The organism is Nostoc sp. (genome assembly GCF_036919675.1).
Lineage (GTDB): Bacteria > Cyanobacteriota > Cyanobacteriia > Cyanobacteriales > Nostocaceae > Nostoc.
Map to the genome: position 1 here is coordinate 115,343 of NZ_JBALCP010000134.1, position 115,343 is coordinate 230,685.

The window sequence follows — 115,343 nt, forward strand, 5'->3', positions numbered from 1 at the left end:
AAATGGATGAAAGCGAGTTAGAATCAACCATGCTCACCTTTAGTAATGGCGATGCAGACATCCTCGTTTGTACGACAATTATTGAATCTGGATTAGATATTCCGCGAGTAAACACCATTTTGATTGAAGATGCTCATCGTTTTGGATTGGCACAGTTGTATCAATTACGCGGTCGTGTGGGACGTGCAGGTATCCAAGCTCATGCTTGGTTATTTTATCCGAAGCAGCGGACATTATCTGATGCAGCCCGGCAACGTTTACGAGCAATTCAGGAATTTACTCAGCTAGGTTCTGGGTATCAACTGGCGATGCGCGATATGGAAATCAGAGGTGTAGGTAATTTGTTAGGTGCAGAACAATCCGGTCAAATGGATGCCATCGGCTTTGATTTATATATGGAAATGCTGGAAGAAGCAATTCGGGAAATCCGAGGCCAAGAAATTCCGAAAGTGGAGGATACCCAGATTGATCTCAACCTCACAGCATTTATCCCAGCAGATTACATTACTGATTTGGATCAAAAGATGAGTGCATACCGCGCAGTGGCGACAGCAAAATCTAAATCAGAATTAAAGCAGATTGCTGCCGAGTGGAGCGATCGCTATGGTAATTTACCAGTATCGGCGAATCAACTTTTGCGAGTCATGGAACTCAAACAGCTAGCGAAAAAACTTGGATTTAGCCGGATTAAACCAGAAAACAAGCAGCACGTCGTTTTAGAAACGCCGATGGAGGAACCAGCTTGGAATTTATTGGCGGCGAATTTACCAGAAAATCTCAAAACGCGCTTTGTGTATTCTCCTGGTAAAGTGACGGTGCGCGGTTTAGGAGTTTTTAAAGCAGATCAACAATTGCAGAATTTGATTGATGCTTTCGGGAGAATGCAGGGTGCGATTCCAGAGGCGGCCGTTGTTTGATTGCTAGTTTCACCTTATACCTCTTGTGACATTATTTAGTACAGTATGTATTACGTTGTTACTACAGTCGAAGGTTTACACCTAACGTGCGATTTTGTTGTTTACTCGGCTGCTTTGTATGCCTGTCAGCCAGATTACACACCTAGTCCCACAGGACTGCATGAAGTGTATCGTCAGCCATATGAATATCTTGGCATGATTCCATTCAAAGATTACGCTTTATTTAGCCCTATTTCAGCAATGGATAATTTGACTCTAGAGGCTATGGACAGTCTGAAAACTAAGAGACTTAAGGATTTCACTTGCATTGCTTTTGAAGCAAATTTTAATGATCAAGATTTAGCTTCAATCGGAAGTATAAAGAATAACGAAAAAATTTTACAGCAATTACTGGAACAGGGGGAAAGAATTATCGATGTAATTAGATTATTCCTCTTTAAACCTGGAAATAACACAAGTATCGGGCGTGTCGGGGCTGTTGGAAATGGGATTTCTGGCATGTGGATTGGTGATGATGGTCAACACGCAAAATTTATTGCTAGACAAGTTTCCCCTTATCAATTTGTTCAAAAACCAATGCGGGTAACACTTACAGATGTGCGAAAAATATATAACGACCCTGTATTCAAAGAGCTTTGTTCTGCTGCCTGCAATACTCTTGATAACTTTGATCCTTTGCTTAAACGAATTTTTCAGGGATTATTTGCATTTCGAGAAAGTCGAGAAATTCAAAATCAAGAGGCAAGATTTTTGAGGTTGGCTTCTCTGGCAGAACATCTAGCAAAAAAAGATGTAACTGAGCGTCTCCAGGGACTCGAATTACGAAATCGTATTGCTCAGATAGCACAATCAGGTTGGGACGAGAAAAGTGATGTATTTAATGTAGTGAAGGATTTGTGGAAGCACGTCAGAAATCCACTTACTCATTCAGTTGAGACATTCACTTCGATTGCTCGTGATCCAAAGCAAGACATACCAAACATGGAGAGGATTGTAATAGATATGCTGCAAGCAGTTGTTATTGCATGGCGTGATGAGCAATTTGGCACTGACGCATATACATCGCTGCTATCAGAGTAAAGTATGCTTCAGTAGCAAGCTCAAACTAAGTAAACTGCGGCACAAGAATGCATTGATTCTGACAGTTATAGGTTGGATTGACACCAGCAAACCCAACACTTCTATTCACACCCTACTACTTCTGCTATTGAGAGCGATCGCTATGGTACTTTACCAGTGCCTGCAAATCAACTTTTGCGAGTCATGGAACTCAAACAGCTAGCGAAAAAACTCAGATTTAGCCGGATTAAACCAGAAAACAAGCAGCACGTTATTTTAGAGACATCGATGCAGAAACCAGCTTAGAATTTGTTAGCGGCGAATTTACTAGAAAATCTCAAGACGCGCTTTGTCTATTATCCTGGTAAAGTTATGGTGCGCGGTTTAGGCAACAATTGCAGAATTTGATTGATACTTTTGGGAGAATGCAGGGTGCGATTCCAGAGGCAGGTATTGTTTAATCGGTGATGAGCAATAATTAGACCTCTAAATCCCAGTGGGGATATTATTGAAAGGTTAATGCTAAGGTGTGATCACTCAAGTAGCTGACACTTATTGACTATTCTGTAGTTGGAAAAGTGTTTTATAAGTGTGATTGCCCAAGTCACTGCAAGTTTTAGGCTAAGGCATGATCGCTAAAGGAATACGGCAATGAAAATTAAAGTCAAAAATCTTGGTGCTTTAAAGCAAGCCGAATTCACACTTGGCGACCTGACGATCATTTGTGGCTGCAATAATACGGGCAAGACTTACGCGACTTATGCGTTGTTTGGCTTTTTATATCATTGGCGACAAATGTTTACGATCCAAATCAAGACCGATAAGATCAGGCAGCTCCTTGCAGACGGCGTAATTCGTCTTGATATAGAAGAATATATTCAACAGTTTGAGCAGATTGTGAAGACAGGTTGTCAGGCATATATCCAGGAATTACCAAAGATTTTTGCTTCCCGTGCAGAACGATTTAAAACAACAGACTTTCAGGTAAGCCTGGACATCGAAAATATTAGTTTAGCTTTTGGTTTTAGTCAGGAAATTACCTCCGGCGAGGCATCACTTTTCTCTATTAGCAAAACTGAAAAAAGCACAGAATTAGTTGTAACTTTGCTTGTTGAGAAAAAGAAGGTAAAAATCTCTAACGACATCCTTAAACGCACAATTGCGGACGCACTAAAAGATATCATTTTTGAGCAGTTTCTTCCTAACCCTTTCATCGCTAGTGCAGAACGAACCGGTGCTGCCATTTTTCGCAAAGAGTTGAATTTTGCCCGCAATCGCTTGCTCAAACAAATGGCTCAGGCTGATAAAAACATCAATCCAAGAGAGCTTCTATCTAACGTATACCAGGCTTATGCGCTCCCAGTAGAAAAAAATGTAGATTTTATGGGGGAACTGGAGACAATTTTCCTAGAAAGCAGTTTCATTGCTGAGAACCATTCCGATGTGTTGACTGATTTCGCCGACATCATTGGTGGTAAATACACAGTCACCCGTAATGATCAACTTTATTATGAGCCGCATAGTAAACGGATCAAGCTTTCTATGGATGAAAGTTCTAGCGCCGTGCGTTCTCTACTAAATATAGGCTTTTACCTGAGACACAAAGCCCAGGTTGGTGATTTACTGATGGTGGATGAACCTGAGATGAACCTACACCCTGAAAACCAGCGCCGCATCGCACGGCTTTTTGCCCAACTAGTGAACCTTGGTATTAAGGTTTTCATCACCACCGAAAGTGATTACATTATCAAAGAACTGAATACGCTGATCATGCTCAACCACGATAAACCCCATCTGAAGCGAATTGCCCAAGTTGAAGGTTATCGACAAGAGGAACTGATCTCTTCTGAAAAAATCAAAGTCTATATCGCAGAAAAAGCATCTATAATACTAGACGGCAAAACAAAAAAAACTAAATGCCAGACCCTGACACCAGCCAACATCAGCCCAGAACTGGGTATTGAAGCCCGCAGCTTTGATACAACCATCGAAACGATGAACCGGATTCAGGAAGCGATCGTCTGGAGTGAGGAGTAATGTCTGATGGATTAATTGATATTACTATTCTCAAAGAGATGATCAATAAAACCGCTACAGTTTTATTGGAAGATGATGGCTACGGCAAAAATAAGGTCATACTCAGAGAGCCGCCACCCGCCAACTACGATGTAACTATTTATGGGATGCCCGATGATGATGAGGTCATCATCATCAATGCAGATAAATTTAAGTCACCGGATACAGTTTTTAAAGGAAACCGTGGTGAATGCAAACGTGCGGATTTTGTCATCGTTGCTGATACTGGCAAGAAAAAGGTCATCCTCTGCATTGAGATGAAAGCAAAGGCTAGCACAAGCACAGAATGGGAAATCATTCAGCAACTTAAGGGCGCACAGTGTTTTATCGCCTATTGCCAACAAATTGGTAAAAAGTATTGGGGACAAAAGAATTTCCTTGATACTTGTGTCTATCGCTTTGTCACCATCAGAAATATCAACATTCATAAGAAACCAACACGGGAGAAAATAACTGATGATCATGACAGTCCAGAGCGGATGCTAAAAATCAGTTCTCCACATTATCTTCAATTCAATCGTTTGATCGGAGGGAAAAAATAATGGCACTGCATAAAAACTTCCCCAACTTGCCCCACGCTATCCTCGATCCAACAAATCGCTGGTTTTCGGCAGTGCGATCGCACTTTGCTCTCATCCCAAGCGATCGCACCCTAACAACCCCAACAGAGTACAAGCAGGGATAATTTATAGTATGACTTTCGTAACGATTAACAGCTATGACTGAGCTACTTGAACAAGCGATCGCCAAACTGAAAAATTTGCCTGCCAATGAACAAGATGCATCGGGCTAGTTCCTTTGTCCAAGCGTAAAAATCAGTTTCGTAGAGGCTTGGTGAAGGCATTGGTATCTTTGGGTTTGTTTCAGTTACAGGCATTAGGTTAGTTCAACCTCAACGTCTTTGCTTTTATTGTAAAACTGTCTCAAATCGAGGTGATCAATAAGACGACAAAGGTGTTTGCACAAGCGGGATCTAAGATTTCAGTTGGAGCGATCGCGATTATGTGAGTATTATCTATAGGTGAGCGCTATGGTACTTTACCAGTGTCGGCGAATCAACTTTTGCGAGTCATCGAACTCAAACAGCTAGTACCGCAAGGCGGAAGTCAAAAGTCAAAAGTATTATGGAATGGGCTTTTTAGGGATTTTAAATGGTTGCTCTATTTACGCCGTGGCGTACTAGTGAAAAAACTTGGATTTCGCGCATTCAACCAGAAAACAAGCAGCACGTCGTTTTAGAAACGCCGAAACAAAAACCCGCTTGGAATTTATTGGCGGCTAATTTACCAGAGAATTTCAAGACGCGCTTTGTGTATTCTCCCGGTAAAGTGACGGTGCGTGGGTTAGGAGTTTTTAAAGCAGATCAACAATTGCAGAATTTGATTGATGCTTTCGGGAGAATGCAGGGTGCGATTCCAGAGGCAGCTATTGTTTGATCAGTTTTGCTCAAGTTTCTATAATAGTACCCTCAAGGGTACTATTAGATACATTTTTTAGTTGATATCGTAGCTTTTAAGTACAGCGATGGAGGCAATCTTTCCTCTAGCTGGCATTAAAAATTACAGGTTCAACAAAAAATGATTATGAATTCACTCAAAAAGTCCATGCGCTTGACCAAGATTTTAGCATTTGCTCTATCATTTCTGGTTTTCTGTTTCTCTACAGAGGCGATCGCAGCGCCAAGCACCCTTCCTACCTTAATGATCATGGAAACAGCGCCAATTACTGAAGGAAAGTTCAGTATCGACACAAAAACACCAACTCCTTTGCCAGATAAAACAGTCATTCGCTCTGCTAAACTTTTTTTAGAGCCTGGTGAAACTGGAACAATTAATAAGATTAAAATTACTGGCCCAAATGGACTTGAATTTGGTTGTCAAGATATTAAAGTGAAGAACGGTGTTGATTTAATTAAAGCCTGTGGTGGGCCTGCTGTTTTAGAAGCTGGAGGAGCGATTACTTATGTAGCTGAAGGAAGTGGTTTTGCACCAAGACTTAACACCAAAATAAAAGTGGTTTTATCAGATGATTTTTAGACACTACTTTTAACTGGAATTACAACCACAAGTTTAGTGAATAAGTCGCTCTAACTTTTATTCCAAGCACAAATTAGCCTTGTCGGCTTATGCAGTCAGTATTTGTGCTTGGAATACATTCTGCTATGTGAATACATTACTTATGTCAATAATCTATCCAGTAATACATTTCAGTCTTGCCTTGCTCGAATGGGTGTTAATAAGCTGGGCAATTCGTTTGTGGCAGCAATCAACCAGCCTCGCAATGATTGTGTTGCCTATAGTGCTAGTGAGCATTAGCTATGACAATCTCATTCTTTCAATAGGAAGTCTGATTGGTGAAGGAGAGCTTTTGAAAACTTTCAGTATGCTGCGCTTTCTATTACATTATTTGGTTGTACCGCTATTCATTGTGATTGGTGTTGAACTCGCTCACCGCGCCGGAGCTAGTTGGGCTAATAGAGTAGTACGGGTTTTATCTTGGCTAATTGCATTGGGACTTACAGCGATAGATGTTGCCACCCACTATTTAGGGTTGGAACTAGTTTCAATAGAGTTTGCGGGAATCCTGCGCTATCATGTTGCCAACTTGAGCGGCCCGCCAATTATCACGATTGTAGTTAATCTATTTGTTCTACTAATTGGCATTGGTATTTGGTTCCGACTGAAATGGCCGTGGTTATTTTTGGGAACATTGGTTTCCCTTGTTGGTAATGCTTTGCCCTCCTTAGCAGTAGGTACACTTGCTGGTAGTGCATCTGAATTTGTCATGGCTGTAAGTTTGCTCTTAACTGAGGAGTTTTCCCAAAGAACGAGACAAAGTATAATACCAATTCACAATTCGCAATTCGTAATTCGCAATTAAAAAACTTAGAGATACTTGCCTTTTAGGGTTTACATCTGCTTCATAATTTTAGTGAATTGGTATAAGCATTTATTCGTGAAATAGACGCGATCGCCCCACCCATTCAAGCGAACGCATTGAGCGTCTAGTAGAGAGGAAACCAAGCGATCGCCCCTCAATCAAGAGAGGAAAAATTAAGGATGCGTAGTTTACCACCATAGGCATCGCTTATCAAAGTTTACCAATCATGTGCAAGCCTAAAAATAAGCAATTTAACCAAGATAAGGATATTGTGGTGGTTTAATTTTCAATAATTCAGCCCAGTATTTTATAGCGTTATGTTTGGCGGTTTCTCTGTCACGCGATTTGTGAACTCTACCTATCTCGATTAGAAAAGATGTAAGTTTAATAGCAGTAAGTAAGTTAATCAATCCCACTGCTTTAACATTTTGTAAAAATAAATGTAGCAAAACTTGTAGTTTCTGTCTGTGACGAAAATATATCCACCATTTCATTTGATGTATGGCGATGCTGGTTTGATAACCTAATATGGTTTCTACTTGGGTTAATTTATCTTTAACCTGATGATAAAACTGTATTTCTTTATCAAAATTACCTGCTTCTTGGGCTAAAATAGCATCATCAGATAATTGATAAGCTTCACTAATTAATTTCCCTGCCGTTTCTGCCTGCTGTTGAGTATAACCAAGTTTCATATATATGGTAGCTGCCGCTGATGCCAATTGGGTAAACTTTTGGGCATCATGTAACCAATATATTTGTGCTTGTAATTCCCCTAATGTGGCTGCTAAACTTTCATTCATGTTAAATCTAATCTTTTCTCTAAGGTATTGACCACAGCAGTATTTTAGATGTTAAGCGATGCCTACGGTGGTCACTGACTGTTAAGCGATGCCTACGGTGGTCACTGACTTGTACTGAGCGGCTTGCCTTGAGCGTACCCCTACGGGGAAGCAAGCTACGCGTAGCGTCTCTAAGAGTTGCCGAAAGGAGTCGAAGTAGCCTGTGTTGCCCTGAGCGGCTGGTGAGCGCAGTCGAACCATGCCGTTGGCGCAGCCTCTCCAAGAGTTGGGCCGAAGTGCGGCAAGCTACGCTGATCATCAAAGCTTTCGCGTTGAGCGGATCGTAGAGAGAAAATATATCAGTGCGATCGCGTACCCGCCTGCCATAGGCATCGCCCGATCCGATTCAAAGAGGAAACCCCAAGCGATGCCTGCCGAAGGTGGGCGGGTACACGATCGCAGATTTACTATATGTTTTCTAGTAGATTATTAGCCAGTTGTGACGAAGCGATGACCGAGCGCTTTTTGTTGCCTGAGAAGTTATTCTATAGCGTTGGGTCAACAACTGGCGATTTGTGGCTGTTGCGTTCTGTTGATATCTCATTTAAGCTGCAAAACAGAAATTTGTTATGCCAAATTGCCAGAACCTTTGAACAGCGATAAAAGCTATGAGCGATCGCTGATCATTCAAGTCAGGAAGCAATAACTGAATTGCTTTATCTCACCGTACCCGTACACCCAGTTTTGTATCCCAGTGGAGGGGTTTATCTGCTTTTTGCAGGGGAGATTCCGGTATTTTACCTATAGAAACGCCGTATTTCCAGTTTGGCGGACAGATGGCAATGTAACGTGCATAACCTCCTAAACCACCTTTGAATTTAGGATATCCAATAGAGATCAAAGCGCCTGTTTCTGGCACCTGATCTAGATTTGCAATACCCTCTGCTTGGGTATATCCATTTTTCAACAGCCAAGCTTCTCCTTCATACGTTGGGGTGCTGTCTGTATCAAGGGGTTCGTGTCCGTGGAAAAGAATTTGACGCTGAAGGTGGAGAAACTGCAAAGCTTCTAGCTTCACCCCAGGAAACTTAGTTCTTGTAGCTAATTCGGGGTTTGGCCATGATGAAGACCAATCAGAGCGAACAAACACAACTGAGCCTTTTGGAATCCTGCCATGTTTGCGTTCCCAATCCTGAATATCTTTGATACTCAGGTAATAATTGGGGTCTAGAGCAACTTGATCTTGAATCGGAATTACTACTAGAGGGCGAACGGCAAAAGTAGCTGGCAATTCATCAATAGCTGGATAGTCAGGGTTCCAGTGAGCAGGGGGATCTAGTTGGGTTCCTAGCTGATCGGTGGATAAATCGTAATCAGTTGCTTCAAACCCATCTTTTTGATAGGTGTATGACTCACCTGTTTTTGGGTTGATGGCAGGCGCAAACTTGGATGAACCAAAACCTGACCATACAGGAATTAAAGGAGCGATTGCATGAGTCAAGTCAACATATTTTGCTGATTTGAGTGAGTGCTGATAAACTTGCCACAGAGAAGGCTTACGTAATGGCTGTACAGCGTTTGCAGACATAAAACCAGCACTAAACAGAACTATTAAACAAACAATTCCCCAAAAAGTTTTTTGAAATATTTGACGCCAAAATCTATCTAGTTTCTGCTTCAAATATGAATGGTTTGTCATTTTTTATTACTTTTGAAGGCTCTAATTGTTTTACCACAAATTGCTACATTGTTTATGCTGGAGATATTTCAGGGTATTTTGTCGTATTTGCAAGGCTGCTATCTCATAAGACTAATGTTCTAATAGTCATTCCTGTTGTATTGATTCCCTTAACCCTTAGATGTACCCAAATACGTATATTCGGGAGGATGAAAACCACCGACTTGATCGCCCCCATTCCCCTCGACACCCCAGATGATAGATTAAAGACAAACCACCGGAATACCGCCCTTCATTCAAACTTTCGCGTTGAGCGTCTCGTAGAAAGGAAAATGGGAGAGCGTCGCACCCACCCCAACCCCCCATGAGTACTAGACTATATCTCTAGATTATATCTGTAGTTAGAGTTTTACTAGTTATAATTGAGCAATTATTCAACCATTTGTATGAGGTAAACAGTAAGTGAATAGATGTACTTTGTTATTCATAACAGCATGAAAAACAAAATACTTATACTTTTACCAAATTTTATTTACCGTGAATGTTAATCTAAGTTTTCGGCTCTTGAAGCGAGTATTTACTTGTTTTACCCTAATTAGTTTAATAACAGCTTGCGAATCAATTCAAGCACAGCAAATAACTGACCAGCAATCCAAAGTTATTTTTGGTGCTAGTAATGGCGAAATAACCGAGCAAGGTTCTGTACGTACTTACTATATTTATACACCCAAGTCTTATTCTTATAGTCGTCCTATGCCATTAGTTTTAGTATTTCATGGGGACGATGGTAGCGGGCGCTCAATTAGTAATGTCTCTCGATTTAATGAATTAGCAGAACAAAAAGGGTTTATTGTAGTTTATCCTGATGGCATTGACCATAAATGGAGCTTGAGAAAGAATGGCAAAAGGAATATTGATGATATCTCTTTTGTCAAGAATTTACTTAATCATTTACAGCAAGTTAGAAATATTGATACCCGTAGAATCTACGCTACTGGCTTTTCTAGGGGTGGAATATTAACTCAGGCTTTGACTTGTCAACTATCTGATAAAATAGCAGCTTTTGCTTCTGTTGCTGGTTCTTTGCCAATGCGAGTTGAACAAACATGCCAACCGCTTCTTCCTGTATCAATGTTGATGATTAACGGCACAAACGACCAATCTGTACATTATCAGGGTGATGAAAAAACTCAAAAAGGAGCGCTCGTTTCGATTCCGGAAGTAGTAAATTTTTGGCGCGATCATAACCAATGTCCCACGTATGCTGCAAACGATGTAGCATTTGCCCTTGACAATTCTGGCAGTAGCGATAGAGTTAAAAGCTATTCCTACTCCGGTTGTAGTGCTGGTTCCGAGGTTTTAGAATTGGCTGTAGTTAATGGGGGACATCTTTGGTACGGTGGTACTTCTAATGATAAAGATATTAACAAGTTCAATAAAAACCTGGGTTTGGACTCAACTCAAGTGATTTGGAATTTCTTTGAGCGTCATACTCTACCTCCAGTTCCAAGCAAAAGCATCTCGTAGAGAGGAAAACCCAAGAGCGATGCTTTCGCGTTGAGCGTCTCTAAGAGTTGGCGGGCAGATACGCCATCGCTCCCTCACAGACAATTACTACAAAATAAAGAGCTTGGTCATCTCATAACCAAGCTCTTAGCTATCTCAATCAATTATTGTCGGTAGAATCGTCTCATCAGAAGCTATTAGGCAGCAGGTTGCTCTAGATTAACCTTGACAACTTTGTTCTTTTCTTGCTCGGACTTGGGCAGTGTCAAATTCAAGATCCCGTCTTTATAATCTGCGGTGACATTGGTATTTTGAATCCGAGCAGATAGAGGAATTACACGTTGGAATTTACCATAGTAGAATTCGCTCTTGGTAGTGCCATTGTTTTCGGTTTTAGTTTCAGACTTGCGCTCACCGCTAATGTGAACAGCATCTTCGGTGACTTGAATATCTAGGTCTTTAGCTTCTAGTCCTGGCAGTTCTAACTTGAGATGAATCGCATCATCAGTTTCGTGCAACTCAGCAGCCGGAACTCTGATAAAGCCTTTTTCAACCCGTGCAGAGGGGATTCTGGTATCTCCAAATAAGCCGTTGATGTGACGTTCTAAAGTGTTCAATTCTTGCCAGGGGTTGTAACGAACTAGCATATTAATTTCTCCCTTGTAACAGTAATAGTTTTTGGCTCAATTAACTGAGGATTTAATTCCTTGCTTTGATTCCCATAGTATTCAAAAATAACAAGCTGATGAATTCGGTTCTTTCACCTAATAAATAATGATTACCGCACAAAATTCGGCTGTAATAAAGATTACGGTTTACTCGAATTTATCGGTTCGGCAAACCCGAATAATAACTATGAATATCAATACAAGAGTTTAGATTAAGCCATGAGAAAATGACTCAGCAGCACTGAATTAGCAAGCTACACAGCTAAAAATATAAAAACTAAAAGTTCAAGCTGACTTAGCTGGTTCTTTCTTCTGCTTGACAGTACTTTTTTAATAATTAAGTAGCTAATTATAATAATTCATGATTCTCCAGTAGTCTAGCCAGGAGACTTTCTACGGGGTTTGGGTTTAGCAATTGATTGGCTGTCCACCAAGTTCCGCTATCGTTCAGCTTGAATCCCTACCAGCAAATCCGCTTGCAGCGTTGCACACGCAAAGGCTTCTTTCAATATGTCCTCAGCCTCACCAAGTATTTGCTATTTGGCAGTTGGCAGCATTTAATTAACTTCATGCTTAAGGACTCAGTACTCTCTCCAGCGACTGACTCCTCTTAAACTTTTGAATTTAGAATTGCTATATCATACAAGAGACAAAAATTAGCCTAAACCCCGAAAGCCATGCTTTGTCGACTCTGCCGTTATGATCACATTTTGTCCTTCATTAAGATGCGTTTGTCCTACCTTTCGTTTTGCGTATTGGGTGCAGGACTTCTGGGCATTCCCAATTCTCAAATAAGCGCTCAGAACCAGATCGCTGTGCCAGCTTTCGACTTCCAAGGCCAGTACCTCGTTATGGCTTCGGACACGGACATGCTCCCTTCTGCGTATATCGACGGGAAACTCGGTCCCATGGCCGGTCCCGACGAGCTCTCGGTAATACGGCTTGATCGGTCCCCTGCTGCTATGAAACCCATTCCGGTGGAGGTCACAAATTCAGTCATCGGTCCCCCTTCTTCGATCGCCCTCACACCGGATGGCAGGTACGCCATCGTGATCGAAACGCAAGGTCCACGTCCCAGCGAACTGCCGGATGCCAAGCTGAGTGACCTTCCTCTTGGCCGCACAATCACGGTCGTCGATCTTTCCGACCCGGATCACCCGAAAGTCGTTCAGAAGATCAAAGGGTTCGATAGTCCCCTCTCTGTGTCGGTCAACGCAGACGGCACACTCGTAGCCGTCGTCTTCAAGAAAACGCCTCAACGGAAGCAGCCGCTTCTGGCCATGTATCGTCTTCAACAAGGGAAACTCTCTAAGCCTTTCCTTCCAAGCATTCCTGGTCCTGAGGCTGGTGATGCCCTTGTGAGTGCGGAGTTCCATCCAAAGAAAAATGTCCTTGGGTTGGTCTACAGCGAGCATCCAAGGCTGTCCTTAGTTCAGGTAGACGCGACCTCAAAGGCCGTAGTTCTCTCAAGCTGGGGCGATCCCGTCAACCTCGACATTGCTCCTTTCCTTGTGCGTTTTACCCCTGATGGTCGGTTTGCCATCGTAAACGCAATGCTGCTCGGTACTGATATTCGTGGAACCGTTTCCAGTATTCGGCTTGAACAAAGCACAGCTGCGGATGGTACCCCGCACCATCTTCTCGTTTCGAGGGCAGACACTGGCGTGATGCCAGAGGGTTTGGCCATAAGCCCCAATCAGCACTGGATCGCTACGACGAATCTGGAACGCAGCGCGCAACCATTGGATGACCCCAAGCAAGGCTTCTTCTCCTCCGTCTCTCTGCTCCGGCTGGACCTGCAGACCGGGAGCATTGATCGCGTGGGAGAGTTTCCCTTCGACGGCATGTTACCCGAGTCCGCTGTCTTTGACAACACGAGTCGCTTTCTGGCCGTGGTGTGTTTTGCACATTTTGACCGCTCAAAGCCGAACGGATCAGTCGATTTCTGGAGACTGACAGGTGATTTCGCTGACCCCAAGCGTACAGAGCTGGTGAAGACTGACTTCTCGATCACAGTTGCACGAGGTCCACAGTCGATGGTGATAGCGCGGTAATTTAAAGGATTCGCTATGTTCGCTAACCTTCCTTCTGTTCTGTTGATCTGTACGAGCAAAGCTGAAATGTCACCCCTTTGCATAGGGCGAACGCACCTACATTCAGTAAATCGCAAACTTTGTCATATTTATCTGAATTAAACAATCTGCTTGGGAAGCAAACACTGCACCTGAGTCTGGGTGATCGCTGCTCAAACTCATTTTTTTCAGAAATACTCAGTGATTGTTTTTCGGGGATAATTCTTTTCCATAATTTCAAATCTAGATTTTTCTAGTATCGGTCTAATTATTCAATTAGAGGTTTACAACAGTTATTCTGAAGTAGTAGTTTGAGTAGAGCCGCCACTAACCAAAAGTGCTTGTTGTTTTGCCAGCACTTGTTCGCGTAATAAGAGTAATTGTCTATCTTTAATGCCTTCTGCGATTAATCCATCGACAGTTCTGATGAGATAATCAGCGCAGTCACCTAATTTTCCAGATGCGGTGGCAATACTATCAACAGTGGTTGTGAATGGTATATGATCAGCGTACCTGGGATGTTGACGATTGGCAACGAAGGCGATCGCTTTGAATTCCTGCGTACCATCAAACATCCTTACCCAACGAGCAACGTAGACACCAGCTAACATCTCGCGTCGCCAAATCAGCAGTAATTCGGATGGTACATCGGCAGCAGCAATTCGATAAACAATACCCCGACAACTACCGCCCCGATCAAGTCCTAAGAGTAATCCGGGATTCTCTGGAGTCCCGTAACCGAGGATCATCCATGTACAGAAGCGCCGATGCCAACCATAAATGATCCCAGCACGGCGCTCGACATATGTAATTAGGGGATTCCAAATCAGCGAACCGTAGGCAAATATCCAGATATCAGAATTTGGTGGTTGCTGTTGTAGTGTTTCATCGAGCGATCGCTGTAACTCGTCTTCACTCAGGGTAGTTAGCTTTATTCCAGAGTGTGATGCTTCTAATAGTCTCGCCTGTTCATTTCCAGCTTCGAGGTTGCTACGACTGAGTGACATAATGTAAATTTTCAGTAATTTCACTATAACTTTAAGATAAATTATCGGTTGTGATCAGGTTCGTAGTGGGTTGCTTAAAGTAGTATTTAAAGGCTGGCCAGCTTTCTGATAAGGGTCGCTTGATGCCTTTGCAGAGATAAATCGGTAATGTGCTTCTGAGTCCAACAATTTTCTCGTGAGTCACGATCGCGACGGTTTCAACGCTGTTAAAGGTTTGACGTAGGAAGGTGAGATTGCCACCAAGACTCAGGACGACGTTGCCAGAATAGTCCCGTGGTCCCCAAAAGTAGTAGCCTGTATGGCCACTGATGGCTTTTGGCAAGTGGTAGGCTGGCCCAAAAAAGTCGATTGCGCCTGCGTTGCCGTAGCTCCAAGCCAATATGGCGCATTCAGCCCGATCTCGTGGTAAAAGTTTCTGATAAGCCTGGGCGACTTGGGCAACTGTGTCTTCCCAACCCAGCATTAACCGAAAATGCCAAGGGGCTTGGGCAGAGTTCTCCTGAGCAAATTTAGAGAGGGTGGGAGGTCGGTAGATGGTATTGGAGTAGCGGATCAAGGATTTGATCGGGAGGATGGGTAGTGCGATCGGTAACAGCACCAGTCCACTGGCAATCAGGGCAATTAGGGTGGTGTATTTCCAGGCTGGGTAGTGCTGCAATCTTCGTTCTAGGAAGACGGCTCCGGCAGCGAGTAACATGGGATAGATCGGCAGTAAATAGTAGAATCGACCTTCAAATAAGAGGAACCAGCCCAGAATGATAATATAAGACCAGCCCAGGGCGCGATAGGGTTTTCCGGAACGGGTGAACAGGTAGTAGTAGAGGCCGCATCCCCAAAGGGGAACCGCACCGGGGTTGGTCAGGATGATTTGTTGCAGAATTAAGTCGATCGCGGATTGGAGCAGTCCTTTCTTCTCGTAGAGACTGGATTCACGCTGGTGTTCGAGGAAGGGCCAGTGGTGGTTGATTTGCCACAGGATAGTGGGGGTACAAATGCTGATCGCCAGGATGCTACCGATAATGATCCAGCGATTGAACAAGAGTCTGCGGGCGGGCGTGATCAAAATCCCAAGCACTAGGCTGACGATGAAGAAAAATATGGAGAATTTGTTCATCAACCCAATGCCAGTCACCACGCCTGCGATAGACCAGAGAGAGATGCGTTCGGTTTTAAGGATGTGGATGGTGAGATAGGCGCATAATGCCCAAAGCAATGGCTCAAAGGCATTCATTGTCAAGACGGTCTGGAGAAACAGGTATCCCGGTGCCAGGATAACGGCGAGCGCGGCGATGACTTGGGCGAAGCGGCCTCCACCCAGATCACGGGCGATCAGTCCAGTGAGAATAACGGTGCAAGCTCCGGCGATGGCAGGAAAGAGACGAATGGCAAAGAGGGAGTCTCCCAGCATCCACCGACTGAAATTGGCGATCGCGGGGGTGAGGGGAGGGCCTTCGGCAAAGCCCCAGTCGAGGTGTTCGCCAGCAGCCATGTAGTAGAGTTCGTCTCCGAAGTAGCCGTATTGCTGATTGGTGCAGAAATGGAGCAAGAGTTTGAACAGACCAAAGTAGCAAAGGATGGCGATGTCGTTGCTAAACCATTGTTGCTTTGCCGATTGGGGTGTTGAGGGGGCTGAAACCATATTCGTAAAACTCTAGATGGGTTAAGGATAGCGAAGCTACAACAAAGTGCGACGCGACAGCTAGAATCTTTGTAGGTAGTGTAATGGTTTTAGATACAACAAACAAGCATTTAACCAAAGAGTGCAAGGACTTTTTGCTGGGTGTGCGATAAAAAGTCTGCTTCGACATTTTATCTAAGTTTTCTGTGCCTATACTTTTATTCTTTGGCATCAGATGACTGGGGGCTTGAGACGAAGATGGGCCTCGAAACCTTTGAACACTTTTACAGAAGCAATAGATGCCTTTAGAACGGCTATGACAAGATCGATTTTTTGATTGGTTGACTCATAATCGTGACGTATTTGCTGCTTATAAAGCTAGTTTGGGCTTAATTTTTGTTTAAGTCTCATTAACCCAAGCGTATTGTTTTACCCTCCAGCTATGTTTTTCGTTACACTACCTATCTAAAAAAGGGCACGCCTGTTAAGCCTGCCCTTTAGCTTTAATTTTCTTGTCCCGTTGGTCGGATGAGGATTTCGTTGACATTAACGCGCGATGGCTGGGTGACGGCGTAAACGATCGCAGCTGCAATGTCTTCGCTTTGCAGAGGTGTAATTGCCTTGCGTCGTTCTTCGATCCGTTGTTTGGCAACGGGATCGGTAATTTGGTTATCAATTTCCGTATCCACCAAACCTGGTTCGATGATGGTGACACGGATATTGTCCTTGTGGACTTCTTGGCGCAATGCTTCGGAGAGGGCATTCACACCCCATTTGGTAGCATTATAAACACCGACGCCCGCCCGCGCTGTCCGACCAGCCACTGAGGAAATATTGACTATATGCCCCGATTTTTGCGCCTTCAACAGAGGCAAAACAGCATGAGTAGCATATAGCAGTCCTAGTACATTGAGGTCGAACGATCGCCGCCAGTCTGAGCTATTTCCAGCTTCAATAGTGCCGAGTAAGGCAATCCCTGCATTGTTGACGAGGATATCGACCCTTCCCAATTCTGCATTTGCCTTTGCCACCAAGTTATTTACCTGGGTTTCATCAGTCACATCGGTGACAATAGGCAATGCCTTGCCACCACTAGCTTCGATGCGTTTTGTCAATGCCTGAATGCGATCGCCACGCCTAGCAGCGAGTACTACTGTTGCTCCAACTGAAGCCAAGGCGATCGCAGTTGCTTCTCCAATTCCCGCTGAAGCTCCAGTGATAATTGCTACTTTCCCCTCTAATTTACCTATCATTTATCTAACTCCTTATTGATAATTGAATATTGGACATTGGGCACTTGTACTGAGCATCTCGACTTCTCTACGAGACGCTACGCGAACGCTCGATGGAGCCGGCGTCGAAGTAGCGAAGCCGAGGTAAGCCGTTGGCGCAGCCTCTCGTAGAGAAGTATGTATTGGGCATTGAGCATTAATTATTCCTCCCATGCTCCCCCTGCTCCCCCTGCTCCCCCTGCTTCCCCTGCTCCTCCTCCCCCCTGCCTCTTACTGCTCCTCAAAACGGATGCAACTGCTGCCCCACAAAGTATTAGGGCTGCGAAGCGAAAAGTTCCTTGGAACCCCGCAACGATCGCCTCAGGAGGGGCAACAGAGACATCTGCACCCGCAGACATGCTAGCAATTAGCGCTCCAAATACTGCCCCGATTAGAGAAACTCCTACTGTGTTCCCTAAGGTACGTGACAAAGACAGCAGCCCAGAAGCAATCCCTAGCCGCTCCCTCGGTGCTGCTCCCATGACAGTGCTGTTGTTGGGCGATAGGAATAAACCCAGTCCAATGCCGTAAATAAAATAGCGCGACACATAGCCTAACTCAGTAATTTGAGCATCAAAGGTGCTGATCCCCAGACAGCCGCCAATCATCAACCCCAGACCAATGGAACTGATCACTCGACCGCCGAAGCGGTCTGAAAGTGTTCCAGCTAGTGGGGCAATTAACCCACTAAGTACAGGCGACACGGCTAATAGCAGCCCCACTTTTATCGTCGGATAATGCTTGACGCCCTCTAGAAAGAAAGGGACGATCAGCAGTGAACCGCCAATAACAGTGAATGCTAGCCAGCCACTTAGCAAACCCATACTCAACTGAAGATTGCGAAATAGGTTTAGCTCTAGTAGTGGCTGCTCTACGATCGCTTCAACTACCAAAAAAGTCATAAAACTCACGGCGGCGATCGCTAATAATATCAATGCATTGCTACTGCTAAAGCCCTGGCTTTGCCCTAGCGTCATACCCAGGCCAAAACTACCCAGAGTCAATAAAGCCAATATGGCTCCAAAAAAGTCAAATTTCTGTTTGCCCTGAATGCGTACAGAAGGTGGCACCACCCTAGCTATTAAGAAACTAGCTATGATCCCCAGCGGTACATTGATGAAGAATATACTATGCCAGCCTGACAAGCTGAGGAGCAGTCCGCCAGCAGAAGGGCCAAAAGCAATTCCCAGTGACACTACACTACCGATGATGCCAACAGCCCGCCCTCGTTCAGAAGAGGGAAAAACTTCTGTGATGATTGCCAAACCAAGCCCAGAAATGAACACAGCACCTAGTCCTTGAAGGGCCCGAAAGCTGATCAACCACTCAATACCAGGTGCAAAACCACACAATAGCGAACTGAAAGTAAACAGAACAAGTCCCCCCTGATACAAGGACTTCTTGCCCCACATATCTCCCAGGCGCGTTGCCCCCAAAACTAAACTGGAACTGACCAACTGATAACTCAATACAGCCCATTGGGTCGTTAGGAAACTGGTATCAAAGGCTTGCACCAATGTGGGCAAAGCAACATTGATGATGCCGATATCTAGGGTAGACATGAATACCCCAAGTCCGACACCGAGTAAGACCCAATTTTTTTGAGAGCCTGACAAAGCCAGAGGTTGTGTTTGCAATTGTGCCAACGTTTAGCCTCCACCTTTGACTTTACGGTTATGAATAGTTTGCATACGTGTATTCATTGTAGGGTGCTATCCTGACTACCAAGTTCAGGAAACTAAAGATCAGCTGCCCAAGCTTTATGAAAGTATCAAGTCAATAGCCAGGATGCCTGCTATCTATAGTGGGATTTATTTTGAATTTTGAATTGCTTAAGCTGCCTGTGCTTGTTTTGATAACTGCACCTTAGGGACAACCTCTTGGGCGAATAGCTTCATTGTTTGCCTTACATGCTCATTCGCCAGTCCTGGCAGATGAATCTTGATCCCCAAGCGGTCTATCTGAGTGGCTGCAACATACTCGTTAAGTTGTGCAGCAACAGTTGCGGGGGAACCTACAATGTAATTGATGCGCTTCAACATATCTGCTAAGTCTTTCGGCGGCCCTACGGGGATGCGTCCTTGACGTTGTGCTTCTATGTATGCTGGTAACTTTTCTCTAACGCTGAAGAATATTTCGGCAGATGAGGCAACTGTCTTTTGAGCTTCGGCATCAGTTTGGGCAACGTACACCAGCCTAAACCCTCGTAATGCTCCAGTACCACCTGCTTGTCGATAGATATCGCTATAGGTGTTTTGAGCAGATGCTCCTTCCCCTTGTCCGACTAGTAGATTAAGACCAAGTTTAGCAGCTAAGACTATGGTTTCGCGATCGCGTACCCCTAACCAGAACAATTTTCCCAACCCTTGGCGGGGTACTGGTGTAATTTGGGAGCCTTGTCGCTGGGGTGAAAGGTAGTCTAGTACTTCCAGAAGTTGCTGACGGAAGATTTGATGTTTTTCCTCTTGGCTGAACCCAGTATGTTCCATATCAGCAGGACTTCCATGACCTAGCCCAAACATCACCCTACCATCAGTTAGTAAATCCAATAAAGATACGGATTCTGCAAAACGTAGTGGACTTTCTAAGGTGAGAATTTTAATTGCTGTGCCAAGTTTAATTCGGGTTGTTTCTCCTGCTAGCCTAGCGATGAACACTTTCGGAACTGGTAATCGGCCATAAAAGGGCCGCTCTCTGATAAAATGATGTTCTCCAAAAGAGCAGGATTCAAAACCCAGTGTTTCAGCCAATTGCACATCGGCGATCGTCTGAGCAAAAAATTCCCGGTCTTCAATATTAGGAGTAGCCCACATTTGGTGGAACAGTCCAATCTACATATGATTACCCTCTGCAAATACTTGGGTTTACCGTACTTTTGTGCTTAATACCAGACGTGCAATACAGTTTTACAAGAGACAACGCCTGTTGAGCATTTATAGTGCTAAATTAGCGGCTTCCATCCCAGACTATTTATGTATTTCATCCCTAGCGTTGGCGATTTTGTTTACAGCGATCGCACCAGGCGTTTCGTTGATCACAAATGCTCTGGATGAATTGAAAAATTCAGATTTTATCCCAGGCATCGACTTCTCAATCACTGGGAATCTCTTTCCTGCTTGTCATATATTTAATAGAGTACCTAGATACTCTTAACTCCAGACTCCTTCAACTAGATCAACGATAGTGTTCAATAAAATCCGGTAACTTGATAGGGTTACTGTATTTTATGCTAGTTAGCAAACTATCATAGACAACTCTAAGAAGCAAGCTCTAGAGTCGTTAAAAACTCAACTACTCCTCTCCCTCACTTGCTTGGAGCAAGCATTAGTTAAGGGATGTTTCGTTTTTAGCCCTCAATCATGAGGCAGCATTGAAGACAGGTTTCTGTTTCCTTTATCTGGTGACTGGCGTCCGGTGCCGACTTGAAGCGACTGCCGTCTCGCCGCCAAATCAAAGATTATGGGGATAGCCTTCACTGGGAACCAGGTAAAGTTATTGCTCAGACATTCCTGGCTCAATCCGCGCCCCAAGCTGAAGAACTCGTCCGAGATCATCAGCGTTTCGCCAGGTTTCAATTATCTTGCCATCAACAATCCAATGAATGAACATAGCCGTGAACGTCTGCTCTCGACCATGACTAGATATTCCAAAGAAACTTTCCTGAGCGCAGGTGTTGGTTGCACGCACCACAACTTTGTCGCCTTCAGCAATTACGTCTTCAATTGTCCATTTCTGCTCGATAGCCCCAAATGAACCAAAGAGTTTACGTACCCCATCTGTCCCTGGGGGAAGCCCAGGTAAACCACCGTGCATCTTCCAAGTTGGGGCAGTCATCTCGCAGATATCTTCAATCCGATGCTCACTAATGAGTTCAATCCATCGGCGAGCAATTATTTTTTTGTCTTCAATGTCAGACATTCCTGTTCCTTTTATACTTAAATTAAAAATATTGTTTATTTATCAGTGAATAACTGTGGGCTGATGCAAGTTCAGAAATAAATTTTTGCTCTGTGCATTATTGCTAATTTGTTGAGAGACAACCACTACTGCTTTAGGCAACCCCAAATATTATCGCATTCTAGACAGCATCTAAGACACTCTCATTACTGGTACACTGCCATGTACTTTAATTGAATGCCCTTAGGCATAGGGCATTTTACGGGTTTTGCCAATGCAGACAAACAACGGGTAATGTTTAGTATCATCCAAACTAACCAAAATCACTTCCTCATTGGCCTCAGCATAAAATCTAAAGATGTGTATATTATTAATTATTTGGGAATAATAGCTTAGAAAGTAACGATAATATTATTTGCGTTACTCAGTAACTTCAAGATAAAAAGGATTTATCAAAATGGATAATTTCGGTATTTACACCCTTGCTAATGACGTGGTGTTTGACCAACTAGTAGCTTTGCTAAACAGTATTGAGGCAAATGTTAGCGCAGATATTCCGATTTGTATTATTCCCTATGATGAGCGACTAGACCTAGTTAGACAAGAAGTTAATTCTCGAAAGAATGTAATCCTGTTTGATAATTGGGACCTAATTCAACGCTGGGAAGAATTTGTTCACCAGGTTTGGGCGGCTCACCCCAGGGAAAAAGAGACAAAATTATCACGCTCTAGTTGGTACAAAAGTCATTTACAAAGAAGATTTGTTGCTTTTGAGGGTATTTTTGATAAATTTGTATTTTATGACGCTGATAGCTTGGCAATGAAGCCACTAAATAATGTAATTGACAAGCTAGAAACATCCGATTTTGTTTTTGATGATTGGGAACACCTTAAGGATAGACCTGTTGCAGCATTAAATATTTCAGTTATAGAACAAACTGGACTGTATACAGAAGCAGATATACGTTCTAATATGCATTGTTCTAGCTTTTTTGGCTCTAAACGAGGGTTATTTACTGTTAAAGAAATTGAAATAATAAAAGAGCGATTAATTACCGATAGGGAAGTTGAATGGATTAATGGATATGGATGGTGGGATGATTCTTTTTTGTTTAGTTATATGACTTTGCGCTGCGATCGCCCACTGTTTAACTTTACACTTAGCCCCAATAGTCAAGATAGAACAGGCAACTGCGCTAATGCAGATCCCTTCGTCAATATTAACAATGTTCTTTACAATCAAGATGGCTTAAAACCAATTCACCGCATTCATTATATGAGCTATTCTTCTCGTGACTTTGCCCGTTTATGTCAAGGAGAAGATATCAATATCTGTTATAGAGATGAGTTCTTATACTATCGCTTTCTCAAACAGCCAGAACAAAAACCAAAACAACTAATACCACCTAGTATGATTACAAAAACTAGTATTGTTTTCAACAAAATAATGCAGAAAGTTCAAATAAGTATACGCTAAAATAATTTTAGTATAGAGTATGCCCAAAATTAGTGTTTGTATTCCTACTTTTAATCGTCTTCATCTCCTTCCTTATGCAATTGACAGTGTACTCAATCAGTCTGAGCAAGACTTTGAGCTAATTGTTTGTGATGACGGTTCTAGCGATCGCACACCTGAGTTAATATCACAGTACACAGACCACCGGATTAAATATATCCGTCATCTGCAAAATATTGGTAAAAGTAATAATATGCGCTCTGGCTTTGATGCTGCCAGTGGTGAATATTTTATTAAATTTGATGATGATGATCGGCTAACACCCGATTTTCTTGGAAGTACCGCAGCAATTCTCACTCAAGACTCTAGCATTGATTTTGTTGGTACAGACCATTGGATAATTGATATTAACAATATTCGGGATGAGGCAAAAACTCAAGACAATTCTCATCGCTGGGGTAGGAAGAATTTAGCAGCAGGTGTTGTAGATAATTTGTTGGAAGTTGTATTTATTCAACAAAGCTTTCAAATTGGGGCAACATTATTTCGCCGTAAAACCTTGCAAGAATTAGGATATATGCAGCCAAATCTGCAAAATTGCGAGGATAATGATTTATTTGTGCGTCTGGCATTGGCTGGGAAAAATGGCTATTACTTACCAGAATTATTGATGGAATATCGCTCTCATGCAGAGCAGCAAGGTATCAATCGAGCCATTCCTTATTTATTTGATAAAATCCGGTATTTAGAAAGTTATAAATTTGAGTCTGAAAAAGTAGAGATAATTAGGAAAAATCGTTTAACTGAAACGCAATTATTATTAGGTTTGCGTTTAATTGAAAAGGGTGAAACGCAAAAAGGTAGAGAGCTAGTTTTGGCGGGACAGTCTTTTTCAACTCCTAAAGCTTGGACTGGTTTAGGATTATCGCTGTTACCAGTTGGGTTGCGAGGTAAGGCGTTTAATGCATTGCGACAGGTGCGTGGTTAAGCTATAGAAATGCGTTGACGCAGCCCGCCGCAGGTAGCATCGCCTTTTTTCTATCAAGTACCTGGTATAAGTGGGTAATGGCTCACCCAGAGGTGCAGATAAAGACCGCAAATAGTAGGCAATAACCTACTCACAAAATAGGTAAGAATCAAATACTTTAAGTATTGTTTGAGTAATTCCTTTTACCTCCATCAGTTCTGTGAGTGATTGAAGTTTACCTTTACGTTTGCGTAGTCTAACAATTGCTTCCGCTCTTTTGGGTCCTATTTGTGGTACTTTGTATTTTTCTAATTCTTTCGCCGTTTTAATAGTGTTAAGGTTAATCTTATCTGGTGTAATTAACCTTCCTCGGTCAACTTCAGGTAACTTGTTTATAAAAGTTTCAATCTTTTTGACAGATTGAGCAAGTTGTTCAAGTTGCTTAGTAATACTTTCAGTTTCGTCAGGTTTTTTAACGTATGTAGCAGGTTCTTCAAATTTTTGAGTAAGAATTTCTACTTTTTGAGTAAGAATTTCTATTTTGCTATAAATATCTGTTTCATCAGTATTATGGACTTCTATTTTTTTTACGGACACAGCCACTTGCTCAATCTTTTGGTTTAGCGTTGCTGCTAATTTTTGAAAAAATTTATCAAGCTGTTCAACTATTCTTTGAGTTGATTCTGTGTCTTCATAAACTGATGGTAATACTACAGGAATAGAATCTGAAACCCCTAGCAACTGCTGCATTTCTTCTTTAGTAGCAGCAGCTTGCTCATCAGTCATATCAAATACCCAAACCCATAGCTTTTCAATGTCAAGTTCTTTAGCAACAAGACACCAATCAGCACCATAGACAACTTCGTACTCTTCTTCTTCACTGTATGCCTCAGTACGACGCACAATCAAAGGAATTAAGTTAGTACCTTGTTGAGTAAGGCTATTCCTTAAGTATTCGCACTTTTGAGAAGGAATTTCTAAAACTTCAGACTCTGGTATAGCAATTTGAAAAGTGTAAACTTGTCCGTGGGAGATTGACTTGATGCGTAAATACTCAACAATGCGATCGCGACGTTCTGCGCTATTCATTTTCCTACTCCTTTTCCTTGGTCACAGAAATCAATTGTTTAGCTAATTTTATATAGCAGTTAAAAGCATCCTGTGCAGCTTCTTTATCTTTAGAATTTAATTCTTTATCAAATTCTGCGAAGCAAATTGGATACCCTTTATTAGGTGTAGTTGAAACTATGCTCAGGCTTGGAATCCATGTTTCTTGGGGGAATAACTCTATATTTTTACTTTCAGGATTCTTTGATAAAATATCAAAAATCTGCTGAGTCATAGCTAAAGCAACCTTATTTGCGGCTCTATTGTACATACTGACTGCTATTCCCAAAATTGGCAGTGGTTCATCTTTGGATTCATCAAGTGCAATGGCTCTTGAAATCACATACTCTAATGCCCGGATAGGATAAGGAGCTAACTGGGTAGGAATTAATACTCCAGAAGAGGCCATGAGGGAAATAGTATTAGCTTTACCAAATGATGGCGGTGGGTCAATTAAGATATAATCATATTGATTACGATATTTGTTAAGCTTCTTGGCTAGTACGCGATCAATATCCGGTGTATTAATTAGCGTAGCTTCCATATAACTCAAACGAATGTGAGATGGAACAATATCTAGTTCAACATCATCCCACTTCTTATGAATAATCGTTTCTTCTAAGCTAGTTCTTGGTTCAGTCAGTAAATGGGTAATATCTTTTTTATCTTGCTTTTCAATATCATCCAGCGGATCTATTCCTAATCCCATTGTTAGATTAGCTTGAGCGTCAATATCAATCAGCAACACTCGCTTACCTAGCTTGTTGAGAGCAGCAGCAAGGTTGATAGTCGTTGTAGTTTTACCTACACCACCTTTGTTATTAAATACAGTAATAATCATTGATTTGCGTTCCTCCTTAGTTTCGGAAACTAAAATTTTTTCTTCGCTAATTTGTTGTATTTGGGAGGGAAAAGTCTTACCTTTGTTGAATAAACTCAACATATCTTCTTGTTGCACCTCTTTTGAGATTAAATTTAAAAATTGTAACCGAATATTTTGTTGATTTTTATACAGGGTGGAAGTAAAGTTTAAATAAGTTTTTTTGGATAAAATTTTGTAAAATGACCGATATTTATGAATAAGTGTGGCTTGGGAATACTCTACAATTGTTGTAATTTTTTCGTTATAGTTATAAAGTATACGAAAATCATAACCGTTGGTTAACAGTCCGATCACAGATCCTGTGTGACGCATGTAATTATTAATTTGCCAAACGCTGTGGGCAATGTTTTTACTGGGTGCTTTAACTTCAATAATTAAATAGGCAGGTTTTATTAAAGCGGAGTCTGGTTGACCCACTAGGAAGTCAAGCTTAGATTGTAGAATTACCACTTGAGACTGCCAATCGGTATTGCTGTAACCGAGAATATGCAAAAGGGGAACTACTACCTTTTGCTCTACATCCGATTCGTTACTATTTAGGGCGATCGCTTGAAAAATGTTTTGCAGGGTCGAGCCGTAGTCAGCAATCATACTAGCACCGAGAGGCATCCAACTTTACAATTCTATCCGCTAATTTCTCCCTTGTAAAAATTTTTGCCTCTGTTGCTAGTAAAATCTAAGAATGGCTAGAATCAAAGTGTTTACTTAACTTATTTGCGCTAAAGGTTTTGGCTACTGTATCTTGTCCCCACTGCCATCAACTCGTTGATAATCAAGCTATTAGTTGTCCCTATTGCCGGACAACACTCAAAGCTTACGGTCATCCCGGTATTCCATTGCACCGCGCCACTGGGGACGGGTATCTGTGCGACACCTGCACCTATCACGCTGATGATACTTGCAATTTTCCTCAGCGTCCTTACGCTAAAGAGTGTACCCTCTACCAAAATATTGAAGAGACAAAGTTAGATTTGCAACAGCAGCGTTCCACTAACAGTTTCGCAGTAACTGTGAAAATTTGGGTAAAACGCAATCAGGCTTTGCTGTTGCTGTTAGGTTTATTATTGGTCTGTTTGTTGTTCGTTATATTAAGGTCTTGATTTGTGTTTCATGGGGGATAGGGAATATAACGCTTCTCAGTTGAGTCTAATACAGACCTAACCCCCAGCCCCTTCCCTGCAAGGGAAGGGGAGTAAGATTCCATTCCTCTCTCCTTTTAGAAGCTAGGGTGTACACACAAGTATGACCAGCATAGGTTTCAACTCTTCTAGTAGTTTCATAGGGTGCATTATGGACACGCTAAAATAACAAATGCGATCGCCGAAATAACAAATGAGTCCGCCGAAATGACAAATGCGATCGCTGAAATGACAAATGCGATCGCCGAAATCACAAATGCGATCACCGAAATCACAAATGCGATCGCCGAAATCACAAATGCGATCACCGAAATCACAAATGCGATCGCCGAAATCACAAATGCGATCGCCGAAATCACAAATGAGTCCGCCGAAATAACAAATGCGTTGGCGTAGCGCGCCGCAGGCATCGCCATTATTGCAACAATTTAGCTTTGTCACGCCAGCGTAACGCACTGCAAATCTTTGGTAGATGAAGTTTTTCCGACTTGTGTGTACACCGTAGCCTTTTAGAAGAGAGGAATGGAAGTGAGGTCAGAGTGTATTGCATCCAAACGATAACCGCTATAGTGAATCGTCAAAAATAACAAACAATGCCTAATCCCTAACCTTCAGGCTGTGGTGATTTTGGATGCTTCAGCAACAGGCTCAATCAGTATCGGTGGCGCTTTTTCCTCAAAGGCGGCTAAATCGAACCAAAAAGTTGTGCCAATGCTGACTTCACTCACTAGATGGACTTTACTACGATGCCTGTCGATGATATTTCTGACAATCGATAAACCTAAACCCGTGCCTTCTAGGGTGTGAACTCGGTTTTCGACGCGGAAGAAGCGTTCAAAAATTGAGTGTTGGTCTTCTGTGGCAATGCCAATTCCAGTATCGGAAATTTCAATCCGCACTGGAGAAGATTGGGTGTGACTTGGTTTGAAATCTAGTTGGTAGGCGCGGATTGCTACTTTACCACCGGCTTTTGTGAATTTAAGGGCATTACCAATCAAATTGCCAAACACTTGTACTAACAGATCATAATTACCCATTACCAGTGGCAAATTAGGAGCAACTTCCTGAACAAGTTCAACACCTTTATCTTTTGCATTGAGTTGGTAAGTACGCAGGGTTTGCTCGATCGCTTGCGCTAAATCTACACCATCGAAATTATACTGGCGACCAGATTCAAGTTTTGACAAATCCAATACATCGTTAACTAGGCGGGTTAAGCGATCGGTTTCATTGTTGACAGTTTGCAGAAACTCTTGCCGTTCTTGTAAAGCTAATTCTTCGCCGTAGTCGTGCAGGGTTTCAATATAAGTTTTGATGTTAAATAGAGGCGTTCGCAGTTCGTGAGAAACGTTGCTGATAAATTGGCTTTTTGCATCGTTTAGCTCCACCTCACGGGTAATATCTTGGATAGTAATCGCAATACCTTTGATGCTTTCTCTTTGGACGTTGAGGACTGTAGTCAAGAGAATGCGAATCGTCCGCGGGATGGGTTGGTTAATAAAAATTCGGAATTCGGCGCTTTCGCATTCACCTGCTGCCATTTCGTACAAGGGACTGGTGATTTCCATTTGTACTGCTGGGGGCAAGTGATGTAACACATTGCAGCCTACTACATCAGCGGTTTCCCAGCCAAAAATTCGCTTTGCTGTGGGGTTAACTAATATCACCTGCATGTTGTTATCAATTAACACAGCACCATCTGCGATCGTTGAAACTAGGGTTTCTAGCTTCGCTTTTTCTGCGGTCAATTCCTCAATATTCTGTTCTTCATAGCGCTCTAATCGCTCTGCCATTTCATTAAAGCTTAAAATTAACTCCCCTAGTTCTCCCCCTAAAGGTAAATTAATCCGCTGCTTGAAATTCCCGGTAGCAATTTGCTTCACCCCCACTAGCAGTTCTTTTATTGGCTTAGTGATGGTCAAGGCGTTAATCACTCCTGCCAAAATCACCATTACCCAAATCGTGATAAAAACGGCAATGGTGACATCACGGGTAAAATTGGTGGAGATGACAGCGGTCTGATTGGGGTTGATACCGATCGCTAATACACCTAAATATTTTTTATTGACGATCAGGGGAATAAACACATCGGTGACTGTCCCATCTGGGGTCATGTGTTGCCGCACCATTGGCTTTTCCCCATCACCAGGGTAATCTTCGGGCAGTTGTATCCGCCGTTTAATCGTCAGGGAGTTTTCTACCTCCGCTTCCCAAAAAGGAATGCCAAAAAAGATTTCCCCAGTTTCATCAGCGTAGAGCATATAACGCACACTAGAGGTGCTGCTATAGAAGCGTTGTGAAAATTGGGCAACCTCAGTCAGATTATTATCAGCAACTAAGGGGGCAACGTTGGCAGCAAGCAGCAACCCCAAGTCACGACCAAAGCGGGTATCATTCATCCGCGCATCCTGCTGAATTGTATTCACAGCCCAGAAGGTCAAACCACTCATTACCAACGAAACCACCAATGTCGCCACAGCCAGCAGTTTGGTCTGGAGTGTGAACTCAGACCACCAACTAGCGATCGCATCTCGAATTGTTTTTAACAGACTTAGCATCTTAAATAAAGTTGTTAATAGTCTTTGTTATAAAGCCCAACAACTAAAAAATTAACAGTTAATTTGACAAAAATGTTAAAGGCATTGGGAATGGGGCACTTGTACTGAGCTTGTCCTGAGCGTAGCCGACTTGTGCCGAGCGTTCGCGCAGCGTCTCGTAGAGAAGCCGAGGTAAGGGCGGCGTCGAAGTATTGGGCATAACTCCTGACTTTGCCAATTTGGGATTTTAGATTTTAGATTTCTCCTTCAATCCAAAATCCAAAATTCAAAATCTAAAATTGAATGACTCCTAACTCCTAACTCTATAACCAATATCTCTCCGGTAATATATCCCCTCAAACTGAATATGTTTGATCCCCGCGTAGGCTTGGGCGATCGCTTGCTCAAAATTTTCTCCGATTCCAGTCACATTTAATACTCGACCCCCGTTTGTCACTACTTCTTGTTGCTGGTTCAACTTCGTACCTGCATGAAATACAGTTGCTCCTGTTGCCTCTGCCTCACCAATGCCAGTAATGACGTGGCCTTTCTCATATTCTCCTGGATAACCCCCTGAAGCTGCAACGACAGTCGCAGATGCTCCCCCTTTCCAAGCAATGGGCGGCAATTCACTTAATCGCTGCTGTACACAGGCTAGAAGCAGCTCTTCTAGGGGTGTTGCTAACAGTGACAAAATCACCTGGGTTTCTGGATCGCCAAAGCGACAGTTAAATTCCAAAACCTTGAAGTTGCCATCGGATGCAATCATTAATCCAGCATACAGTACACCTCGGTAGTCAATGCCTTTAGCTCGTAAGGTTGCGATCGCTCTTTCTAACACTTCTGTTTGAATGCGTGCCATCAACTCTGGCGTAGCAATGGGTGCTGGGCTGTATGCTCCCATCCCCCCAGTATTTTCCCCGCTATCGCCGTCACCAATCCGCTTATGGTCTTGAGCTGGCAGTAAGGGTCGAATTGTTAACCCATCCGTTAACGCTAAAACTGACACCTCTTGCCCAATTAAACATTCTTCAATGACGACAAATTCACCAGCACTGCCAAACTGTCCCTGAAAAATTGCATCAACGGCACTTTCTGCCTGTGCAACTGTAAGGGCTACCGTTACACCCTTACCAGCCGCCAAGCCATCAGCTTTGACGACAATTGGCACTCCTGTTGCTCTTACATAGGATTTTGCTGCTGCTGCCTCCGTAAATACCGCAGCCCGGGCCGTCGGAATTCCAGCTTCTTGCATCAGGGCTTTTGCCCAAGTTTTACTCGCCTCAATTTGCGCTCCCGCTCTGACTGGCCCAAATACCATCAATCCTTTGTCTTGAAGGTAATCTGTGATTCCCTTTGCTAAAGGTACTTCTGGTCCAACTATCACTAGAGTTATGCCATGTTCTAGAGCATATCGGCTCATGCCCTCAAAATCATCTACTGCCAGGGGCAAGTTCTGGCAACGTTCCATACTTCCTGTGCCTCCATTCCCTGGTACACAGATAACTTGCTCGATTTGCTTAGATTGCAACAGTTTCCATGCCAGAGCGTGTTCGCGCCCTCCATTACCTACGACTAAAACTTTCACTGATTTCCTCGTGCGTCCCTTACGAAACGAGAATGCCCGATTCGGCTCTCGCGGATCAATTTTTTCACCAATCCTCACACTTGTGCAAGCCCCCTGATGACCAGAAAAGGCAGGGGGAGGAGAGAAAGAATTATCTTGCCATATCGGTTCCAAGTCCCATTCACTTCTTTGAATTTCAACTGCATTGATTCTTAAGATTCAATTTTGTCAATTAGTAGATTTATTACTGTTATTAATAATAGTAATAAATCTACTAGCATAAATAAATATATAAATCTATTTATTGAAAGTAATGTTGATGTTTAAAACAGTACAATAATTGATTAAAAAATCAAGCTTAAGTAATGATAATTATTGATTACAAGTACTAACTTGTGAATATAGAAATTCATGAAAGTAGCATAAAATAGGAAACATGGCTAAAATTATTGTTACTGGAGCTGCTGGCTTTGTTGGTTCTCACCTCGTAGACATCTTGCTACAACAAGGGGAAGAAGTGATCGGGATTGATGAATTCAATGATTACTATGATCCTATGTTAAAGCGTAAGAATGTTGCACACTTACATCACTCACCTGGTTTTAGATTAATTGAAGGAGATATTCAGTTTTTAGATTGGCAGAAACTCCTAAAAGATGTTGATGTAGTTTACCATCAAGCGGCACAAGCAGGGGTGAGAGCAAGTTGGGGTAAAGCTTTTCGAGGTTACACAGAACGAAATATTAACGCTACACAAGTTTTGCTGGAAGCAGCCAAAGATGCAAAATACCTGAAAAGGTTAGTATTTGCCTCTTCATCGAGTGTATATGGCGATGCAGAAACATTACCTACCCACGAGGGAATTTGTCCTCAACCAGTTTCTCCTTACGGGATTACGAAGCTAGCAGCGGAGTATTTATGTGAACTGTATCACAAAAACTTTGGCGTGCCTTGTGTGACATTGCGCTATTTTACAGTCTATGGCCCCAAACAGCGCCCAGATATGGCATTTCATAAGTTCTTTAAATCCATTTTGCAGGATGAGGCGATTCCTATTTACGGCGATGGCCAGCAAACACGGGAGTTTACGTTTGTTAGTGATGTCATCGCCGCCAATTTAGCCGCCGCCTCCGCACCCCAAGCAGTGGGAGAAATTTTTAATATCGGTGGCGGTAGCAGGGTTGTGTTAGCAGAAGTCTTAGATACGATTGAAGAAATCGTTGGGAAACCAATCAAAAGAAATTACATAGAAAAGGCGATGGGAGACGCCCGCCATACTGCTGCTGATGTATCTAAAGCGCAGAAAATTTTGGGATATCAGCCACAAGTTTTTCTGAGAGAGGGTTTGACACAGGAATGGGAGTGGGTTAAGTCTTTGTATTCACTCTAGTAATTTTCGTCGTGATGAGCATTTGAGTAGCGCTTAAGCTTGTCAGTGTGTAGCAGTCCTATCTGATTTTTGAAAATTCGCGGTATCCAGATCCCCGACTTATCATAGAAGTCGGGGATCTAACTTTTCACGAATGATTTAAAATGCTCTTAATGATTGAGGATTACTATAGATTTACGGCGAGTTTCATTAGAATAAAATTGTTTATTGTTTAGGCGAGACTCAAATTAATTTGAAAAATAAATTATCCAAAATTATTTGTACATTTGTAGGGGCGCAAGGCGTTGCGCCCCTACGATAGGATGTTTTTTTAACTGGAAGTCCCTTAGGACTGCTATATCCTTAGCTGGTAATCAAAACAACACCTTGGCGGATAGTACGTTTGCGTAGGCGTAGCCCATCGTAGACATCGCTTTTACGAGTACCCCCAGCCATCTGATACTCATGGCTATTTTTACCAAACTTCTAAGAAATACCAAGCAAAATTTTTTCGGAATAGTCAATCTTACTTAGGCAGTTAGGTTTAAATAAGATTATCATAGCTATTACACAGAAGCCACATCTAGGCTAGTACCGCAAGGCGGAAGTCAAAAGTCAAAAGTCAAAAGTCAAAAGTATTATGGAATGGGCTTTTTAGGGATTTTAAATGGTTGCTCTATTTACGCCGTGGCGTACTAGTTATATTTCTGTTAACAAGCTTATATCGGTATCTTCATTCACTCTCCTCTAAAAATGATTCAAACATAGCTTTGCAGAGAATTGGTATTAATAGATAAAGCTAATTATTCATTAGCTTTATTACTACTTATCTGATGATTTTAAAAATTTTATCCCCTCCTGGTAAATAAAATTTCCTAATTTTATTAGTGGTCAAATTAAACTTGTGAATCTAAACATGAAGCTTTTAATTCAACAACATCATTATGACAATGAAATTGCTGGTGTTTTAACCTATATTTATTCTCTTATTCCAGAGCTTGAAGTTAAGGGCATTGAAGTAAAATCTCTTTCTACTAAACAGGACTTTTTTATAAAGTGGTTAAATTATATTGTTTGGTCAGATATAGTTCATATGAACTCTAATCACTTAGCTTTTGCCATCTTGTGTAAGATTTTAGGGAAAAAAATCATAATTAAATATCATTATAGTTTTTATCAATCTGCACATACTAATTATGAAAAAATGTCTTTTAAGGAACGCCTAAAGTTAGAATTATATCACTCTTTACCTAAAGCCAACTATCCCTTAAAATGGAAATTGTATACTGCTATAAAATGGCTGCGGCTAGCAACTCGTTTGATGACTGCAACACTAGCTGATTCTCATACAGCTTGTAGTAATTTTTTAGCGGAATCTTGTGCTTTTCCTACATTAGTTGAAACTTTATATAACCCCATTAAGATTATTAATAATAACTTTCACACTTCTTCAAAAGTTATATCTCAGCCATACCAATTTGTTTTTGTTGGCAGATTAGATCATTGTAAAGGAGTTGACATTTTATTAAAAGCAACACAAATTCTCCAAGCTGAAAATCAGGAATTTAGAGTTTTAATTATAGGTGATGGTACAGAAGCTAGTCAATTAACACGGCTAACCTCTGATTTAAAAATTACAAATTGCGTGAGTTTCTTGGGTAAACTTTCTCATCAAGAGGTACTAGCAATCGTTCAAGATGCGTTGGCTTTGGTTGTACCTTCTCGTTGGCAAGAGCCAGCAGGTTATGTAGTCTTAGAAGCATCTAGTGTTCAAACTTGCTCTATAGTTTCCAAAATGGGCGGATTACCAGAAATCGCTGGGCCGCACAGTCTATTTTTTAAAAATGAAGATGCGGCAGAATTAGCTAGCTCTATGAGATACTGTCTCAACTATCCAGATGAGGCTATTCACAGGGGCTTCCAGTCTAATCAATATGTGGGTGAGACTTTTTCTCCTGCTCGTACTGTTAATCAGTTGCTAGATATTTGTCATAAGCTCTATCCCTAAGCATCAGTATTAACGATTAATCGCTACCTGTTTGCTTCTTATAAAGCCAGTTTCGGCTACATTTGGGCTTAATTTTTGTTTAAGTCCCGTTAGAAATTTTTAATACCTAGTACCGCAAGGCGGAAGTCATTCATTCAAAAGTCAAAAGTCAAAAGTATTATGGAATGGGCTTTTTAGGGATTTTAAATGGTTGCTCTATTTACGCCGTGGCGTACTAGTCCTATTCCCATGATTGAAATTCATCAATGGCGCTACGAATTAAGGAAGTTATTTGAGCGCGACGGGTTTCAAAGTTGGCGGCGATATAAATCAGCAGGATGCCAACTAGCAAGCCAACAACCCATTTTAAAAAGGAGTACTGCAAGCTAAAAATTACTGATTGATAGATTGTAGTGATTAAAAAAGTGGCTGTACCAATGTAGAGAAAAGCCCGGACTCGCAAAGCTAATCCGGCAAAAATGCCAATGAGGCTGAAAATTCCAGGTATCCAGGCTGTGTCTTGATTAAATAAAATTGCCCATCCACAAATTAAACCACTACTTAGCACTCTCAGAAGATGGCGAGCTACTTTATACTCCGGTATCCTCAATTGAGAATCGACTTGAGCAATATACAGCAGTGATAAACCAATGGGTGTTACATACCATAAAGCATCAGTTAGATGTAAGGAATTAAACCAACGGTAAAGTGCCCAATCAATGAGCGCCACACTAATATAGGTAAAACGGATGTTTTCACCCACTTTTGCAAGAAAGATGTAGAATCCAGCTGCGAGTAGCAAGGTAATAGGGTAAGTTTGCAGTCTGGTTTCCCACAAAATTATCAGTGGTATAATATAAGCCGCTTGCTGCCAAGGTCTTTTAGACCAACCCCAACTTTCCCAAGGCAGGATGTACAGAAAATAGGCTACGACACAGGCGATCGCACCGTTCCAAGGAACTAGCGGCCCAGCCCAAAATCGTCCTACTGCTGTCTCGTGCCAATAAATCCTCATGCCGGCTACCTCTAATAACCCAAGGTAAACCCACATCTCGGCTATTGTAATTCCTCCCAAGATGCTGGGGGAAGTACGCGAATTTCGGCCCTGAAAGATGGCATAGCGAATCAAAAATACCCCAGTTGCCAATCCCACCAAACGGTTAACTCCAATGGGAAGAGGAATGGCAGCCATTAATAAACAGCTACTCCAAGCCCAATGAATATGAGCAATTCCTTTCAGTTCTTGGGGAGTCAGGCGTAAGTAGCTTACCAGCCAAGGCGACAGGATGCGGTAAGCATACATGATACTGGCACCAAGGGCAGACATGGCTATCAATCCATCACCTAATGCTCCTCCTGAAGCTTGTAACATTTGATAGAACAAAAGTTCATAGGCAGAAATGGATACACCAATGATTCCTAAGTACAGTAGGGGTTTAAAGTTCTCGCGCCGTCGCCCTACGCCAATGATAATTAAAGCTACACCCAAAGAATACAAACCAGTCCACTCGGTGAAAGTGTCCAAACGCAGTAATACACTGAATGCACCATAAATTAATGGCAAAATGTGAAAACTGCTGGGAAGCCTTTCTAATTGATGTCGTCGTCGCCACCACTCTCCAACAAGTTGAGCAATTAAACCCAAGGCGATATTTGCGATCGCTATTTTAATAATTGAGCGTTCCCCAAACCCTAGCACTTGGGCAGTCACCAATTCCAAACCCCAACCGATGCCATAAAATGCCCAATTTGTCGGTTCCCGCCAACTGCGATAAACAATGGCTGCCAAGGTGATAACAGTGGCAATTAAGTACAAAAATCCCGAAGTAGTAAACCCTCGGTAAATCAGCACTGAGTGCAGCGTCAAACCCAACAACTCAAAACCACACAATGCGATCGCCCATTTATCATTAGCGGCTGCATAAATAACTGCTAATTCGTTAGTGCGTCGCCTCAAAACTGTCCGCGTTAACCATAAAGTTAGGGTTGCGATCGCGCCAGCGACAAACCAACCTGCCACCGCTAGGCGAGGTAAACCAGGTACACCCGTCCACAGCAGCGCCCCAATGAAACTTAAAGCAAATCCTTCTGTAATTACCGCAGATACTTGGTTTCGGAAATAGCGCGTATTTGCAAACATCAATCCGATACCCACAGCCAAACCGATTAATCTGGTTCCTGGTAACTGTAAAGTCAGTAGCTGGGCAATTATCACAGCCAAGACACTCAAGTAACGGCTAGTAGTGCGCCGCTCGATAATTGTGGAATTGGCAACACCTGTAAGAGCTATAGGCATAACTAGCCAAATGACTCCCCAATAAGCTCGGCTATCAGCTACACCATACCAAGATGATTCTGTATTTATCCACAATAGGAAAAAACTAGCGGCGGCTAGTCCTAAACCGATGTCCCATGCACTATGTTCCCATAAACCTTGGCTGAGGCTAAATCGCCATTCTGCAACCATCAGAGCTAATAAAATACTTGCCCAGGCTTGGTGACTCAGGGTTGGTAATAACCAATTAATCGTAGAGCAAAATGTCAGCACCCCGATGATGTGAGTTAGATATACCAGGGGAAAGGAGGAGGGGGAGCGGCGTTGAGTGACAAATGCAAGAGTGATTGTGGAAAATAGCAGATTTAGCGATCGCAATGTAGGATTTACTATAGCGATAGTTGTTAAAAAAGTTCCAAGTAAGAGGGTAAGCAGTTCGCCAAATTTAGCCAATTCTCGCTTTTGGCTGCGATATAGGCTATCTGTGAGCGCCACCATCAAAATTACGTAGGGAAATAAAGCTATACCCAGCAACGCCCAAGGTTGATTTTGAGAATTGGTGAGTTGGGTGCCAGTAGCGATCGCCCATTGCTGTAAGTTATTAGGTATTAACCGCCAAAAGAGCCAAATCGTCTGTAAGCCGATCACAAAAACTGCTGCTAAGTCAGCCTTTAAACTGTATCGCCGCAAGCAACTTCCCACAAACCACAAACCCAAGCCACTCACAGCTATTGCTTGCCAGGGATAATTTACTACCGAAACCAGCCAACCCAGGAAGAGTAAAATGCCACCGAGTTTTTCCCAGAGTAAGAGGGATGAGGGAAACGGAGAGAATATTGCTGTTACTTCCTCTGCTCCCCCAGCTCCCCTGCTCCCCTGGTTACTGAGCTTGTCCTGAGCGTAGCCGAAGGGCGCAGTCGTTGGCGCAGCCTCTCCAAGAGTTGTATGCTCCCCTGCTTCCCCGACTCGCTCTGCTAACCAAGTCACCAACCAGCCGCAAATACCAATAGCTAACCCCAACTGAGTGACATTTACCCCAGCAACAAAAATCGCCCGCACTAGCAGCACTATTAAAGCATAAATAATTACAGCCGCAGTCAAACTAATACTTAACCTGCGGCGTAGGCGTAGCCCGTCGTAGACATCGCGCCGAGCTTCCTGGCTGATCGGATTAGGCTGTTGGTAAAGATTATGATAGAGGGTAATAATAGTTGTGCCGATCATTGCCACATAAACAGCAATTAAGGGAAATCCTCTTAATTGCCAACCCCAATGCAGATAACTCAGCCCCAGAATATTTGCTAGAGGTAATTTGCCGGTATGTAAATTGGCAAAAATAGTCCGATTTTTGGAGAGTAAAACAGTTATAGCAGTAAGAGTTGGGCAGGCGATCGCAACTACAATCCAATCCACAGGATTTTGCCACAACCGAAAGCTATCCATTGCCCAGAAGTTCACTGGGATTAACAAAAGGGTGACAATCAGCAATGTCTGAGCCGTCAATCTGAGATTACTTTGCCTAATCGCCCAAAAGCTTAACCCCCAAAAACTCAAAGTATAAGCAAATAAAACTCCATACTGTCCAGAAGCAGGAAACCTCTCCCATTGACTCGCAGCCAGTACCCCAGAGGACACCACTACCAAGAATACCCCTAGAAAAAGTAGCCAGCGGACACTCAGTTCTGCCCCCAAGGACTGCAATATTGTGCTGATAAAGTTGGGTTTAACTGGTTTTTGTTGCGGTTGGCTACGGTTACTAGATTGTAAAGCTGCTACGGGCAACTGCCGCACCGGGTCAGAAGTTACAAATGCTACCTTTGTTTCCGCTTCAGGCTGGGGTTGCAATACCACCATACACACCAGAAACTCTTGGCATAGCTGCTTGACTTGGGTATCAGATATCAAACCTAAGCGCAGCCATATATCTAGTCCTTCTAATAACTGAGGATGGGAGGATGGCAGCCTGATTTCAAATTTTAGCGGGCGTTCAAGGGGTGATGACATAAGCGGGAGCAGTATAACTATATACTTAAATTATGATTTTAATTAAAGTATATTTTCGCTCTAGTTGTGCCACTTATGAGGCTAATTGATATTAATTTTTAACCTCCGAGCGATATTCAAATGCTAACTGTCTGCTTTTAGGTTCCACATTGCAGTCTCCCAAACGCTAGATGCACCTGTATTTTGGGTTTAGGTGGATTTTCTTATTTTCCAGAGTAAGTCGTTTATCTGCTGTAACTTTGAGCTATAAATTTTCTCAATTCCAGTTTGTAAGAAGTCAGAGGGTTTGAACAAGAATATGTCAGAAAAGCCATTAGTAATCTCTGGTAACTTCTTTGGTTCTACAATTTGAAATCGCATTTTTGGAGCAACTAAGTGACCAAGTATTTCTATTGATGGGATTATGTTATCATCAGTAATTAAAAGCGGTTTATTCCCTTGACTAATAATATTAGCAATTTTCGGATATTCTTGGTATCTTTCAGGGAGTTGGTTCCACCAAATCTGGGCTTGAGAGTGGACGATACAAGATATAACTCCGCCCATAATTACCATAACTGCTACCAGTGACCAGAGCTTTTTTTGCCAAATTTTAGTATAAATAGACGTGAGCTTAGTGGTAAATAGGTAAGCTACAGCTAACTCTATACCTAAAACTGAAGGAAGTGTATATCGAGTAGTAGCGTATCGCTTTTGAAAGACGAAATCTACTAGCAGTAGGGGAAGCCCTACAGACCCAATCAAGGTTAAGACAAATAACCAAATTTCTTTAGAGGTTCTTCGACAAAGAACATAAATTGAGTAGCTGATGAGAGCTAAAATAATTAAAATAAAAGGAATTAAAGCAATCTTAAGTTTTCCTGGATCGCTAGGGCTAATACCTAAATCAAAAAACGTTCGACTAAAGATACCAGCCCATCTTGCAACTGACGCAAATAATGTTTGTTTAGCATTCGCCCAAGTTACTGCTTCTGGCTGAGGGTTGGTAATAATAATCCACAGCCAAGGTACAAAAGTTATAAACCCCGTAAACGATGATAGCAGGTAATAAATCGATGTTTTACTGAATCGGAAGCGTTCGATTGCAACTACATAAATTCCCTGTGCAAGAGCAACAAAGCTAAAAAATATATGACTATAAAACCCTAGTACTAATGTTGCTGTATAAATGCACCAACTAACCTTTGTTTTAAGACGCATGGCTCGCAGTAGTGCTAGGCTCGATATTAAGATGGCTACTATCCATAAACTGTATGCTCGTGCTTCTTGTGCATACACGACATGAACAGGTGAAACGGCTACCAACCCGATCGCTATCCACCCTATTAGCGAAGACTCAAATAATTCTCGACATAGCCAATAAATACAAGGAAAGGTGAGCAGACTAATGAATGCCGAAAAACTTCTTGTCACTGCTACAGAATTGCCAAACAACTCTACCCAAAACCGAGCCAGCAAAATGTATAGCGGCAAAATCTGTGAGTCTTCTAAAATAACCCCTTTAATTGTATCAATTGCGTTTTTTTCAGGATTGGGATACTGGTATTTCTGCAAATCTTTTATGGTGAGCAAACGACCATTACTTAACTGCTCTCTCGTTTCTGACTGCATATAGCCAGAGATGCGTAATGATGAGAAAACTTCATCACCCCAATAAATTCTTTTGTCAATATTTACAAATCGAAAAAATACACCTATTACTAATAGGATGATGATTAAAAAACGTAACCAATATTTAGAAATAAGCCAGTTCTGTGACAATTGCTTTTTCATCTAGTTTTCAATCTCCTCAAAGTCTTAATAAATGGTGGTAAAATTTATTGTCAGAATCGGTTATTAGCATACATTTTGGTTCTAATGCTACTCTAAGATGTATTGCAAGCCGCTACAAATATTTTATGCTGGTCAATTCCCAAATTCAGTTTCTGATTAAACCAGAAAGTGCAAATTGTAGATATTGTCACCCACTGTGATAAATATGAATCATCAGAATAAAATATTTGCATCCACATTTGTAAGAGGCGATTCATAAGTTTTTAATAGCTCATTAGTAATAGCAAAGTAAATTAGGATCTCTGAAAAGCTGCTTTAAAAGTCTTATTCTTGGTATCAATAAGTGCCTAAAATCACAGTAAAATACTTTCAAAACATCCTCTGAATACACTAAAACACAAAAATTAGGATTTATATAATTTACAAATTAAACACAAGGGAGTTTTGATTGATTATTAGTATATAAATTTTCCTAAGTTGAATTTGAATAATTACTTGGAATTTAACCCATAACATTCAGTTATCAAACTAATAGCAAACGTTAATAATATTGTTATTGGCGTTTTTATAAATATTTATGTTTAACATAATGATCCAATTTAGCAAGTAAACATCTGAATTTTTTCTCCCAAATTAATATTTAATCATCAGCAAATCGTCAATAAATATTTAAGCTAAAAGTATCCTAAGTTTACAAAGTCTCAAAAATTTTCCAGCTTTTGGCAACAAGATACCATACTACATGCAATTGTTTATCTGTAATTGCATAGTATAAATTAATCTAAACATTAAATCATTCTGTTAAAAATAAAAAGATTTGATAAATTTATATGAAAACACTATAAATACGCCTTCGAGTAGGATTGAAACCAAAGGTACGTTAACATTTGTTTAAACCCCAACCTTGCAACAGCGGAAGATCCTAAGTCTGGTTTATCGAGTAGACTAAGCTAGCGATCGCTCCCTAGCGCAGGTATTTATTATTCATGGCTTACCTGGCTGATTCGCCCCGACGATAGTATTGCTCCGATAGTTGCGATCGCGCCTACCAACCAGGAAAAGAAAATTTTTGTTGCCGGGAAAGTGCATAAGACATAAGCGACTGACAAAAATAAATTATCCAAAATTATTTGTACATTTGTAGGGGATCTTGGCCTTGCGCCCCTACGATCGGATGTTTTTTTAACTGGAAGTCCCTAATATGTGCTTGTTTGACAGCAAGTACTTTTATGGGTTTTCCCCCCCCCGCCCCTCCACCCCTTTGCTAAGAGCAGCCTGAATACGCTTGGGTTAAGGAAATTTATCTGTTGAGGCAAGCTGTTCTTGAGCAGGAGATGCAGGGGAGGAAAAAAGGCTTAAGCGGATTAAGAGCAGCCTAATTCAGCACTACTGAAGCAGTTAGGGCCACTAATTCAAGCCTATTTTGCCAGCTTCTCTACTTATTACCATCTTCCAGTAATAGAATTAAGGACGAAGCCAAAGCCTTCAACTATCAAAAGATAGAAGCTCTAGTAGCAGATTTTACCAAATGTGAGTAAATCGAAAATCTGCATCCAAAATAGGCTTGTAGCATATAAAACGCTTGTAAGATTTTTATGACTTCCCGTATTCGCTTTTTGATGTGCCCTCCTGATCACTACGATGTGGACTATGTGATTAATCCCTGGATGGAAGGGAATATTCACAAATCATCGCGCGATCGCGCCGTGGAACAGTGGCAGGGATTACACCACATTCTCAAACAACACGCCATTGTAGACTTAGTACCACCTGAAAAAGGTTGGCCTGATTTGGTTTTTACCGCCAACGCTGGCTTAGTACTTGGGGATAATGTTGTCCTCAGTCGCTTTTTGCACAAGGAACGTCAGGGAGAGGAGCCTTTCTTCAAACAATGGTTTGAGGGAAATGGTTATACAGTCAATGAACTTCCCAAAGATTTGCCCTTTGAGGGAGCAGGGGACGCACTGCTGGATCGGGAAGGCCGCTGGTTATGGGCGGGATACGGTTTCCGCTCGGAATTAGATTCTCACCCTTATCTAGCGAAATGGCTGGATATTGAGGTGCTTTCCCTGCGACTCATCGATGAACGTTTCTATCACCTGGATACCTGTTTTTGTCCCCTAGCAAATGGCTATTTACTGTACTATCCAGGCGCTTTTGATTCTTACTCCAACCGCTTAATCGAAATGCGAGTCGCACCAGAAAAGCGAATCGCAATTGAAGAGGCTGATGCAGTCAACTTCGCTTGTAATGCGGTGAATGTGGATAGCATCGTCATCATGAACAAGACGAGTGATGCTTTGAAAACCCGCCTTGCAGATACAGGTTTCCAAGTGCTGGAAACGCCACTTACGGAATTTCTCAAAGCTGGTGGCGCGGCTAAATGCTTAACTTTGCGGGTGACAGAACCAGTTAGAGATGAAATTCATGCCAATGTCTCGGTAGAAAGCCGCGTCATTCGCATGGAAGGACACTTGCTGGATGCAGGCTTAATTAACCGCGCTTTGGATTTGATTATAGATGCCGGGGGAAGCTTCAAAGTCCTGAATTTCAACTTGGGAGAACAACGACAAAGTACCTCAGCGGCTGATGTGAGGGTATCAGCACCATCCCATGAGGTGATGGAAGAAATCATCTCAATGTTGATTGATTTGGGTGCAGTAGATTTACCGCATGATGAGCGAGATGCTATCTTGGAGCCTGTAATCCAAGATGGTGTAGCGCCGGATGATTTCTACGTCAGTACAATTTATCCCACCGAAGTCAGGATTAATGGACAGTGGGTGAAGGTGGAAAATCAGCGGATGGATGGCGCGATCGCAATTACCGAAACTGCCAATAGCTTAGTCGCTCGGTGTAAAATACTCCGCGATTTAAAAGTTGGCGAACAGGTAATTGTAGACGTGCTAGGTATCCGCACCATCCGCAAAACGGAATCGCGCGAACTACGCAGCACTCAAGAATTCAGCTTTATGTCGGCGGGAGTTTCCAGCGAACGGCGCGTGGAATTGGTCGTTGAGCAAGTGGCTTGGGAATTGCGGAAAATCCGCGATGCTGGTGGTAAAGTTGTGGTCACGGCTGGGCCCGTGGTAATTCACACTGGTGGCGGTGAACACCTAGCGCAACTGATTCGGGAAGGATATGTGCAAGCGCTGTTGGCTGGTAATGCGATCGCAGTTCACGACATCGAGCAAAATATCATGGGCACTTCCTTAGGTGTAGACATGAAGCGAGGTGTCGCCGTGCATGGTGGACACCGCCATCACCTGAAGGTAATTAATAGTATCCGCCGTTATGGCAGTATTCCCAAAGCTGTGGAAGCGGGGGCAATTAAGAGTGGCGTGATGTATGAGTGTGTCCACAATAATGTGCCTTTTGTGCTTGCTGGATCGATTCGGGATGACGGGCCTTTGCCTGATACCGAAATGAATTTGATTAAAGCACAGGAGGAATATGCCAAACACCTAGAAGGTACGGAGATGATTTTGATGCTGTCATCGATGCTGCACTCGATTGGGGTGGGGAATATGACTCCGGCGGGGGTGAAGATGGTGTGTGTGGATATTAATCCAGCTGTGGTAACTAAGTTAAGCGATCGCGGTTCTGTGGAATCGGTGGGTGTGGTGACGGATGTGGGATTGTTCCTCAGTCTGTTGATTCAACAGTTGGATAAGTTGACAAGTCCTTATGTTAATAAGGTAGGTTAAAGAGACGAACCACAGAGGCGCAGAGGACGCAGAGAAAGGGAGATGACAAGAGTAGCTTTTAGTGAAGAGTTGCAGGTTAATTGGGTCAGTTTGATTGCTGATTTTATGCTGGCAGGGATGGTTTTTGGCCCGCCAGTGGCTCCCTTTCTGGCTGCGTCTGGGGTGTGGTCGCTTGGAGAGATTGCGGACATTATTTATTTCATGGGTAATCATGTGTGTCCGCAACCAGCTATGGGGTTAGATTTGACACCACCGTTTATTATGGCTGTGTGTATGCGCTGCTACGCCACTGTCACGGGTTTGCTGATTACTCGTCTGTTGTATGGGATAACTGGTGGTAAGGGATTTTACTGGTTGAGTCAGTATGGCTTAGGTGGTGCAGCGATCGCAAGTGTGCTGATGATGGCTTATCCTTTGGAATTGGCAGCACAGATTTTCGGTTTTTGGAGTTTTAATAACTATCTGGTTACACCTTTTGGGTTGATTACGGGTTTGGCATGGGGATTGTTTACTATGCCTATTTTGCACGGGTGGCGGGGTGCTAAAACCAGCTTGGATGAATTGTAGATTTGCTCCCATAACTTGTAGAGGGAATTAATTTTTGCAAGTCGATGCAATGGCATTGTCAGTCGATGCAATCGCATTGTCAGTCAAAACAATCGCATTGCAAGTCAAAACAATCGCATTGCAAGTCAAAACAATCGTATTGTCAGTCAAAACAATCGCATTGCAGCAGGTTGCCTTTAGATAGCACGGCGATGCAAATACAAAAATGCAAGAGGATAATCAAAGCACCCCACCTCGCTTTTAGCTTGCGTTAAAGTTAGCTGGTGTATCCAACAAGTAGCGACTACCACTCATCCCGCAGCACCTTTTGCATTGCTAGTGCATTTTTCTCCCAAACCAATTTACCCGCAAGATCCGAAAAATCATAATCAGATTTCTGTGTTCTATCTGATCCAAGCGGATTCAGAACACAATACTGTTCAGTTAAGCATTTTTTCCTTCTCTCTGTGTTCTCAGCGCCTCTGCGGTACCCTGCGGGAAGCCGCTTTGCGTCTACGTTAAAAAAATTGACTTTGATAAAGAGTTTTAACCTTCTCAAAGTCACTAATCGCACAAGCAAAAGAATAGGGCAATAATTAGCGATCGCTAGTATTTACAGTACTAGCGATCATCGTGTTTGTTATTGTTATGGTCTTATACTGCCTGTACCTACCCGCACCTTCTGCGATCCTTCAACGATTTGGTAAAGTTTGTCTTCTAATTTTTGCATACATGCCGACCAATCAAAGTCAAGTATGGAAGGGCGAGCTTGCCGAGTCAAATCTGCTTTAAGGCTGGGATTTTCCAAAATCGCAATCACCTTGTGGGCAAAATCTGTTGGGTTATTGGGTTCGGCTAAAAAACCGTTGATCGCATGAAAAACCTGTTCAGGATTTCCTCCAGCGTTGGCTGCTACAACAGGGGTTCCAGATGCTAAAGCTTCCATATTGGTTGTACAAAAGTTTTCGGTGACAGATGGATTGACAAATACATCTGCTCGTGCATATAAACCTAGAAGTTCTGTTCCGTGGGACTCACCCCAGATAGTAATACCGGACTCAAACTTTTGGGCGCGCCGACGGATCTCCTCATCCAAGGGGCCACTACCGACGATGATTAAATGGACATCAGGAATTTTGGCAGCAATGATTGGAAATGCATCTATAAGTTGGGTGACATTTTTTTCTGGGGTAATGCGTCCGACAAAAAGGATAGTTGGTCGATAGTCGTTAACAATGGGGTTGTAGTCGATGTTTTGGGGGTGAAATTTTTCACAATCAATCCCTTGATATGGCACATATTCACTACGTTGGCATTTCAGTCGGTTGTACTTAGCAAGCAGTTCTTGAGACGGAAATAAGTTGAGATCATAAGCATCACTGAACTGCTTGACTAAAAGGGGAACAATCGGACGTAGCAAGTTGAAGAACAGATTTCCTAAGTAATATCGAATATAGGCAACGATATCGGTATGGAAAATTGAGATGATTGGAGTATCAGTTTGTTTAGCGTACTCAACTCCTATGGGGCGACCATAACCTTGTAAGAAAAGTGAGTATAATCCTCTCATTTGCGCCGCTTCTTCAACCAGTATAATATCGGGCTGGAAATTCTCAAGTAACTTAGTATCACTCCAATAGCGATAGTTTAATGGTTGGGGAAGAGATTTGTAGAAGATTAGCGGTTTGGTGGGGAATGCATAAGCAGAAAAATTGGGGAAGGGCTGTAATTCATCCAATCCTGACATTGGGCGATTTCCAACCTTTTTGGGGTACTGGCTATTAATTTCTGGGTGGATAAGAAAGACCTCATGCCCTTGTTGCAGTAACCATTGAACCCGTTGGTGGACTGCGACGGAAACTCCAGTCAAGAAAGGAGGGTACAATGCTGTAAACAGTGCAATACGAAGTGGTTGCTTAGTCATAAAAAGGGGAATATTACACTAAAATGCTGGTTTTGAATTTAGGATTTACGCAGCAAATGTTTCATTAACATCCTGATTCTTTGGTTCAGAAATTACCACTAATACAGTTAGGCTAAGGATTTACACATTTATAAATTGTCTAAATTGCCGATTCTGAAGAGGATGTTTCTAAATCTTGCTTAGAAACTATCAAAATATCCCAAATACTCAGTCAAAATTCCCCTTAATATATTTCTCTAAACCCTTGCCATAAATGGAAATAAATTTCGGTAATCAACAAGCAAAAGCGTGTATTTTGACAAGGGTTATAGCTCATCTAGTTCTACTAAATATAAGATAAGATAATTTGAAGACTAGGGAATGTTTAGTGTAATAACTTTCATTCCCTAGTTTATATTTAGCAATTCACTTCAAAGAGAAACCTTGCTATCAATAGGCTGATCCAACCATTGATAAGGACGATATTCGACTAGCCGGATATTCCAAGGACCTTGAACCCGATAGGAGACACCGCGCCAAGTAACTGTTGAGATCCACAATGACGATAGCATCGCTAACCCATAAACCCATTGTGTCAAGGGAATCCCAATCAACATTTTGATGATTGTAACAGCTGATAATTTTGCGTAGACGTGCAACGGCTTGCCGATAGACATCGCCTGGTCATTAGAGCGAACCATTCGCTGTATCTCTAATTCCAACACCAGCATTATCAAAAGTAATCCGACAGTATAGACTCCATAGCAGCCTAACAAGAGAGCCGCAGCTTCCCATTTTGTCTCTAACAACGACTCTAGAATTAACAGGATGACTATAGTGGGAAACAAAATGCTAGAAACAGCTTCACTAACTAGAGCTAACCAACGTGGGTGATACAGTCGAGAATAAAGGATGAGGCGCTTAAGATAATCTATTAAGTTGAATAAATCAGTCTCTTCACGATTTACTATCAGCAGCGAAGGCACAAACTTTACATGCAACCCATGTTTTTTGAGGATGTTGTGCATCATAAAATCTTCGCCTAAAGCTTGTCCCCACTTATCTAGCAGTTCTGTTTGGCGAAGCACTTCTGTTTTCATAGCCAAAGTCCCACCCCAAGGAATCTGGAAGATAAACATTTGCACTACTGCGGATACATTGCCTATGTAGCGCACTAAAGATCCCCAATACTTACCTGTAGGTACGTACCAACGATAACCTGTTGTCGCCCCCACTTTGGCATCACTTAAAGGACTGACTAATTCTCGCAGCCAATTCACATGGACTATAGTATCAGCATCTACTAAGGCAACCACCTTGTAGGAATCGTCCAACTCATGGATAGCTTGCACTAAAGAACTGCATTTGAGACTACAATTGTTGCGTACTGTTCGCAAAGGGCTGATTTGAACGTTGGTCGCTTCCTGCTCTGTGATCGTTTCACTGGCAATTTTCCAAGCGGGATCTTCGTGACTATCAACGATCAACTTTAAATCATACTGTGGATAATTCTGATTTAGGAGCGATCGCAAACATCTAGGCAAAAACGGATCGGCTCCGCGTAGGCAAAGAATCACTGCTGTTTTGGGCAACTGGTCATCTGGTAATAAGTTTTTTTTGGATGAGCGCAGATACCATATAAAGACAAGCGTTAAACACACCTGAATAACTAGCCAACTCATCAAAGACTTAGAGAAAAATATCGCCAAATCTTCCATTAAATTTTTAATCTCCGATAGGATTAGGGATTGGGAACTGGGGATTAGGGATTAGGGATTGGAAATCAGAAGTATCTTTTAGAGAAGCAGTACCCAGTCCCCAGTCCCTTTAGGAGTCAAGCGAATATTTCATAATAATGTTGACTGTTGTATTTTTATTTACAACAAAACTGGCGTCACGAAACTTTGGCGCACCTGTTTGTATGGACACAGTTGGATTTTTAGAAATCCCAAAACCTTCTTTGGGAATACCGAAAAAGTCTTTGTTGAGTTTGCGATCGCCATTCTGATCATCAACTACAGCGACAGCATAAGTTCCAGGCTTCAAACCGGAAAATTCTTTTTTTACAGAACTTCCAGTAATCTTAACGCAGCCACTTTGATCTCCACTAGAATTACTCATCGGAAATCCTCGTTCACTTGGGTAAACTCTCAAGCAAATCTCACCTTTTTGGTGATGTATTCCATTTATCACAACAGTTAGTGTTTCAGTTGGTTCAGCATTCACTGTTTTAGCAAAGCTGATGCTCACTAAAGTAGCAAGCAAAATATGACAAATTTGAGATAGTTTCAGCATAGTTTTGGAGTGAAAAATAGGTGATTGTGTGCCTCAGAAAAAGCTGCATTCGCCAGCTTTTATTTTTAAACTGATTTATTCAAAGCGTGACTTGCTGTTTTTTAATTGATGCTTTATACCAACTTTTCCAAAGTACTTGTAGGACTTTTAGCAAATCTTTCAGCAAAAGATATTGTGTCCCTTTTAAATGCTGATATAGATTTATATGACAACATAGCCGCTCATACAAACTCAGGGGACTACGCCATATGGAGAGTACATACTCCCAGAATATTCTCCAATGTGGCAATAAAATTTTTCCTTTCTTTGCTGAATCAAACCACACTGCATATGCATAAAAATCAGGCAGCATACTCAATGAGGGTTTTTTACTGTTGTTAGTAAACAACAAATAATTAGGGAAATACATACTCATTGATTGTTGCGGATGGCTTCTGGCAAAAAACAGGTTTTCAGGGATTTCATAAAACCTACCGAGAATACCAAGTCTTAACAAGAGAATTCCATCTGCATTACCGTAACCACCCATAGGCGGTATCTTTCTCAAGGCACTGGCGCGAATTACACCGTAACATTGATAACATAAATGCTTGGTCAGCAATTCGTTAAAACGCTGCTGTGGTTTTAGTGCATCTGCCTTGAGTTTGATATCGTAATTTTGGAGAAAATTCCCCTGTTCATCAATAAAATATGTCTGGGAGTGACACAAGATGATACTAGGATCTTGGTCAAGCACCTCAACACACTTCTTGATAAAATCTGGAGCATGTAGATCATCATAGGCTGCCCACTTAAAGTACTCACCCGAAGACAATTTAAAGACGCGATCAAAGTTACGGGCGCAACCAATATTCTTGTCATTGCGGTAGTAACAGATCCGTTGATCTTGCTCGGCGTATGCTCTACAAATTTCTTCAGTTTTATCTGTAGATGCATTATCTGAAATAATTATCTCAAAATCTTCAAAGGTCTGAGCCAAGAGTGAATCGATGGCTTCTTTAAGAAATTTTTCACCATTGTATACAGGTAATCCAATGCTCAATCGTGGCTGATTTATACTCATAGAAAACAAGCTTTTGGAAAATAGGTGGATTATTTTATGCTTAATTGCAGCTAATTGTTAGGCAGATGCAACGTAAGAATTCATAAATCAGAATCCAGAAGTCAGAATTAAGAATACTTTGATACTTAACATCTTGTACCAAACTCCTAACTCCTGTACAGACGCGATTAATCGCGTCTCTACTCCTAACTCCTGTACAGACGCGATTAATCGCGTCTCTACTCCTAATTCCTAACCCCTAATCCCTAACTCCCAACTCCTTACAATCCAACCATAATTACGAAAATTTATGGACTATTTGATCAAGCGTTGGATATCTGTTTTTTGCAGCCATTTATGTGTTTGCTGCATTCCTTCTTCTAGGTCAATTGTTGGTTTATAATTTAACAGGCTTTGTGCTTTGACAATGGAACAAGCATAGGGACGAGTCATAAAATCTATAGACTCAGGTAAAATATCAACTTTTTGGCGAAAAAGTTTTTGTCCTTGAACACGTAGCTTTACAAACAACTTGATTTCATCTTTCGATAATGAAAGGGGTGCTGATAAACCTTCCATTGCTGCTAAACGCATAAAATACTCTTTCCAGGAAGTTTCTTGTCCGTCGGTGATATTAAATATTTCCCCATAGGTTTCTTTTTCTATCGCTAGAAAGATGCCATCAATCAGGTTATCTATATATACATGATTGATTACTCCTTTACTATCGTTGGCACAGGCAAATAATTTCTGACGCATCATCAGAATTGGTCTGACTATCCAAGGAATACTTCCTGGTCCGTAAACATCTCCGGCCCGAATAACGATGATGCCAAAATCTGGCGGATTATTCAGTTCTAATACTGCTGTTTCGGCTTCTATTTTCGTTTGACAATATGGATTATTTTCGCCAGAGAGTGGCCCGGATTCTGTAACACCATTCGGATAGTTGAAACCGTAAACCATCACACTGGATAGATGCACAAATGTTTTGACACCAGCCTGTTTAGCGGCTTTAGCCATGTTTACAGTACCGCCAACATTCACGTCACGAAAATGGTTAATTGCACCAGTTTCTTCGGCAATTTGATATGTATGTAAAACGATGTCTACTCCCTGACAAGCCTTTTGGGCAGTGGTAGAATCAGTGATACTACCAATAATTACCTCAACACCTAAATTCTGTAATTGTTTGTTCTGTTCTGTAGAACTTTGCAGTCCACGAACCTTCATTCCTTGCGCTATAGCTAACTCGGCTGCACGCAAACCGACAAGTTCATCAATCCCAGTAATTAGGAGGGTTTGGTTTTTGAGGTTCATAAAGTCGGGATTATTGTTAAATAGGTAAATTGGAGTTGTTAGATAAAAGACTTCAAGGTTATACCAAATTTAAATTTTGGTAAAGACTTTTAATCTAAAATCTAAAATTGATCCAAGGAGTAATTTTTCTGTGGAGAGGCTGCACTAATGCTTAGTTATGAGTCTATATCAGGGCAAAATAATTTGAGGATTTTGCTGCTAGGAATCAGCTAAAAAATATCTCCCGGATCTGCGGAGCGGAGTTTGTTGATAGCAAGTGCACCTGAGGTTATACACATTAATACTGTTGAAGTTAAGATGAGCAATGCATTATTAATGGTCATAACTATTGGTAATTTAGTTGCTTCTGCTGCAAAACTATATAACAACACAGAACTAATCAATCCGGGAATATAACCTAAAATTGCCAGAATTAAAGCTTGCTGAAATACCACATTTAATAAATATCTATTGGCATAACCTATGGCTTTTAAAGTGGCGTAAGCAACGAACTGCGTAGCAATATTGCTGTAAAGAATTTGATAAACAATAACCACACCAACAACCGCAGCCATTGTCAACATCAAGTTAAGTATAAAACCAATTGGTGTTCTGATTGCCCAATATTTTTTTTCAAAATCAATAAAGCCTTGGCGTGTAAAGACTTGGACATCATTAGGCAAACTTGCTTGCAAATTTTTCAGTACTATTTCTGCATTACTACCAGGTTTGAGGGAAATCAAACCGATATCTATCATATCTGCCGGACGACTATTGGGATTTATCCTGAGGAAAGTTGAGTCACTGACAATTAAATTTCCGTCTACCCCAAAGGAAGGCCCTAAGCTGAATAAACCACCAATTCTCACTCTATAGCCAATTAATGAATTGAAGGGAAATATTTCAATTGTCTGTTCAGTATCTCCCGCATTAAATTTTTCAGCTATTGGGCCAAACTCTGGGCGAGAACCCCGGTCAAAAAATACGACATCAGGAATTTTGAGTTTATCTAAATTTTTCTCAACTTCTGGGATGTTCATCACAGGGTTACCTGGATCGAAACCAATAACATATATTGAATATTTCTCACTAGTTGCCGGATTTTTCAGTTTAGCAAATTGTAGATACATGGGGCTAACTGACTCTACGCCATCAAACCCCAAAGATTGGTACAAACTAGTCCGCGAAAAGCTTTGATTTGAAGTCAAAGATTTATATTGCGAACTAACTAAAAATAAATCTCCCTTGAGATTCTGATGCAGTGCGGTTGCACTTGAATAGAGAGCATCTTGAAAACCAAGTTGCACAAACATTAGCAGCACAATAAAACCAATCCCGGCTACAGCTACTAATAAACGAACTTTTTGCTGGGCTAGCTGTAGCCATCCTAAAGGAATTTTGAAAATCATGGATTTATTTGTTAATTATTATTTGTCATTGGTCATTTTTGAATGACTAATGACTAAATATGAATGGCGACATCCACTTGTAAGTTAGTTAAACGAGCTACCCTTTGACTATCTGCGGGATTATCGATAGAGATTTTCACCTCAACTATTCTGCGGTCTGTATCTGAACTAGGGTTGAGGCTGAAGATGCCTTGCTTGTCAACTTGCCAACCAATCTCTTTCACAGTTCCCTTTAATGTTCCAATAAATGCAGTGCTGGTAATTGTGGCTTTTTGTCCTACACGCACTTTGCGAACATCGGTTTGATACACCTCTGCAATCACATACATTTGAGATGTCTTACCTATCTCAGCAAATCCTTTGTTGGTGCTGATGACTTCTCCGGTTTTGGCGTGAATTTTTAATATTTTGCCAGCTATGGGAGATTTGATGTAACTTAAATCCAAATCGGCTTTTGCTTGTTGAACAGAAGTTGTTGCACTGTTGACTTCGGTTTGTGCGACTTGAACATCTACGCCACGCACTTCACTAATACTGGTGAGTTGCGCTTGTGATTGCTTTTTCTGTTCTTGGAATGTGTCTTGAGTCCGCTTGAGAGTGGCTTGGGCTTCTGTTAGTTGCTGTTGTGTAGTCTTTAGTTGCAAAGCCTTAGTATCTGCTATAGAAGCTGCGATCGCGCCTTGTTTGTATAATTGCTGATAGCGATCGTTCTCGGCTTGAGCATTGTCTACCTCAGCCTGGGTGCGGGTGATTGTCGCCTGTTGTGTGGCAATGTCTCCTTTATATTGTGGCTCTAAACGGGCGATCGCTGCCTTTTGAGCATCGATATCTCCAGTTTTAGCTCCAGATTTCACCTGCGCTAGTTTAGCTTTGGAAACTTGCAGTTGGTCTAAAGCCTGTTGCAAAGCTGTTCTAGAACGACCATAATTTTCTAGATATGCCAATAATTGCCCTGCTTTAACCGCGTCTCCTTCTTTCACCAACAGTCTTTCTACTCGCACCCCATTATTAGAAGTGGGAGCAGTCAAAGTAGTAACTTCGCCTTCTGGCTCCAAACGGCCCAAGGCAGTCACAGCAAGTTTCACAGGAGTGGCAGCTTTTGGAGAAAGCGCTTGCGGTGTCTGAACTTTAGCCCTTGACCAAAACGTAGTCAAACTATAAAGAGCTATTAATCCGGCCGCTAAAGTCAGAGAAGCTGCTAAAATTGCTTGCGATCGACCTATGGGTTTTCTGAATAATCGGCTTTCTTTATTCACTGCCATATTTTCATTCCAATTGTGCTTTATAAGGGGATAGCCTGGTTATATTTAGTCCATTAGAATAGACTCATCTGCAAATTACCAAGAGGGCTTTTCCTCTAGAGTTTCTACCTTAATAAAGTGGATGGGTCTAAATTGGTTTTATATGAATTGTTGTACGTATTTGCCACCCAAAATCACTATTGTGGCGTGAAAATTAATGATGCTGTTACTTCAAAGCTTCCTAAGTTATATCCTAATTTTACTTCTATTCCAGTAGCGTAAAATACAATAGCGCTAACCAGAAAACTTAACTTGCAATCACAACGAAGCGCTAATAAAAATGAACTAAAAAATTGGATAAACTTGTCCTTAAGTATGGCAAAAAATTTGAATTTTGTCAACCAATTGACTTTGCATAAGTCTTGATTCTATCACGTAAATATTTAATCCAAGTAAGATTAGAGACTGAAGAAATTTAATCATCACTAATCACTCATCTGCCAATTGAATACTAACAATTAGTTATTTATTAAGCAGATTTGATATTACTAACAGATTATTGTTAGCTAGGTTGTGTACTATCAGACATTCTGATCAGTTTTGCTCCTACTAATTAAAGGCATGAAGTGATACCTTTGGTGCATTACGCCAACGGACATCTAAAAATACACTAGTACCGCAAGGCGGAAGTCAAAAGTATTATGGAATAAGCTCTTTAGGGATTTTAAATGGTTGCTCTATTTCCGCCGTGGTGTACTAGTACACCACGGCGGAAGTTTGTTTACCTTTAACAAGGGGCAAAATCCCTTTTAATTACCAACATCCTTAGAAATCCTCTGCTTCGTTGCCATCCTGCCTTGGAATAAATTCTGAGGCTAATAACTTGCATTCCTCTCAAGAGGACTATAGCAGTTCTCCTTCGGATGCAGGGCACAGCAACGCTATGTCCCTACGAATGGTCTGTATTCCATGCAATTGAGAACCGCTATAAATACAGAATTTGAAGCGATGTACATAGCTATCCTTGGTGAAAGAGAATAATTTCAGTCCACTTGAGTGGACAGAGAGCTTTTGAGCCGCAGAACTTAAGTTCTGCGTGGGATGTAGGTTAGCGCAATACTTTGACTGTTATAAAAATATGGGTAAAGCCTCGTGTAGCTGTGATTTATAATCGCTCTTTTAACTGATGTAATCATGATTATGTTTATCAAGCAACATACTAAAAATTAACATTTGCTTTATAAATAACCGCTTTGCTTCTGAAGTTGACTTATATTGAAAAATAACCCAAAACTTTGATTCAATTATGATGTTTCTCTGAGAAAACATACCTATAATTATTCAATTTATCTATGTATTCATTGAATTGTTACTTACTAGACAATAGATTTGCATTATTAACTTAATCCAGCGCAAATTTATAGCTAACCCGTAGATAACAAAATATTTCACATATTCAGCTAGTCATAAATTATACTTATCGAGTAAATTTTATTCAAAATTCACATCAGTAATAGTGGAGGGTTATTTATAAAATAACCTTAAAGAAATGATTTAGTTTCTGTAAAGTATGTTAGTGTTTTTATTAATTCAATGCTTTAAAGTAGTTATAGAAAGTAGTTATTTAATTAAGATTTTGAAATTAAAAATAACTAAACATAACTGCTTTGTCATCACCTTATGATCGTTTAATTACTTTTTCAAGTTGCATAAACTCGGATTAAAGGTGGTGTGTTTTCTGTAACGAACTTGTCAACTTTGCTGGGTCAAATCCCATAAACTAATTATCCTGGACGTTGAAACTGGCTATGACATTTATCAAGATACAGAACGTTGTCATGAACACCAGCTACGTTGCTGCAATTAAGCTAAATAATCAAACGATTTTGGGCGAAAAAAGCGTTTCTGTTCCCTTAGCTACTCCTCAGTTTCCATCGCTCCAGTGGGATACTATTGCTCAAAATCTTTACCATTACAAATGGATTGAATTTACTGGTCAAGCAGTTATTACACTCCAAGACTATTTTACCAGTTTTAACAACGTCATCGACCGTGCAAATTTGAGATTTTGGATTTTGGGTCGCACCTTTGGTGCGCTTCCAGCGCAACTTGGATTTTTTGGTTCGTCCTCCACTCATTGTGGGTGGAACAAATCTAAAAGACGCTCGTAACGATGCTTAATTACTCACTATCGCTAACGCAAATCTAAAATTGCAAATCTAAAATCCAAAATTGGTTGACCTATTGCCACAATATCAAGAGTCTAACGTTGTCTAACATTTTTGTGCGATCGCAGTGTGCCAAAATCGCCTATAAATCTAGGGCTTTATCAGGGCAGTATGTGTCGTGTGGTGTCGATTTGGAGAAAAGCCTTTAGCGGAGATAGGATAGCTAACTGCTTACAAAACAAGAGTTTTTCATTATTAGTAGGCAACAGAAATTACTGTAGCTACACAATCCACAGTACTCACTATGCCCTATGTCTGCTTATTCAATTGATACTGCCTTAGCGGAGTTAGAGAGCCTTATCAATAATTGCGAAAAGGCTGTGAAGAGGTCTATAGAGGAAAAAAAAATGAGGTCAGATAAATCAGTGTCAATTAACAAAATTAACAGACAATTACAACACAATCCTATAGCCATTGTTGGGATGGCATCTCTATTGCCTAAAGCCAGAAATTTGCGGGAATACTGGCAAAATATAGTAAACAAAATTGACTGTATTACTGATGTTCCTTCTACTCACTGGAGCGTCGAAGACTATTATGATCCGAATCCGAGAACTACTGAAGATAAAACCTACTGTAAAAGAGGCGGATTTATTCCAGAGGTAGATTTTAACCCGATGGAATTTGGTATACCGCCCAGCATTTTGGAAGTCACAGATGTATCACAACTGTTAAGTTTAGTGATTGCGAAAGAGGCGATGGAAGATGCAGGCTATGGTGAAAAACGTGAGTTTAGCCGCGAGACTGTTGGCGTAATCTTAGGCGTGGCCATGGCCAAACAGTTAGGAATGCCACTTTCTGCCAGATTGGAATATCCGATTTGGGAAAAAGCACTCAAAAGCAGCGGTTTATCCGATGAGGATACACAAAAAATCGTCGAGAAAATCAAAAGCGCCTATGTGAAGTGGGATGAGAACGCTTTCCCTGGAATGTTAGCTAATGTAGTCGCCGGACGAATTGCCAACCGTCTAAATTTTGGCGGGATGAACTGCGTAGTTGATGCGGCTTGCGCTAGTTCCTTCGGTGCTTTAAAGATGGCAATTAGCGAGCTAGTTGAGCATCGTTCTGACATGATGCTGACTGGTGGTGTTGATACTGATAACACCATCATGGCTTTCATATCGTTCAGCAAAACACCGGCTGTTTCTCCCAGTGAAAATGTCAAACCTTTCGATGCTAAATCTGATGGGATGATGCTGGGTGAAGGTATCGGCATGATTGTCCTTAGACGCCTGGAAGATGCCGAACGTGACAACGATAAAATCTATGCCGTAATTAAAGGCATTGGTACCTCCAGCGATGGGCGCTATAAGAGCATTTATGCTCCCCGCAAAGAAGGTCAAATCAAAGCTTTAGAACGTGCTTATGAAGATGCCGGCTTTTCTCCCGCCACTGTTGGTTTAATGGAAGCACATGGCACCGGTACAATGGCTGGAGATCCGACAGAATTCGGATCTTTAAAAGACTTCTTTGGCGAACATGATGACAAAAAACAGCACATCGCTTTGGGTAGTGTAAAATCGCAAATTGGACACACAAAAGCGGCTGCGGGGGCGGCGAGTTTGATTAAAACTGCTTTGGCATTACATCACAAAGTATTACCGCCCACAATTAATATCACCGAGCCGAACCCCAAACTCAACATTAAAAATTCGGCCTTTTATTTGAATACCGAAACCAGACCTTGGATTCGTGCAGAAGGGGAAGCACCAAGACGTGCAGGTGTAAGTTCTTTCGGCTTTGGCGGCACTAACTATCACGTCGTCTTAGAAGAATATGAAGCCGATCAGAACCAGGCTTACCGCTTACACAGTCCTGCTAGTGAAGTGCTGTTGTTTGCTCCGACAGTAGACCAATTGCTGACCAAATCTGAAGAGATTTTAGGTAAGTTGCGATCGCCTGAAGCAAAAACACACTATGCACAATTAGTCCAGGAGTGCAAATCGCCACAGATTCCCCTCTCTGCTGCCAGATTTGGGTTTGTAGCTGAGAATCTCGAAGAAGCTTGCAAGTTGTTGCAAACTAGCATTGACTGGCTGAAACACAAAGGAACAGCAGCATCTTGGGAGCATCCCCAAGGGATTTATTACCGCGCCTCTGGTATGGAGTTGGGTGGAAAAGTTGTTGCTCTATTTTCTGGTCAAGGTTCGCAATACTTGGAGATGGGCCGGGAACTGGTAATGAATTTTCCTTTGATGCGGCGTCTTCATGGCTATATGGATAGCTTGTTACTCAAAGATAATTTACAGCCGCTTTCAGAAATCGTTTTTCCTCATCCTGTGTTTGAGGAAGCAGAAAAAAATGCCCAAATTGCTGCCTTACAACGCACAGAATACGCTCAACCAGCCATCGGGGTGTTGAGTGCAGGAATGTACAGCATACTGCAACAAGCTGGGTTCAAGTCAGATTTTGTGGCAGGACATAGCTTTGGTGAACTGACAGCGCTTTGGGCTGCGGGAGTTTTGAGTACAGAAGATTACTTGTTCTTAGTGAAAGCTAGGGGTCAAGCAATGGCGGCTCCAGAAGACCCGGATCATGATGCGGGTAGTATGTTGGCTGTTAAAGAAGACATCAGCAAAGTAGAAGCAGTGCTGAGGCATTTTCCCCTAGTTGCGATCGCTAATCAAAATTCTCCCACTCAATTTGTCTTAGCTGGGCCCACCGCAGAAATCGCCAGAGTCAGAGAGGCTTTACACGAGAAAGGATATACAGCTGTATTGCTACCTGTTTCCGCAGCTTTCCATACACCGTTAATTGCCTTTGCTCAAAAATCCTTTGCGATCGCTACTAAGTCCGTCAAGTTCCAAAGTCCCAAAATCCCTGTTTACAGCAACGTTACCAGCAAACAGTATCCCAAGGAACCCCAAGGTATTCAAAAAATCCTGGAAACGCACCTTTCCAACTCAGTGCTGTTTAAGCAGGAAATTGAAAATATCTATGCGGCGGGTGGTACTTGCTTTGTGGAATTTGGGCCGAGGAGAATTCTCACCAACTTGGTAAAAGATATCCTTGGCGATCGCCCTCATCTCACCGTATCTTTGAACCCCAGCACTCAAAAGAATAGCGATCGCTCTTTGCGAGAAGCAGTTGTGCAGTTGCGGGTGATTGGTTTGGCTTTGAATACCCTCGATCCTTATCAACTTCCCCAAACTCTTCCCCCAATTGAGACGAAGAAGACATTAAATGTCCGTTTGAACGGCATCAACTACAGATCCGAAAAAACGAAAAATGCCTTTGCTCTAGCTTTGCAGGATGGACATAAAGTCACATTACCCACCGTGACACCAAACCTTCCCACCCCCGAATATTCTGATGCGGCTCCCTTGTTTACCAGCCCAGGTGTAACTCCACCTCTAGCAGTGATAGAGACTAACGGACATAAAAAACCACCCCTTGTTACCACCCCAGCAATGAACGGTGTGACATCTAATATCATCACCCAACCAGAGCAACAAATGAATCCTGTGACCCTTTCAAGTCAACCAGCCCAGGAATCTAAGATGCAACCAACACCAGAAAAACTTACTAATTACCAACAGCTTTTAGAAAGTTTAGAATACCTCCTGACACAGTTTCAGGAAAATCAAGCCGAGAATTTACAAGTTCACGGAACTTATCTCAACCATCAAATGGAATATGCCAAAGCGTTTTTCCAACTGATGCAGCAGCAGAATTCCTTGTTGAGTGAAAGTAAATCAACAGCCGAAACTGCCAAAATGAAGCTAGTTGTCATGGAAAGCTTAGAGCGCAGCATGATGCAGTTTCACTCCCAACAAGGTGAAACCCTACGCATCCATGAACAATATCTCCAAGAGCAGCTGGAATATACCAAAAACTTTTTCCAACTCATACAGCAAGAGTATTCTCAAATCATCTCAGGTGAGGGAACGACTCAACTAACAGAGAAACTAAGTAACGGGGTACGCTATCCGTTCACAACAGAAACAACTGTTACTGATGCACCAGTATCCCCTACTACCAAGATAGTAGAAAGCCAGCCTTTGCCTGTAACTGAGCCAGTAGCGAAAAATGGCTCAACTGTTACCAAAACACCTCTCCCCCCCGCTCCCCAGGTGGTAGAGCCTGTAGTTGAAACTCCTGTATCCTCCACTTCTAAGAAGGATGAAAATTCCTCTTCTTTGCTCCCTAATCTCTTCTCCCCACCCCCTACTTTCGAGACAGTAGAGCCTGTAGCGGCGTCACCTGTCCCAGTAGTAGAACCTCAAACCGAGGTTGTAGTCACAATTAGCTCACCCTCAGTCAACGAAGTTATTGCATTCAGCCCAGAACCAACACCCACAACTGCTGCACCTGTATCTGGCGCAACCATCGATATTGTTGACTTGGATAAAAACCTGTTAGCGATCACCAGTGACAAGACAGGCTACCCAGTCGAGATGCTGGAAATGGACATGGACATGGAGGCGGACTTAGGGATTGACTCCATCAAACGGGTGGAAATTTTAGGGGCGCTACAGGAAATGTACCCTAACCTACCCAAGCCCAATATAGAAGAACTGGCAGAACTCCGCACCATCGGTCAAGTTGTCGAGTATTTGCAATCCCAGGCTTCCAAAAGTATTTCTGTAGAAATTGCAGTTCACGAAATACAACAAGTAACCGAGATTCCAGTAGAGACTGTACCCGTAGTTGAGGTAGTCACTTCACCTGAACCAAGCCTAGTTGTCACATTCAACCCAGCACCAGAACCCGCTGTAACTGATGAAGTTGTAGACTTAGGTCAAACCCTACTAGCGATCACCAGTGATAAGACCGGCTATCCAGTCGAGATGCTGGAACTGGACATGGACATGGAAGCCGACTTAGGGATTGACTCCATCAAACGGGTGGAAATCTTAGGGGCGATGCAAGAAATGTACCCCGACTTACCCAAACCAAATATCGAAGAACTCGGAGAACTCCGCACCATCGGTCAAATAGTCGATTACCTACAGCAGTTAGCTGGAGGTGAAAAAAAAAAGTTTGAGCCTGAGTTTGTCCAACAGCCACCCGAATTAGAGCATAATATCCAGCGCCATCCCGTCAAACTCAAAAGCCTACCACAGCCCGATTATTTGGATTTTACGTTACCAGAGGGACACATCGGTTTAATCACCGATGATGGTTCCCTCACCACTTATAAATTAACTGAATCCCTAATCGAGAAAGGCTGGAAAGTAGTAGTTATCAGCTTCCCCCAATCGCTCATCCCCCAGCAAGCGCCCTTACCCACAGGAGTAACCCGCGTCACCTTAGCAAACTTGAGTGAAGAACATCTCCAACAACAATTGCAAGCGATCGCATCTCACTGCGGAGCGATTGGGGCCTTCATCCATCTCCATCCACTTTTTGTAGGAAATCACACTGGGACAATTCCCTATCACGAACAAGAAAAGGCGATCGTCAAGCACGTATTTTTGATGGCGAAACACCTCAAACCCTCCCTCAACCAAGCCGCCCGTCATGGACGTAGTTGTTTTTGCACAGTTGCTCACCTCGATGGCGCTTTTGGCTTAGAGTACAAAGTCAACTTCGGGGCGATCGGCGCTGGTTTATTCGGATTAAGCAAAACTCTGAGATGGGAATGGCCAAAGGTGTTTACCCGTGCGATCGACCTAAGTCCCAGACTTGACGCCAAACAGTCAGTACAAAACATCATAGCCGAGCTTCATGACCCCAATCTTTATATTAGTGAAGTTGGCTACGGCTCACAAGGACGAGTCACCCTCATCGCCGATTAAAAAGCAGGTTAATCACTTCATCTCTTCTCTCTGCGCTCTCTGCGTCTCTGTGGTTCGTTAAAAAAAACCGCAGAGGCGCAGAGGACACAGAGGAAGAAAAAACCAAATTTATTCAGTTATTTACGAGGATTTATGACACAAATAGCCCAGCTTAGTCCATCATCTGTCTTTGTCGTGAGCGGCGGTGCAAAAGGGATTACGGCTGAGTGTACTATCAAATTAGCCCAACAGCAACCCTGCAAATTCATCCTCCTCGGTCGCTCCGAACTATTAGAAACCGAGCCAGATTTTGCTCAAAATTCTGATGAATCAGCATTGAAAAAATGCATCATGGAAAATCTTCTTTCCCAAGGAGAGAAGCCCACACCCATGAGTGTGCAAAAGATATATAACAAAATTACCTCCAGCCGCGAAATTAAAAACACCCTAGCAGCAATTCAAAAAACAGGAGCTAAAGCAGAATATATTAGCGTCGATGTCACAGATCCGCAAGCTTTACAAGAAAAACTTGCCAATGCTGTGCAACATCTTGGGCCGATTACAGGAATTATCCACGGCGCTGGAAATTTAGCCGATAAGTTAATTGAAAAGAAAACACAACAGGATTTTGAAAAAGTTTACACCGCCAAAGTGCAAGGATTAGAAAATTTACTTACTTGCGTTAACCCTAGTCAACTTCAGCATTTAGTTTTGTTTTCTTCTGTAACAGGTTTTCATGGAAATATTGGGCAGTCTGATTATGCGATCGCTAATGAAATTCTCAATAAATCAGGGCATATTTTCAAACAACAATATCCCTCATGTCATGTAGTGGCAATTAATTGGGGAGCTTGGGATAGTGGGATGGTGTCACCAGAACTTAAAAAGGCTTTTGCTGAACGAGGAATTGAAGTGATTCCCGTAGAAGCTGGGACACAAATGTTAGTCAACGAATTGCATCCCGCCTATCGAGAAAATACACAAGTTGTCATTGGTAGCCCCCTAGTACCCTTTGCTAGGGAGTTAGATTCTGAACTGTGTACCTATCGGATGCGCCGCCGAATGACAGTAGAAGAGAATCCATTTTTATTGGATCATGTGATAGCTGGTTCTCCAGTGTTGCCTGCTACATGCGCTCTATCATGGATGATTGATTCTTGTGAACAACTTTATCCAGGATATAGATTTTTTGCTGCTCAAGATTTCAAAATTTTGAAAGGAATTACTTTTAATGAAAGTCTGGCAAGTGAATTTATTTTAGATCTTGAAGAAATTTCTAAAACTAATGCTCAACAGATTACATTCAATACCAAAATATCGAGTAAAAATGCAGATGAAAAAACCTTTTATCATTTCAGTGCCCAAATCCAACTATTACTAGAAATACCCACTATCCCAATTTATGATGCAGTGAATTTAGAACCAGATAATATCATCCCTCTCACTGGCAAATCTTTTTATCAAAATGGAGAAACTACATTATTTCATGGCCCCTCTTTTCAAGAAATCCAAAAAGTTCTAAATATCACCACAGAAAAAATTACTACACAATGCCTGTGGGAACAAATCTCAGATAAACAACAAGGACAATTTCCAGTCCAATGGGTAAATCCATATACAACTGACCTAAGTATGCACGCACTCTGGGTTTGGACACAGCATTTTCATCAAGAAGGTTGCTTACCTGGACAAGTCGCAAAATATGAACAATTTGCAACAACACCACCCAATGAACCCTTTTACGTTTCTTGTGAAGTGAAAGCCAAAACACCCAGTAGTGCAACCGCTGATTTTATCATCCACAATCGAGAAGGACAAGTCTACTCACGTCTACTCGGAGCAAAAGCAATTATTTGGTCGATGAAATTACTCAGAAGTTAGTAATCTTCAACTTCTTCTCTCTGCGTCTTTTTTGCCTTGTGCGTAAGCTTTTTCTTTAGCAACCGCCTCTTGAAAGTTTGGGGAACAGCGTAAATCCTGCGTTTTAAATATCTCTTGCCTAATACCCAAATTTTAAGGATATAACTAGTGGAAAAAATAGCCATCATCGGATTATCATGTTTATTCCCCGATGCTAAAAACCCCGAAGAATTCTGGCATAATATTGTTAATCAAAAAGATTCGACATCTTCTGCAACAGTCGAAGAAATCGGAGTAGATCCGACAATCTTTCACAATCCAGTCAAAGGTACACCAGACAAAACCTATTCCCTCAAAGGCGGGTACATCCGCAACTTTCAATTTAATCCTTCCGAATACAATCTCCCATCAGAATTTATTACTGGCTTAGATAACACCTTCAAATGGTCATTGTATGCTGCAAAACAAGCAATTGTACAGAGTGGTTATTGGGGTAATCAAACTGTTCTCTCAAAATGCGGTGTAATTTTAGGTAATTTGTCATTTCCAACAAAATTATCTAATCAATTATTCTCTCCAATTTACCAGAAAGCGATCGCACCTGCTGTCAGAGAACTTTTGCAGTATGAAGATTTTGATTTAGCTGTCCCAAGTGGAACTAAAGCGTCTTTGTACAATGCGATGATATCTGGTTTACCAGCATCTATAATTGCTCAAGCCTTCTCACTCTCCCAGATTAATTTATGTCTGGATGCTGCTTGTTCGTCATCATTTTATGCTATTAAACTAGCATCTCATTACTTATGGTCACACAAAGCTGATGTCATGTTAGCTGGAGCCATAAGTTGTGCAGATTCCCTATTCGTGCGGATGTTATTTTCTGGTGTTCAAGGGTATCCAGAAAATGATATCAGTCGCCCCTTAGATAAGTCCTCTAGAGGGCTAATTCCCGCCGATGGCGTTGGAATGGTGATGCTGAAAAGATATTCTGATGCTGTTAGAGATGGCGATAATATTCTCGCCACTATCTGCGGTAATGGACTCTCAAATGATGGTAAAGGTAAGCACCTACTTAGTCCTAATCCTAAAGGACAAATCTTAGCTTTTGAGCGAGCCTATGATGAGGCAAAAATTAGTCCAAAAACCATCGATTATCTAGAGTGTCACGCCACTGGCACATTGCTCGGAGATACAACCGAATTCAACTCCATAGAAACATTTTTTGGTCAAAATCAAGCTGCGCCTCTGGTGGGTTCTGCTAAGGCAAATACTGGTCACTTGCTAACTGCTGCTGGCATGGTTGGCTTGACTAAAGTGATTTTGAGTATGTCTCATGGCGTAATTCCACCAACCATAAATGTTACTGAACCTTTAGCTTCCGAAAATAGTATAATTTCTGCCGACAAAATTGTTAGAACAGCTACGTCATGGCCCAATAATAATACACCAATTAAACGGGCAGCCATCAGTGCTTTTGGTTTTGGTGGCACTAATTCTCATCTGATTTTGGAACAAGGAACTACAGCACAATCTGTTAATTCAGTTGATTCAACTGCACCTATTCCACCAGCCAAAATTGCCATTGTCGGCATGGATGCCTTTTTCGGTAACTGCAATGGCTTAGATGCTTTTGAACGGAGTATTTATGATGGAACCCAACATTTTATTTCTCTACCGCCTCAAAGATGGCACGGTATAGAAAATCAAGAAAATGTCCTGAAAGAGTACGGTTTAACAGATGCTAAAGCACCAATTGGAGCATACATCAAAGATTTTGAAATCGATACTTTCTCGTGCAAAATCCCACCTAATGAAATAGAAAAATTAAACCCACAACAATTATTGCTCTTGAAGGTTGCCGATCGCGCCGTGAAAGATGCGAAACTACAGGAGGGTAGCAATGTAGCGGTTATTGTCGCCGCTGAGACAGAGTTGTCTGTACATCAGCTACAGCAAAGATGGAATCTATCTTGGCAGGTTAAGGACGGCTTACTCGCGCAAGAAGTTTCTTTGCCTGCTGAACAGCTGGCGCAACTGGAAACCATTGTCAAAAATAGCATTCACCAACCAGTAGAAATCGGCGAATATGTCAGTCACATCGCCAACATTATGGCGAGTCGAATTTCTACTTTATGGAATTTCACTGGCCCTGCATTCACGATGACAGCTGGTGAAAATTCTGCCCTTAAGGCGTTGGAAGTTGCACAAATGCTACTCACTACTGGAGAAGTAGATGCAGTGGTTGTTGGTGCAGTGGATTTGGCAGGTGGTGTGGAGAATGTCTTGTTCCGCAACCAATTTGCACCAATTAATACGGGTGTCAATACGTTGAGTTTTGACCAACAAGCTAATGGCTGGACGGTTGGCGAAGGTGCGGGTGCTGTCGTCCTGAAGCGCTACGAAACTGCTAAGGAAAACAAGGAACGCATCTATGCAGTTATTGATGCCATGAGTTTCGCTCAAGATAATTCTACTGTCAGTAACGCTCTGGTAAAGCCTGATGCTTCAGCTATCAGCAATGTCTGCAAACAAGCTTTCCAGATTGCAGATATTCAACCCACAGATGTTAATTATGTGGAAGTTTTCGGTAGTGGTATTCTCCAGGAGGATGAAGCCGAAATCACAGGTTTGCTTCAAGCTTATCCGAAAGTGGGAAATGGTTTGCACTGTGCATTGGGCAGCGTCAAAGCCAATATCGGTCACACCTGTACAGCATCGGGAATCGCTAGCTTAATCAAAACTGCTCTGTGTCTTTATTACAGGTATATTCCCGGCACTCCCAAATGGTCTGGTGTCAAAACACCGCAAGTATGGGAAGGTAGCCCTTTCTATGTCGCAATGGAATCAAGACCTTGGTTTGTCGATAAAGATGCCACACGCAGAATAGCAGCAATTAATAGTATGGGTATAGATGGGAGTTACGCCCATTTAATCTTATCGGAGGAACCCAGTCAAGAGGAGCGGGACAATAGATATTTGCAGCTAATGCCTTTTCATCTGTTCCCGATCGCAGTTAGCGATCGCTCCAACATCCCAGATTTACTTAACTATCTTCAACAAACCATCGAAACGAGTTCCTCTTTATCCACTACAGCCAGTCAAACATTTGCTAATTTTGAACAGCATTCTGGTGCAAAATACGTTTTCTCAATCACAGGACGTAATAAAAAAGAATTACTCAAAGAAATTGAATCTGCCCGTAAAGGTGTAAACAATGCCTTTGAGAACGGCACAGATTGGCAAACACCAATAGGAAGTTATTTCACAGCTAAACCATTGGGTAAAACCGGAGCGATCGCTTACGTTTATCCGGCAGCTGTCAATTCTTATGTGGGTATCGGTCAGAATCTCTTCCGCTTATTCCCGAAAGTCTACGATGACACGATATTCAATAGTCTTGCCAACCGTGCCGTCGAAATTCATCAGCGACTTTATCCCCGAAGCTTGCATAAGTTTTCCACCAGGCAGCTAGAAACTCTTGAAAAAGAATTCCTAGACGATTCCCTAGCCATGTTTGAAACGGAAATTGCTTATTCTCGACTGATTACTACAATTATTCGAGATGATTTTAAAGTCAAACCACAATGTGTCTTTGGCTATAGCCTGGGCGAAACTAGCATGATGTCTGCCCAAGGAGTTTGGAGCAATTTTTCTGGTGGAAGTAACACTTTAAACTCATCCCCTCTCTTTGGAGATAGATTATCTGGCCCTAAAAATGCTGTGCGTGAGTATTGGGGATTGAAAGATATTCCTGATTCACAAAACAACTTTTGGATAACCTATGTTCTCATGGCCACCCCATCCCAAGTTAGAGAATGTCTTAAACATGAGAATCGGGTTTATTTAACTCAAATTAATACACCAGAAGAAGTATTAATTGCTGGTGATGATGCAGCTTGTAAGCGAGTGATTCAAACTCTAGGTTGTAATGCTTTTCCGGCTCCCTTCGACCACGTAATCCATTGTGAGACGATGCGATCGCAGTATGAGGAAATCAAGAAGGTAAACACTTTACCATCACAAACTCTCCCAGATATTGTTTTTTATTCTGCTGCTGATTATCAACCGCTCGCACTTGAAAGTGAAGCGATCGCTCACAACATTGCCAAAGGATTGTGCCAAGAGCTTGATTTTCCCCGATTAGTTAATCGTGTCTACGATGATGGTGTGCGAATATTTTTAGAAGCAGGCGCAGGTAGTGTTTGTTCACGATGGATTGATAAAATTCTTGGCAAGAAAGAACACCTCACAGTTTCTCTGAATCGTAGAGGTATGGATGACCATGCTTCTATAGTCAAAGCATTAGCAAAACTACTCAGTCATCAGGTTAATGTGGATTTATCACCACTGTACAGCAAAGTCCAAGAAACCACCAATCAAACTAAAGCAACATTGAGAACAGTTACCTTAGGTGGAAAAGCGATCGCTGCTACAATTTTGAGCGACGAAAATCGCAAATTTGTTAAAGATTGGGCTGAGGATCTTAAGTGCGATCGCTTCAAAAAACAGCATCCAAACATACCTAATATCCAACAATCTGAGATCACAGATTTTCTTAATACTTCCAACAAAATAACTCAAGAAGAAAGTTATTCTCCTAACATCTTGCCATCCCTTACTCACACAGAAGAAGTCAAACCAAAAAATATCATTGATAACGGTTTTGAACCGAGAGAACAATTACAATCTTCTGAGTCAAGCGCAATTGGGCAGCAAATTCCTCTTTCTTCTCCACCTGTCATCACTCAAAAAATTAGTAGCATCATCAGCATGTTCGATTTAAATAAGACTCAGTATCAAAAGCTCAATGCTAATAATTCAAAGATAACTAAAGCGCACACTGCTTTTTTACAAGCTAGACAAGATTATAGTCAACAAATGAGCGAAATCATTCAATTGCAACTAACTTGCGCCCAAAACTTGCTCAACGACGAATCCTAATAAATCATACCAATTCTCTCTCAACTTGCACCAACTAATTCTTAACTCATCTCTTCCTTGGTGTCCTTCTCTACGAGACGCTGCGCGAAGGCGGTTCGTTTAATAATTATTACGTGCATATTCATAGAGAATTGGTATGAAAACATAGACTCCTATAAAGAGTCTACACCCTTCAGTTTTTATCATCCATTGCTTGTAATCAGAGGGATAACTGCCGTGACAACCGTAGATACGGTGCTAAGTAAACACGATAATGGTCTTAATTTCTCTGCCTGGTATTATAACAAAAACCAAGTTTGGAAAGGTTCTTTAGAAACTGTATCTTTTGAGCAACAAACCATCAAAGGTAAATTGATGGTGTTAGATAAACCCTGTTACATCGTGAAAGTTGCCGGAAAAATCGGTGTCACTAATGAGGGGTATTTATCCCCTGGTGATAATGGCACAACAGCACAAGTAGAACTGCTGACATTTGCAGCACCAATCCACATTCAACAGTTTGGAGATCCCAATTTTCTTTCCTTTCATGGAGTGAAATATGCCTATGCTACTGGCGCAATGGCTGGCGGAATTGCTTCTGAAGAAATGGTGATTGCATTAGGAAAAGCGCAAATTTTGAGTTCCTTTGGTGCAGGTGGTTTAATTCCAGAACGTTTGGAAGTAGCCATAAATCGCATTCAACAAGCTTTACCTCAAGGACCCTACGCCTTTAATTTAATTCACAGTCCCAATGAACCTGCGATTGAACGTAGGGCAGTGGATTTATACCTCAAATATCAAGTGAGAACAGTAGAAGCATCTGCATTTCTCGACTTGACTCCCAACATTGTTTATTACCGTGTTGCTGGATTGGGGTTGAATAACGCCAATCAAATTGAAATCAAAAATAAAGTCATTGCCAAAATTTCTCGCCGAGAAGTTGCTACTAAATTTTTGCAACCAGCACCAGCTAGAATTCTCAAAGAACTTCTTGAACAAGGATTAATTACTGAATTACAAGCAACCCTTGCAGCGAAAGTTCCGATGGCTGATGATATTACCGTCGAGGCTGATTCTGGGGGTCATACAGATAACCGTCCCCTGGTTTGTTTGTTACCTTCTATTATTGCCTTGCGGGATGAAATTCAAGCACAATATCATTACCAAACACCTATTAGAATCGGAGTAGCAGGGGGAATTGGTACACCACAATCAGCACTAGCAGCCTTTATGATGGGTGCTGCTTATGTAATGACCGGTTCCATTAATCAGTCATGCGTTGAATCTGCGGCTTGTGAACATACCAAAAAATTACTAGCTCAAGCAGAAATGGCTGATGTGATGATGGCCCCAGCAGCAGATATGTTTGAAATGGGGGTCAAATTACAAGTCCTCAAACGGGGTACGATGTTCCCCATGCGAGCGCAGAAATTATTTGAACTATATCGCGCTTATGATTCGATTGAAGAGATTCCTTTGGTAGAAAGAGAGAAATTAGAAAAACAAGTTTTCCGTAAGAGTATTGCTGAAGTATGGGAAGGAACAGCGGCTTATTTGTCCCAGAAAAATCCTGAAAAACTGGGTAAAGCAGTCAATAATCCTAAACTGAAAATGGCGTTGATTTTCCGCTGGTATCTAGGATTATCTTCTCGTTGGTCTAGTTCTGGTGAAAAAGGTAGAGAAGTCGATTATCAAATTTGGTGTGGCCCAGCAATGGGCGGTTTCAATGACTGGGTGCGGGGTTCCTACCTGTCTGAAGCAAATAATCGTCAGGTAGTTGATGTTGCTAATCAAATTATGACTGGTGCAGCCTTTTTGTATCGTGTTCAAAATTTGAAAATTCAAGGACTGCAAGCTTCCGATTATTACAGTCACTATCACCCTGTCCCTTCTACATTAGCGGAGATTTAAAAATGACTATAAAACAGTCTTTTACAGCAGCTGATATTCAAGTATTTTTGATATCTAACTTAGCTGAGTTGCTAGGAGTAACAACTGATGAAATAGATGTCAAAGAACATTTAGAAAACTCTGGCTTGGATTCAGCCCAAGCAATGATTCTAGTAAGTAAATTAGAAAAATTGCTAGGATTTCAACCATCTCCGTTACTCCTGTGGCATTACCCAAGTATTGAAGCTCTTTCACAGCGTTTAGCTGAAGAAGTGCAAGAGGGTTCACCAGTTCAAGACACAAAAGTTGTGCGTCAGACATCTTCTAATGCCAACGCTGCCCCCTCTGTTCCAAATTTAAGTGCCGAGGCTGTTCTTGACCCCACCATCCATCCCGGCGCTGCATCTAATCTGCCTCTAGGTGAACCCAGAAACATCTTTTTAACTGGAGGAACAGGCTTTTTAGGAGCTTTTGTCATCCGGGAATTACTACAGGAAACTAATGCGGATATCTATTGCTTAGTGCGTGCTGGTAATACCGAAGAAGGCAAAAGCAAACTCCAAAAGAATCTGCAACAATATGCAATTTGGGAGGAACAATTTAACTCCAGAATTATTCCTATTGTCGGCGATTTATCTCAGCCATTGTTAGGTGTTGGCTCTGAACAGTTTCAAATTTTAGCTGCCAATATTGATACTATATATCATAGTGGTGCTTTGTTGAATTATGTTTTTCCCTACTCGGCACTGAAAGCAGCTAATGTTTTAGGAACTCAAGAAGTTTTGAGATTAGCATGTCAAATTAAAGTCAAGCCTGTACATTACGTTTCTAGTGTTGCTGTTTTTGAATCGACTGCTTATGCTGGCAAGGTTGTCAAAGAACAGGATGAATTCAATCATTGGGAAGGTATTTATCTTGGTTACTCCCAAACTAAATGGGTAGCTGAAAAATTAGTCAAGATTGCTCGTGACCGAGGACTTCCTGTAACTATCTATAGACCGCCACTGATTTCCGGAGATAGCAAAACAGGCATTTGTAATACACATGACTTTATCAATTTGATGACCAAGGGCTGTCTACAAATGGGAAGTTTCCCTGATGTAGATTATATGTTAGATATGTCTCCTGTGGACTATGTAAGTAAAGCCGTTGTTTATCTATCACGGCAAAAAGAATCCATAGGCAAAGCTTTCAATTTACAACATCCCCAACCTGCCGCTTTCAAAGTGCTAGTTGAGTGGATACGCTCATTTGGTTATTCAGTTAAGATGATTCCCTATGAAGAATGGCAAGCAGAGTTAATCAATAATGTGTCTTCTGTTGATAATCCTTTATACACTCTGCGACCCTTTTTACTGGAACGTTGGTCTGATGAACAACTGACTATTCCTGATTTGTACCTACAAGCTAGAAGACCCCATATTAGCTGCCAAGATACCCTTCATGCACTAGCAGGCAGTTCTATTGTTTGTCCTCCCATTGACTCTCAATTGTTTATGACTTATACCGCCTACTTGATTCAAAGCGGCTTCTTAAATATCGCTTAGGAATTCACAACTTTCATAAGGTGTGTTGTGTTAGAAACGTAACGCACCATCCTGGATATTTTCGGTGCGTTACGGAAGCCGTAACACAACGCCAGCCAGTTGCACTCAACAGATAGCGCAGCGTAAAGCCTGCGGCATGGTAACTCTTGGAGACGCTCTTGCGTTCGCTTAGAGCGAGTCAGTCACTAACGCTGCGCTACCCTTGCGTAGGGAACCTCACGCAGGAAACCCGCCTACAGTGCTGGACTCACCGTAACGCACTGGCTCCCCTACAAAACAGAATTTTTGTGTTTTGTTTAGTCCATGTTCTTTAGGACTCAGTACTCCTTAATAGTCAATATTTCAGATGCCGGCAACAACTCATACACCAACAGATGCAATCTAATTGCCCTGTTTTTTATACTCAATAATGTAAACTTTTAGGATTCACCTCTTGACAGAAGTGATCGAGGATAGAATGGTTAGTATCAAGCATAAAAGTTTGATTTTACCCGCTTGCTTTTGTGAGTAATCAAAAGCGATATCTGGCGACAAGCCGCCACGCATCTACACTAGCAGTCTGGAATAACTGAACTTCTTTAATGCCCAACTTATTCGCTGCATAAGCCCTAAATTTATGTTGAGACTGCTACATCTACCCAAGGCACTACACAAGCAATTGAAAGGGTAATAACTCAAGACATTTTTCGTCTGTTCAGATATTACGCGCACTTATTTGTAGAACCAGAACCACTATAAATGTAATGCAGCTTCATCAAGTCGAATTCACCAACCTTTTTACATGAACACAACACACCAAGGACAGAACAAACAAACTGCTCTTATTACTGGAGCAGCCGATGGAATTGGCTATCAATTAGCATGTCTTTTTGCTGCTCATGATTACAATCTTGTCTTAGTAGATAGAAATGGGGTAATGCTTGTAGAAGTTGCAGTTAAATTCAAAAAAGAATTCGGAAATTTTGTTACAACTATTGTTAAGGATCTATCTATACCAACAGCTCCTGAAGAAATTTTTGCAGAGTTGCAACAAGCCAATATTAAGGTTGATGTACTGGTAAATAATGCTGGATTTGGTATTTATGGATTATTTCATGAAACAGACCTAGCGAGTGAACTGGAAATGCTACAGGTAAATTTGGTGTGTCTCACCCATTTAACCAAGCTATTCCTGAAGGACATGGTAAAGCAAGGTGAAGGAAAAATATTAAATGTCGCCTCAGCCGCTGCCTTTCAACCAGGCCCTTTGATGGCGGTTTATTTTGCGACTAAAGCCTATATTTTATCTTTTTCAGAAGCGATCGCTAATGAATTAGAAGGTACAGGTGTGACTGTGACAGTTCTTTGCCCAGGCTCAACAGCATCTGCGTTTCATGAAAGAACCGGAATGGCTGACTCTAATTTGCTCAAGGGCAAGAAGATGATGGATGCACAAACAGTAGCAGAAATTGGTTTTCGCGCCTTAATGAAGGGTCAAACCATTGTCATTCCTGGTTTTATGAATAAACTACTTGCAAAAAGCGTCAGATTTGTACCCAGAAACCTGGTGACAAAAATTGTCAGAAATATGCAGGAAGATAAATAAACGATTTAAAATACTGAACATCAATACTGCCAACACTTTAAATGCCAGTCAAAATTCTCTATAGCAACAGCAGCAACATAATTGTTAGCAGGTAGTAGTTCAAAAAGACTCCAGTCTTCAGATATCTGTAACTTGGCTGCTTCTGTAGGAGTCAGCGACACCTCAATTTGCTCTAACTGAGCTAGTCCGTCTCCAGTTGCTTTTAAATAAGCTTCTTTACAAGTCCAGTAACGGAAAAATACCTTTTGCTGTTCGCTGGGAGATAGCGATCGCAACATTTCATATTCTCTCGGTAAAAAGAACCGTTTGGCAAGAGCTTCCAGATCAGACATTGGGCGAATATATTCTAGGTCTATACCAATTTCGCTAGTGCAATTCACCGCACACAAGCCCAACCCTTGGGAATGAGACAAGTTAAACGCCAGTCCAGTATCGGCAAATGCATCTGCCAATACTGGTTTACCACGGTGTTGATAATTAAACTGAACTTGTAGCGGCTGAATACCTAAATAGCGACCTAATATAGTTCGGAGAATACCACGGCCAGCAATGAACCGCTGCCGATGTTCCTGAAAATAGAACCGTTCAGCACGAGCCATTTCGTCACTGGAAAGAGTCGCTGCTAAATTTTGCAGCTGTGGTTCTGGTTGGTCAAGTTCTATGCGCCAGACATGAATCTCATCGGGTAACAAAGTTAAATCTATTGGTGTAGGTAGCCAGAGATTCATAATAATTAGTAATTAGTAATTAGTAATTCGTAATTGTTATCTTTGCCATTGATTGAGCCAACGCACTTGACCAATCCAGTCAGCAGCTTGTGTCTCTACAAACAGACAATCTAAAGCAGTAATCAGACTAGATAGAGTCCAACTATTTTGGGCAGCTAAAATAATACTATTATAGTTAGGATAGCTTTGTGCCAAAACTAAAAAATCGCGGATATTGAAAGTAAAAATACACCTTCCTCTAGTAGTAGCCCCTAACAACTGGGTTTCATCAGTTGCATCTAAGGGCATCCAATCTCTGGGAGTTCGGGTGACATCATGACCCTGATTAATCAAAGCTAAATGTAAAGCTTTAATTGATGTATCAGCATCCAAATGTAACAGAGGCTTAGACATTGTAAGCTGATTCGAGAGCTACTTCAGATGCGATCGCCTCATCGATTTCTTGCTGATGGGCAGCATAGAAAGCCAGGGCTGCATTTACCTGAGCCTCACTCAAATCATACTCAGCAGCAATTTGCCCTACGGATAATCCCCATTGTTGAGCTGCGTAGGCGTAGCCCGTCGTAGACATCGCCAAAGTCTGCACCCGCAAGCCAGTTCCATGCACTATTGGCACTGCCAAACCACTAGCACCCCGACGGTAAGTAAGCTCAGGAAATACAAGATATTCATGATGCTCAGTTAAAATCTTGACCTTTTCAGCTACAGCAGAGACAATAAATTGCTCAAGAGAAATACCAAGGCTTGCAGCATATCTTTGGACTTTTTGTCGTCACAGTGGGGGCAAATTAAAAGAGTCAGATGTCATCAATATATTCTACTTAGCTAGCTAACAATAACATTTTGCTAAACCAATCCTATCTTAACCTTTGCGATGAAAGACAATCCTAATATACGACTCCTATCTGATTTTTGAACTTGCTTATTCTTGGGTAATAGGGAAAGATTTACTTCTTGCCTCTTAGCTTAAAGAGTAGATCATTTTTCACCCTATAAAATCGGACTGCCATATCTTAAATTACGTAGCTTGCTTCTCGCCTTCTCTACGAGACGCTACGCGAATGGCGAGTATTACGAATTACGCTTTTCCTCCAACCATTGTAAAATCCGATTCCATGCCCACCAAGGGTCAGGATCTTGTAATTGGCGCTGGCACTCTTTACTACTCAAATAGCTAACATGACCGCCGTATTGAGTGAGTAACAAATCTATTGCCGGATTGCGATCGCAGGCTTCTTGTAAATCCGGTATGATGGCTGGGTCAAAAAGTGGGTCATCCGCAGCATATAAAATCAAAGTTGGTTTCGAGATTTGTGGCAATATATGTAAAGGACTACTAGCTTGGTAATATGCTTCCACAGAAGGAAAACCTAGTCGGTTAATTACCAGTTCATTGTCAAAACCCCAAATACTATTCGCCCGTTCAATCGCTGCTGGATCAATGCTTCCAGGATGGGCATCATGTATTTGCCATGCCAGTTTTTTTAAATTCTGTGCAATCCCTGCTTCCAAATATCTGCCGAAGGGCGTTGTAACTAGATAAGATAGCGATCGCTCAGAATCCAAGCTGGGACAAATCACCATACCACCGCCAATATCGCTATCTTCTAGTCCTAAATCTCCATGCTCCCTAATCACTTCAAGAGCGACCTTCACCGCCCATAGCGCTAATTGCCCTCCTAAAGAATACCCTGTAAACCAAAATTTCCCAGGACATCCCATTGCCTTAGCAGCAGCGGCGATGCGAACAAAATCTTCCCCTTCATATAGTCCATCGGAAGTTAGAGTCGGGGACAAAACGGCTGTTTTGCCGTGGGCACGCCAATCAAATAACACCACAGCGTATCCTTGAGCGTAAGCCTTACGTCCTAGCACTCTCAAAAACCATTCTGTTTCTAACTCTCCAGTAATACCATAAGTACCGATAATCGTGCTATGAGCATTTTCAGGGATGGCAACCAAGCCAAATATTGGCACACCTTGGCAACCAGTAAAGATTTTTTCCTGATAATACGGTTCTGGATCTTGGGTAGTACTTTTCCAGTAACGTCTTCCCCACAAAGCAGTGTATACAGTCATCTTTACACCGTTTTGTAAAAATCGAGACGGATTGTAGGGCGCAGTATAACACATCATAGACTATAAGATTTCGTGTAATTGAGTCTTGATTTCACAGTCATTTAATCTTAATATTTATGTAAGATTTAAAACTTTTTCATAATCGATTCAAAAATCTTTGTATCTATACAAAGGTTGTTATTTATCCTTAATAAGTAGTAATAATTTTTTAAGAATGCCGAGGATTCTTGTCATAGACGATGACCCAGCGATTTCAGAACTAGTTGCCGTCAACTTGGAAATGGCTGGCTACGATGTAAGTCAAGCTGAAGACGGCATCAAAGGTCAAGCACTGGCTCTCCAGCTACAACCAGACTTGATCATGCTCGATTTGATGTTGCCCAGGGTAGATGGGTTTACTGTTTGCCAACGCCTGCGTCGTGACGATCGCACCTCTGAGATTCCCGTGTTAATGTTGACGGCTTTGAGCCAAACTCAGAACAAGGTGGAAGGCTTCAATGCTGGCGCAGATGACTACCTCACCAAGCCTTTTGAAGTTGAAGAAATGCTAGCGCGGGTGCGGGCACTTTTGCGGCGGACTGACCGGATTCCCCAAGCAGCAAAGCACAGTGAGATTCTGAACTATGGCTCACTCACTCTGGTTCCCGAAAGATTTGAGGCAATATGGTTCAATGAGACGGTGAAATTGACTCACTTGGAATTTGAGCTACTTCACTGCTTGCTGCAACGCCACGGTCAAACGGTTTCCCCCAGCGAAATCCTCAGAGAAGTTTGGGGCTACGATCCTGATGATGACATTGAAACGATTCGAGTCCATATTCGCCACTTGAGAACCAAGCTAGAACCAGATCCCCGCCACCCCCGCTATATCAAGACAGTGTATGGTGCAGGATACTGTCTTGAGTTACCCGGTATACCTCCATCAAATGAAGGGGCTTCGGTAACAGTCGTTGAATGAAATCACGCTAAATTAACCTTAACTAAGCCATCACTTAGGCAAGAACTCTCAGAAAGTATTATTCCTTACCGTTTAGTTAAGGTTAGTGGTAAGGTATGTAGAGACGTTGCAATACAACCTCTCTACTATTGACAGGTAAATTATTTTATGCCAAGGGTATTAGAGCTTATACTGATTTTTACCCTTGAGCTAAAACCTGCTGCATGACTGTCAACAATATCCTCCAATACGAATCAAATATCTGGGCAACTGCCGATTTGCTAAGGGGTTGCGGCATCAAGGAGTCAGAATGGCCATCCTATATGATGCCGTTTTTTGCGCTGGTGATGATTGAAAGCCGCTTGGTGAGGATGTTTGATGAATTAAAGGCGGAGATTGGTGAAGCGGCGTTGGTGGAGATTGCACCGGAAGATTTGACCGAGCTAATTGAAGATAAGGGGCAAGGTTACAACTTCTATATTTTCGAGAAGAACCAAACACTAAAGGATATCTGTAAAAATGATAAATCCTTTGATGTAGACTTTGAAGCGTACCTGCGGGGTTTTGATGGGGAAACAAAAGACCTGCTGGGAGTGGATGCAACAGAGGGTGAGAAGTTTCTCGATATTAAAGGGGTAATTAGGAAACTTAAGGGAAAAAAGGTGCTGTTGGGTTATACAAAGGAATGGAGCAGTATTGACCTCAAACCCTTTGATAACTCGGCAATTACGACGCTGGAAGAGCATATTAAGCGGCGTTGGGCGGATATTTCGGCGGAAACGGCAGGGGAACAGTACACACCGGATGATGTCATCGCGCTGATTGCGGAGATTATTGCTTCTAAGATTGAAGAGTCAGATAAGCTGTTAAAAATTTACGACTGCACCTGTGGCGGTGGTAACTTGTTGTTTGGGGTGGAAGATCGGATTCATCAGAGGTCTAAGCGACTAACCCAAACTTTTGGGCAGGACTGGAATGATGCGCTGTACGCGCTGGCAAAGATTGAAAGTCGGTTTCGGGTGGATTCAAAAATTGAGCATGGCAATACGCTCACCGATGATAAGTTTTATAACGATGAGTTTGATATAGTAATCGCCAATCCGCCTTATGGGGTGAGTTGGAAGGGTTATCAAAAGGATATTGATAACGACAAAACCCAGCGATTTAAGTACCTGCCGTCAATTTCTGATGGTCAGTTGTTGTTTATGCAGCACCTAATCTCGAAGCTAAATGCAAATGGCATGGGAGTTGTGGTTCATAATGGTTCGACCCTGTTTAGTGGGGATGCTGGTTCGGGAGAAAGTAATATTCGCAAATGGATGCTGGATTCGGACTTTGTGGAAGCAGTGATTCAGTTACCGACAGATGAGTTTTTTAACACGGGTATTTACACTTATCTATGGGTATTAAATAAGCGTAAAACTCCAAACTGTCGGGATAAGGTGATGTTGATTAATGCGAGTGAGAAGTTTAAATCACTGAAGAAAAATAAAGGCTCAAAGCGGAAGGAAGTGGATGAAATCAGCCGCTTGGAGATTGTGGAAACCCTGACGCGGTTTGAGGATAATGACTATGGGCGGGTATTTGATAAAGAATTTTTATATTTTAATAAACAGGCAATTATGCTCACGAATGTAGATGAGCAGGGTAAAACTTTTGCTAATCGCTTAAAGGAAGGTAAAACTAGCCTGAAGCTGTCGCCGTTGAAGTTGGACAATGGGGAAAGAACGTTAACAGAATTTACAATTACGGATTACGATTCGCAACGGTTTGGCTCGTTGGTGGAGGCGTTTGAGCAAGATATTAAGCCGTTTGTTAGTTCTTTAGATTACAAAGAGCAGCCCTTAACAGTGACGACGGATAAGGCTTGGTATCGGTTTGATGCTGACAGGGAAACGCTGATTAAAGAGGCTTTGGGTAAGGAGGAAGCGTTAGGCTGCGGCAAAATTGTGGTGAAGACAGCGTTTAAGAAGGGGACAAAAACCCAGCCAGAAAGAATTGAAATTACGGTGGAATTAACGCCGGATTATCAGAAGGATTATGAGATTATTCCTTTCCATCGGGATGAGGTAGCGAATCGGGCAGCGATCGCAGCATTTATGGCAAAATATATTACCAAGCCGTTTGAGTATTTGGAAAATGTGGTGGGGGTGGAGATTAATTTTAATAAGGTTTTTTATAAGCCGGAAAAATTGAGGAGTGTTAAGGATATTTTGGGAGAAATTGCGGTGCTTAATGAGGAGTTGAAGAGGCTTGAGGAGAGCTTATGAAAGTTGAACGTTATCAGGCTTATAAGGATAGTGAAGTTAACTGGTTAGGAAAGATTCCCAGAGAATGGGCTATCGTCCGAAACAAGGAGATTTTTAAGGAGCGAAGTAACCTAAGCACTACAGGAAAAGAAACATTGCTCACAGTATCTCACATTACAGGCGTTACTCCTCGTAGCGAGAAAAACGTAAATATGTTTATGGCAGAAACAATGGAAGGTTACAAAATCTGCCATCAAGGTGATCTGATCATAAACACAATGTGGGCATGGATGGGAGCTTTAGGGACTAGCAATGAATTAGGTATTTGCAGCCCCTCTTATAATGTTTATATGCCAATAAAGGGAATTCTTTATCATCATAGATACTTTGATTATCTTTTCAGAATTCCCAATGCAATCGTTGAAATGACAAGAAACTCTAAAGGTATTGTGTCATCTCGACTTCGCTTATATGCAAAAGATTTCTTTCAGATTGAAACTGTTTTACCTTCCCTGAAAGAACAAAAAACGATCGCACGCTATCTCGATACTAAAACCGCGCAGTGCGATCGCAAAATTGACCTGCTCACCCAGAAAGCAACCCTGTATGGTAAGCTCAAACAGTCTCTTATCAACGAAACCGTTACAAGCGGGCTTGATAAATCTGTGCCGATGTGCGATCGCGGTATTGAATGGCTAGGTGAAGTGCCTGAGCATTGTGGAGTTAAAAGACTAAAGGACATAATTGAAAATCTTGAGTCTGGTGTAAGTGTTAACGCTGCAAATTTCCCTGCTCAAAATTATGAAAATGGTGTTCTAAAAACAAGTTGCGTGTTCAGATACGGTTTTGATCCAAATGAAAATAAAGCTATCTTACCTGAAGAAATTAGCAGAGCTAAGTGCAGTCCTCGTAAAGGAAATATCATCATTAGTAGAATGAATACACCTGAATTAGTTGGTGCTAGTGGTTTTGTTGACAGAGATTATCCTAACCTTTTCTTACCTGATCGTCTCTGGCAAACCATTTTTAGTCGCAATGTAAGAATACATTCTAAATGGCTGAGTTATCTACTACTAGTAACCCAGTTGAAAGAAGTGATTTCTTTTTGCGCAACCGGCTCAAGCCCTAGTATGAAAAACCTTTCACAAGAAAATTTCTTGCGTATAGAAATTTTAATTCCCCCACTCCCCGAACAAAAAGCGATCGCAGACTACCTCGACAGCAAAACTGCCCAAATTAACCAAATAATCCAAACCATCAACACCCAAATTGAAAAACTCAAAGAACTCCGCAAAACCCTAATTAATGATGCCGTCACCGGAAAAATTAGGGTGACTGAGCATCAATAAAGTTTAAAAAATCTTCAGCAGTGATAATCGGGCAAGAAAAATCATCTTTCAGGCTGAGTAAATCGCGATCGCCCGTTACCAGATAATCCGCCTCACCGACCACAGCCAGAAGTAAAAAAGGCAGATCAAACGGGTCACGACATTCAGGAATTATAGGTAAAAGGTCAGACATCGCCACAGCTTCACAAAACAGTATGTAATCCGATAGTAAATCTTCTTGCTCAGTTGGCGTTAGCTGAAACTTTGCATAAGCCAGAACCCGAATTAACTCAGTTGTTGTCGCTTTAGCAACCAGGGGAGTGAAGCGATCGTCCTGCCAAGCCAAACGCAGTATAGATACTCTACCCCCAAATATCAGCGCAGAAACTATAATAATTAGTATCAATTACAACTCGTGGACAAACCATCACGACTGACGCGCCCAAGCTACCGCCTCAGCCACATCCTGTTCACTCAAGCCCAAATCTGCCAGCTTTGCCCGGACTGCATCAGCCCTCTGAATTTTTACAGGAGTCAGAATAATTTGTCCACCCTCTACCTTTACCTCAAAATACTCAGCCTCCCCGATTTCACGGGTAATACTTTTAGGCAACGTTAGCTGATTATTAGAAGTTAACTTAGCGAGCATGACAAGCCTCCTAGCCTTTGCCAGAAAATGTAAGGAATCCTTACTTTCTTATAGACATTCTACCTTACTAATAGTAATAATATATGAGCGAACTGCACCTACAAGACAAATTTCTCATCCCCTTTTTTCGCAAAGAATTAGGCTACCAAGAAGTAAAAGCCAACACAATTACAAATTCCCTGATCATTGAAGAAGACCTCCAAACCTTCATTTCCACCACCGAACTAAACCAAAAGTCCTACGAAATCCTACTCAAAAAATATCACAACAACGCCCAAAAACTTTTAGAAGAACTAATCGAATTAATCCAAGAACGTATCGCCAGTAGCCGCAATATGGCGTTATTTATTAATGCCAATAAATCCGTAACTCTACAAGGCATCAAACTCTATCTGTTTTACACCGATGACAGTATAATTCACAATAGTAGCTTGTTTGAGCAAAATATCTTTTCTGTCGTCCCAGAACTGCCCTACAAATATGAATATCAAGGCAAACAAATCTTCTCCTTCCGTCCCGATATCTGCCTATTTGTTAATGGTATTTACCTCGGTTACAGCGAGCTAAAATCCAACCTCACCAACCAAACAGCCCGCAAAAACGGACGCGGTAAAGTCATCAAAGACTACTTTGAAGCCGTTAAAGTCTATTACGAAACCTTCGACAATAATCCCCACCTCAGCGACAAAGAAAAAGACCACTATCGCAAAGACTTCCTCAAAATCTTTGAAAAAGCCATCCATATTACCAGCACTGACATAGCCGAAACCTATGTCATTCGCACTATCGACCACTTTTTTGAAGAAATCCTCACCACTTGTAGCGAGGGCAAATACGACCACGAAGACTGCGAAAAAAGAGCAGTAAAAATCTTTAAACCCTATCCACTGCTAAATCCTGACACAGATAAAAAAGATAAACTCAAAGAACTTTTTACCGCCCACTATGGCAAAAGCTTCATTGTAAAAGAAATTCTTTACTACAATTTTATCGAGCGGGACGTATATGTTCTCAAAGCTAAAAAGGAACTCAAAAACGAATTAGGACACCTCATATCACCTCGTCCCAAACAAAAATTTGGCACTGATAAAATTCTGGCTAAAATTGACGAATTTTTAGAACATGAAGCCGAAGACGATTATTTTATTCACCAACTAGAACAACAGCTAGCCCACGTTTCCCCCAGCAAACGCGCTGAATTAATCGAAAAACGCAAAGCTTACGCTAATAATAAAAATGTCTATTCTTTACTACTACAATATGCGGCAGGCTTTGGCAAATCCAACATTATAGGCTGGACAGCTTTACAACTAAAGGATTTACGCCGTAATGGTGAATACGTCTACGACAAAATCATGATTGTGGTCGATCGCTTGCAACTCCGCAGCCAAATCGACTCCAAAATGCTCAACATGAACATTGATAACCGGATGTATATTGAGGCAAATAATAAAAAAACCTTTCAGGATGCCCTCAAATCCGACACCCGTTTAGTGATCGTCAACCTGCAAAAATTTGGCGCAGTGCGAGAAATGCTCGACGCAGACACCCTGCAAAAACTCGCCCAACTCCGCATCGTCTTCTTAATTGACGAAATCCACCGCTCCAACAGCGGCGACCAACACGAAGAAATGGTCAACATTTTCGACGAACTCCAAACCCCCTTCGACCAACAAACCCAATATAACCAAACCCGCACTAAGAAAAACCTGATTGTCGGTTTCACAGCCACCCCCGATGATCACACCCTCACCCGCTTTGGAGAATTTAGCGGCTATGCCGAAAGCGAAAAACTTTGGGTTCCCTTCGATTCCTACACGATGAAGGAAGCCATTGAAGACGGCTTCATTCTCAATCCCCTGAAAAATATTGTCCCCGTTGCCTCCAAGATGCTGTTCGACATTCCCACTAACGAATTAGAAGGCTTCGAGGAACCCAATTATAAAGACGCAGATAAAAAGCAAATTTACGAAAACCGCGATCGTATTAATGCGATCGCCAAATATGTCGTCGACTTGCTGGTAAAAGACGTTTATCGGCAAATTCGGGGTACAGGTAAAGCCATGTTAGTGGTATATTCTATTAAAGCTGCGATCGCCTACAAACAAGCAGTTACGCAACATTTCAACGAACTGGTCAAACAGCCCAAATATGCCAAATATGCCGACGCACCCATTCATATCGTCTATTCCAGCAACCAAGACGAACAAAACGCCACAGGGCTAAACAATGGACTGACCGAGGAAAAAGTCTTAGAAAACTTTGCCCTCAAGAAAAATGCCTTAATCATCGTCGTTGCCAAACTGCAAACCGGATTCGACGAAAAAAGACTGCATACCCTATTTTTAGATAAAGAAATTAAAGGTATTGCTGCAATTCAAGCTATCTCACGGGTAGATCGCACTGCCAAATATAAAAATGACTGCAAAATCGTTGACTTTTCCTATAACAACGTCAACGTCCAAAATATCAAAGATGCCTTCGAGCATTTTTCCGATGTCGTTGTTAGCGACTTCGACCCCTTTAGCGATAAACGAGTTTTAGAAATCCTGTTCGCAGAACTGAAAAAGTCTGGAGTCTACACAGAATTCTTTGAGACTTTTCTCAGAACATTCAATGATGATCCGAAACGTCACAATCCAGAGAGCTACCTCGATTTAGAAAGCAGCATCGAAAAGTATATTGCAGCAAATCCCAAACACACCGCTGATGCCAAAGCCAAGGCAGCCCAGTATTTTACCATCCTCAACCGCATTGAGTATGTAATTACCCTAGATGCAAAATACAGCGAAGCTAGTTTCCTAGAATTTCTGCGTTTATTCAATAACATCTATAATAGGCTAAACCGAACTGATGATATCAAAGATGCGATCGAGGTTTATTTTGATAATCAAATTGGCATTATCGAAGTCGAAATCCAAGATCCAGAGCCGAAGAAAAAGAAAATCACTAAAATTGCCCAAGGCAAAGAATCTACCAGTAAAGACTATCAATTTGATATCTTAGCCATCATTGAAGCCCGTAACGAGCAAGAAGACCTAAAGGGAGAACGCATTCAAGAGTTTGAATTAAAAATTAGTGACTTGTTTGACTATGTGCGAAATTGCGATGAGGGCAAACGGCTGAGTATTAAGATTAAATCAAATGTTTCAGAAGACGAAATCTATGATGACTTTGCCAAAATATACCGTAAGTACAAAATCTTACATCGGCAGCAAGTCGGAGATTATTTTTTCAAGGAAATGGAAGATTTAGTCAATAAACTGTGTGATGATTTTGAAGTTCTAGTACGTAATACAGAAGAAAAACTGAAGGCATAAGCGATCGCGCCTTTTCTATGCTTTTCTGTAGGTTGCGTTGAGGAACGAAACCCAACACTATCGAGACTTTGTTGGGTTTCGCTACCGCTCAACCTAATACCAATTCTATGTGAGGCTGCGCTTTATTCGCGTAACGGCAATACCCTGCGGGAAGCTAAAGCTACATGAATTGCCACTACAGTCTGTAGTTTTACATCAGTCCTATAGTATATTTGCTCATTGAGATGCTCCCTACCCGATTTCACGCAATTCGAGTTACTTGCTGATTCACACGGGGACGGCCAAAGCGTTCCCAAGCACTCCCTCCTCGCAGAAACAATTCTAGGAAGCGCAATGGTTCTCCGGAATCGCCTCTTGACCAACCGGAACTACCAGGAGCAAAGGCCAAAGTTCCTTCAGACACCTTGAAGCTGCCATCAGAATATACTGCATCACTGACCACATCTCCAATTCGGATTACGATCTTGGTTTGAGGCTCCAAGTTAAGTGTATGCGCCCCAATAGTTGTTTTGATGTTGCCGTAGCCATCAATCCAGGCAATTCGATCTGGTGGAACATCTGGGATTTGCTCACTCTTAAGGCTATCTCCCAGAAGGCTAAAATCTTCACCCATCACCGCAGCCGCAGCCGGAGGAAACACATCCCGTGAGCGAAACTGCGAGCCACCACGAGAAACGTTGACCACTCGCAACTCCTTTGTATAGTCTTTGATAAAGGAGAGGGTATAGCCCGCATTCACACCCACTACTTTTACACCATTGGATAAAAGGGCATAAGTTAGTCCTTCACCTTCATTATCTCGCCGGGCTTCGGGATCATCTTGACGAGGCGCACAGTTATGATAAATTAGGCGATCGCTAGGGCCTGGGTTGAGTCCCAGTTGGGCAATCCAGAATCCCGTTGCCAAGGTACTAAATGCTGGAACCGAAAGCAAATGAATTTGGGCATCCGGAAAAGCCATCAGCAGACGTTGTGTGACTTCTGTAAATGCCGGATCTCCTGTACCGTAGTCTGCAATGACGCTGATAAACATTCTGTTTCTCCTTTTTGAGTATAGTAATTTACAATCAACCTAATTCATAATTATTAATTCATAATTCATAATTCATAATTAAAAAGGGTTTGTCCGCGGTGCTTCTACAAGCAGTCCTGTTTTAGTTGGGGTTTAAATCCTTGATGTAACATAATTATGAATCATCAATTATGAACTATAAATTATTCGGTCATCATCTGTTTACAGTGTGAAATGAACAAACAACTGCTCATTTTACCCTTATTAGTAACGTTAAAGTCTTAGTCAACCCAATGAAAACAATAAGTTCACTTTTTAGCGAAGAACGCAACCAACTCCAGATAGATATTGATAACACAACCAACATTGAGCAGATAGTTAAGCTGGTTCAGAACCGACTCGATCATCTCGAAAGAATTTACATTGAAAAGCTTAATCTGGCTCAAGTTCGTCTGGCTTCCTTTTTCCTGGATACGCTGCGGCAATCGATCGCCACTCTCGCGGCGGCTAACTATTCTCAACTTGCTCCAATAGAGCAAAGCCAAATTACTAACCCAGGTACAAAGTTTTTTCCCAACAGATTAATCCTGAAACTCCTACAGGGACTCGTTTATATAGGCATCTTAGGTTCGTTGTTTTCTTTAACTAAAACTACCCCTGGCGTATGGATGGCTATCTTACTAACCTCTCTACTTCTAGGACTAGAAGTTGTACTTCAACTCGACTTAAACAACCAGCAAAATTCTATGTCTCAAGAGCTATTGGAATTACCTCAACCTATTCTCCGGGTTGATAGCAAAGTATTTCTAGATCACCTTGGCGATGCTCTCAACACGATCGACCTAGCAGTGGCTAGAGTAGAAGAATCGAATAAACATGAAGGCGATTTAGCAATAGAAGAACTGCCAGAGCTATTGAACTTTCTGCAAAGGCTAATGGGCGCATCAAAACTTGATAAACCCCAAATGGCTCATGAACTGGCGAAACTTCTGCCACAGATTTTAATGTCTCAGGGAATTAACGCTCAAATTTACCGACAAAATGACCCTCATAGCGATCGCGAGTATTTTGACTTTGAGCCAAGTATCGACCCTGATACCAAAGATCACGTAACTCTAACTCCGGCTTTGTTGAAAGGCGATCGCCTCCTGAGGCGCGGCCGGGTAATTGAGCCAGTGTATTCTTCTTCTAGAGAATAATAGACAATAAGGGTATGGAAATTTTAGAAACAATCGGTTTTGATTTGGGACACGGTGAAACGGCTGTAGCTAAAGCGATAGTGGAAAGCATCGAACCCCCCCAGATGCTGGAGATTAATAATAAGAAGAACCAAGTTACAGCTCTTGGTTGGCATCCCAAACTCGGTTATCTTGTGGGAGAACAAGCATTAATTCAAGCTGGCGTTACCCAACTGACAATCTCTTTCAAGCAAAAACCCAACAACGATTCCAAATATCGGGAAACAATTAGCACTTTTGTCGCAACCTACTACCGCCTTTTGAAAGAAAGCAAACAACTTGAGGGTGGGGAAGGTAGCTATTTTTACATTGGTTGCCCTTCAGGATGGTCAGTTAGCGATCGCTCAGAATACCAAAAGCTACTTCAAGAAGCTGGCATTCCCCGACTAAATGTTGTACCTGAATCGCGGGCTGCTTTCATGCAAGCCAAGGAAGCCGGGAAGCTGGAGTATGACAAACTTGTTGCATCGGTGCTAATTGTCGATATTGGTTCTTCAACCACAGATTTTACCCTGGTTAAGAGCTTAGAAGAGATCCCGATAGATTTCGGGAGTAATACTTTGGGAGCATCTTTAATTGACAAGGCAATTTTTGCCCGGACTCTTGCCAACCACGAGCAAAAAGCATTACTTGAAAAAGTATTTCAAGAATATCCGCATCACCAAGCTCGTTGTGAACTTGCTTGCCGCAAAGCTAAAGAAGATTACTTTTCTAATGAACAACTATACAGCGATCCTGAATCCTTTGCGCGTGGTTTTGAGTCTATCAACGAACAGATTTATTTTATTCCGCAAGTAAATAAATTGATGATGGAGGAAATCTTAAACCAACCCTTACCGGAACTGAAGCTGCATAGTTGGATGCGATCGTTTCGTGACTCTTTAACGGAGGCGAAAGAAAAGCTGGACGAACTTGGAATTGTGCCAAAACTTGTGCTGATGACTGGCGGTGCATCTCGCATGAAGTTTACGCACTTTCTTTGTCAGGAAATGTTTCCCGAACCAGAAACACTGCTTCGCCCTGATCCAGAGCCGGAACGGTGCATTGCAATGGGTTTAGCACGAGTTGGACGATGGGATCTGCGTGCGGCTGCTTTTAAAGAAGAAGTCAACAAACTATTTACCTCGAATCAGCTTAAAGGTTTGATTGAGAGGCATATCCCGGAGTTAATCGAATCACTAACTAAGCCTTTGACAGATGGCTTGATTGTCAACGCAGTTAAACCAGGTTTAAAAGATTGGCAAAAAAACAAAATACGGACTTTAGCAGATTTGGAAACATCTTTGATCAGTCGGGCAGAACAGTGGCTCAAAAGTGATCTCGCTGGGCAGATAATTAATAATCAATGCACTTCTTGGTTTAATAAGAAAATCCAACCTGATTTAGCTGCACAAACTGATCCAATCTGTCGAAAGTTTCAGATACCTAGAAGCAGCTTGAGATTCGAGGATAGCATTGACCCAAATTTTGTTAACCCAGAGCTACGAATTGGAGATGCTATCATTGCTGAGACAGTGGCGTTTATTGTCAATGTCATAATTGGTGGAGGCGCTGTGGCTAGCATCATCACTCTAATACTAACTGGACATTTAACCTGGCCTATTGCACTAGTATATGGGGCTTCGCTTATGGCAGCAGGAATGGAGCTAAATCGCAAGACTGTTCAAGAAGTAATCAAGACAAATGTGGATGTACCTGGTTGGATTCGTTCTAGTTTTTTGGGGGACAGAAAAATCGAGGATATATGTGAGCAAATAAAGCCTGAGTTAGAGAAAGTTATTCAAGAACAACTGACGGCGGATCAAGAGGCTTTTGACAAACTGATTGGCAAAGTAGAGCAAGGGCTTCAAAAAACCCTTTCCAACAAGGTTCAATCTTGCATAATTTTGATCCAATAGCGGTGATAGTGTGCCAGTAAGTATAGTTTTTATAAATTCTGATTGCATCTACTAAAGATTTAAAAATGATGTTGATAGTTAGAATGCTGGCAAGGGCATAATTAGAGAACCACCCGATTTTAATTTAGTTAGCGAGCCACAATAAGAACAATTATTTTATCTAATTTTTCTGCTTATACTAATTCTCTGTGAGCTTACCCTTAATGATTACTCCTTTTCTCTTGGCGTACTTGGCGTACTTGGTGAACCAGCGCTGTAGGCGGGTTTCCCGCCGTATGCGACTGATGAACCCGAAGGGCGGTTCGTTTAATAATTAAGTGCATCTTCATAGCGAATTGGTATTACCCGCAACTGAAGTATTTAAATTGCTCAAAATTCAATGATTAAAACAATAGTTGTCTTTCTGATCATTGGGCTAATTATCACTGGGATTTTAGTCAATCCCGTTCTTCTAAAAAGGCGAAGAAACCGTCTTAAACATCGTCCTTTTTCCCCACTTTGGAATGCCATTATTGAGAATAATCTTCCCATTTATCCTTGTCTTTCTCCCAATGAACTCAGACGACTTCAAGGGCATATTCAAGTGTTCTTAGCAGAAAAGCAATTTATTGGCTGTAAAGGATTACAGGTAACGGAGGAAATGAAACTGACCCTTGCATCCGTCGCCTGTTTACTCCTACTAAATGAACGTGGGCAGTACTTCCCCAGACTTCGTTCAATTCTGGTGTATCCCAATGCTTATTTTGTTGAGGAAACGACTTCTATCGGAAATTATGTTGTTGAAGAAAGGCGTGTGGCAAGATTAGGGGAATCGTGGACAACTGATCAAGTACTACTGTCTTGGGAACAGGTGAAACAAGACACTAATAATTGGAGGGATGGACGTAACGTTGTGCTTCATGAATTTGCCCATCAGTTGGATCAAGAAGATGGTAAAGCTGAAGGAGTTCCGATACTGCAACGCAACTCAGACTATCCTATTTGGGCGAAGGTGATGACACAAGCATATCAGCAACTTTGTAATGATCTTCTACAAGGCGTAAAAACGGTAATGGATAGCTATGGCGCAACAAATCCCGCAGAATTTTTTGCCGTAGCGACTGAGACATTCTTTGAGAAACCGCACCAATTGTTGTCCAAGCATCCAGCACTTTATGAGCAACTGCAACGTTACTATCAATTAGATCCTGTGCAATGGGCGTGAAGTACAGGGGCTTTAGGGGCTTAAGCCCCAAGTCTTGTTTGAGATAGTAGCTAGATTTACGCCCCCGCTGTACTGGTGACTATTTGGCTTAACTGCGGTAAGCTATGACGGCATAAAATGGATCTCCTCCAGCTGCACCCAACCACTGTAATAAATTTGGTAATGTTGACTTATGAACTATAACTTCTGGGGTTGTAAATCCTGGAACTGAGGCGAAGTAGGCTTTGACTAATTCTACTCGTTGTGCCTCTGAAGCCTCCCGCCAAGCTTGAATTGCCTTTTCAAAAAACATCCGGTTAGAAAAGCTGATAATTGCGACACCACCGGGTTTCAGGATGCGGTAAATTTCGGAAAATACTGCTTCTGGATATTGCATATACTGCACAGATACGCAATTGAGAACAGCATCAAAATCCTCATCTGGTAAAGGTAGCTGCGGATTTTCGTTAAGATTTTGGACAAAGTAATGATTTAAGTGGGGATTTCGTGCTAGTTCCTCACCATTGAGTCCGTGTCCTTCCACATGGTCAAACTGCATCTCTTCTGGCAGATGAGACACCCAACTGCTCATCATATCAAAAATGCGGATGTCTTGTACTGAGCGTAGCCGAAGTATGGGTTTGAGGCGATCGCGATATAAATCCGTTAGCTGTTGAATAAATCCTTCATCGACATGGGTGACGAAGCGGGGATAGGCATAGAACAGCTTATCATCTGTGTCGTCTAATTTCAGGCGTTGATTCGGTCTTAACTGCATAAATCTCTGTTTGGGATTACTTTTTCCGAAAAATGCGGCAATTCCAGGTATTTTTTCACAATCACTATGTAAGATATTTTAATAACAGCAGGACACATAAACTCGTCTAAATAGCAGCATTCAATTTTTATCAATTTAATGTTATATAAACTACACTTCTTGCAGCATATTTGGCGACAAATCCGTCTAGTCGGATCATTACCATATTTTAGTTTGTTAGTTTGGATACTGCCCTTATTATTACTTACTTCTGGGCACAATAGTCTGATGGCACATGATGAAGGACTTTACGCATCGCGTGCCCGTCTGATGTTTGATTCTGGTAATTGGATAGATCCTTGGGAAAGAGCACATCATAAAACCCCTGGTCTTTATTGGTTAATTGCTAGTTTCTACAAGCTGTTTGGGATCAGTGATACCAGTGCGCGTCTTCCTAGTATGATTGCTGGGATTTTTAGTTTATGGCTTGTGTATGAAATCGGCAAAATTATGCTAGGTAAAAAATTAGCTTGGCTAGCTGCTGCAATTTTAAGTGTGGAATTTCTCTGGCTGCAATACTGCCGCTTAAGTACACCTGATGTACCGATGATTTTCTTGGTACTTTTAGCTATTTTGTCTTTAATAAAAACAGAATTACATCCTAAATATCGCTATTTTTGGAGTTTTATCGCTGGTTTAAGTTTAGGTTTAGGCTTCTTAGTCAGAAGCTTTATGATTTTTTTGCCTATTATAGCTTTATTCCCTTATTTAATTTGGGAACATCGCCGTCATCGTCATCTTACTAACCCAATTTTGTATTTAGGCTTTTTTGTAGGTTTAATCCCTACCTGTGTTTGGCTGTGGTTAAACTGGTTGCACTACGGAAATCAAAGTTTTGAGGAGTTGTTCAAGTTTGTTGTGCGGCAAGGTTCTGAGGATCATTATAATAATGGGCCGCTGTTTTATATATGGAATATCCCTTTAATAGCATTTCCTTGGGCTTTTTTCGGAATTTTAGGTTTAGTTTCGACTCTCCGTCGTCCTATTCCTCGTTACCAGTTAATATTAGTTGGCTTTCCACTTGTCCTATTTTGTGAACTTAGTATTTTTAGCAGTCGTTTCCCTCACTATAGTCTCTGCCTTTATCCGTTCATAGCTTTGTTTGCATCTGTGGGTTTAAACTGGTTAGGCAATATTTACCAGACAGGGATTCCTTCACAATTCCCTCTTCAAAAACGTGGAATAAATATATTATCCCTTTTTGCCATCAAGAATCTGCCTCGAAATCTCAGTTATGGCTTTGGTGGGTTAGGTGTTTTACTTGTGATAGCGAGTATTGGCGTACTTAGTTGGGGTGGTTCTGATATTCGCAAGTATGCAACTATTGGCTTGGCTATGGGCTTGGGTTGGTTAATTTTGCCTGTAGTGTGGATTAGTCGTTACCACTTTGACATAAAGTTTCTCACAACCCGTTACTGGATTGCAGGTTGGTTAATTCCCTGTTGGCTGGCTTTGGCGGCGACAGGTAGCATGGGGCTGTTAAGTGACTATAACCCGGCTTTGAAAGTGTTTTTACAACAACCTGCGATCGCCTCAATTCTCCAATCTCATCCTACCTACTATGTGGAAATAGACGCTAAAACCAAAGTACTGCTTAATTTCTATCTTTCTATTCGCCCCCAACCAGTAGTCTCTATTTCTCAAGTACCAGCTTTGAGCTATGCTTGGATCTATACTGACCAGTCCCTTAAATTATCTCGACCTCACCGCATTATTGGTACAGTAAAAGAGTCCCAGTTGATTCAAATTCTTCCCTAAGACAGATACAAAGCAACTATTGCTAAAAAAGATCAATTTTGGTAAAATAATAGTACGTACACTAAATATTTTGCTCAATGGTTTCTACATCTAATCACTCCCCACCTTTACAGTCGTGGCAGCAAAATCTGGCACCATACAATTTGGGCTACAGAATCAAATTAGTCTCACAACTCCTCAGTCGCAAGTTTACTGAGAGGCTAGAACCGTTTGGATTGACGCCATTTCACTGGCTGGTGTTGTGCTGTCTTTGGCAAGAAGATGGTTTACCAACTTCTAGTATTGGGGACAAACTCAAACAAGTGGGAGGGACTTTAACAGGCGTACTAGATCGGATGGAAGAACGCGGTTTGGTGCGTCGAGAACGCGACACCCACGATCGCCGCATCTGGCGGATCTGGTTAACGGATGCAGGTAAGCAACTAGAAGCTGTCTTACCGCCTATTGCGGCAACAGTGCGTGATGAAGCAATGGACGGTATTTCCTTCGCTGACCGGGAACTGTTTTCCCAAATCTTGAACCGGGCGATCGCTAACCTCTCCTAAAGATTACCCACAATCACCCGACCGGGGGAGGTAGTGTGAAGATTTATTTTGAGATAATAGTACGCATACTAAGGAAAAAGGATTTTTTTCAGGAAATATTACGCATTCTAAATAAACGAGTATTAATCAAATTATTGAACGAGCAAGCGAGGTAAGCATCATGGGCGCTAATACTTTGAACGGACGCAACGGACACAAGACCCCAGTTTTAGAAAAACAAGTGATTCCTGACTTAGAGAGTTTAGAAGCTTTGACAGCAGACACATCCGCAACAGTAGAAGCACCAGTTGTAACTCCTGAGATCGAGAAAGAAGTTCCAGCGAAACCGAAGCGGAAAAAACCGACTGGTTTAATTTTGGCAGGATTAGGCGTGGGTGCGATCGCCGCAGGTACTTTTGGTTTTCACTACTGGCAATACGCCTCCACCCACCAGGAAACAGACAACGCCACCGTTGCCGGAAACATTCACCAAGTTAGTAGCCGCATTCCTGGAACTGTAAGTCAGGTACTTGTGAATGATAACCAGTTGGTGCAACCGGGACAATTGTTAGTGAAGTTAGATCCACGGGACTATGAAAGTAAGGTACAACAAGCAGCAGCAGCGCTAGAAAATGCGCGTGGCCAGGCGCAAGCCGCCCAAGCAAATATTGCTTTAACTTCACAAACTACCACTGGTAAGACAAGTCAAGCGCAGGGGGATGTCAGTGGTGCGGTAGCAGCAATTTCCACAGCCCAAGCAGCAGTACAAGAAGCCCAAGCTGGGATACCAGCGGCGCAAGCTGAAGTCAGACTAGCCCAAGCAGGGATTCCTGCTGCCCAAGCGCAGGTAGCGCAAGCAAATGCGAATTTGGAAAAAGCTCAAGCAGATTACAATCGTTACAACCAGTTGTATAAAACAGGTGCGATCGCTCGTCAGCAATTAGACACAGCCAAGGCAACTTATGATGTGGCTAAAGCCCAAAAAAACGCCGCTATTCAGGGAGTAGAACAAGCCCAAGCTAAGTTAGCCTCCGCGAAAGTTGGTGTCGCCAAAGCCCAATCTCAACTAGCACAGGCGCAAGAAAATGTCACCAACGCCCAAGCTAAATTGGCAGCATCTAAGGGAGGATTGCAACAAGCTACCGCCGGCGGACAAGATACAACAGTAAAACGTAGTCAATACGATGCCGCAAAAGCTGCGATCGCCCAATCAGAAGCATCGCTCAAAGACGCACAATTGCAACTATCTTATGCCAATGTTACCGCTCCCAGTGCCGGACGAGTCGGGAAGAAAAACGTGGAAATTGGCAACCGAGTCCAATCGGGAACACCATTAATGGCGATCGTAGATAACAACTATTGGGTAGTTGCGAACTTCAAAGAAACCCAATTAGAAAAGATGCGCCCAGGAGAACCTGTAGAAATCAAGCTGGATTCTTTCCCTCATCACACCTTTATCGGTCGTGTTGACAGTGTTTCGCCAGCTTCCGGCGCTCAGTTTGCTTTATTGCCACCGGATAACGCGACAGGTAACTTTACCAAAGTTGTACAACGCATCCCAGTAAAAGTAGTTTTTGACCAAAAGAGCATTCAAGGATACGAATCGCGGATTACTCCGGGGATGTCTGCGGAAGTTGCAGTGGAAGTCAAGTAATACCATGTCCACTAAATTACCCATAATAAAAGAACCCCTCCCCGCCTGCGGGGAACTCGGGGCCCCCTCTGGGGATTAGGGGCAGGGAGCCAAAGCTGTGCTTTGTCTCTTTGGGGTTCTCCGGGTTTAATAAGTAATCAAACGAGAAACGCTATAATACCAAATTCCCTGCATACAGATGGAAAACCTCTTTCTTGCTATGACATTCTCCTACATCTATGGACAGGCGTATAAAGACGAGGTGAAATGATATTTCTGAGAGCAGATTGGTATAAAACAAACTTTAGATGAAAAAACCGCTACTACCTGCATTGAGGTCAAAAAACTACCAGCTGTTTTTTGCCGGACAAGGTATTTCTCTAATTGGGACGTGGATGACGCAAGTTGCCACAATTTGGCTAGTTTATCACTTAACAAACTCCCCATTAATGCTAGGAGTTGTGGGATTTTCGAGTCAAATTCCTAACTTTTTTTTAGCTCCCTTTGGCGGAGTATTTGTAGATCGGTTTTCTCGGTATCGTACCTTAATTAGTACGCAAGTCTTGGCGATGATTCAATCGTTAACATTAGCAGTGCTGGCGCTAACTGGTGTGATTCAGGTATGGCACATCATCGCTTTAAGTTTGTTTCAAGGATTTATTAATGCCTTAGATGCGCCAGCCCGTCAAGCATTTGTGCCAGAATTGGTTGAACGAAGAGAAGATTTAGCCAATGCGTAGACGCAAAGCGGCTTGTCGTCAGACATCGCCATTAACTCTACAATGATCAACGGTGCGCGATTAATTGGCCCTGCAATCGGAGGTTTACTAATTGCCAGGATTGGAACTGGCTATTGTTTTTTATTTGATGGTTTAAGCTACATTGCTGTAATCGCCGCTTTATTAGCAATGAAAATTAAACCTTGGAAAAATGTGGTAACTGACGGTAATCCCTTACAAAAAGTCAAAGAGGGATTTATATATGCCTTTAGCTTTCCACCTATTCGAGCCATCTTATTGCTATCAGCTTTAGTCAGCCTCATGGGACTGCAAAACACTATTTTGGTACCAGTTATTGCAGAACAAGTTTTCAAAGGTGGTGCAGAAACCTTGGGGTTTTTGATGGCTGCGTCTGGAGTTGGAGCTTTAACTGGTGGTATTTATCTAGCTACGCGCCAAACAATCTTAGGAATTGGTCAATTAATTGCCTTAGCTCCAGCAATTTTAGGAATTGGTCTAATTGCCTTTTCATTGTCACGGTTTTTACCACTTTCTTTATTCACAATGTTATTTGTTGGCTTGGGAACAATTCTCCAGATTGCTGCTAGCAACACATTTTTACAAACAATTGTTGAAGACGATAAACGTGGGCGATTGATGAGCTTATACACAATGTCATTTTTGGGGATGATTCCCGTGGGTAATTTATTAGGAGGTGTATTAGCAAGTCATATTGGTGCTACCAATACTTTAATAATTGATGGCATGGCTTGTATCTTAGGCTCTATTATTTTTAGCAGACAGTTGCCTGCTTTAAGGAAAATAATGCGTCCAATTTATGAGCAAAAGGGAATTTTAATAAGTAATAAAGCTTAGGATAAAAAACCACCAATAGATGGTATAAGATTTAATAATAATTTTGTTACTTAACCTTGGAACTGGAACAACACTATGGCTAATACAGGTGTAATTCGTCAGCAAGGGCAAAATCCTGCTGTACCACCAGAACGTGTACCGCTAAGAACCTGGATTGGTGTAATAGCCAGTATGCTTGGTGCATTTATGGCAGTATTAGATATTCAAATAACTAATGCTTCGCTGCAAGATATTCAAGCAAGTTTAGGAGCAACTTTAGAAGAAGGTTCTTGGATTTCTACGGCGTATCTCGTAGCAGAAATTGTGGTAATTCCTCTAACAGGATGGTTATCACGGGTGTTTTCTCTGCGACGTTATCTGTTAGTCAATACTGCATTATTTATTTTCTTTTCTATATGCTGTGGTTGGTCATGGGATCTCAATTCCATGATTTTCTTTCGAGTCTTGCAAGGTTTTAGTGGAGGAGTATTAATTCCCACCGCTATGACAGTTGTATTAACGACTTTACCTCAATCTAAGCAATCAATTGGGCTGGCTGCATTTGGGTTTAGTGCAGTTTTTGCACCCTCAATTGGCCCGACATTGGGAGGTTGGTTAACAGAAAATTTTGGTTGGGAGTACAACTTTTATATAAATGTAATTCCAGGGGTATTAATGCTGGCTGGTGTTTGGTATGGAATTAAGCAAGAACAACCCCAAATTAATTTACTGAAACAAGGTGACTGGTGGGGAATTATTGCAATGGCTATTGGATTAGGTTCCCTACAAGTTGTTTTAGAAGAAGGTAGTCGCAAAGATTGGTTTAGTTCAACACTGATTGTGCGCTTAAGTGTGATTGCGGTAATTTTTTTAGCCGTGTTTTTCTTTATAGAATTAACTCGTAAACAACCATTTATTAATTTACGGCTTGTGCTTAGGCGGAACTTTGGTTTAGCGAGTATTGTCAATGTGTCCTTGGGAGTAGGATTGTATGGTTCAATTTATATTTTACCCTTGTATCTTGCCCAAATTCAAAAATACAATGCTCTGCAAATTGGTGAAGTATTGATTTGGGCTGGTATTCCCCAACTGTTTATTATTCCCCTCATCCCGAAATTGATGCAACGTATTGATGTGCGTTTCATGGTAGCTTTTGGTGTGACTTTGTTTTCCATCAGTGCATTTATGAACTCTGGAATGACTAATGAAACAGGATTAGATCAATTACGCTGGTCGCAATTTGTGCGTGCAATGGGACAACCTCTAATTATGGTACCGCTTAGTTCTATCGCCACTGCTGGATTGAGTCCGAAAGAAGCAGGTTCGGCAAGTGGTTTATTTAATATGATGCGGAATCTGGGCGGTTCTATCGGAATTGCTTCTTTAGCGACTTTATTGGCAAATAGAGAACAATTTCACTCGAATAAATTGGGTGAAGGAGTATCTTTATATAACCCAGAAACTCAACAGCGACTTGACCAAATGACACAGTATTTTGTCAGTCGGGGAGAAGATTTGAGTACAGCCCAAAATGAAGCGATCGCATCTATATCTAACATTGTCCGCCGGGAAGCCTTTGTAATGGCTTTTAACGATTGTTTCTACTTTATTGGTATTGCATTGTTACTTAGTGGACTTGCCGTTTTATTCCTCAAAAAGGTGAAGGCAACTGGTGGCGCTGGCGCTCATTAAATTTAAAGAAGAAGAAGTGCATTTAGCTAGCGTTGATTTTCGTTGTGCGATGCCTGCGGCGGGCTACGCCTACGCAGCTATATATGAAGATGTATTATTAGGAGATTAATTACCCTCTCCAATAGAAGATGCTGCACGTACCAAAATCACAGTTTGGTTATTATTTCGGCAGATAGTTGCTGGGATATTACCATGCACTACTTGTTGCAGCATCCCCTCACGAGAAGCTCCCAAAATAATCACATCACTCTGGTTGCGTTTAGCACAATCCAAGACGGCTTCTGACACAGAATTTGCATAGAGTGGATCAATTGTTACTAAACCTTTGAGCCGTTGTTTGAGAAAATCAGCAGCTTTTTTGAGAGTTGTTGTATCCGCTTCGGTTTTATTTGGTTCAAACACTTGACATAAGTTGACCACTGGAGTTTTACTCAGTGAAGTCAGTGCTGGAAGCAATTGAATTGCCTGTTGGGCATTGGGGCCACCCGCTATCGGCACTAACCAGCGTTCCAAGTGGGTTTGCTTATTCAGCTTGACTAACACCACATCACAGGCTGCTTGCCGGATAACCGTATCTACTACCCGACTGAAGACCCTTCCCGGTGTGGCTGTGCTGCCTTTCCAACCCATCAGCATGAAATTAATATGGCGGTCTTTGATAGTTTGCAAAATTGCTTCTGACAAGTCGTGGGCAACTCGAATTTGGGTATGTACTGGGATATGCCATTTCTGTCCCAAACGCATTGCTTGTTGCAGTGGGCCCATCGCTATCTTGATATTCACTTGGGTTTCTGCAAGAATCTTGTGCTGGGGGACAACAATAATATGCAGACATTCTATTTCATAATGGCGATCGCGGGCAATTGCGATCGCCATTTCCAACAGCATACCTGCTGTTTTCGGGTTACTCAATGGCACCAGTATCCTTCCCTGTCCAGTTTCCGGCGCACTGGTATGGTAAATCACGCGGGATGGTTCGGCTTTAGAACCGACAAAATCTTCAGAACCATTGAAATAGGCAGCTTGCACCCGAATAATATCACTACGGGTAATGATACCCACCAAGCGGTTTCCTTGCACAACTGGTAAACAGTTAATCTTGTAACGGTTGAGCAAGTGCAGCACATGGGCAAGGGTATCAACAGGACAGCTAGTTACTGGTTCTGGAGTCATCACTTGGCCTACAGTAAGATGCTCACTTAAACCTGTTCGGGAGAGATTTGTGATATCTTGTTGGGTTAAGATTCCGACCAATTTACCCTTTTCCAATACTGGAAAGTGGCGGTGGGAGGATTGGGAAAATGCCTGCAATGCCTCATCCCAACTCATCCGGCTCCCCAGAGTTTCCACACTCGGTTGCATGACATTGGCTGCGGTTAGTTGCGTCCAAGGTGCTTGGGGATTGGTTTCTTTTGGCAAATGAATGCCTTTAAATTCTAATAGATGGTCGTATAGTGATCCAGTTTCTAGGGCTTCCGCCACCAAATAAGCAGTTACCGAAACAATCATCAACGGTAACACCAAATTAAAGTCAGTTGTCATCTCAAACACGATGATTACTGCCGTAATTGGGACTCGCGCCACCCCACAGAAAAATGCCCCCATCCCTACTCGTGCATAAGTTGTCGCCAAACTCACAGCCAGGAAGTGGTGTTCTAAGGTTCCTACCAAATAACCCAAAGCTGCTCCCAGTCCTAGTGTGGGAACCAGCAATCCAGCAGGCGCACCAGAAGCGTAGGTAAACAGGATAAGTAGGAACTGAAGAAAGAAAACTAGCGCCACTAATTGCCAGTTTGCTTCACCCGTCAGCAACAGTTCCCGTAATCCAGCGTTGTCCCGAAATAATGAGGGAAGGCAAGCAAATACCAATCCCGTCACTAATCCAGCCAGTCCCATCCGCCAAGGTAAGCTGATTTTCAGAAAGCGACGACTTAAACCCAAACTGGCGAGAACTCCGCGATTGAACAGCACGCCCCCGAATCCTGCCAAAATTCCCAATAGCAGGTAAAAGGGAATTTCTGACACATAAAAGCTGGTATTGGCAGCCGCTAGATGCAGATTTAAATCTAAACTATGGGTGTCACAAATACGGGCAACAACAGAACCAATAAATGAAGCCAGGATTGCCGTTCCCAAGGTGATGTCAGAGACATCTTGCAAAAGTTCTTCTACAACAAATAATACCCCAGCAATCGGGGCATTAAAGGCAGCCGCCAGTCCCGCCCCGGCTCCGGCTGCAATCAGTTGGCGACGGTGTTCAGGGGAGGTGGGAAACCAGCGACTAAACTGACTTGCTAAGGCTGCACCAATTTGCACCGTCGGCCCTTCCCGCCCCAACGGCATCCCAGATGCTAGCACCAGCGTTGCACCGACCAATTTCACTACAGCAATTCGCAAGTTGAGGGGCATGGGCACCTTTGCCAGCACCGCTTTTACTTCCGACATCCCGCTACCAGCAGCTTCAGGGGCGATGCGCTCCACCAACCAGCCTGCGAGAAATCCGCCCACTAACCCAATTATCGGCAGTGCCAATAAAGCAGGAAACTGATGGGATATTTGCTGTCGCCACCCACCTAACAATCCCACACCTTGCCCTAACAAGACAGCAGCCAATCCAGAGACTAAACCAATCAGACAAGCTTGCACCATTGCAAGGCGTTTAGTGGGCAAAAGCTTATGGGAGAGCCGCTTCCAAAAAATCTGCCCCATGCGTGCCATCTTGATTTTAAACTTGACAACCAATTGGCTACTCATTCAATTCGACCACTAGATATAATAATCACAAGAATAAGTTACTAGGGCGCGATCGCTTCAATTCCAGAGATTTATGCTGGTGCTGGTGTTGACACCGTAGTTGGAGTATCAGAGGATTGCCAGGGCAAGTGGTGATGGGTAATAAATACAATTCTTTTCGCCCAACGTTATCAGCTGAGTTTTCAGTCAAGCTGGATTGAGATAAATTCGAGTTGACATCAACAGTGTGATGTCTCATAGAAGACCTCCAACTTTATTGTTAGCAACATGGAAGAGGATTTTTAATAGTTTAAATCAAAACCCCCCGAACCAAATTATGTATTTGGTTCGGGGAAATTTTGCTATGTGGTGTTCGGAGAAGTTATTCAGAATATCAGCTTAAAAAATAGTTGTGGAAATATCAGGTAGAAATCGGGTAGACAATCACAAGCCAAAAACTAAAGCTGCTTCAGACGATAGCCTAGTCCGTGAACTGTGTCAAGAAAATCATCAGGAGCGCCAAATTCTCGGATTTGATGACGTAAACTTTTGATATGAGATTTAACAGTTTCTTCGCTGGGTGGGTCTTCCAATGACCAAATTCGCTCAATAATTCCACTTCGACTCAGTACCCGCCGACCACTAGAAACCAGCAGTTCCAGCAGGGCATATTCTTTGGGAGTCAGGTGTAAAAGTTTGTCTGCATATGTTACTTCATATGTGCTGGAATTTAAACGCAGACTTCCCCAACAAAGGTCAGATAAAGTTCTAGATTATTGAGTTTGTCCAACAATTATCCAGTACATCCCATCTGGTGCAACTAACCCAAAAGAGGGTTCGCCAAATTCATTAGGCAAAATTGGGCTAACTTTAGTAGCAGCGCTGGCGGTAATGCGCTGATGAAAAGCGGTAATATCGTCAACTTGATAAGTGAAAAGACTCAGTCCCAAAGAACCGGGTTGAGAGTATTCCCGTTTATCTGGTGTGGGGTAAAGTGGGCTGTAGACTTGAAATAAACCCACATATGTCTTGGGTGAAGCAAAACCTGAAACATAAAACTCCTGCCCTTCATCAAGCATCAATGTTAGGCGAGTAGAAGGTTTTTCATAACCCGATCGGTTGGGGTTGCTCTCAAAGGGTACAAGTCCAAAAACCTCTACGTAGAAAGAACTGAGGCTGTGATCCGAGATGATCATACTGGAATGAGTTCCTTCGCTTACCAACAATGGGGAACTGGGATCAATCGTGCCGTAACCGGGTCTATTATAGTTATATCGCTGAAAAAACGCCTGTCGCGTCTGTGAACTAATCACAAACATTTCGCGCACCCCAACAAAGCGGTTATATAAGCCCACTCCTAAATTGCCTGTAAACTCGATCGCGCGAACTGGTTCTGAATAAATCCAGTCTCCACCGTTAGCTTTATCATCGTTAAAAGCATCAGCGAGCACATAAATATCTTGAACCAGAGAAGCAAACCAGCGGCTACCATTTACTACTGGCAAGGTATGACCTAGACCTTGATTACGAGGTTGTTTCCACGATAGCAACCGTACTAATCCATGATCTGATGAGTTACCATTTTGCAGTCGTAACGATGTCAAATCTGATGCATGACCGTAGAGTAATCCCGCCTGTTCTGCTGAGAGTTGTCCTCTATTGACCTCTCGATAACCGAACTCAGTCCAATATTTTAAGGTAGCTTCAATATCCTTTAAGCCAATACAGTTTTCAAAAATTCCACTAATCATTGCAATTTCCCTAAATTTAAGAAGTATAGCAATACCTTGTCCTAAAGGACACGCTACGCGATCGCCAATTTACGAGGGTTCAATTACATTCTCGAATAGAGACATTTTTGTGTTGTTTTCTAACGGGACTTAAACATCTTTGAGAGAAAAATAAGCTTGTCACAGATTATCGATAATTTAAAAAAGTAAAATAACCGTTCTACAAAGGTTTCAGCGATCGCGATCGCGTTGCGAAAAAAAAATGGATAAAGTCGAGCCGAAAGAACTTAAATGATAAAAGTCCCTCGTCTTTTATTTGAGCGTTTGAGAGATATTGCTGTTTACGCTGCTTGATTGAATCAAAAATGGATAAATTCGAGCTAAGAGGTTGTTTGAAAAGTATTAGGCGAATATAATTCACTACTACACAAGCAAAGTCCACAGAGGTGGACTAAGAGAAAATCAAGGGTTTCAAACCCACCTGCGTTGGTTTTACCTGTATAGCCAAGCCAGTGCGATCTTCTCCCTTTAGGAGAGGCTACGCCAACGCGGAGCGGCTCGTAGAGAAGGGGGTTTCCCCATGAGCAACTGGCCTACGACTTCTAGTCGCCAGGACTAGGATGAATTGAGACTTGACAAACTCTAATATTGGCTACAAATTTGCTTTTGAGACTTTTTCAATTTGCCCAGTAAAGTATGCTTCCTGATGTTTGAGTTGGTGCGCTAGTTCTAACCCTTTTTGAAAAGCTGTTACTGCTTGAGGAAACTCTTTGCGTTCTAGATACAATTGTCCAATTTGGTCATAAGCTTGCATCAACCCGTAAAAGTTGGCGGCTTCTGCCTCTGTCTGCACAAGAATTTGGCTAGCCTGTAAAGCCTCGTCTGTTTGTCCTTGAGAACGATACAGCGCAATTAATTTTTGCAAAGCTTCACCAGCACGAACGTATTCCTGTAATTGCCAAGCAGTAGTATAAGCTTCTTGATAATTTTTAAAAGCTTCTAGCAGTAAGTTAGGATCTTTCTTTGCTAGAGATTCGTAATCTGAAGCGATCGCTAGCTTTAATTCTGGTATTTCAGTAAGATTATTTTCATTGACGTAAATTTCTGCTAATTTATTAAGTACATTCAATGACTGCTGTGGTTGGTTTGTCTGCTCGTAAATCTCAGCCAGCCGTTGCAGATATGTTAGCTCGTTTACACGATCGCCAACAGAAGTAGCTAAACTCAACAATTCCTCGTAGATTGGCGCAGCTTTGCGATAATCAAACCAACTCAAATTTAGTTCCCCAACTGTCTTGAGGATTTCTACTAGGGCTGTGGTATTTTTTTGCTGTCGCACCACTAACAAAACTTGATCGTAAGCTTCTAGGGCTAGTTTAGGCGATCGCACATTTTGGTAAGCTTGCCCTAGCGATCGCCACAATTCTAGATCAATTTGGGCAGTTTTTTTCTGAGATTGTGTCTGCTTTTGAATTGCTTGCAATCGCTGCGTAATATATTGTACTTCTTGGCTGTTGTTTTGCTTCCAGGCGATCGCCCCGACTCGTGATAATGCTTGCACCTCTAGTGATGAACCTAAAAAGCGTCGCAAGCGCAGTTCCCGGTTCCAAATTTCAAACGCCGCCACCTGATCCCCTGCTTGCAGTTTTGCCGCTGCTTCTTGGTTTAAGGCATCCAGCGCTGGTTCTAACTTTTGCTGTTCTTCGAGAGTTAACGGCTGTTTATCCTTGGGCAAACGTGGTAGCAGTGGATCGAGTGTGGTAATTTCTAGGGGACTAGGAGGAAATTTATCCGGTGGTTTGGGCTTTTTACTGTCTGCTAGCGTCAAGGAACTACTAAAGAGTGTAGCAGCAGTAACAATCACAATTAAGCGCTTGAGCATGGGTACTTTACCTTCCCTTGAGTTAGTTGCATGAGGTAATTGGCAATTATCCCCATGCCCTATTACAGCATTTTGTAAGTAAATCAAGTACAGCCTTCCCCAAGGCATCAGGGAGGGTGCGCGACAGTTACCAGTTAGGTCTCTTCCACCAAGCCGCGATCGGCGACATAACCAGCATAGGGTTAAGTGGTTAGCGGCGGGTCATTGACTGTGTTTTTCTCCTTTGGCTCGTTCCCGTGTCAAGCTATCAATAGCATCACCCAAGGCAGTAGTCAGGCTATTACGGATTTGGGCGTGGTTATCCTGCTCAGTTTTGAAAGCTTGCAAGAGGCGATCGCGTTCTTTGATTACGGCGATGAGTTTAGCTTGCAAGTCCTCCACAGATTTTAGTTGTTCTATTTCTTCTTGGATCGCTGTTACTGGTGTCTCAGCAGCCAGTGTCTTGACCTCAAGACCCTGGAGTTTATACAGGTCTGACTTAAGGGATGCGATCGCCTGTTGGGACAGTTGGGCATCTGTGCGGCGTTGTTCTGCTTCTGTGTTGTAAAGCTGACGCCATTTTTGAGCACTTTCCCAAGCAGCATCGCGATCGCCCTGAAGTCCCGCCATCTGCTCTTTGAGTACCTGGATTTCTGTCAACCACTGTTGTGTTAAATCTTGATTCATAAATAAATAGTTATTAGTCAATGGTCATTAGTCAATCGATTTTAAATTTTGGATTTTGGATTTTGGATTGACCCCGACCACTTTTTGGCTTGGGGCAAGCCTAATTTTAAATTTTGGATAATGGAATTGTTCCGCCCACATACTCCTACGGAGAAGCAAGCTACGCACCCTGTCAGAAGTGCGGGGCGGGGCATGAACCGAAATAATTTTTAATTCTTTAATCTAAAATCTAAAATTCGCACGGTCAATGGTTATTAGTCAAGAGTCATTAGTCAGAAACTCTCCTCCTGCTCCCCTGGTTACTGAGCGCAGCGATGCACTGAGCTTGCTGTTGGCGCAGCCTCTCCAAGAGTTGGGTCGAAGTATGCTCCCCTATTCTCCCACTCCCGACTCGGTATTCTTGCGGTAAAAAGATAAATGCGATCGCTACCCCAAATTTGGGAAAGTAGTTAACAAACCCAACCAGCTTTAACTCTAAATCATGCCAAAGCCTCGTTTTTTTCGCTTCTTTCGCCACCTCAATTGGCACACGCTCAAAAAAACTTTTGCCAGGACAATCGAAAGACGACTTTTAGGACTCGCCTCGGAAATCGCCTTCAATGCTATGCTATCGCTGTTTCCAGCAATTCTGGCTCTGATCACAGCCATTGGCTTATTGGCAGAATCTTTGCAAGCCACCTTTAACAAACTGGCTAATCAACTTAGTCAAATCTTACCTGAACAAGCCTTGGATCTAATTCGTGATTTTGCTACCACAGAAATTACTAACTCCAAAAACAGCAGTTTATTTTCTCTGAGCTTTGTATTAGCAATTTGGACTGCTTCTGGGGCGGTGAGTACCGCTATGACAGCTCTCGACCAAATCCATCAAATTCCTCCAGAAAACATTCGTCCCTTTTGGAAAGCCAAGCTCGTCTCTCTGGGATTAACAGTCGGTACTATGTTGCTTTTAGTATTGGCTTCTTTCTTAGTGTTTACCAGCGACTGGCTATTGGCAATGGTAGTACGCGGAAATGGTTCTTTGATCTTTTTGTTGCATCTTTGGCAGCTGTTACGCTGGCCTTTAGCTTTAAGTATTGTTGCTGTCGCCTTTGGCTTTGTCTATCGCTATGGGCCAAGCCAGTGGAACTCAGGCACGCCAATGATGCCTGGAGCAATTTTAGCAGCTGTTTTTTGGGCAATTTTGTCTGCCCTATTTCGGCTTTATGTGGCGAATTTTGGCAATTATAATAAAGTCTATGGTGCAGTAGGGGCTGTGATAGTTTTAATGCTCTGGCTGTCGATGAGCGCTGCTGTTCTGTTAATCGGCGATCAGTTGAACGTGACTGTCGGCGAAGATATGCGCCCAAAAGCACAGTCAGAATCCCCTGAAAAATAGAAAATATAGCTGAAATCTCTGTGGAAATTTTTGCCAAAGCTCAGTAGAAGAGTAGAATATCTAACGATTCAATCCAAAGCTAGCGATCGCCTTTATGCCTGAATCTCCTCCTCGGTTTTCGATGATTGAACCTGATGCCAAAGCACCCACCTTGAAGCGGTTGCGTCAGTTAAGTCGGCTGCTGGATAATGTTATTACCATTCCTGGTACGAAAATTGGTTTTGGTCTAGATCCAATTTTAGGACTTATACCTATTGGTGGTGATTTTTTGGGAGTCATGTTTTCTAGCTACATCATCCTAGAAGCAGCGCGGCTGGGTGTATCTAGAGCCACTTTAGGCAAAATGGTTTTGAATGTGATCATTGATGGCTTGGTAGGTGCTGTCCCAGTTTTGGGAGACTTTTTTGATTTTGCCTGGACAGCTAACAGCTATAATATCAAGCTCTTGGAAGAGTACTTAAAGTTTCCTAGCCAGCAAAAGAGTGCAGACAGGTGGTTTATCTTTGCCGTTTTGGCTGGATTGTTGCTAATCTCCATTGTTTTAGTGGCATTACCAGTAATACTAATTAGAATATTGTGGAACGCCTTAACTGGCGGTTAAATTATTTATTGATAAAGGAATGAAAGATTGGTGGCAAGCTACTTTTCCTGAAGGGCGGCAAAGTCTAGTTATTACTGATGCTAAAGGGTATCCTGTACAAATTGCTTATGGCGAAAAAGGTAAAGGGAAACCGCTAATTTTATTACATGGCATGGGTAGTTGGAGCTATAATTGGCGGCACAGTATAGCACCATTATCGAAATATTTTCGGGTAATCTGTTTTGATGCCAAAAATTTTGGTTTTTCCGAAAAACCATTGTCTCGTAGAGAACACAACAGTCATCAAGTTATTGAGTTTAAAAGAATTATTCAGGCATTATGTGATCAACCCGCAGTGATTGTAGCTGAATCTCTGGGGGGATTAGTTGCCCTTGCCCTTGCTCAAGAACATCCGCAGTTAATCGCGCAGCTTGTAGTAGTAAACGTACCTATTTTTACCGAACATCTACCCCATTGGGCTATGTGGTTACTTGCCCTAATGCCCCTAGAAATAATGCAAACAATTGACTCCTTACGGCTGGCATATTTGTTTGCACCTCTATTTAGAGAAATTATGGCAATAGAAAGACGTGGGGTATTATTCGATCCATCAATTTTGACACAGGAAGATGTCTATTGGATAACTTACCCGTTTATTGAACTGCCAGGTACGGTTGCGAAAGTTGCTGAAGAGTTACAAATAGCAGCGCGAGAAATTGAGAATTGGCAAGCAAAGAAGCCCAATATGCTCACCCAAATTCAAAATAATTTGAGTTCAATTAAGTGTCCTACACTAGTTTTGTGGGGTGATCAAGATAGTTGGTTTCCTGCTAGTCATGGTGAAAAATTGCATCAGCATATTCCCAATTCCAAATTACAAATTTTGTCTAACTGCTGTCATGATGCCTCAACTGGTGCTTTTGAGGTGTTGAATGCAGCGATTCTTGAGTTTTTACGGGATAGTGATTTATAAAAAGAATTTATGTTCTAATTGAGTTGATGGTTGTTTTTTTGATTGGCATATCTGAGAGCGATGCTAGCGGCAGTCACTGAGCTTGCGTTGCCCTGAGCGGCTGGTGAGCGCAGTCGAACCATGCCGTTGGCGCAGCCTCTCCAAGAGTTGGGTCGAAGTGCGGGCTATGCCTACGCTAAATAAAAAGAAGAGTGGGAGGAAGCATATCAGTCAGCTTTCAAACTCCCACTCTGCCATTTGCCGCTGAAGTGATAGGAATATATATAGACGTTGCCCGTTATTTGGGGGCTAATGCGTACTTCAACAACAACGCCCATACATATTTAATATTCCTGTTGCAGCAAATGTCAAACCTGATTATTGATATTTATCTACTGAGAAAATCCTCTGCAAATAATTGGTAGAAATAGTTTTTTATTTTTGTAAATCACTTAGTAGATAGTGTTTTACAAAAGTAATTTGCTTACGTGGTAGTCCCTGATAACAAAAACCTTGAAGTCGTTTATCTTTATACAATTTAACTTGGTTAATCAGAATCTGGTTGCCATTTTGGCAGGTTTTTAAATTTCCTAATTGTTCATAAGTAACCTTCATGAACTGCATAACCATCTGATCATTGTCCCAATGCTTTTTGGCAAGTATAAAAGTGCATCATGCATTCAATCCAATAATTTCAACACACTATCTCCCCAATCTTCTCCAAACCAGCCTGCTTATTAGCGCGATCGCTGATTTTATTCCTCTTTTTTAGCTGTCACTATACTGTATTTAATATCACTTGCATTTCTCAGTTAAAAGCATGACAATTTAAATACCCGTATAATAAATCAGTCATGACCCCAGAGTCACAAGCGGTAGGGGCGCAAGGCCTTGCGCCCCTACAACAGATGTGGTTCAAATACTTGAATTCTGCTGTAAGCTCACTAGGGATTTCTGATTAACCACTCTTAGGCGATAGTATAACTGTAGATTACTTGAATTCTCTGATTTACCATGCCAAAACAGTCTATAGGTCTTGATAACCAACTCTATAATTACCTTTTATCCGTTTCGCTGCGGGAACCGGAGATTCTTTTGAAGTTGCGCCAAGAAACCGCCAACCATCCCCGAAGTGGAATGCAGATTTCACCAGAACAAGGGCAGTTTATGAGACTTCTGGTGCAGCTTATTGGAGCCAAGAAAACCCTGGAAGTTGGAGTGTTTACAGGTTATAGCTCACTCTCAGTTGCCTTAGCCCTTCCTGATGATGGCAAGATTATCGCTGCTGATGTGAGTGAAGAATTTACTGCGATTGCCCGCCGGTATTGGCAAGAAGCCGGAGTTGCCGATAAAATCGATCTGCGATTGGCACCAGGTTTGGAAACTTTAGATGCATTGTTGGCAACTGGGCAAGCCGAGACATTTGATTTTGCCTTTATTGATGCTGATAAAGAAAATTATGACGGATATTACGAGCGATCGCTGCAATTGGTGCGTCCAGGTGGATTGATTGCTATTGATAATGTTTTATGGTCAGGACAAGTTGCTGATCCGCAAAATCAAGATGAAAGGACCCAAGCTCTCCGGGCGCTCAACCAAAAGTTACATCATGATGAACGGGTTACCCTATCCCTTGTTCCCATTGCTGATGGACTTACTTTAGCAATCAAGCGACCTTAATCCAACATGAGTTTGATGAACCTCTCCCGGACTTGAACTTTAATTCAAGTCTGTACCTATGCGAGTCGCAGAGGGACGGTTTTGCGTAGTAAAACCTCATGGTAAGTGCATACTATGATTAATTTGTACAGCGCGTAAGTCCTAATTAGATCATGTCCGGTAAATTACTTGTGATTGTTGCGTGACCTCTCAAAAGCAACCCCTCCCTTACAAGGGGAGGGGAGCCTGTAGCTTTAGCTATAGGCGGAGTGAGGTTCTTTTATTATGGGCAGTTCAGCGGACATGATATAGATCCTGGAAACGAGGCTTTAAAAGAGTTTTGGCTTAATTTGACACCAATGACAGATGTGCGCCCCTACCGCGTGTTCTACTTCTATTTACTTAGAAGTTATAGCCAACTCCTAATTGTAGTCCGACATCGGTGTCATCCAGAAAAGCAGCATTTACACCACCTGTTAGCGTAAGTTTAGAACCCAGAGGAACATCTACACCACCAGTTAGCAGTAATCCAATATCAGTACCAGCGTTAGCTTCAATTGCTACGCCAGCACCGATATAAGGAGATATAGCAAAGGTTCTCTCACCCACCGAACCTGCTCTGCGCGGAGAAAAATCTAAAGTTATTGGTACTAGAAATAGTGTATCGTCCCCAAAGATCACCGATGGTCGCACTGATAGATAGTTTGTCAGACCAAGTTTGCTGATTACTGTAAAGTTACCATCGCTCAGAGCTGAATCGTTGCCGCTCAAACCAATGTTACCACCTACCCCGATGTAGCTTCTGCCACCACGAGTAGCTCTACCTACCGTAGGTGTCCCATTTGTGCTTCCTGTTGGTGGCTGATTTAACTTACTAATGTTAACATCAGGCGGGATCAGGACTTGGTTAACTGCATGGATAACACCATTGCTAGCTTTCACGTCCGCCTGGATAACTCTGGCATTATTCACCTCGACTTGATTGTTAGCGCGATCAATTTTAATATTTACAGGTCTTCCTTCATCGGTTACCAGTTTCCCAGGCGAGAATTGACTAGCAGTTACTGCACCAGGAAGCACATGATATCTCAAAATCTTAATCAATGCTTCTCTGTTTTCTGGTTGCTGTAACTGTTGTAAGGTAGCAGCAGGTAAAGCAGCAAATGCTTCATCAGTAGGAGCGAAGACTGTATAAGGGCCTGGCTGTTGAAGAATATCAGTTAAACCAGCTGTCTTTAATAAAGAAGTCAGAGTTGTCAAAGAACTACTGGATGCAGCAAGAGAAACAATATCGGTACCTCTTTGAGTTCCACCAACAATATACTGAGTAGCTGGAAGATTGCTAGCAATGGGTTGCACCCTTCCCAGTTTAGCCAAAGCTTGATATAAGAGTGCCGCAGCTTCTGCACGAGTCAGGGACTGTTGCGGATTAAGTTGTTTTACATCTGGATAATTAACAACAATATTAGATTGTGTTGCTGCTGTCACACTATTAACAGCGTAGTTCGGGATACTTGAGGCGTCATTGTAATAGGTGCTGAGGTCACTACTTGTTCCAGTGCTGCTAGGAGTTAAACCTAAACCACTCGCTAAGGCAACGATCCCCTGCACTCTAGGAATTTCTTGACTTGGTCTAAACACGTTCCCAGGATAACCTGCCAGAAATCCAGTTTCATAGGCGCTCTGAATTGCAGAAGCCGCCCAGTAGTTAGCAGGAACATCACTAAATCCACCTGGGTTTAATTGCCGAACTCGGTTTTGGTTACCGAAAGCTTTTTGAATTAAGGCGGCAAATTCAGCACGAGTCACAGCTTGATTCGGCCTAAAGGTGCCATCAGGAAAGCCAGCAATCACGTTATTGTCAGCTAGGGCTTGAATGAAGGGACGCGCCCAATAATCTGAGGAAACATCAGACAAGTTGACTGTTGAAGTAGGTGATGGTGTTGTAAGCGATGGTGTCGCAGGCGATGGTGTGTCAGGCGATGGTGTTGCAGGCGATGGTGTATCGAGCGATGGTGTCGCAGGCGATGGTGTGTCAGGCGATGGTGTCGTAGATGGAACAGTATTTTGAGATAAAGCTGGGGTAGAAATTACGATAGGAGCTAATATAGCAGATGTCATTCCTACAACTAGTAAAGCAACCCTTGCTGATGAACAACGAAACAAACTAGACATGGAAATATCCTCTTTTCAAATTCTTGGATTGACTATTGGAAAATACTGGATGCAAAGTTAAGTGAATACAAATATCGAGATGATTATTTGGTTTGCCTCGATATGGAAACCACAAATACAACCGTTAACTCTGGAAAATTCAAATGTTGGGCATTATAATTAGCTGCTCTGACATCTCATTAAATTTATCCAAATGTTCACCACACATAGTATAGGATTCCTATTTGATTTTTAAAGAACCGCAGATAACACTAATAAGGATAAACAGGCATATTGTGGTAATATGGTATGTTGCAACAATAAACAGAATGAGTGCAAGTAGGCGATTTTATCAGCTCTAAAATCGTAGTAAAGCACTAGGAAAATTGGCTTATAATAGCCGTCTCTTTATGATTGCCCAGGAGGGCTAATGCCGTCAAGCCCAATCTATCATGATCTTTAGCAAGATTAAAGAAATAAAATGTGTTTTGGCAATAAGCTGTATTGTTACACCTTTAATCAAAATTATACAACTAACTAAGGGCTGGATTCCGAGGAAAAACTTTCCCTCTTTAGATAGTTGTCCGTAATGGGCAATTTTCAAATGCTAGACTGGAAATTCGCGATCGCAATCAAAATTTTTGAGCATGATTGCGCCAAGATTTTTGGCTAGGAATTATTTTTTTACAAAAGACAATTTTATGAAAATAAACCCACAGATAAACTAGGATTTTCGGAAGATGTCTAATCTGCATCAATTCTCATAACTATAACTCCTTTGCCATTACCTGAATTTCTACTGGTCTGTAGCCCCAACCTTGAGCAATTTCGTAATTAACATCAGAATTTCGCTGCTCAATTAGGTGATAAATGTAGAGTATCCCCAAAAGAGTGTCAGCAATACTATCCCATAGTGCCTGAAATTCATCTGCATCAACTTGTTGAGTATCTTCAGCACAGCTAAAGTTGTCCTCAAGCTGCGCCAATAGATTCCGAAAAAGTTGTCACGATCGCGTCGGGAGTAGTTCCCCCAGCTTGGAACAGAGGTTGTGAAGACAACAATAGCCCCCCTTGCTCACGATTTGGCTGATAAACAGCCACACACCACATTCAAGCAAGGTTTACCTGTATTCTGGGTAACGATCGCAGAGTAAGTTTCACCTCCGAAAGGAGAGCCATCTTCATAAATAAAATGTTATCTGGGATTAAGCAAATTTTGCCCCACAAGCTGTTCTGCGGTCAGTCCCAGAATGCGATCGCAAGTTGCACTGCAAGCCTGGATAGAGTCTTTGATCCTCGTTCATCCACCTTTAATACTCGTGAACGAGTCTTTGATCCTCGTTCATCCACCTTTGATACTCATTAACAAGTCTTTGATCCTCGTTCATCCACCTTTGATACTCGTGAACGAGTCTTTGATCCTCGTTCATCCACCTTTAATACTCATTAACGAGTCTTTAATCCTCGTTCATCCACCTTTGATACTCATTAACGAGTCTTTAATCCTCGTTCATCCACCTTTGATACTCGTGAACGAGTCTTTGATCCTCGTTCATCTCCAAACAATGGGAGCAATCGCTAATCATTCCCAACTTGCCGACAATCAGCCCAAGGTACGCCCATCAATAATGCTACGGGAGCCATAAAATAAGATAAAATTCGCTGTTTTTTCCCTTTTGCTACCCAAATACCAAGATGCCTTCTAAGCGAATCTTATTTATCAGTAACGGCCACGGAGAAGATAACCATACCTCTCATGTTATTCAAACCCTGCGCCAATTGTGTCCTTCTCTTGATATGGCAGCAATGCCGATTGTTGGGGAAGGAAAAGCTTACCGTAACTTGAACATTCCCATTATTGGCCCGACGCAAACGATGCCCTCTGGAGGATTCTTTTATATGAAGCGCCTCTATTTGCTCAAAGACTTTCAATCGGGATTGATTGGGTTAACGTGGCGACAGTTACAAGCGGTGTTGCATTATGCTCCCAATTGCGATTTCATTATGGCTACTGGGGATTTTATCTCTCAGACATTTGCTTACTTAACAAAGCGCCCCTTCGTCTCCTTTATCTCTTGTCTTTCTGCCCTCTACGAAGGGCAGTTACGACTCAATCCGCTTCTGTGGCATGATCTTAATTCTTCCAGATGTCTGGCAGTTTTCACTAAGGATCCCTATACGGCTTATGACCTCCAACGGCAAGGTTTAACTAAAGCTCAGTTTGCTGGCATTCCGGCTTTAGATTGGCTCGTCCCTGCTGGCAAAGACTTGCACCTGAAACCAGACGGGAGAGCGATCGCTCTCCTACCAGGGTCACGGATGCCTGAAGCCGCGCGAAATTTTTGTTTGCAGTTGCAACTAGTGGTAGGAATCGCGAAGGTGATGCCTGAGTCAGGATTACAGTTTCGTGCAGCCTTGATACCGGATTTGATGGAGCAACTAGACGACATTGCCAAAAGTCAAGGTTGGCAGCTGACTCAAGGTATACTCACTTATTCTCTTCCAGGAAATTCTGCTGACAAATCACCGATTGTGGAAGTGAGATGTTATTCAGATGCCTTCAGTGACATCCTATGTTATTCTACTCTCGTCATTGGTATGGCAGGGTTGGCAGTGGAGCAAGCTGTAGCGATCGGCAAACCAATCATCCAGATTCCTGGAGAGGGTCCTCAATTTACCTATCAATTTGCAGAGGCGCAAACACGGCTGTTGGGCATTTCTGCCCAAACCATCGGCACCAAGCCAGCAACCCCTGAGATTCTCAAGCAAGCAGCTCGACGAGTAGTCGAGACTTTACAAGATTCAGACTACCTGATTAAGTGCAAAGAAAATGGCCCTGAGCGATTTGGCCCGCGCGGTGCATCTGAGAGAATTGCCCGCCTTCTGCTAACCTATCTGGGAGAAACTGAGGAGAAATTACCGTTGCTGCCAAATTTTAATAATGAAGGTAAGGATAACAGAATGTAGGTAAAACAGCGAGTTATTACAGCAGTTTTCATGTATTTGAACCACATCTGTCGTAGGGACACAGCAATGCTCATGCGTGTCAACTTAACATGAAAGCCAGTCTAGATAAGTCCTTCAGAGATTGCCTCGGGCCTCGTTAAGAGTCTCTGACTGGGAATGCCTAATGGGGGGCTGCTGCCTCAAAACTAGCGGCACCGCAATTAGAAGTGCATTTCTAGCCAGAGGCTCTTAACGAGGTTTTAAAGGGGTTTGAGCTTAAGTTGACACCAATGAGCTTTTTCTGTGCCCAAGAGGATGTGGTTTATTTAGCTGAAAATAGCTGTAAAAATCATCCGG

At 42.1% G+C, this 115,343-nt stretch carries 88 protein-coding genes and 6 pseudogenes (1 of these 94 cut by a window edge); 50 read left to right on the forward strand and 44 right to left on the reverse strand.

What is annotated here, in order from left to right; genetic code table 11:
- From mfd to V7K49_RS30485, 6 genes and pseudogenes are all read left to right on the forward strand, one after another.
- Positions 1-917, forward strand: the final stretch of a protein-coding gene (gene mfd, locus V7K49_RS30460; RefSeq protein WP_335208959.1) for a transcription-repair coupling factor. 2,602 nt of this gene lie to the left of the window's left edge; the window shows 917 of its 3,519 coding nt (coding positions 2,603-3,519); its start codon lies off the left edge, out of view; its stop codon occupies positions 915-917.
- Positions 918-1,082: 165 nt separating this feature from the next.
- Positions 1,083-1,997: a hypothetical protein gene (locus V7K49_RS30465; protein WP_335208961.1), complete on the forward strand. Its 915-nt coding sequence runs from the start codon at positions 1,083-1,085 to the stop codon at positions 1,995-1,997.
- Positions 1,998-2,129: 132 nt separating this feature from the next.
- Positions 2,130-2,437, forward strand: a pseudogene (locus tag V7K49_RS30470) (TRCF domain-containing protein); the annotation flags it as partial.
- Between the two features lie 190 nt (positions 2,438-2,627).
- Positions 2,628-4,013 (forward strand): AAA family ATPase, encoded by a 1,386-nt coding sequence (locus tag V7K49_RS30475; RefSeq protein ID WP_335208962.1) that lies wholly within the window; start codon positions 2,628-2,630, stop codon positions 4,011-4,013.
- The gene (locus V7K49_RS30480) at positions 4,013-4,594 is read left to right on the forward strand and encodes a hypothetical protein (RefSeq protein ID WP_335208963.1); all 582 of its coding nucleotides are present in this window, start codon (positions 4,013-4,015) and stop codon (positions 4,592-4,594) included. Before V7K49_RS30475 ends, V7K49_RS30480 begins: the two co-directional genes overlap by 1 nt.
- On the forward strand, positions 4,594-4,737 hold the full coding sequence (locus V7K49_RS30485; RefSeq protein ID WP_335208964.1) for a hypothetical protein: 144 nt from the start codon (positions 4,594-4,596) through the stop codon (positions 4,735-4,737). The genes V7K49_RS30480 and V7K49_RS30485 overlap by 1 nt, the downstream gene beginning before the upstream one ends.
- A 42-nt stretch (positions 4,738-4,779) precedes the next feature.
- Here V7K49_RS30485 and V7K49_RS30490 read toward each other — a convergent pair whose 3' ends face one another.
- Positions 4,780-4,929 (reverse strand): hypothetical protein, encoded by a 150-nt coding sequence (locus V7K49_RS30490; protein ID WP_334866288.1) that lies wholly within the window; start codon positions 4,927-4,929, stop codon positions 4,780-4,782.
- 146 nt (positions 4,930-5,075) lie between these two features.
- Between V7K49_RS30490 and V7K49_RS30495 the strand changes: the two are divergent.
- From V7K49_RS30495 to V7K49_RS30505, 3 genes and pseudogenes are all read left to right on the forward strand, one after another.
- Positions 5,076-5,488: pseudogene (locus V7K49_RS30495) on the forward strand (hypothetical protein); the annotation flags it as partial.
- A 147-nt stretch (positions 5,489-5,635) separates the two neighbouring features.
- Positions 5,636-6,088, forward strand: a complete 453-nt coding sequence (locus tag V7K49_RS30500; protein WP_335208965.1) for a hypothetical protein — start codon at positions 5,636-5,638, stop codon at positions 6,086-6,088.
- 142 nt (positions 6,089-6,230) lie between these two features.
- Entirely contained in the window at positions 6,231-6,932 is a 702-nt protein-coding gene (locus V7K49_RS30505; protein WP_335208967.1) for a hypothetical protein, read from the forward strand.
- A gap of 69 nt (positions 6,933-7,001) precedes the next feature.
- Here V7K49_RS30505 and V7K49_RS30510 read toward each other — a convergent pair whose 3' ends face one another.
- From V7K49_RS30510 to V7K49_RS30520, 3 genes are all read right to left on the reverse strand, one after another.
- Entirely contained in the window at positions 7,002-7,130 is a 129-nt protein-coding gene (locus V7K49_RS30510; RefSeq protein ID WP_335208968.1) for a hypothetical protein, read from the reverse strand.
- A 53-nt stretch (positions 7,131-7,183) separates the two neighbouring features.
- The gene (locus V7K49_RS30515) at positions 7,184-7,735 is read right to left on the reverse strand and encodes a hypothetical protein (RefSeq protein ID WP_335208969.1); all 552 of its coding nucleotides are present in this window, start codon (positions 7,733-7,735) and stop codon (positions 7,184-7,186) included.
- A gap of 81 nt (positions 7,736-7,816) precedes the next feature.
- On the reverse strand, positions 7,817-7,975 hold the full coding sequence (locus V7K49_RS30520) for a hypothetical protein (protein WP_335208970.1): 159 nt from the start codon (positions 7,973-7,975) through the stop codon (positions 7,817-7,819).
- On the opposite strand from V7K49_RS30520, the gene V7K49_RS30525 reads away from it, so the two are divergent.
- Together V7K49_RS30525 and V7K49_RS30530 are read left to right on the forward strand one after the other, a co-directional pair.
- On the forward strand, positions 7,974-8,207 hold the full coding sequence (locus V7K49_RS30525) for a hypothetical protein (protein ID WP_335208971.1): 234 nt from the start codon (positions 7,974-7,976) through the stop codon (positions 8,205-8,207). The two genes, V7K49_RS30520 and V7K49_RS30525, sit on opposite strands and share 2 nt — an antisense overlap.
- Entirely contained in the window at positions 8,186-8,377 is a 192-nt protein-coding gene (locus V7K49_RS30530) for a hypothetical protein (RefSeq protein WP_335208972.1), read from the forward strand. Before V7K49_RS30525 ends, V7K49_RS30530 begins: the two co-directional genes overlap by 22 nt.
- Positions 8,378-8,435: 58 nt before the next feature.
- Here V7K49_RS30530 and V7K49_RS30535 read toward each other — a convergent pair whose 3' ends face one another.
- Complete coding sequence (locus tag V7K49_RS30535; RefSeq protein WP_335208973.1) at positions 8,436-9,413, reverse strand: cyclase family protein; 978 nt, start codon at positions 9,411-9,413, stop codon at positions 8,436-8,438.
- A gap of 516 nt (positions 9,414-9,929) precedes the next feature.
- Between V7K49_RS30535 and V7K49_RS30540 the strand changes: the two genes are divergently transcribed.
- Entirely contained in the window at positions 9,930-10,919 is a 990-nt protein-coding gene (locus V7K49_RS30540; RefSeq protein ID WP_335208974.1) for an extracellular catalytic domain type 1 short-chain-length polyhydroxyalkanoate depolymerase, read from the forward strand.
- A gap of 176 nt (positions 10,920-11,095) precedes the next feature.
- Here V7K49_RS30540 and V7K49_RS30545 read toward each other — a convergent pair whose 3' ends face one another.
- Complete coding sequence (locus V7K49_RS30545; protein WP_335208975.1) at positions 11,096-11,545, reverse strand: Hsp20/alpha crystallin family protein; 450 nt, start codon at positions 11,543-11,545, stop codon at positions 11,096-11,098.
- Positions 11,546-11,985: 440 nt separating this feature from the next.
- Between V7K49_RS30545 and V7K49_RS30550 the strand changes: the two genes are divergently transcribed.
- Positions 11,986-12,180: a hypothetical protein gene (locus V7K49_RS30550; protein ID WP_335208977.1), complete on the forward strand. Its 195-nt coding sequence runs from the start codon at positions 11,986-11,988 to the stop codon at positions 12,178-12,180.
- Positions 12,181-12,417: 237 nt separating this feature from the next.
- Positions 12,418-13,620 (forward strand): hypothetical protein, encoded by a 1,203-nt coding sequence (locus tag V7K49_RS30555; RefSeq protein WP_335208979.1) that lies wholly within the window; start codon positions 12,418-12,420, stop codon positions 13,618-13,620.
- A gap of 311 nt (positions 13,621-13,931) precedes the next feature.
- Here the strand turns inward: V7K49_RS30555 and V7K49_RS30560 are convergent, their stop codons facing one another.
- The gene (locus V7K49_RS30560; RefSeq protein WP_334866270.1) at positions 13,932-14,645 is read right to left on the reverse strand and encodes a gamma-glutamylcyclotransferase; all 714 of its coding nucleotides are present in this window, start codon (positions 14,643-14,645) and stop codon (positions 13,932-13,934) included.
- Positions 14,646-14,676: 31 nt separating this feature from the next.
- A complete protein-coding gene (locus tag V7K49_RS30565; protein WP_335208981.1) occupies positions 14,677-16,284 on the reverse strand; it encodes a glycosyltransferase family 39 protein in 1,608 nt (535 codons plus the stop codon).
- 151 nt (positions 16,285-16,435) lie between these two features.
- Here V7K49_RS30565 and V7K49_RS30570 point away from each other — a divergent pair.
- Positions 16,436-16,667, forward strand: a pseudogene (locus tag V7K49_RS30570) (IS701 family transposase); the annotation flags it as partial.
- A 99-nt stretch (positions 16,668-16,766) separates the two neighbouring features.
- Here the strand turns inward: V7K49_RS30570 and V7K49_RS30575 are convergent.
- The 5 genes from V7K49_RS30575 to V7K49_RS30595 form a co-directional block, all read right to left on the reverse strand.
- Entirely contained in the window at positions 16,767-17,516 is a 750-nt protein-coding gene (locus V7K49_RS30575) for an SDR family NAD(P)-dependent oxidoreductase (protein WP_335208982.1), read from the reverse strand.
- A gap of 179 nt (positions 17,517-17,695) precedes the next feature.
- Positions 17,696-19,180, reverse strand: coding sequence for a DHA2 family efflux MFS transporter permease subunit (locus V7K49_RS30580; RefSeq protein WP_335208983.1), 1,485 nt, complete (start codon positions 19,178-19,180; stop codon positions 17,696-17,698).
- 186 nt (positions 19,181-19,366) lie between these two features.
- Positions 19,367-20,347, reverse strand: a complete 981-nt coding sequence (locus tag V7K49_RS30585) for an LLM class flavin-dependent oxidoreductase (RefSeq protein WP_335208984.1) — start codon at positions 20,345-20,347, stop codon at positions 19,367-19,369.
- A 153-nt stretch (positions 20,348-20,500) separates the two neighbouring features.
- A complete protein-coding gene (locus V7K49_RS30590) occupies positions 20,501-20,632 on the reverse strand; it encodes a hypothetical protein (protein WP_335208985.1) in 132 nt (43 codons plus the stop codon).
- A 394-nt stretch (positions 20,633-21,026) separates the two neighbouring features.
- Positions 21,027-21,452 (reverse strand): ester cyclase, encoded by a 426-nt coding sequence (locus V7K49_RS30595; protein ID WP_335208987.1) that lies wholly within the window; start codon positions 21,450-21,452, stop codon positions 21,027-21,029.
- A 436-nt stretch (positions 21,453-21,888) separates the two neighbouring features.
- Between V7K49_RS30595 and V7K49_RS30600 the strand changes: the two genes are divergently transcribed.
- The gene (locus V7K49_RS30600; RefSeq protein WP_335208988.1) at positions 21,889-22,908 is read left to right on the forward strand and encodes an Npun_R2821/Npun_R2822 family protein; all 1,020 of its coding nucleotides are present in this window, start codon (positions 21,889-21,891) and stop codon (positions 22,906-22,908) included.
- Positions 22,909-22,927: 19 nt separating this feature from the next.
- Positions 22,928-23,875, forward strand: a complete 948-nt coding sequence (locus V7K49_RS30605; protein ID WP_335208989.1) for a glycosyltransferase family 2 protein — start codon at positions 22,928-22,930, stop codon at positions 23,873-23,875.
- Positions 23,876-24,001: 126 nt separating this feature from the next.
- Here V7K49_RS30605 and V7K49_RS30610 read toward each other — a convergent pair whose 3' ends face one another.
- Complete coding sequence (locus V7K49_RS30610) at positions 24,002-24,943, reverse strand: ComEA family DNA-binding protein (protein ID WP_335208990.1); 942 nt, start codon at positions 24,941-24,943, stop codon at positions 24,002-24,004.
- 4 nt (positions 24,944-24,947) lie between these two features.
- Complete coding sequence (locus tag V7K49_RS30615; RefSeq protein WP_335208991.1) at positions 24,948-26,435, reverse strand: AAA family ATPase; 1,488 nt, start codon at positions 26,433-26,435, stop codon at positions 24,948-24,950.
- A 137-nt stretch (positions 26,436-26,572) separates the two neighbouring features.
- Between V7K49_RS30615 and V7K49_RS30620 the strand changes: the two genes are divergently transcribed.
- Together V7K49_RS30620 and V7K49_RS30625 are read left to right on the forward strand one after the other, a co-directional pair.
- A complete protein-coding gene (locus V7K49_RS30620; RefSeq protein WP_334866246.1) occupies positions 26,573-26,944 on the forward strand; it encodes a zinc ribbon domain-containing protein in 372 nt (123 codons plus the stop codon).
- Between the two features lie 183 nt (positions 26,945-27,127).
- Positions 27,128-27,379 carry a hypothetical protein gene (locus V7K49_RS30625; protein ID WP_335208992.1) on the forward strand — a complete coding sequence of 84 codons (252 nt, stop codon included), beginning with the start codon at positions 27,128-27,130 and terminating at the stop codon, positions 27,377-27,379.
- A 215-nt stretch (positions 27,380-27,594) separates the two neighbouring features.
- Here the strand turns inward: V7K49_RS30625 and nblS are convergent, their stop codons facing one another.
- The 3 genes from nblS to purD form a co-directional block, all read right to left on the reverse strand.
- Positions 27,595-29,541, reverse strand: a complete 1,947-nt coding sequence (gene nblS / locus V7K49_RS30630) for a two-component system sensor histidine kinase NblS (RefSeq protein ID WP_334866242.1) — start codon at positions 29,539-29,541, stop codon at positions 27,595-27,597.
- Positions 29,542-29,599: 58 nt separating this feature from the next.
- Positions 29,600-29,740, reverse strand: coding sequence for a hypothetical protein (locus V7K49_RS30635; protein ID WP_335208993.1), 141 nt, complete (start codon positions 29,738-29,740; stop codon positions 29,600-29,602).
- A 90-nt stretch (positions 29,741-29,830) separates the two neighbouring features.
- Positions 29,831-31,108, reverse strand: a complete 1,278-nt coding sequence (gene purD / locus V7K49_RS30640) for a phosphoribosylamine--glycine ligase (protein WP_335209218.1) — start codon at positions 31,106-31,108, stop codon at positions 29,831-29,833.
- A 415-nt stretch (positions 31,109-31,523) separates the two neighbouring features.
- On the opposite strand from purD, the gene V7K49_RS30645 reads away from it, so the two are divergent.
- Complete coding sequence (locus V7K49_RS30645) at positions 31,524-32,477, forward strand: NAD-dependent epimerase/dehydratase family protein (RefSeq protein WP_335208995.1); 954 nt, start codon at positions 31,524-31,526, stop codon at positions 32,475-32,477.
- Between the two features lie 895 nt (positions 32,478-33,372).
- Positions 33,373-34,464, forward strand: coding sequence for a glycosyltransferase family 4 protein (locus tag V7K49_RS30650; protein ID WP_335208996.1), 1,092 nt, complete (start codon positions 33,373-33,375; stop codon positions 34,462-34,464).
- A 220-nt stretch (positions 34,465-34,684) separates the two neighbouring features.
- Here V7K49_RS30650 and V7K49_RS30655 read toward each other — a convergent pair whose 3' ends face one another.
- From V7K49_RS30655 to V7K49_RS30665, 3 genes are all read right to left on the reverse strand, one after another.
- The gene (locus tag V7K49_RS30655) at positions 34,685-38,722 is read right to left on the reverse strand and encodes a DUF2157 domain-containing protein (RefSeq protein ID WP_335208997.1); all 4,038 of its coding nucleotides are present in this window, start codon (positions 38,720-38,722) and stop codon (positions 34,685-34,687) included.
- 189 nt (positions 38,723-38,911) lie between these two features.
- On the reverse strand, positions 38,912-40,495 hold the full coding sequence (locus V7K49_RS30660) for a glycosyltransferase family 39 protein (protein ID WP_335208998.1): 1,584 nt from the start codon (positions 40,493-40,495) through the stop codon (positions 38,912-38,914).
- A gap of 980 nt (positions 40,496-41,475) precedes the next feature.
- The gene (locus tag V7K49_RS30665) at positions 41,476-41,619 is read right to left on the reverse strand and encodes a hypothetical protein (protein ID WP_335209000.1); all 144 of its coding nucleotides are present in this window, start codon (positions 41,617-41,619) and stop codon (positions 41,476-41,478) included.
- Between the two features lie 471 nt (positions 41,620-42,090).
- Between V7K49_RS30665 and argZ the strand changes: the two genes are divergently transcribed.
- From argZ to V7K49_RS30680, 3 genes are read left to right on the forward strand one after another with little or no spacing between them, the layout of a single operon-like run.
- The gene (argZ, locus tag V7K49_RS30670; protein ID WP_335209002.1) at positions 42,091-44,202 is read left to right on the forward strand and encodes a bifunctional arginine dihydrolase/ornithine cyclodeaminase; all 2,112 of its coding nucleotides are present in this window, start codon (positions 42,091-42,093) and stop codon (positions 44,200-44,202) included.
- 42 nt (positions 44,203-44,244) lie between these two features.
- Positions 44,245-44,769, forward strand: a complete 525-nt coding sequence (locus tag V7K49_RS30675) for a DUF2085 domain-containing protein (RefSeq protein ID WP_335209003.1) — start codon at positions 44,245-44,247, stop codon at positions 44,767-44,769.
- A gap of 34 nt (positions 44,770-44,803) precedes the next feature.
- Entirely contained in the window at positions 44,804-44,953 is a 150-nt protein-coding gene (locus tag V7K49_RS30680) for a hypothetical protein (RefSeq protein ID WP_335209004.1), read from the forward strand.
- Between the two features lie 441 nt (positions 44,954-45,394).
- Here V7K49_RS30680 and V7K49_RS30685 read toward each other — a convergent pair whose 3' ends face one another.
- The 7 genes from V7K49_RS30685 to V7K49_RS30715 form a co-directional block, all read right to left on the reverse strand.
- Positions 45,395-46,672 (reverse strand): glycosyltransferase, encoded by a 1,278-nt coding sequence (locus V7K49_RS30685; RefSeq protein ID WP_335209005.1) that lies wholly within the window; start codon positions 46,670-46,672, stop codon positions 45,395-45,397.
- A 410-nt stretch (positions 46,673-47,082) separates the two neighbouring features.
- Complete coding sequence (locus V7K49_RS30690; protein ID WP_334866215.1) at positions 47,083-48,369, reverse strand: glycosyltransferase; 1,287 nt, start codon at positions 48,367-48,369, stop codon at positions 47,083-47,085.
- Positions 48,370-48,478: 109 nt separating this feature from the next.
- On the reverse strand, positions 48,479-48,946 hold the full coding sequence (locus V7K49_RS30695; protein WP_335209006.1) for a DUF2141 domain-containing protein: 468 nt from the start codon (positions 48,944-48,946) through the stop codon (positions 48,479-48,481).
- A gap of 79 nt (positions 48,947-49,025) precedes the next feature.
- The gene (locus tag V7K49_RS30700; protein ID WP_335209008.1) at positions 49,026-50,009 is read right to left on the reverse strand and encodes a glycosyltransferase family 2 protein; all 984 of its coding nucleotides are present in this window, start codon (positions 50,007-50,009) and stop codon (positions 49,026-49,028) included.
- A 294-nt stretch (positions 50,010-50,303) separates the two neighbouring features.
- Complete coding sequence (locus V7K49_RS30705; RefSeq protein WP_335209010.1) at positions 50,304-51,308, reverse strand: NAD-dependent epimerase/dehydratase family protein; 1,005 nt, start codon at positions 51,306-51,308, stop codon at positions 50,304-50,306.
- A gap of 209 nt (positions 51,309-51,517) precedes the next feature.
- Positions 51,518-52,696: an ABC transporter permease DevC gene (gene devC, locus V7K49_RS30710; protein WP_334866205.1), complete on the reverse strand. Its 1,179-nt coding sequence runs from the start codon at positions 52,694-52,696 to the stop codon at positions 51,518-51,520.
- Between the two features lie 53 nt (positions 52,697-52,749).
- Entirely contained in the window at positions 52,750-53,958 is a 1,209-nt protein-coding gene (locus V7K49_RS30715) for an ABC exporter membrane fusion protein (protein WP_334866203.1), read from the reverse strand.
- Between the two features lie 1,787 nt (positions 53,959-55,745).
- On the opposite strand from V7K49_RS30715, the pseudogene V7K49_RS30720 reads away from it, so the two are divergent.
- From V7K49_RS30720 to V7K49_RS30750, 7 genes and pseudogenes are all read left to right on the forward strand, one after another.
- Positions 55,746-55,988: pseudogene (locus tag V7K49_RS30720) on the forward strand (hypothetical protein); the annotation flags it as partial.
- Positions 55,989-56,416: 428 nt separating this feature from the next.
- Complete coding sequence (locus V7K49_RS30725) at positions 56,417-61,906, forward strand: beta-ketoacyl synthase N-terminal-like domain-containing protein (protein ID WP_335209012.1); 5,490 nt, start codon at positions 56,417-56,419, stop codon at positions 61,904-61,906.
- Positions 61,907-62,038: 132 nt separating this feature from the next.
- Entirely contained in the window at positions 62,039-63,766 is a 1,728-nt protein-coding gene (locus tag V7K49_RS30730; protein ID WP_335209014.1) for an SDR family NAD(P)-dependent oxidoreductase, read from the forward strand.
- A gap of 147 nt (positions 63,767-63,913) precedes the next feature.
- Positions 63,914-68,686 (forward strand): PfaB family protein, encoded by a 4,773-nt coding sequence (locus V7K49_RS30735; protein ID WP_335209016.1) that lies wholly within the window; start codon positions 63,914-63,916, stop codon positions 68,684-68,686.
- A gap of 216 nt (positions 68,687-68,902) precedes the next feature.
- Positions 68,903-70,576 carry a PfaD family polyunsaturated fatty acid/polyketide biosynthesis protein gene (locus tag V7K49_RS30740; protein WP_335209018.1) on the forward strand — a complete coding sequence of 558 codons (1,674 nt, stop codon included), beginning with the start codon at positions 68,903-68,905 and terminating at the stop codon, positions 70,574-70,576.
- A gap of 2 nt (positions 70,577-70,578) precedes the next feature.
- Positions 70,579-72,102, forward strand: coding sequence for a thioester reductase domain-containing protein (locus tag V7K49_RS30745; protein ID WP_335209020.1), 1,524 nt, complete (start codon positions 70,579-70,581; stop codon positions 72,100-72,102).
- Between the two features lie 781 nt (positions 72,103-72,883).
- Positions 72,884-73,687, forward strand: coding sequence for an SDR family NAD(P)-dependent oxidoreductase (locus V7K49_RS30750; protein WP_335209021.1), 804 nt, complete (start codon positions 72,884-72,886; stop codon positions 73,685-73,687).
- Positions 73,688-73,707: 20 nt separating this feature from the next.
- Here the strand turns inward: V7K49_RS30750 and hetI are convergent, their stop codons facing one another.
- The 4 genes from hetI to V7K49_RS30770 form a co-directional block, all read right to left on the reverse strand.
- Positions 73,708-74,415, reverse strand: a complete 708-nt coding sequence (hetI, locus tag V7K49_RS30755; RefSeq protein WP_335209023.1) for a 4'-phosphopantetheinyl transferase HetI — start codon at positions 74,413-74,415, stop codon at positions 73,708-73,710.
- A 36-nt stretch (positions 74,416-74,451) separates the two neighbouring features.
- Positions 74,452-74,808: a DUF5615 family PIN-like protein gene (locus V7K49_RS30760; RefSeq protein ID WP_334866187.1), complete on the reverse strand. Its 357-nt coding sequence runs from the start codon at positions 74,806-74,808 to the stop codon at positions 74,452-74,454.
- Entirely contained in the window at positions 74,801-75,037 is a 237-nt protein-coding gene (locus V7K49_RS30765; protein ID WP_334866185.1) for a DUF433 domain-containing protein, read from the reverse strand. The genes V7K49_RS30760 and V7K49_RS30765 overlap by 8 nt, the downstream gene beginning before the upstream one ends.
- A 449-nt stretch (positions 75,038-75,486) precedes the next feature.
- Positions 75,487-76,551 carry a YheT family hydrolase gene (locus V7K49_RS30770; protein WP_334866183.1) on the reverse strand — a complete coding sequence of 355 codons (1,065 nt, stop codon included), beginning with the start codon at positions 76,549-76,551 and terminating at the stop codon, positions 75,487-75,489.
- A 157-nt stretch (positions 76,552-76,708) separates the two neighbouring features.
- Here V7K49_RS30770 and V7K49_RS30775 point away from each other — a divergent pair, with 157 nt between their 5' ends.
- The 3 genes from V7K49_RS30775 (at position 76,709) to V7K49_RS30785 (ending at position 81,029) form a co-directional block, all read left to right on the forward strand.
- Positions 76,709-77,452, forward strand: coding sequence for a response regulator transcription factor (locus tag V7K49_RS30775; protein WP_334968103.1), 744 nt, complete (start codon positions 76,709-76,711; stop codon positions 77,450-77,452).
- Between the two features lie 203 nt (positions 77,453-77,655).
- On the forward strand, positions 77,656-79,701 hold the full coding sequence (locus tag V7K49_RS30780; RefSeq protein WP_335209025.1) for an HsdM family class I SAM-dependent methyltransferase: 2,046 nt from the start codon (positions 77,656-77,658) through the stop codon (positions 79,699-79,701).
- The gene (locus tag V7K49_RS30785; RefSeq protein WP_335209027.1) at positions 79,698-81,029 is read left to right on the forward strand and encodes a restriction endonuclease subunit S; all 1,332 of its coding nucleotides are present in this window, start codon (positions 79,698-79,700) and stop codon (positions 81,027-81,029) included. The genes V7K49_RS30780 and V7K49_RS30785 overlap by 4 nt, the downstream gene beginning before the upstream one ends.
- Here the strand turns inward: V7K49_RS30785 and V7K49_RS30790 are convergent.
- Both V7K49_RS30790 and V7K49_RS30795 read right to left on the reverse strand, forming a co-directional pair.
- The gene (locus tag V7K49_RS30790) at positions 81,007-81,414 is read right to left on the reverse strand and encodes a putative toxin-antitoxin system toxin component, PIN family (RefSeq protein ID WP_335209028.1); all 408 of its coding nucleotides are present in this window, start codon (positions 81,412-81,414) and stop codon (positions 81,007-81,009) included. The genes V7K49_RS30785 and V7K49_RS30790 overlap by 23 nt on opposite strands.
- Positions 81,415-81,435: 21 nt before the next feature.
- Complete coding sequence (locus tag V7K49_RS30795; RefSeq protein WP_334968083.1) at positions 81,436-81,657, reverse strand: AbrB/MazE/SpoVT family DNA-binding domain-containing protein; 222 nt, start codon at positions 81,655-81,657, stop codon at positions 81,436-81,438.
- An 83-nt stretch (positions 81,658-81,740) separates the two neighbouring features.
- Between V7K49_RS30795 and V7K49_RS30800 the strand changes: the two genes are divergently transcribed.
- A complete protein-coding gene (locus V7K49_RS30800; RefSeq protein ID WP_335209029.1) occupies positions 81,741-84,977 on the forward strand; it encodes a DEAD/DEAH box helicase family protein in 3,237 nt (1,078 codons plus the stop codon).
- Between the two features lie 241 nt (positions 84,978-85,218).
- On the opposite strand, the gene V7K49_RS30805 is transcribed toward V7K49_RS30800, so the two are convergent.
- The gene (locus V7K49_RS30805; RefSeq protein ID WP_335209030.1) at positions 85,219-86,010 is read right to left on the reverse strand and encodes an SAM hydrolase/SAM-dependent halogenase family protein; all 792 of its coding nucleotides are present in this window, start codon (positions 86,008-86,010) and stop codon (positions 85,219-85,221) included.
- 272 nt (positions 86,011-86,282) lie between these two features.
- Between V7K49_RS30805 and V7K49_RS30810 the strand changes: the two genes are divergently transcribed.
- From V7K49_RS30810 to V7K49_RS30820, 3 genes are all read left to right on the forward strand, one after another.
- Complete coding sequence (locus V7K49_RS30810) at positions 86,283-87,188, forward strand: hypothetical protein (RefSeq protein WP_335209032.1); 906 nt, start codon at positions 86,283-86,285, stop codon at positions 87,186-87,188.
- Positions 87,189-87,202: 14 nt separating this feature from the next.
- Positions 87,203-89,125, forward strand: coding sequence for an Hsp70 family protein (locus V7K49_RS30815; RefSeq protein ID WP_335209034.1), 1,923 nt, complete (start codon positions 87,203-87,205; stop codon positions 89,123-89,125).
- A 379-nt stretch (positions 89,126-89,504) separates the two neighbouring features.
- Positions 89,505-90,329 (forward strand): zinc-dependent peptidase, encoded by an 825-nt coding sequence (locus V7K49_RS30820; RefSeq protein ID WP_335209035.1) that lies wholly within the window; start codon positions 89,505-89,507, stop codon positions 90,327-90,329.
- A gap of 88 nt (positions 90,330-90,417) precedes the next feature.
- On the opposite strand, the gene V7K49_RS30825 is transcribed toward V7K49_RS30820, so the two are convergent.
- On the reverse strand, positions 90,418-91,086 hold the full coding sequence (locus tag V7K49_RS30825) for a class I SAM-dependent methyltransferase (protein ID WP_335209036.1): 669 nt from the start codon (positions 91,084-91,086) through the stop codon (positions 90,418-90,420).
- Between the two features lie 138 nt (positions 91,087-91,224).
- On the opposite strand from V7K49_RS30825, the gene V7K49_RS30830 reads away from it, so the two are divergent.
- The 6 genes and pseudogenes from V7K49_RS30830 (at position 91,225) to V7K49_RS30855 (ending at position 98,415) form a co-directional block, all read left to right on the forward strand.
- Positions 91,225-92,883 carry a glycosyltransferase family 39 protein gene (locus tag V7K49_RS30830; RefSeq protein ID WP_335209037.1) on the forward strand — a complete coding sequence of 553 codons (1,659 nt, stop codon included), beginning with the start codon at positions 91,225-91,227 and terminating at the stop codon, positions 92,881-92,883.
- Positions 92,884-92,960: 77 nt separating this feature from the next.
- Positions 92,961-93,428 carry a MarR family winged helix-turn-helix transcriptional regulator gene (locus V7K49_RS30835; protein ID WP_334866163.1) on the forward strand — a complete coding sequence of 156 codons (468 nt, stop codon included), beginning with the start codon at positions 92,961-92,963 and terminating at the stop codon, positions 93,426-93,428.
- A 160-nt stretch (positions 93,429-93,588) separates the two neighbouring features.
- Positions 93,589-95,061 carry an HlyD family secretion protein gene (locus tag V7K49_RS30840; RefSeq protein ID WP_335209038.1) on the forward strand — a complete coding sequence of 491 codons (1,473 nt, stop codon included), beginning with the start codon at positions 93,589-93,591 and terminating at the stop codon, positions 95,059-95,061.
- Between the two features lie 287 nt (positions 95,062-95,348).
- Positions 95,349-96,635 (forward strand): annotated as a pseudogene (locus V7K49_RS30845) (MFS transporter).
- A gap of 75 nt (positions 96,636-96,710) precedes the next feature.
- A complete protein-coding gene (locus V7K49_RS30850) occupies positions 96,711-98,306 on the forward strand; it encodes a DHA2 family efflux MFS transporter permease subunit (protein WP_335209039.1) in 1,596 nt (531 codons plus the stop codon).
- Positions 98,287-98,415: a hypothetical protein gene (locus V7K49_RS30855; RefSeq protein ID WP_335067021.1), complete on the forward strand. Its 129-nt coding sequence runs from the start codon at positions 98,287-98,289 to the stop codon at positions 98,413-98,415. The genes V7K49_RS30850 and V7K49_RS30855 overlap by 20 nt, the downstream gene beginning before the upstream one ends.
- On the opposite strand, the gene V7K49_RS30860 is transcribed toward V7K49_RS30855, so the two are convergent.
- The 6 genes and pseudogenes from V7K49_RS30860 to V7K49_RS30885 all read right to left on the reverse strand — a co-directional run bounded on the left by V7K49_RS30860 (position 98,412) and on the right by V7K49_RS30885 (position 105,317).
- The gene (locus V7K49_RS30860; RefSeq protein WP_335209219.1) at positions 98,412-101,024 is read right to left on the reverse strand and encodes a chloride channel protein; all 2,613 of its coding nucleotides are present in this window, start codon (positions 101,022-101,024) and stop codon (positions 98,412-98,414) included. The genes V7K49_RS30855 and V7K49_RS30860 overlap by 4 nt on opposite strands.
- A gap of 61 nt (positions 101,025-101,085) precedes the next feature.
- Positions 101,086-101,298: a hypothetical protein gene (locus V7K49_RS30865; RefSeq protein WP_335209041.1), complete on the reverse strand. Its 213-nt coding sequence runs from the start codon at positions 101,296-101,298 to the stop codon at positions 101,086-101,088.
- Between the two features lie 199 nt (positions 101,299-101,497).
- Positions 101,498-101,806, reverse strand: a pseudogene (locus V7K49_RS30870) (winged helix-turn-helix domain-containing protein); the annotation flags it as partial.
- Positions 101,807-101,812: 6 nt separating this feature from the next.
- Complete coding sequence (locus V7K49_RS30875; protein WP_335209042.1) at positions 101,813-102,790, reverse strand: VOC family protein; 978 nt, start codon at positions 102,788-102,790, stop codon at positions 101,813-101,815.
- A 631-nt stretch (positions 102,791-103,421) separates the two neighbouring features.
- On the reverse strand, positions 103,422-104,651 hold the full coding sequence (locus tag V7K49_RS30880) for a tetratricopeptide repeat protein (protein WP_335209220.1): 1,230 nt from the start codon (positions 104,649-104,651) through the stop codon (positions 103,422-103,424).
- A gap of 201 nt (positions 104,652-104,852) precedes the next feature.
- A complete protein-coding gene (locus tag V7K49_RS30885; protein ID WP_335209043.1) occupies positions 104,853-105,317 on the reverse strand; it encodes a hypothetical protein in 465 nt (154 codons plus the stop codon).
- A 481-nt stretch (positions 105,318-105,798) separates the two neighbouring features.
- Here V7K49_RS30885 and V7K49_RS30890 point away from each other — a divergent pair, with 481 nt between their 5' ends.
- The 4 genes from V7K49_RS30890 to V7K49_RS30905 all read left to right on the forward strand — a co-directional run bounded on the left by V7K49_RS30890 (position 105,799) and on the right by V7K49_RS30905 (position 109,907).
- The gene (locus tag V7K49_RS30890) at positions 105,799-106,695 is read left to right on the forward strand and encodes a YihY/virulence factor BrkB family protein (protein ID WP_335209045.1); all 897 of its coding nucleotides are present in this window, start codon (positions 105,799-105,801) and stop codon (positions 106,693-106,695) included.
- 94 nt (positions 106,696-106,789) lie between these two features.
- The gene (locus tag V7K49_RS30895) at positions 106,790-107,296 is read left to right on the forward strand and encodes a DUF4112 domain-containing protein (protein ID WP_334866147.1); all 507 of its coding nucleotides are present in this window, start codon (positions 106,790-106,792) and stop codon (positions 107,294-107,296) included.
- 19 nt (positions 107,297-107,315) lie between these two features.
- On the forward strand, positions 107,316-108,248 hold the full coding sequence (locus V7K49_RS30900; protein ID WP_334866145.1) for an alpha/beta fold hydrolase: 933 nt from the start codon (positions 107,316-107,318) through the stop codon (positions 108,246-108,248).
- 993 nt (positions 108,249-109,241) lie between these two features.
- A complete protein-coding gene (locus V7K49_RS30905; RefSeq protein WP_335209046.1) occupies positions 109,242-109,907 on the forward strand; it encodes a class I SAM-dependent methyltransferase in 666 nt (221 codons plus the stop codon).
- Between the two features lie 381 nt (positions 109,908-110,288).
- On the opposite strand, the gene V7K49_RS30910 is transcribed toward V7K49_RS30905, so the two are convergent.
- Both V7K49_RS30910 and V7K49_RS30915 read right to left on the reverse strand, forming a co-directional pair.
- Complete coding sequence (locus V7K49_RS30910) at positions 110,289-112,061, reverse strand: fasciclin domain-containing protein (protein WP_335209047.1); 1,773 nt, start codon at positions 112,059-112,061, stop codon at positions 110,289-110,291.
- A 746-nt stretch (positions 112,062-112,807) separates the two neighbouring features.
- Complete coding sequence (locus V7K49_RS30915; protein WP_335209049.1) at positions 112,808-113,026, reverse strand: hypothetical protein; 219 nt, start codon at positions 113,024-113,026, stop codon at positions 112,808-112,810.
- A 206-nt stretch (positions 113,027-113,232) separates the two neighbouring features.
- Between V7K49_RS30915 and V7K49_RS30920 the strand changes: the two genes are divergently transcribed.
- On the forward strand, positions 113,233-113,406 hold the full coding sequence (locus tag V7K49_RS30920; protein WP_335209050.1) for a hypothetical protein: 174 nt from the start codon (positions 113,233-113,235) through the stop codon (positions 113,404-113,406).
- 329 nt (positions 113,407-113,735) lie between these two features.
- Entirely contained in the window at positions 113,736-115,007 is a 1,272-nt protein-coding gene (locus tag V7K49_RS30925) for a lipid-A-disaccharide synthase-related protein (RefSeq protein WP_335209052.1), read from the forward strand.
- Positions 115,008-115,343 lie beyond the last annotated feature (336 nt).

Coding starts and splice junctions, on each gene's coding strand:
- V7K49_RS30605 (WP_335208989.1), top strand. CDS start 22,928: ATGCCCAAAATTAGTGTTTGTATTCCTACTTTTAATCGTCTTCATCTC.
- V7K49_RS30760 (WP_334866187.1), bottom strand. CDS start 74,808: ATGTCTAAGCCTCTGTTACATTTGGATGCTGATACATCAATTAAAGCT.
- V7K49_RS30800 (WP_335209029.1), top strand. CDS start 81,741: ATGAGCGAACTGCACCTACAAGACAAATTTCTCATCCCCTTTTTTCGC.
- V7K49_RS30600 (WP_335208988.1), top strand. CDS start 21,889: ATGGATAATTTCGGTATTTACACCCTTGCTAATGACGTGGTGTTTGAC.
- V7K49_RS30475 (WP_335208962.1), top strand. CDS start 2,628: ATGAAAATTAAAGTCAAAAATCTTGGTGCTTTAAAGCAAGCCGAATTC.
- V7K49_RS30910 (WP_335209047.1), bottom strand. CDS start 112,061: ATGTCTAGTTTGTTTCGTTGTTCATCAGCAAGGGTTGCTTTACTAGTT.
- V7K49_RS30705 (WP_335209010.1), bottom strand. CDS start 51,308: ATGAACCTCAAAAACCAAACCCTCCTAATTACTGGGATTGATGAACTT.
- argZ (WP_335209002.1), top strand. CDS start 42,091: ATGACTTCCCGTATTCGCTTTTTGATGTGCCCTCCTGATCACTACGAT.
- V7K49_RS30725 (WP_335209012.1), top strand. CDS start 56,417: ATGTCTGCTTATTCAATTGATACTGCCTTAGCGGAGTTAGAGAGCCTT.
- V7K49_RS30840 (WP_335209038.1), top strand. CDS start 93,589: ATGGGCGCTAATACTTTGAACGGACGCAACGGACACAAGACCCCAGTT.
- V7K49_RS30555 (WP_335208979.1), top strand. CDS start 12,418: ATGGCTTCGGACACGGACATGCTCCCTTCTGCGTATATCGACGGGAAA.
- V7K49_RS30480 (WP_335208963.1), top strand. CDS start 4,013: ATGTCTGATGGATTAATTGATATTACTATTCTCAAAGAGATGATCAAT.
- V7K49_RS30490 (WP_334866288.1), bottom strand. CDS start 4,929: ATGCCTGTAACTGAAACAAACCCAAAGATACCAATGCCTTCACCAAGC.
- V7K49_RS30650 (WP_335208996.1), top strand. CDS start 33,373: ATGAAGCTTTTAATTCAACAACATCATTATGACAATGAAATTGCTGGT.
- V7K49_RS30795 (WP_334968083.1), bottom strand. CDS start 81,657: ATGCTCGCTAAGTTAACTTCTAATAATCAGCTAACGTTGCCTAAAAGT.
- V7K49_RS30575 (WP_335208982.1), bottom strand. CDS start 17,516: ATGATAGGTAAATTAGAGGGGAAAGTAGCAATTATCACTGGAGCTTCA.
- V7K49_RS30510 (WP_335208968.1), bottom strand. CDS start 7,130: ATGGTGGTAAACTACGCATCCTTAATTTTTCCTCTCTTGATTGAGGGG.
- V7K49_RS30695 (WP_335209006.1), bottom strand. CDS start 48,946: ATGCTGAAACTATCTCAAATTTGTCATATTTTGCTTGCTACTTTAGTG.
- devC (WP_334866205.1), bottom strand. CDS start 52,696: ATGATTTTCAAAATTCCTTTAGGATGGCTACAGCTAGCCCAGCAAAAA.
- hetI (WP_335209023.1), bottom strand. CDS start 74,415: ATGAATCTCTGGCTACCTACACCAATAGATTTAACTTTGTTACCCGAT.
- V7K49_RS30900 (WP_334866145.1), top strand. CDS start 107,316: ATGAAAGATTGGTGGCAAGCTACTTTTCCTGAAGGGCGGCAAAGTCTA.
- V7K49_RS30645 (WP_335208995.1), top strand. CDS start 31,524: ATGGCTAAAATTATTGTTACTGGAGCTGCTGGCTTTGTTGGTTCTCAC.
- V7K49_RS30685 (WP_335209005.1), bottom strand. CDS start 46,672: ATGACTAAGCAACCACTTCGTATTGCACTGTTTACAGCATTGTACCCT.
- V7K49_RS30890 (WP_335209045.1), top strand. CDS start 105,799: ATGCCAAAGCCTCGTTTTTTTCGCTTCTTTCGCCACCTCAATTGGCAC.
- V7K49_RS30850 (WP_335209039.1), top strand. CDS start 96,711: ATGGCTAATACAGGTGTAATTCGTCAGCAAGGGCAAAATCCTGCTGTA.
- V7K49_RS30885 (WP_335209043.1), bottom strand. CDS start 105,317: ATGAATCAAGATTTAACACAACAGTGGTTGACAGAAATCCAGGTACTC.
- V7K49_RS30675 (WP_335209003.1), top strand. CDS start 44,245: ATGACAAGAGTAGCTTTTAGTGAAGAGTTGCAGGTTAATTGGGTCAGT.
- V7K49_RS30905 (WP_335209046.1), top strand. CDS start 109,242: ATGCCAAAACAGTCTATAGGTCTTGATAACCAACTCTATAATTACCTT.
- V7K49_RS30780 (WP_335209025.1), top strand. CDS start 77,656: ATGACTGTCAACAATATCCTCCAATACGAATCAAATATCTGGGCAACT.
- V7K49_RS30875 (WP_335209042.1), bottom strand. CDS start 102,790: ATGATTAGTGGAATTTTTGAAAACTGTATTGGCTTAAAGGATATTGAA.
- V7K49_RS30635 (WP_335208993.1), bottom strand. CDS start 29,740: ATGCCCAATACTTCGACGCCGCCCTTACCTCGGCTTCTCTACGAGACG.
- V7K49_RS30610 (WP_335208990.1), bottom strand. CDS start 24,943: ATGAATAGCGCAGAACGTCGCGATCGCATTGTTGAGTATTTACGCATC.
- V7K49_RS30595 (WP_335208987.1), bottom strand. CDS start 21,452: ATGTCTGACATTGAAGACAAAAAAATAATTGCTCGCCGATGGATTGAA.
- V7K49_RS30925 (WP_335209052.1), top strand. CDS start 113,736: ATGCCTTCTAAGCGAATCTTATTTATCAGTAACGGCCACGGAGAAGAT.
- V7K49_RS30505 (WP_335208967.1), top strand. CDS start 6,231: ATGTCAATAATCTATCCAGTAATACATTTCAGTCTTGCCTTGCTCGAA.
- V7K49_RS30730 (WP_335209014.1), top strand. CDS start 62,039: ATGACACAAATAGCCCAGCTTAGTCCATCATCTGTCTTTGTCGTGAGC.
- V7K49_RS30530 (WP_335208972.1), top strand. CDS start 8,186: ATGTTTTCTAGTAGATTATTAGCCAGTTGTGACGAAGCGATGACCGAG.
- V7K49_RS30830 (WP_335209037.1), top strand. CDS start 91,225: ATGTTATATAAACTACACTTCTTGCAGCATATTTGGCGACAAATCCGT.
- V7K49_RS30860 (WP_335209219.1), bottom strand. CDS start 101,024: ATGGCACGCATGGGGCAGATTTTTTGGAAGCGGCTCTCCCATAAGCTT.
- V7K49_RS30485 (WP_335208964.1), top strand. CDS start 4,594: ATGGCACTGCATAAAAACTTCCCCAACTTGCCCCACGCTATCCTCGAT.
- V7K49_RS30520 (WP_335208970.1), bottom strand. CDS start 7,975: ATGGTTCGACTGCGCTCACCAGCCGCTCAGGGCAACACAGGCTACTTC.
- V7K49_RS30615 (WP_335208991.1), bottom strand. CDS start 26,435: ATGATTGCTGACTACGGCTCGACCCTGCAAAACATTTTTCAAGCGATC.
- nblS (WP_334866242.1), bottom strand. CDS start 29,541: ATGCTAAGTCTGTTAAAAACAATTCGAGATGCGATCGCTAGTTGGTGG.
- V7K49_RS30810 (WP_335209032.1), top strand. CDS start 86,283: ATGAAAACAATAAGTTCACTTTTTAGCGAAGAACGCAACCAACTCCAG.
- V7K49_RS30745 (WP_335209020.1), top strand. CDS start 70,579: ATGACTATAAAACAGTCTTTTACAGCAGCTGATATTCAAGTATTTTTG.
- V7K49_RS30660 (WP_335208998.1), bottom strand. CDS start 40,495: ATGAAAAAGCAATTGTCACAGAACTGGCTTATTTCTAAATATTGGTTA.
- V7K49_RS30700 (WP_335209008.1), bottom strand. CDS start 50,009: ATGAGTATAAATCAGCCACGATTGAGCATTGGATTACCTGTATACAAT.
- V7K49_RS30655 (WP_335208997.1), bottom strand. CDS start 38,722: ATGTCATCACCCCTTGAACGCCCGCTAAAATTTGAAATCAGGCTGCCA.
- V7K49_RS30880 (WP_335209220.1), bottom strand. CDS start 104,651: ATGCTCAAGCGCTTAATTGTGATTGTTACTGCTGCTACACTCTTTAGT.
- V7K49_RS30515 (WP_335208969.1), bottom strand. CDS start 7,735: ATGAATGAAAGTTTAGCAGCCACATTAGGGGAATTACAAGCACAAATA.
- V7K49_RS30690 (WP_334866215.1), bottom strand. CDS start 48,369: ATGGAAGATTTGGCGATATTTTTCTCTAAGTCTTTGATGAGTTGGCTA.
- V7K49_RS30820 (WP_335209035.1), top strand. CDS start 89,505: ATGATTAAAACAATAGTTGTCTTTCTGATCATTGGGCTAATTATCACT.
- V7K49_RS30895 (WP_334866147.1), top strand. CDS start 106,790: ATGCCTGAATCTCCTCCTCGGTTTTCGATGATTGAACCTGATGCCAAA.
- V7K49_RS30750 (WP_335209021.1), top strand. CDS start 72,884: ATGAACACAACACACCAAGGACAGAACAAACAAACTGCTCTTATTACT.
- V7K49_RS30545 (WP_335208975.1), bottom strand. CDS start 11,545: ATGCTAGTTCGTTACAACCCCTGGCAAGAATTGAACACTTTAGAACGT.
- V7K49_RS30560 (WP_334866270.1), bottom strand. CDS start 14,645: ATGTCACTCAGTCGTAGCAACCTCGAAGCTGGAAATGAACAGGCGAGA.
- V7K49_RS30500 (WP_335208965.1), top strand. CDS start 5,636: ATGAATTCACTCAAAAAGTCCATGCGCTTGACCAAGATTTTAGCATTT.
- V7K49_RS30535 (WP_335208973.1), bottom strand. CDS start 9,413: ATGACAAACCATTCATATTTGAAGCAGAAACTAGATAGATTTTGGCGT.
- V7K49_RS30770 (WP_334866183.1), bottom strand. CDS start 76,551: ATGATGTGTTATACTGCGCCCTACAATCCGTCTCGATTTTTACAAAAC.
- V7K49_RS30920 (WP_335209050.1), top strand. CDS start 113,233: ATGTTATCTGGGATTAAGCAAATTTTGCCCCACAAGCTGTTCTGCGGT.
- V7K49_RS30825 (WP_335209036.1), bottom strand. CDS start 91,086: ATGCAGTTAAGACCGAATCAACGCCTGAAATTAGACGACACAGATGAT.
- V7K49_RS30865 (WP_335209041.1), bottom strand. CDS start 101,298: ATGAGACATCACACTGTTGATGTCAACTCGAATTTATCTCAATCCAGC.
- V7K49_RS30835 (WP_334866163.1), top strand. CDS start 92,961: ATGGTTTCTACATCTAATCACTCCCCACCTTTACAGTCGTGGCAGCAA.
- V7K49_RS30815 (WP_335209034.1), top strand. CDS start 87,203: ATGGAAATTTTAGAAACAATCGGTTTTGATTTGGGACACGGTGAAACG.
- V7K49_RS30565 (WP_335208981.1), bottom strand. CDS start 16,284: ATGGTTTCAGCCCCCTCAACACCCCAATCGGCAAAGCAACAATGGTTT.
- V7K49_RS30805 (WP_335209030.1), bottom strand. CDS start 86,010: ATGTTTATCAGCGTCATTGCAGACTACGGTACAGGAGATCCGGCATTT.
- V7K49_RS30525 (WP_335208971.1), top strand. CDS start 7,974: ATGCCGTTGGCGCAGCCTCTCCAAGAGTTGGGCCGAAGTGCGGCAAGC.
- V7K49_RS30715 (WP_334866203.1), bottom strand. CDS start 53,958: ATGGCAGTGAATAAAGAAAGCCGATTATTCAGAAAACCCATAGGTCGA.
- V7K49_RS30785 (WP_335209027.1), top strand. CDS start 79,698: ATGAAAGTTGAACGTTATCAGGCTTATAAGGATAGTGAAGTTAACTGG.
- V7K49_RS30585 (WP_335208984.1), bottom strand. CDS start 20,347: ATGTGGGCTACTCCTAATATTGAAGACCGGGAATTTTTTGCTCAGACG.
- V7K49_RS30775 (WP_334968103.1), top strand. CDS start 76,709: ATGCCGAGGATTCTTGTCATAGACGATGACCCAGCGATTTCAGAACTA.